Annotated in this window: 100 protein-coding genes, 1 tRNA gene and 2 pseudogenes (1 of these 103 running past the window's edge); 59 read left to right on the top strand and 44 right to left on the bottom strand. The window is 72.3% G+C overall.

The window, feature by feature from the left end; all coding sequences use genetic code 11:
- Positions 1-436, bottom strand: the 5' portion of a protein-coding gene (locus CHR28_RS21840) for a glycosyltransferase family 2 protein (RefSeq protein ID WP_094055370.1). 386 nt of this gene lie to the left of the window's left edge; 436 of the gene's 822 nt are visible here — the first part of the coding sequence; the start codon lies at positions 434-436; its stop codon lies beyond the left edge, outside the window.
- Between the two features lie 473 nt (positions 437-909).
- The gene (locus CHR28_RS21835; protein ID WP_094055369.1) at positions 910-2,115 is read right to left on the bottom strand and encodes a S8 family peptidase; all 1,206 of its coding nucleotides are present in this window, start codon (positions 2,113-2,115) and stop codon (positions 910-912) included.
- A 335-nt stretch (positions 2,116-2,450) separates the two neighbouring features.
- Here CHR28_RS21835 and CHR28_RS21830 point away from each other — a divergent pair, with 335 nt between their 5' ends.
- Positions 2,451-3,257: an SGNH/GDSL hydrolase family protein gene (locus CHR28_RS21830; protein WP_094055368.1), complete on the top strand. Its 807-nt coding sequence runs from the start codon at positions 2,451-2,453 to the stop codon at positions 3,255-3,257.
- 4 nt (positions 3,258-3,261) lie between these two features.
- Here the strand turns inward: CHR28_RS21830 and CHR28_RS21825 are convergent, their stop codons facing one another.
- The 4 genes from CHR28_RS21825 to CHR28_RS21810 all read right to left on the bottom strand — a co-directional run bounded on the left by CHR28_RS21825 (position 3,262) and on the right by CHR28_RS21810 (position 9,905).
- Positions 3,262-4,923 (bottom strand): serine/threonine-protein kinase, encoded by a 1,662-nt coding sequence (locus tag CHR28_RS21825; protein WP_256984327.1) that lies wholly within the window; start codon positions 4,921-4,923, stop codon positions 3,262-3,264.
- Positions 4,924-5,002: 79 nt separating this feature from the next.
- Complete coding sequence (locus CHR28_RS21820; protein WP_094055366.1) at positions 5,003-6,628, bottom strand: HoxN/HupN/NixA family nickel/cobalt transporter; 1,626 nt, start codon at positions 6,626-6,628, stop codon at positions 5,003-5,005.
- Positions 6,625-8,259, bottom strand: coding sequence for a tetratricopeptide repeat protein (locus CHR28_RS21815; protein ID WP_094055365.1), 1,635 nt, complete (start codon positions 8,257-8,259; stop codon positions 6,625-6,627). Before CHR28_RS21815 ends, CHR28_RS21820 begins: the two co-directional genes overlap by 4 nt.
- A gap of 113 nt (positions 8,260-8,372) precedes the next feature.
- Positions 8,373-9,905, bottom strand: a complete 1,533-nt coding sequence (locus tag CHR28_RS21810) for a DUF4331 domain-containing protein (RefSeq protein WP_094055364.1) — start codon at positions 9,903-9,905, stop codon at positions 8,373-8,375.
- 226 nt (positions 9,906-10,131) lie between these two features.
- Between CHR28_RS21810 and CHR28_RS21805 the strand changes: the two genes are divergently transcribed.
- The 3 genes from CHR28_RS21805 (at position 10,132) to CHR28_RS21795 (ending at position 11,879) form a co-directional block, all read left to right on the top strand.
- Positions 10,132-10,674, top strand: coding sequence for a sigma-70 family RNA polymerase sigma factor (locus CHR28_RS21805; RefSeq protein ID WP_179272520.1), 543 nt, complete (start codon positions 10,132-10,134; stop codon positions 10,672-10,674).
- Positions 10,671-11,486 carry an anti-sigma factor gene (locus CHR28_RS21800; RefSeq protein WP_094055362.1) on the top strand — a complete coding sequence of 272 codons (816 nt, stop codon included), beginning with the start codon at positions 10,671-10,673 and terminating at the stop codon, positions 11,484-11,486. Before CHR28_RS21805 ends, CHR28_RS21800 begins: the two co-directional genes overlap by 4 nt.
- 126 nt (positions 11,487-11,612) lie before the next feature.
- Positions 11,613-11,879 (top strand): hypothetical protein, encoded by a 267-nt coding sequence (locus CHR28_RS21795; protein WP_033312817.1) that lies wholly within the window; start codon positions 11,613-11,615, stop codon positions 11,877-11,879.
- A 180-nt stretch (positions 11,880-12,059) separates the two neighbouring features.
- Here CHR28_RS21795 and CHR28_RS21790 read toward each other — a convergent pair whose 3' ends face one another.
- The gene (locus tag CHR28_RS21790) at positions 12,060-12,842 is read right to left on the bottom strand and encodes an ABC transporter permease (RefSeq protein WP_094055361.1); all 783 of its coding nucleotides are present in this window, start codon (positions 12,840-12,842) and stop codon (positions 12,060-12,062) included.
- Positions 12,839-13,840 carry an ATP-binding cassette domain-containing protein gene (locus tag CHR28_RS21785; RefSeq protein ID WP_094055360.1) on the bottom strand — a complete coding sequence of 334 codons (1,002 nt, stop codon included), beginning with the start codon at positions 13,838-13,840 and terminating at the stop codon, positions 12,839-12,841. The genes CHR28_RS21790 and CHR28_RS21785 overlap by 4 nt, the downstream gene beginning before the upstream one ends.
- Positions 13,841-13,903: 63 nt before the next feature.
- Between CHR28_RS21785 and CHR28_RS21780 the strand changes: the two genes are divergently transcribed.
- A complete protein-coding gene (locus tag CHR28_RS21780) occupies positions 13,904-14,620 on the top strand; it encodes a TetR/AcrR family transcriptional regulator (protein ID WP_094055359.1) in 717 nt (238 codons plus the stop codon).
- 79 nt (positions 14,621-14,699) lie between these two features.
- Positions 14,700-14,885, top strand: a complete 186-nt coding sequence (locus tag CHR28_RS37830) for a hypothetical protein (protein WP_094055358.1) — start codon at positions 14,700-14,702, stop codon at positions 14,883-14,885.
- Between the two features lie 17 nt (positions 14,886-14,902).
- On the opposite strand, the gene CHR28_RS21770 is transcribed toward CHR28_RS37830, so the two are convergent.
- From CHR28_RS21770 to hmgA, 3 genes are all read right to left on the bottom strand, one after another.
- Entirely contained in the window at positions 14,903-16,048 is a 1,146-nt protein-coding gene (locus CHR28_RS21770; RefSeq protein ID WP_094055357.1) for a type ISP restriction/modification enzyme, read from the bottom strand.
- A gap of 70 nt (positions 16,049-16,118) precedes the next feature.
- Positions 16,119-16,868, bottom strand: coding sequence for a GntR family transcriptional regulator (locus CHR28_RS21765; protein ID WP_094055356.1), 750 nt, complete (start codon positions 16,866-16,868; stop codon positions 16,119-16,121).
- A gap of 26 nt (positions 16,869-16,894) precedes the next feature.
- Entirely contained in the window at positions 16,895-18,211 is a 1,317-nt protein-coding gene (gene hmgA, locus CHR28_RS21760; protein ID WP_094055355.1) for a homogentisate 1,2-dioxygenase, read from the bottom strand.
- Between the two features lie 153 nt (positions 18,212-18,364).
- Between hmgA and CHR28_RS38450 the strand changes: the two genes are divergently transcribed.
- The 11 genes from CHR28_RS38450 (at position 18,365) to CHR28_RS21705 (ending at position 33,409) form a co-directional block, all read left to right on the top strand.
- A complete protein-coding gene (locus CHR28_RS38450; RefSeq protein WP_256984326.1) occupies positions 18,365-19,138 on the top strand; it encodes a hypothetical protein in 774 nt (257 codons plus the stop codon).
- A 58-nt stretch (positions 19,139-19,196) separates the two neighbouring features.
- Entirely contained in the window at positions 19,197-19,817 is a 621-nt protein-coding gene (locus tag CHR28_RS21750) for a TetR/AcrR family transcriptional regulator (protein ID WP_094055354.1), read from the top strand.
- Positions 19,818-19,929: 112 nt separating this feature from the next.
- Entirely contained in the window at positions 19,930-22,197 is a 2,268-nt protein-coding gene (locus CHR28_RS21745) for a molybdopterin oxidoreductase family protein (RefSeq protein ID WP_094055353.1), read from the top strand.
- Positions 22,198-22,296: 99 nt separating this feature from the next.
- A complete protein-coding gene (locus tag CHR28_RS21740; protein WP_344544712.1) occupies positions 22,297-23,766 on the top strand; it encodes a CitMHS family transporter in 1,470 nt (489 codons plus the stop codon).
- A gap of 32 nt (positions 23,767-23,798) precedes the next feature.
- A complete protein-coding gene (locus tag CHR28_RS21735) occupies positions 23,799-25,148 on the top strand; it encodes an MFS transporter (RefSeq protein WP_094055434.1) in 1,350 nt (449 codons plus the stop codon).
- A gap of 100 nt (positions 25,149-25,248) precedes the next feature.
- Positions 25,249-25,836, top strand: a complete 588-nt coding sequence (locus CHR28_RS21730; protein ID WP_094055351.1) for a hypothetical protein — start codon at positions 25,249-25,251, stop codon at positions 25,834-25,836.
- A gap of 1,210 nt (positions 25,837-27,046) precedes the next feature.
- Entirely contained in the window at positions 27,047-27,583 is a 537-nt protein-coding gene (locus CHR28_RS38815) for a class F sortase (protein WP_306437575.1), read from the top strand.
- 230 nt (positions 27,584-27,813) lie between these two features.
- Positions 27,814-29,154: an ABC transporter ATP-binding protein gene (locus tag CHR28_RS21720; RefSeq protein ID WP_094055349.1), complete on the top strand. Its 1,341-nt coding sequence runs from the start codon at positions 27,814-27,816 to the stop codon at positions 29,152-29,154.
- 203 nt (positions 29,155-29,357) lie between these two features.
- Positions 29,358-30,746 carry an aldehyde dehydrogenase family protein gene (locus CHR28_RS21715; protein ID WP_094055348.1) on the top strand — a complete coding sequence of 463 codons (1,389 nt, stop codon included), beginning with the start codon at positions 29,358-29,360 and terminating at the stop codon, positions 30,744-30,746.
- A gap of 20 nt (positions 30,747-30,766) precedes the next feature.
- Positions 30,767-31,849, top strand: a complete 1,083-nt coding sequence (locus tag CHR28_RS21710; protein ID WP_094055347.1) for a Zn-dependent alcohol dehydrogenase — start codon at positions 30,767-30,769, stop codon at positions 31,847-31,849.
- 192 nt (positions 31,850-32,041) lie between these two features.
- Entirely contained in the window at positions 32,042-33,409 is a 1,368-nt protein-coding gene (locus CHR28_RS21705) for an MFS transporter (RefSeq protein ID WP_094055346.1), read from the top strand.
- A gap of 1 nt (position 33,410) precedes the next feature.
- On the opposite strand, the gene CHR28_RS21700 is transcribed toward CHR28_RS21705, so the two are convergent.
- From CHR28_RS21700 to CHR28_RS21690, 3 genes are all read right to left on the bottom strand, one after another.
- A complete protein-coding gene (locus CHR28_RS21700; RefSeq protein ID WP_373453374.1) occupies positions 33,411-34,379 on the bottom strand; it encodes a DMT family transporter in 969 nt (322 codons plus the stop codon).
- A 78-nt stretch (positions 34,380-34,457) separates the two neighbouring features.
- The gene (locus CHR28_RS21695; RefSeq protein ID WP_094055344.1) at positions 34,458-35,168 is read right to left on the bottom strand and encodes an ArsR/SmtB family transcription factor; all 711 of its coding nucleotides are present in this window, start codon (positions 35,166-35,168) and stop codon (positions 34,458-34,460) included.
- A 58-nt stretch (positions 35,169-35,226) separates the two neighbouring features.
- Positions 35,227-35,877 (bottom strand): TetR/AcrR family transcriptional regulator, encoded by a 651-nt coding sequence (locus tag CHR28_RS21690; protein WP_179272519.1) that lies wholly within the window; start codon positions 35,875-35,877, stop codon positions 35,227-35,229.
- Between the two features lie 75 nt (positions 35,878-35,952).
- Between CHR28_RS21690 and CHR28_RS21685 the strand changes: the two genes are divergently transcribed.
- The 3 genes from CHR28_RS21685 (at position 35,953) to CHR28_RS21675 (ending at position 38,198) form a co-directional block, all read left to right on the top strand.
- Complete coding sequence (locus CHR28_RS21685) at positions 35,953-37,104, top strand: acyl-CoA dehydrogenase family protein (protein ID WP_094055433.1); 1,152 nt, start codon at positions 35,953-35,955, stop codon at positions 37,102-37,104.
- Positions 37,105-37,162: 58 nt separating this feature from the next.
- A complete protein-coding gene (locus tag CHR28_RS21680; protein ID WP_094055342.1) occupies positions 37,163-37,414 on the top strand; it encodes a YiaA/YiaB family inner membrane protein in 252 nt (83 codons plus the stop codon).
- 82 nt (positions 37,415-37,496) lie between these two features.
- Positions 37,497-38,198 (top strand): TetR/AcrR family transcriptional regulator, encoded by a 702-nt coding sequence (locus tag CHR28_RS21675; RefSeq protein WP_256984325.1) that lies wholly within the window; start codon positions 37,497-37,499, stop codon positions 38,196-38,198.
- Here CHR28_RS21675 and CHR28_RS21670 read toward each other — a convergent pair.
- On the bottom strand, positions 38,189-38,650 hold the full coding sequence (locus tag CHR28_RS21670; protein WP_094055341.1) for a MaoC family dehydratase: 462 nt from the start codon (positions 38,648-38,650) through the stop codon (positions 38,189-38,191). The two genes, CHR28_RS21675 and CHR28_RS21670, sit on opposite strands and share 10 nt — an antisense overlap.
- 95 nt (positions 38,651-38,745) lie before the next feature.
- On the opposite strand from CHR28_RS21670, the gene soxR reads away from it, so the two are divergent.
- A complete protein-coding gene (gene soxR, locus CHR28_RS21665; RefSeq protein ID WP_094055340.1) occupies positions 38,746-39,231 on the top strand; it encodes a redox-sensitive transcriptional activator SoxR in 486 nt (161 codons plus the stop codon).
- A 404-nt stretch (positions 39,232-39,635) separates the two neighbouring features.
- On the opposite strand, the gene CHR28_RS21660 is transcribed toward soxR, so the two are convergent.
- Positions 39,636-40,349 (bottom strand): 3-keto-5-aminohexanoate cleavage protein, encoded by a 714-nt coding sequence (locus tag CHR28_RS21660; protein WP_179272518.1) that lies wholly within the window; start codon positions 40,347-40,349, stop codon positions 39,636-39,638.
- 75 nt (positions 40,350-40,424) lie between these two features.
- The gene (locus CHR28_RS21655) at positions 40,425-41,027 is read right to left on the bottom strand and encodes a hypothetical protein (protein WP_094055339.1); all 603 of its coding nucleotides are present in this window, start codon (positions 41,025-41,027) and stop codon (positions 40,425-40,427) included.
- Positions 41,028-41,292: 265 nt separating this feature from the next.
- Here CHR28_RS21655 and CHR28_RS21650 point away from each other — a divergent pair, with 265 nt between their 5' ends.
- Positions 41,293-44,091: a penicillin acylase family protein gene (locus CHR28_RS21650; RefSeq protein ID WP_094055338.1), complete on the top strand. Its 2,799-nt coding sequence runs from the start codon at positions 41,293-41,295 to the stop codon at positions 44,089-44,091.
- A 39-nt stretch (positions 44,092-44,130) separates the two neighbouring features.
- Here CHR28_RS21650 and CHR28_RS21645 read toward each other — a convergent pair whose 3' ends face one another.
- Both CHR28_RS21645 and CHR28_RS21640 read right to left on the bottom strand, forming a co-directional pair.
- Positions 44,131-45,447: a serine-threonine protein kinase gene (locus CHR28_RS21645; RefSeq protein WP_094055337.1), complete on the bottom strand. Its 1,317-nt coding sequence runs from the start codon at positions 45,445-45,447 to the stop codon at positions 44,131-44,133.
- Positions 45,448-45,570: 123 nt separating this feature from the next.
- Positions 45,571-46,806: an exo-beta-N-acetylmuramidase NamZ family protein gene (locus tag CHR28_RS21640; RefSeq protein ID WP_094055336.1), complete on the bottom strand. Its 1,236-nt coding sequence runs from the start codon at positions 46,804-46,806 to the stop codon at positions 45,571-45,573.
- 149 nt (positions 46,807-46,955) lie between these two features.
- On the opposite strand from CHR28_RS21640, the gene CHR28_RS21635 reads away from it, so the two are divergent.
- From CHR28_RS21635 to CHR28_RS21625, 3 genes are read left to right on the top strand one after another with little or no spacing between them, the layout of a single operon-like run.
- The gene (locus CHR28_RS21635; RefSeq protein ID WP_094055335.1) at positions 46,956-47,729 is read left to right on the top strand and encodes an SDR family oxidoreductase; all 774 of its coding nucleotides are present in this window, start codon (positions 46,956-46,958) and stop codon (positions 47,727-47,729) included.
- Positions 47,726-49,390 (top strand): class I adenylate-forming enzyme family protein, encoded by a 1,665-nt coding sequence (locus tag CHR28_RS21630; RefSeq protein ID WP_094055334.1) that lies wholly within the window; start codon positions 47,726-47,728, stop codon positions 49,388-49,390. The genes CHR28_RS21635 and CHR28_RS21630 overlap by 4 nt, the downstream gene beginning before the upstream one ends.
- A gap of 28 nt (positions 49,391-49,418) precedes the next feature.
- Positions 49,419-50,012, top strand: coding sequence for a TetR/AcrR family transcriptional regulator (locus CHR28_RS21625; protein WP_094055333.1), 594 nt, complete (start codon positions 49,419-49,421; stop codon positions 50,010-50,012).
- A 64-nt stretch (positions 50,013-50,076) separates the two neighbouring features.
- Here the strand turns inward: CHR28_RS21625 and CHR28_RS21620 are convergent, their stop codons facing one another.
- Positions 50,077-51,291 carry an acyl-CoA dehydrogenase gene (locus tag CHR28_RS21620; RefSeq protein WP_094055332.1) on the bottom strand — a complete coding sequence of 405 codons (1,215 nt, stop codon included), beginning with the start codon at positions 51,289-51,291 and terminating at the stop codon, positions 50,077-50,079.
- A 5-nt stretch (positions 51,292-51,296) separates the two neighbouring features.
- Positions 51,297-52,331: a phosphotransferase family protein gene (locus CHR28_RS21615; RefSeq protein WP_094055331.1), complete on the bottom strand. Its 1,035-nt coding sequence runs from the start codon at positions 52,329-52,331 to the stop codon at positions 51,297-51,299.
- 199 nt (positions 52,332-52,530) lie between these two features.
- Between CHR28_RS21615 and CHR28_RS21610 the strand changes: the two genes are divergently transcribed.
- On the top strand, positions 52,531-53,475 hold the full coding sequence (locus tag CHR28_RS21610; RefSeq protein ID WP_094055330.1) for an NADP-dependent oxidoreductase: 945 nt from the start codon (positions 52,531-52,533) through the stop codon (positions 53,473-53,475).
- 70 nt (positions 53,476-53,545) lie between these two features.
- Here the strand turns inward: CHR28_RS21610 and CHR28_RS21605 are convergent, their stop codons facing one another.
- Genes CHR28_RS21605 through CHR28_RS21590 form a run of 4 tightly spaced genes read right to left on the bottom strand, consistent with a single transcriptional unit; the run spans position 53,546 to position 55,772 of the window.
- On the bottom strand, positions 53,546-53,887 hold the full coding sequence (locus CHR28_RS21605) for a DUF202 domain-containing protein (protein WP_094055329.1): 342 nt from the start codon (positions 53,885-53,887) through the stop codon (positions 53,546-53,548).
- Positions 53,875-54,267, bottom strand: coding sequence for a YidH family protein (locus tag CHR28_RS21600; RefSeq protein ID WP_094055328.1), 393 nt, complete (start codon positions 54,265-54,267; stop codon positions 53,875-53,877). Before CHR28_RS21600 ends, CHR28_RS21605 begins: the two co-directional genes overlap by 13 nt.
- 25 nt (positions 54,268-54,292) lie before the next feature.
- Entirely contained in the window at positions 54,293-54,820 is a 528-nt protein-coding gene (locus tag CHR28_RS21595) for an NUDIX hydrolase (protein ID WP_094055327.1), read from the bottom strand.
- 46 nt (positions 54,821-54,866) lie between these two features.
- Entirely contained in the window at positions 54,867-55,772 is a 906-nt protein-coding gene (locus CHR28_RS21590; protein WP_094055326.1) for a DMT family transporter, read from the bottom strand.
- Positions 55,773-56,138: 366 nt separating this feature from the next.
- Between CHR28_RS21590 and CHR28_RS21585 the strand changes: the two genes are divergently transcribed.
- The 4 genes from CHR28_RS21585 to CHR28_RS21570 all read left to right on the top strand — a co-directional run bounded on the left by CHR28_RS21585 (position 56,139) and on the right by CHR28_RS21570 (position 60,106).
- On the top strand, positions 56,139-57,089 hold the full coding sequence (locus CHR28_RS21585) for a hypothetical protein (RefSeq protein WP_094055325.1): 951 nt from the start codon (positions 56,139-56,141) through the stop codon (positions 57,087-57,089).
- A gap of 34 nt (positions 57,090-57,123) precedes the next feature.
- Positions 57,124-58,662 carry an APC family permease gene (locus tag CHR28_RS21580; RefSeq protein ID WP_094055324.1) on the top strand — a complete coding sequence of 513 codons (1,539 nt, stop codon included), beginning with the start codon at positions 57,124-57,126 and terminating at the stop codon, positions 58,660-58,662.
- An 87-nt stretch (positions 58,663-58,749) separates the two neighbouring features.
- Entirely contained in the window at positions 58,750-59,499 is a 750-nt protein-coding gene (locus tag CHR28_RS21575) for a molybdopterin-dependent oxidoreductase (protein ID WP_094055323.1), read from the top strand.
- Positions 59,483-60,106: a cytochrome b/b6 domain-containing protein gene (locus tag CHR28_RS21570; RefSeq protein WP_094055322.1), complete on the top strand. Its 624-nt coding sequence runs from the start codon at positions 59,483-59,485 to the stop codon at positions 60,104-60,106. Before CHR28_RS21575 ends, CHR28_RS21570 begins: the two co-directional genes overlap by 17 nt.
- 59 nt (positions 60,107-60,165) lie before the next feature.
- Here CHR28_RS21570 and CHR28_RS21565 read toward each other — a convergent pair whose 3' ends face one another.
- Together CHR28_RS21565 and CHR28_RS21560 are read right to left on the bottom strand one after the other, a co-directional pair.
- Entirely contained in the window at positions 60,166-61,563 is a 1,398-nt protein-coding gene (locus CHR28_RS21565; protein ID WP_094055321.1) for a GntP family permease, read from the bottom strand.
- 53 nt (positions 61,564-61,616) lie between these two features.
- Entirely contained in the window at positions 61,617-62,135 is a 519-nt protein-coding gene (locus CHR28_RS21560; RefSeq protein WP_094055320.1) for a gluconokinase, read from the bottom strand.
- Positions 62,136-62,272: 137 nt separating this feature from the next.
- On the opposite strand from CHR28_RS21560, the gene CHR28_RS21555 reads away from it, so the two are divergent.
- Positions 62,273-62,974, top strand: a complete 702-nt coding sequence (locus CHR28_RS21555; protein WP_094055319.1) for a FadR/GntR family transcriptional regulator — start codon at positions 62,273-62,275, stop codon at positions 62,972-62,974.
- A 21-nt stretch (positions 62,975-62,995) separates the two neighbouring features.
- Here CHR28_RS21555 and CHR28_RS21550 read toward each other — a convergent pair whose 3' ends face one another.
- Complete coding sequence (locus tag CHR28_RS21550; RefSeq protein WP_094055318.1) at positions 62,996-63,370, bottom strand: YchJ family protein; 375 nt, start codon at positions 63,368-63,370, stop codon at positions 62,996-62,998.
- 63 nt (positions 63,371-63,433) lie between these two features.
- Positions 63,434-63,518: transfer RNA gene (locus CHR28_RS21545), tRNA-Leu, on the bottom strand.
- Positions 63,519-63,714: 196 nt separating this feature from the next.
- Between CHR28_RS21545 and CHR28_RS21540 the strand changes: the two genes are divergently transcribed.
- The 3 genes from CHR28_RS21540 (at position 63,715) to CHR28_RS38810 (ending at position 66,629) form a co-directional block, all read left to right on the top strand.
- Positions 63,715-65,040, top strand: coding sequence for a M20/M25/M40 family metallo-hydrolase (locus CHR28_RS21540; RefSeq protein WP_094055317.1), 1,326 nt, complete (start codon positions 63,715-63,717; stop codon positions 65,038-65,040).
- 148 nt (positions 65,041-65,188) lie between these two features.
- Positions 65,189-65,422 (top strand): chaplin ChpH, encoded by a 234-nt coding sequence (gene chpH, locus CHR28_RS21535; protein ID WP_010988036.1) that lies wholly within the window; start codon positions 65,189-65,191, stop codon positions 65,420-65,422.
- A 130-nt stretch (positions 65,423-65,552) separates the two neighbouring features.
- Complete coding sequence (locus CHR28_RS38810; RefSeq protein WP_094055316.1) at positions 65,553-66,629, top strand: chaplin; 1,077 nt, start codon at positions 65,553-65,555, stop codon at positions 66,627-66,629.
- Between the two features lie 92 nt (positions 66,630-66,721).
- Here CHR28_RS38810 and CHR28_RS21525 read toward each other — a convergent pair whose 3' ends face one another.
- Positions 66,722-66,910 (bottom strand): DUF5703 family protein, encoded by a 189-nt coding sequence (locus tag CHR28_RS21525; RefSeq protein WP_094055315.1) that lies wholly within the window; start codon positions 66,908-66,910, stop codon positions 66,722-66,724.
- A 47-nt stretch (positions 66,911-66,957) separates the two neighbouring features.
- On the opposite strand from CHR28_RS21525, the gene CHR28_RS21520 reads away from it, so the two are divergent.
- Positions 66,958-67,707 carry a hypothetical protein gene (locus CHR28_RS21520; protein ID WP_094055314.1) on the top strand — a complete coding sequence of 250 codons (750 nt, stop codon included), beginning with the start codon at positions 66,958-66,960 and terminating at the stop codon, positions 67,705-67,707.
- A gap of 66 nt (positions 67,708-67,773) precedes the next feature.
- Here the strand turns inward: CHR28_RS21520 and CHR28_RS21515 are convergent, their stop codons facing one another.
- The 3 genes and pseudogenes from CHR28_RS21515 to CHR28_RS21505 form a co-directional block, all read right to left on the bottom strand.
- Positions 67,774-70,068 (bottom strand): helix-hairpin-helix domain-containing protein, encoded by a 2,295-nt coding sequence (locus tag CHR28_RS21515; RefSeq protein WP_094055313.1) that lies wholly within the window; start codon positions 70,066-70,068, stop codon positions 67,774-67,776.
- A complete protein-coding gene (locus CHR28_RS21510) occupies positions 70,065-71,051 on the bottom strand; it encodes an aldo/keto reductase (protein ID WP_094055312.1) in 987 nt (328 codons plus the stop codon). The genes CHR28_RS21515 and CHR28_RS21510 overlap by 4 nt, the downstream gene beginning before the upstream one ends.
- A 112-nt stretch (positions 71,052-71,163) precedes the next feature.
- Positions 71,164-72,264, bottom strand: a pseudogene (locus tag CHR28_RS21505) (pectate lyase family protein); the annotation flags it as partial.
- Between the two features lie 209 nt (positions 72,265-72,473).
- Between CHR28_RS21505 and CHR28_RS21500 the strand changes: the two are divergent.
- Positions 72,474-73,529 (top strand): LLM class F420-dependent oxidoreductase, encoded by a 1,056-nt coding sequence (locus CHR28_RS21500; RefSeq protein WP_094055310.1) that lies wholly within the window; start codon positions 72,474-72,476, stop codon positions 73,527-73,529.
- A gap of 307 nt (positions 73,530-73,836) precedes the next feature.
- Positions 73,837-74,625 carry a hypothetical protein gene (locus CHR28_RS21495; protein WP_094055309.1) on the top strand — a complete coding sequence of 263 codons (789 nt, stop codon included), beginning with the start codon at positions 73,837-73,839 and terminating at the stop codon, positions 74,623-74,625.
- A gap of 17 nt (positions 74,626-74,642) precedes the next feature.
- On the opposite strand, the gene corA is transcribed toward CHR28_RS21495, so the two are convergent.
- Positions 74,643-75,638, bottom strand: a complete 996-nt coding sequence (gene corA / locus CHR28_RS21490; protein WP_094055308.1) for a magnesium/cobalt transporter CorA — start codon at positions 75,636-75,638, stop codon at positions 74,643-74,645.
- A 61-nt stretch (positions 75,639-75,699) separates the two neighbouring features.
- On the opposite strand from corA, the gene CHR28_RS21485 reads away from it, so the two are divergent.
- From CHR28_RS21485 to mshC, 4 genes are all read left to right on the top strand, one after another.
- Positions 75,700-76,386, top strand: a complete 687-nt coding sequence (locus tag CHR28_RS21485; protein ID WP_094055307.1) for a histidine phosphatase family protein — start codon at positions 75,700-75,702, stop codon at positions 76,384-76,386.
- Positions 76,387-76,464: 78 nt separating this feature from the next.
- Complete coding sequence (locus CHR28_RS21480) at positions 76,465-77,055, top strand: DUF3090 domain-containing protein (protein WP_094055306.1); 591 nt, start codon at positions 76,465-76,467, stop codon at positions 77,053-77,055.
- Positions 77,019-77,849, top strand: a complete 831-nt coding sequence (locus CHR28_RS21475; protein WP_179272517.1) for an SCO1664 family protein — start codon at positions 77,019-77,021, stop codon at positions 77,847-77,849. The genes CHR28_RS21480 and CHR28_RS21475 overlap by 37 nt, the downstream gene beginning before the upstream one ends.
- 95 nt (positions 77,850-77,944) lie before the next feature.
- Positions 77,945-79,174 (top strand): cysteine--1-D-myo-inosityl 2-amino-2-deoxy-alpha-D-glucopyranoside ligase, encoded by a 1,230-nt coding sequence (gene mshC / locus CHR28_RS21470; protein ID WP_094055304.1) that lies wholly within the window; start codon positions 77,945-77,947, stop codon positions 79,172-79,174.
- Between the two features lie 69 nt (positions 79,175-79,243).
- Here the strand turns inward: mshC and CHR28_RS21465 are convergent, their stop codons facing one another.
- From CHR28_RS21465 to CHR28_RS21440, 6 genes and pseudogenes are all read right to left on the bottom strand, one after another.
- Positions 79,244-80,227, bottom strand: a complete 984-nt coding sequence (locus CHR28_RS21465; RefSeq protein WP_094055303.1) for a PAC2 family protein — start codon at positions 80,225-80,227, stop codon at positions 79,244-79,246.
- Positions 80,228-80,386: 159 nt separating this feature from the next.
- A pseudogene (locus tag CHR28_RS21460) lies at positions 80,387-80,559 on the bottom strand (GntR family transcriptional regulator); the annotation flags it as partial.
- A gap of 138 nt (positions 80,560-80,697) precedes the next feature.
- Positions 80,698-82,314 (bottom strand): glycerol-3-phosphate dehydrogenase/oxidase, encoded by a 1,617-nt coding sequence (locus CHR28_RS21455; protein ID WP_094055302.1) that lies wholly within the window; start codon positions 82,312-82,314, stop codon positions 80,698-80,700.
- A gap of 8 nt (positions 82,315-82,322) precedes the next feature.
- A complete protein-coding gene (gene glpK / locus CHR28_RS21450) occupies positions 82,323-83,861 on the bottom strand; it encodes a glycerol kinase GlpK (protein WP_094055301.1) in 1,539 nt (512 codons plus the stop codon).
- 83 nt (positions 83,862-83,944) lie between these two features.
- Positions 83,945-84,739 carry an MIP/aquaporin family protein gene (locus tag CHR28_RS21445; RefSeq protein WP_094055300.1) on the bottom strand — a complete coding sequence of 265 codons (795 nt, stop codon included), beginning with the start codon at positions 84,737-84,739 and terminating at the stop codon, positions 83,945-83,947.
- Positions 84,740-85,012: 273 nt separating this feature from the next.
- On the bottom strand, positions 85,013-85,786 hold the full coding sequence (locus CHR28_RS21440) for an IclR family transcriptional regulator (protein WP_094055299.1): 774 nt from the start codon (positions 85,784-85,786) through the stop codon (positions 85,013-85,015).
- Positions 85,787-86,102: 316 nt separating this feature from the next.
- Here CHR28_RS21440 and metH point away from each other — a divergent pair, with 316 nt between their 5' ends.
- The 4 genes from metH (at position 86,103) to CHR28_RS21415 (ending at position 94,194) form a co-directional block, all read left to right on the top strand.
- Positions 86,103-89,618, top strand: coding sequence for a methionine synthase (gene metH / locus CHR28_RS21435; RefSeq protein ID WP_094055298.1), 3,516 nt, complete (start codon positions 86,103-86,105; stop codon positions 89,616-89,618).
- A gap of 168 nt (positions 89,619-89,786) precedes the next feature.
- Positions 89,787-90,488 (top strand): HAD family hydrolase, encoded by a 702-nt coding sequence (locus tag CHR28_RS21430; RefSeq protein WP_094055297.1) that lies wholly within the window; start codon positions 89,787-89,789, stop codon positions 90,486-90,488.
- A 409-nt stretch (positions 90,489-90,897) separates the two neighbouring features.
- The gene (locus CHR28_RS21420) at positions 90,898-92,502 is read left to right on the top strand and encodes an ABC transporter substrate-binding protein (protein ID WP_094055296.1); all 1,605 of its coding nucleotides are present in this window, start codon (positions 90,898-90,900) and stop codon (positions 92,500-92,502) included.
- Between the two features lie 108 nt (positions 92,503-92,610).
- Positions 92,611-94,194, top strand: a complete 1,584-nt coding sequence (locus CHR28_RS21415; protein WP_094055295.1) for an ABC transporter substrate-binding protein — start codon at positions 92,611-92,613, stop codon at positions 94,192-94,194.
- Between the two features lie 159 nt (positions 94,195-94,353).
- Here CHR28_RS21415 and CHR28_RS21410 read toward each other — a convergent pair whose 3' ends face one another.
- Both CHR28_RS21410 and CHR28_RS21405 read right to left on the bottom strand, forming a co-directional pair.
- The gene (locus CHR28_RS21410) at positions 94,354-95,025 is read right to left on the bottom strand and encodes a response regulator (RefSeq protein WP_030606450.1); all 672 of its coding nucleotides are present in this window, start codon (positions 95,023-95,025) and stop codon (positions 94,354-94,356) included.
- A 54-nt stretch (positions 95,026-95,079) separates the two neighbouring features.
- Positions 95,080-96,180 carry a RecB family exonuclease gene (locus CHR28_RS21405; protein WP_256984324.1) on the bottom strand — a complete coding sequence of 367 codons (1,101 nt, stop codon included), beginning with the start codon at positions 96,178-96,180 and terminating at the stop codon, positions 95,080-95,082.
- 188 nt (positions 96,181-96,368) lie between these two features.
- Between CHR28_RS21405 and CHR28_RS21400 the strand changes: the two genes are divergently transcribed.
- The 3 genes from CHR28_RS21400 to CHR28_RS21390 all read left to right on the top strand — a co-directional run bounded on the left by CHR28_RS21400 (position 96,369) and on the right by CHR28_RS21390 (position 100,174).
- Entirely contained in the window at positions 96,369-98,240 is a 1,872-nt protein-coding gene (locus CHR28_RS21400; protein ID WP_094055294.1) for a site-2 protease family protein, read from the top strand.
- Between the two features lie 121 nt (positions 98,241-98,361).
- Positions 98,362-99,264: a tRNA (adenine-N1)-methyltransferase gene (locus CHR28_RS21395; RefSeq protein ID WP_031114607.1), complete on the top strand. Its 903-nt coding sequence runs from the start codon at positions 98,362-98,364 to the stop codon at positions 99,262-99,264.
- 331 nt (positions 99,265-99,595) lie between these two features.
- Positions 99,596-100,174, top strand: a complete 579-nt coding sequence (locus tag CHR28_RS21390) for a hypothetical protein (RefSeq protein WP_094055293.1) — start codon at positions 99,596-99,598, stop codon at positions 100,172-100,174.
- A gap of 60 nt (positions 100,175-100,234) precedes the next feature.
- Here the strand turns inward: CHR28_RS21390 and CHR28_RS21385 are convergent, their stop codons facing one another.
- On the bottom strand, positions 100,235-100,540 hold the full coding sequence (locus CHR28_RS21385; RefSeq protein WP_094055292.1) for a ferredoxin: 306 nt from the start codon (positions 100,538-100,540) through the stop codon (positions 100,235-100,237).
- Positions 100,541-100,786: 246 nt separating this feature from the next.
- Between CHR28_RS21385 and arc the strand changes: the two genes are divergently transcribed.
- From arc to prcA, 5 genes are all read left to right on the top strand, one after another.
- A complete protein-coding gene (gene arc, locus CHR28_RS21380; protein ID WP_094055291.1) occupies positions 100,787-102,553 on the top strand; it encodes a proteasome ATPase in 1,767 nt (588 codons plus the stop codon).
- Positions 102,554-102,787: 234 nt separating this feature from the next.
- Complete coding sequence (gene dop / locus CHR28_RS21375; protein ID WP_344544614.1) at positions 102,788-104,299, top strand: depupylase/deamidase Dop; 1,512 nt, start codon at positions 102,788-102,790, stop codon at positions 104,297-104,299.
- A 178-nt stretch (positions 104,300-104,477) separates the two neighbouring features.
- Complete coding sequence (locus CHR28_RS21370) at positions 104,478-104,696, top strand: ubiquitin-like protein Pup (RefSeq protein ID WP_094055289.1); 219 nt, start codon at positions 104,478-104,480, stop codon at positions 104,694-104,696.
- Positions 104,697-105,032: 336 nt separating this feature from the next.
- On the top strand, positions 105,033-105,878 hold the full coding sequence (prcB, locus tag CHR28_RS21365; RefSeq protein WP_094055288.1) for a proteasome subunit beta: 846 nt from the start codon (positions 105,033-105,035) through the stop codon (positions 105,876-105,878).
- 68 nt (positions 105,879-105,946) lie between these two features.
- Entirely contained in the window at positions 105,947-106,693 is a 747-nt protein-coding gene (prcA, locus tag CHR28_RS21360; protein ID WP_094055287.1) for a proteasome subunit alpha, read from the top strand.
- A gap of 157 nt (positions 106,694-106,850) precedes the next feature.
- Here prcA and CHR28_RS21355 read toward each other — a convergent pair whose 3' ends face one another.
- Positions 106,851-107,861 (bottom strand): LacI family DNA-binding transcriptional regulator, encoded by a 1,011-nt coding sequence (locus CHR28_RS21355; RefSeq protein WP_179272516.1) that lies wholly within the window; start codon positions 107,859-107,861, stop codon positions 106,851-106,853.
- Between the two features lie 88 nt (positions 107,862-107,949).
- Between CHR28_RS21355 and CHR28_RS21350 the strand changes: the two genes are divergently transcribed.
- The 6 genes from CHR28_RS21350 to CHR28_RS21325 all read left to right on the top strand — a co-directional run.
- Entirely contained in the window at positions 107,950-109,209 is a 1,260-nt protein-coding gene (locus CHR28_RS21350) for an MFS transporter (protein WP_094055285.1), read from the top strand.
- Between the two features lie 9 nt (positions 109,210-109,218).
- Entirely contained in the window at positions 109,219-110,580 is a 1,362-nt protein-coding gene (gene pafA, locus CHR28_RS21345) for a Pup--protein ligase (protein WP_094055284.1), read from the top strand.
- A 131-nt stretch (positions 110,581-110,711) separates the two neighbouring features.
- Positions 110,712-111,713, top strand: coding sequence for an FKBP-type peptidyl-prolyl cis-trans isomerase (locus tag CHR28_RS21340; RefSeq protein ID WP_094055283.1), 1,002 nt, complete (start codon positions 110,712-110,714; stop codon positions 111,711-111,713).
- Positions 111,714-111,774: 61 nt separating this feature from the next.
- On the top strand, positions 111,775-112,146 hold the full coding sequence (locus tag CHR28_RS21335; protein ID WP_094055282.1) for an FKBP-type peptidyl-prolyl cis-trans isomerase: 372 nt from the start codon (positions 111,775-111,777) through the stop codon (positions 112,144-112,146).
- 128 nt (positions 112,147-112,274) lie between these two features.
- Positions 112,275-113,252, top strand: a complete 978-nt coding sequence (locus CHR28_RS21330) for a helix-turn-helix transcriptional regulator (protein WP_094055281.1) — start codon at positions 112,275-112,277, stop codon at positions 113,250-113,252.
- A gap of 17 nt (positions 113,253-113,269) precedes the next feature.
- The coding region (locus CHR28_RS21325; RefSeq protein ID WP_256984323.1) for a helix-turn-helix transcriptional regulator at positions 113,270-114,359 on the top strand (1,090 nt) is incomplete at its 3' end.

The raw sequence follows: 114,359 nt of genomic DNA, 5'->3' as shown, positions 1-114,359 counted from the left end.
CGCCGCCGTTGGCGAAGCGGGAGCCCTTGGCGAAGTCGGCGCCCGAGACCAGGGCGGAGACGTAGGAGAGGATCTCGCCGCCGTCGGCCGAACCGTCGGCGTCGACCATCACGATGATGTCGCCGGTGCAGGCCTGGAAGCCGGTGATCAGGGCGTCGCCCTTGCCCTTGCCGCGCTGCTCCACCACCTTGACCTCGGGCCACAGTTCGCGGGCCACCTCGACGGTGCCGTCGGTGGAGTTGCCGTCGACCAGGACCACCTCGTGGATCCAGTCGGGCAGGGTCTTGAAGACGTACGGAAGGTTCTCCGCCTCGTTCATGGCCGGGATGACCACGCTCACCGGCGGGGCTATCGCCAGATGCGAGGAGACGGGCCGGTACTTGGCTGCGGTCGGCGGATGCTCTTCCGTCACGGCCGGCTGCAGAACTGAGCTCATGAGTCTGGTCCCTCTCGTCCGGTGGACCGCCCCCCCAGGGCAGTCCGGATCCAGTCCGGTTCGAAAGGGGGGTTCTCACCCGGGGCAGGCCGAGATGGACCTTCGGCACGCCGGGTGAGCTGGCAAAGCTGGACGGCCCCCGGAAAACGGCAGCCGACCGCGCGGCACGGCCCGGAGACCGTTGCGGTCACCGAGCACGGCACCCCCCTACCGCGCCCCGCGCCGGTACGTCGCGGTCCTTGAGCCCTCCCCTAGAGCCGCGTACTGACGGACCGATGCGGGTGAGATGTATGACGGTATTGACGATTGAACCCGTATGGCAAGACCTGGAACGGCCCCTCACGTTTTTGTTGGTTTGTTCGTTGCGGGAGGCGCTTTACGGGACGCAAGTTGAAAGGTTCCCGTCCCATAAACGGCCGTTCCCCGGCAGGCGTGTCATGCCTGCCGGGGAACGGTCGTTCAGGTGTTCGTGCTTACGGGACGAGCTGCAGCAGCCGGTTCGGCGAACCCGAACCCGCGCTCGTGACCTTGCCGGTGACGGCGCCGCCCACCAGGGCCGAGGCGACCTGGGCCGGGGTGGAGGCGGTGTGCCCGGCCAGGTAGACCGCCGCGGCGCCCGCGACGTGCGGGGTCGCCATCGAGGTGCCGGAGATGGTGTTGGTGGCGGTGTCGCTGGTGTGCCAGCCGGCCGTGATCGAGGAGCCGGGCGCGAAGATGTCCAGGGCCGAGCCGTAGTTGGAGTAGCTCGCCTTGGCGTCCGTGCTGGTGGTGGCGCCCACCGTGATCGCCTCGGCCACCCGGGCGGGGGAGGACGAGGAGGCGGTGGTGCTGCTGTTGCCCGCGGCGACGGCGTAGGTGACGCCGCTGGCTATGGAGTTGCGGACGGCCGTGTCGAGGCTGGTGGAGGCGCCGCCGCCGAGCGACATGTTGGCCACCGAGGGACCGGAGTGGTTCCGCGTCACCCAGTCGACGCCCGCGATCACGCCGGCGGTGGTGCCGGAGCCGCTGTTGTTCAGCACGCGCACGCCCACGATCTTCGCCTTCTTGGCGACGCCGTAGGTCGAGCCCGCGATCGTGGTGGCCACATGGGTGCCGTGGCCGTTGCCGTCGGAGGCGTCGGTGTCGCCGTCGACGGCGTCGTAGCCGTGGGCCGCACGGCCGCTGATCTGCTGGTGGGTGATGCGCACACCGGTGTCGATCACATAGACCGTCACACCGCTGCCCGCGCTGTCCGGGTAGGTGTAGGTGCCGGAGAGCGGGAGCGAGGCCTGGTCGATGCGGTCCAGGCCCCAGGGGGCGTTGGTCTGGGTGGCGGCGAGCGTGACGCGCTGGTTCTGCTCGACGGAGGCCACCGCCGGGTCGGCGGCCAGCCGCCGGGCCTCGGTGGCGGAGAGCTCGGCGGAGTAGCCGTTCAGCGCCGCGCCGAACGTCTTCTCGACCGTGCCGCCGTACTCCTTGACGAGGCCCTTGCCCGCGGCCGAGGACGCCTTCAGGCCCGCGCTCTTCTTGAGCGTGACGATGTAGCTGTCCTTGATCGCCGCCGGGGAGTCCGCGGCGAGCACCCGGCCCTCGGCGGGAGCGGCCTGGGCGGGCAGGGCGGTGAGGCCGCCGACGAGGGCGGCGGTCGCCGACAGGGTGACGGCGGCGGTTCCGAGTCTCTTGCTGCGCAGTTGTGCCATTACGAGGGAGTCCTCCTCTAGGCGGCGCGCGCCTGGGTGGGGCGCGCGTCATGTGGGGGATGTGCGCGTGCTCGCGCACACGGCCGGGGAGCGTCGCGTTCCGCTCCCGGCCGGAGTAAAGCGTCGACCATCTACCGGCGTAGAACAAGGGAGTTGAACAGCCATCAACAAATCTGTCATGAGCACGCAACAGGCGAGGTTGAATACCGGACAAGGAGCGTGGTGAACGCGCCACGTGCCGTGAATCGGGCCCCCAGACTTGGCATGAACACTTCCTGTCAACACGCGTAGCTGCTACGACGGTTGTGGCAGAGATCCTGCTAAAGGGAGGTTCCATGAGACGTTCCCGATTTGTCGTCCTCGTGAGCTCGCTCCTCCTCGCCGTCGGTACCGCCCTGACTGGGGCAGCCACGGCGCAGGCGTCCTCACTCGCCGCAACTGGCGGCTACGTGGCCCTCGGTGACTCCTACTCATCCGGAGTCGGAGCGGGCAGCTACATCAGCTCCAGCGGCGACTGCAAGCGCAGCACGAAGGCGTATCCCTACCTCTGGGCCGCCGCGAACTCACCCTCGACCTTCGACTTCACGGCCTGTTCCGGCGCCCGAACGGGTGATGTTCTCTCCGGACAGCTCGGCCCGCTCAGCACCGCCACGACCCTCGTCACCGTCAGCGTCGGCGGCAACGACGCCGGGTTCGCCGACGTCATGACGACCTGTGTGACCCAGTCCGACAGCGCCTGCATCTCCCGCATCGACACCGCCCGCGCGTACGTCGACTCCACGCTGCCCGGCAAGCTCGACAGCGTGTACTCGGCGATCCGCTCCAAGGCCCCGAACGCCCGGGTCGTCGTCCTCGGCTACCCCCGCTTCTACAAGCTCGGCGCCACCTGCCTCGGGCTGTCCGAGGCCAAGCGCAAGGCCATCAACGACGCCTCCGACCACCTGAACACCGCCATCGGCAAGCGCGCCGCCGGCCACGGCTTCGTCTTCGGCGACGTCCGCCCCACCTTCACCGGCCACGAGATCTGCTCCGGCGACTCCTGGCTGCACAGCGTCAACTGGCTCAGCATCGGCGAGTCCTACCACCCGAAGGCCCCCGGCCAGTCGGGCGGCTACCTGCCCGTGCTCACCGCCAACGACTGACCGCTCAACCGGACCCGGACCCGCCGTCCGGGTCCTCCTCCGTGCCCGGCCCGGCGCCCGGCTCCGTGTCCGAAGGAGAAGGGGAGGCCCCGCCCGTCGGGGTCTCCGTCTCACACGTGATCGAGAACGGCACCGACGCGGACGTCGTACGCACCGGCTCCCGCACCTCGACGGCGATCTCGTTCTCGAACGTGCCGGAGCGCGCCTCGGTCGTGACCGTCACGGCGTCCTGCTTCGTCCGGCCGCCGCCCTCGGGGAACGACGCCGTCTTCCAGCCCCCGTCCAGCACCGAGCCGTCCTGCGTCACCCAGCGGTAGCGCACCTCGGCCGGCAGCCGTCCCACCGTGAGCGTCGCCGTGAACCTCGGCGCCCGCGCCTCCTGCGGCGGGCACGGGCCCGTGTAATGCGTGCGCGAGCCCGTCAGCGCGACCCGCACCGACTGCGGCGGCGGACTGCTCCGCTCGCTCTCGCTCTCGCTCGGCGTCGGCGAAGGACTCGACTTCCCGCTCCCCGTGTTCCGCGGCGGATCCTCCGTCCCGGCGGGCGTGCTCGCGCCCGCGCCCCGGTCGCCGTCCCCGTCGCCGCCCCCGTTGTTCAGCAGCGCGTACGTCAGCCCGCCCACCGCGAGCGCCAGCGCGATCACGCCCGCGACCAGCACCCGCCCGGTCCGCCGGTCGCGCTCCTGGCGGGCCACCGGCGCCGTCGCGCCCGAGCCCGAGGCCGAGCCCGAGGCCGCCGGCTGTCCCGGGAAGGCCATCGGCGGCGTCGGGGAGGGCTCCGGGTGGCCCGCCACCGTCGGCGGGAAGGGGACCGCCCGCACGGTGTCCGCCCGGGGTGAGCCGCCCGCGCCGATCACCCGCAGCTCCTGCTCGGCCCGTTCGGCCGGCAGCCGCTGCTCGGGGTCCTTGCGCAACAGCCCCTCGATCACCGGGGCGAGCGGACCGGCCCGGTACGGCGGCGGCAGCTCCTCGTCCACGATCGCGCGCAGCGTGCTCAGCGGGGTGTCGTGGCGGAAGGGGGAGTGGCCCTCCACCGCCGCGTACAGCAGCACACCGAGCGACCACAGATCGGACTCGGGGCCGGGCGTGCGGCCGAGCGCGCGCTCCGGGGCGAGGAACTCGGGCGAGCCGATCACCTCCCCGGTCATGGTCAGTGCCGAACTGCCCTCCACCATGGCGATGCCGAAGTCGGTGAGCACGATCCGGCCGTCGTTGGCGATCAGCACGTTGGCCGGCTTCACGTCCCGGTGCAGCACCCCGGCCTCGTGCGCGGCCCGCAGCGCGGCCAGCACCTCGGCACCGATGTGCGCGGCCCGCTGCGGCGGCAACGGCCCCTCGGCGTCCAGGACCTCGGCCAGGGACAGGCCCCGGACCAGCTCCATGACCACCCAGGGCCGGCCCTCGTCCGTCGCCACGTCGTACACGGTGACCACGTTCCGGTTGGTGATCCGGGCCGCCGCCCACGCCTCCCGCTCCAGCCGGGCGTACATCCGCTGGACGTCGTCGCCCCCGAGCCCGGCCGGGGCGCGCACCTCCTTGACGGCCACCTCGCGGTGCAGCAGTTCGTCGCGGGCGCGCCAGACCGTGCCCATGCCGCCCTCGCCGAGCGGTGCCAGGAGCCGGTAGCGGCCCGCGATCACCCGCTCATGGCCCGGTTCTTCGGACACGGCGCCCCCATTCGCAGCCGGGCGGAATCTCTCTGAGGTCTGTCTTCCCCAGGACGTCGGCCTTCCTCACGAACGTAACTCAGCCCAGTGCGGATGCCGCCCCCTTGAACACGAGTCCGGCCCCGAGAACGACGACGGCGAAGGCCGAGCCGAGGGGGGCGGTCCGGCGCACCAGGGCCGCCAGCGGGCCCGCCGTCCAGCGGGGGCGCCGCTCCAGCAGCCGGGTCATGCCGCTGCCGGCCTTGACGACGGCGTATCCGGCGGCGGTGAGGGTGAGCGCCAGGCCCACGCCGTAGGCCACGACGAGCAGCAGGCCGAACCAGGCCTGCCCGAGCGCCGCGGCGCCGACCAGCACGACCACGGCGGAGGGGCTGGGCACGAGCCCGCCGGCGAAACCCATGAGGATCGTGCCGCGCAGGGTCGGGGCGACGGGGTGGCTGTGGGTGAACCCGCCGTGGGTGTGCTCGACCGCGTGGGGATGGGGGTGTGGGTGCGTGTGGTCGTGCGGGTGGCTGTGGTCGTCGTGGTGGTGGCTGTGGTCGTGATCGTGGCTGTGGTCGTGGCCGTGATGGTGACCGCCGGGCTCCTGCTTGTGCCCGTGCCCGTGCCCGTGCCCGTCCCCGTGTTCGTGACCGTGTTCGTGGCCCGGGGCGTGCGTGTGGGGGTGTGGGCGGTTGCGCAGGGCGCGGCGGACCAGGCTCGCGCCCGCCAGGGTCACCAGGATGCCGCTGGCGACGCCGAGCCAGGCGATCACCGAGGGGGCCGCCGCCGAGCCGGCCGTGACGAGGAGGCCCAGGGCGACCACGCCGAGGGTGTGGGTGACCGTCACCGAGGCGGCCATGGGCAGGACGTCCTTCATCCGGGCCCGGCCGCCCCGGGCCGCCGCCGTCGCGGCCATGATGGTCTTGCCGTGGCCCGGGGCGAGCGCGTGCATCGCACCGAGGACCACGGCGATGCCGAGGGCCAGCGCGGCGAAGCCCGCGGTGAGGTCGTGCCGGGCGACCAGCTCGTCCAGGGCGCGTGTCCAGCGGTCGGCGCCGCGCGGCAGCACCGAGGCGGCGGGGGCGTCCGACTCCTCGCCGGCCAGGGCGGGACCGCCCGGGCGCACCCGCAGCGCGGCGGAGGCCGTGTCGGCCGGGGAGGACAGCAACTCCTCCGGATAGCGGGTCAGTTCGCCGGAGACCGACGCCTTCGGCACGTCCGACGCGGTGAGCGTCATACGGTCGCCGCGGGCCGTGATCTCCCGCCAGCCCGGCCCGGACGAGGCGCCCGCGCCGCGGAAACCGAGCGAGACCGACTCCCGGTCCGGGGGGAGGGGAGCGGTCAGCGCGCACTCCACCCGCAGGGTGTCGAGCCCCGCCTGCCCGGGCCGCACGCGCGCGTGGCCGCGCTCGGCGGTCAGGGCGACCGCGCGGCCGTCCACGGTGACGCGGCTGTCCTCGGCGGCCGTGGCACACCGCTGGCGGGCCCACATCGCCATGCCGAGGCGCTCGATGTCCGGCTTGGCCTGGGTCGCGGGGATCTCGGCGAGGTCCTCGACGTGCCGGATCCGGAGTTCGCCCGGCGCCGCGACCAGGCCGTCGTAGCGGTTGACGGTGAAGTTGCCCAGCGGGTGGGCGCTCGCCGTGGCGGCGGGCAGCAGGGTGAGCGCGCAGGCGGCCGTGAGGACGGCGGCGCCGGACGCGAACAGCCGGCGCACGGTCACCGGTTCCCCTCCAGGTCGTCGAGTGCGGTGCGGGCCTCGCGCGCGCCGAGCGGCGAGAAGCCGGGGTTCAGGTCGAGCGCGGCCTTCAGGTGGGTGCGGGCCGCGCCCTCGTTGCCGGTGGCGCGCTCGATGATCCCGCGGTGGTACAGGAAGGCCGCGTTGCGGTAGCCGGTGGCGGTGGCCCGGCGGGCGTACGGCAGGGCCTCCTCGTCCCGGCCGTTCACGTGCAGGGCCCAGGCGAGGGCGTCGGCGGTGTGCACGCTGTGGCGGCGGTCCCACTCGGCGCGGGCGGCGCGCAGGGCGGCCTCACGGTCGCCGTGGTCGGCGGCGGCCAGGGCCGCGTCGAGGTCGGCGTTGACACCGCCCGCCCGGGCCAGGGACGTCCAGGCGTCCACGAGGGCGTACTGGTCACCGGCCCTGGCCCGGTCGCCGTCGCCGCCGCGGTCCTCGTACAGCTCGCCGAGCGCGACGAGCGGACCGGGTAGCGGGGAGCGTGCGACGACCTGTTCGAGGCCCCGTACGGCGGCTGCCCGGTCGCCCCGCGCGGCCTGGGCGCGGGCGCGGCCCTCCAGCGCGGGGAGGTACTCGTCGTCGGCGGCGAGGGCGCGGGCGTAGTGGCCGAGGGCGGAGTCGTACTCGCCCTGGTTCCAGTCCAGTTGGCCGAGGGCCGTGGCCACGTAGGCGATGTCGGCGGGGGCGCTCGCGGCGTCGAGGGCGCGCCGGAGCACCTCGCGGGCCGTACGGACGTCGCCGCGCAGTTCGTGCACGTACGCGTAGCGCGTGAAGACCGGCACCCCGGGGCGCTTGTCGTCGGCGGCCCGGGCGGCCTCGGCGGCGTCGTCGTAGCGGCCGAGTTCGACGAGCGCGTCGATACGGGTGCACAGGGCGCGTTCGTTGTAGGGGTTCTGCCTCAGGGCGCGGGCGGCCTGGGCCAGGGCGCCGGGGAAGTCGTGCCGGGCGGCGGCGAGGGCGGCCCGGCCGGCGAGGGCCTGGTCGTTGCCGGGCCGCAGGGACAGGGAGCGCCGGAGCGCGCGTTCGGCCTGCGGATAGCGCGAGGGGTCGCCCTTGGTGCGGGCCTGCTCGACGTAGGCGACGCCGAGGGTGGCCCAGCTGCCGAAGTCCCGCGGCTGGGCGCGCAGGTGCCGCTGCAACGACGCGATGCCCGCGTCGAGATCGCCCCGGGCGAGATCGCCGGGCGACAGGGCCCCGGCGGCGGACACGGGAGCGGCCCCGCCGCCCTCGCCCCCGGCGCCTCCGAAAGCCACGGCTCCTCCGGTCAGCGCGACGGCGAGCAGCGCGGCACACCCGGCCAGATGAGCGGCCCGCCAACGCCGCCCCCGCTCGGCGGCCCGCCGCACCACCTCCACGCGCCGGCCGGCGTCGGCCCCGGTGCCGTCGGTGCCGTCGGTGTCTTCGGTTCCGGGCACGTCCTCGGTGCCGCCCCTCTCCGCCTCGGCGCCCGGCGTTGCGTAAGCCAAGTCCGGCGTTCCGGCAGCCCCGCCCGGGGTTCCGTCAGCCGCATCCCCGGGGCGTTCCCTGGACGGCGGTCCGTCGGTCCCGGCTTCGGGATCCGGGGACGGAGGCCCGTCGCCGGGCCTGCCCGGTGTGCTGTCGGTCGTACGCGGAGGCATGACCTCTCCTCGGTCGGATCTGCGGGTGGTGATGCGGGAGCCGGCGGCGCGGCCCGTGCCGTGGGGGGTGGGGGACGGACCGCGCCAGTCGGGAGCGGAAGGGGCCGGTACGGTCAGTACGCCCGGTTCCGCATGCGGCGCCACCACATCAGGGCCGCGCCGATCAGGACGATGCCGCCCGCCCCGGCGCCGGCGGACGCGGCGATCAGGCGCATGTCGTCCGAGCCCTGCGCACCGGCCGGCTGGAGCGCGTCGCCCAGCTGGCTGCGGACGTCGTTGCCGCCGTCCACGCCCTTGGCGAGCGGACCGCGCGAACCCTCCGTCGGCAGCGCGACGTACGGGAAGGACTTCTCGAACGCCTTGTCGTTCTTGTCGACCGCGTCACCCAGGTCGTTCTTCGCGCCCAGCAGCTCACCCTCGACGACCTGGAGCGAGGCGTCGATCACGTCGTCGGTGAGGCGGCGGCCGTTCGGGAAGCCCGCGGTGTCCCCGTCCAGGACGCCCAGCCGCTTGGGCTTGGCGGCAGGCTTGATCGACGTGTTGAGCCGCAGCTGCTCCGACGGCGTCACGTGCGGCGGCTGGTTGAGGTCCTTGACGCCCTTGAGGAAGACGTCGACCAGGTCGTTGCGCGGCTCGTCCGGAGCCGGGATCTTGTAGATCGCCTCGATGAGCTTCGGCAGCTCCGGGTTGGTGACGTTCTTCAGGAACTGGGCGTCGTCCCGGGGCGCGGACGCGTTGAACTTGTCCTTGTCCTTGATCGGGTTGACGACCTCGTTGACCAGCGGGTTGCCCAGGCGCGAGACCTGCGAGAAGTAGCCGCGCGCGTTCTTGCGCTGGGTCGTGGACCAGATGCCGACGACCGGCTGGTCGTGGGACGTGGTGAGGAAGCTGCTCGGGACCTGCAGGGCTATGGAGTTGACGTTGTAGCCCTTGAGCGTGTCGTTGCCGACCTCGGAGAGGTTCCCGCCGTACAGCAGGTCGAAGACGCGCAGGTCCAGGAAGAACGGGTCGTCGGCCTGACCGGCGAACGTCTGCGCGCCCCCGGCGAGCTTGTGCACCGCCTGCTTGCGCAGGGTGTTGTAGTCCGGCATCGACGCCTTGCCGACGTTCGAGGGAGCCACCGGCACGTCGTCGGCGATCTTGGTCTTCGACACCGCCTTCAGGTGGCGCAGCTTGATCAGTTCGACGTCGTACGTCTGCGTGATGTTGAGGTCCGGGTCGTCGAGGCTCTCGACCGGGCCGGTGTTGTAGAGGAACGTCTTGTCGTTCTTCGTGTGCGTCTTGAACGTGTAGCGGAACAGCAGGTCTTCCTGCGCGTCCCCGTCGCTGTCGATGCGCAGGTCGTACTGCGCGTCCTCGGCGAAGGTGAAGAAGTTGGGCCCGCCGGCCGGTTCCTCGAAGGGGATCCAGTTGGCGATGATGGTCGTCGTGTCCGGCTTGTCCGGGCTGACGAACGCGTACACGTCCGTGTTGTCGTACTGCGGGGTCCCCGAGATCAGCGGGGCCTCCCGGTGACTGGAGGCGGAGGCCGCCTCAGGTTCCAGCGCGGTCACGCCGGCGGCCGTGAGCCCGCCGGCGGCCAGCGCACCACAGATCGCGGTCGCGATGCTGCCGCGTCCCGCACCGGTCCTGGAGATAGGTGTCATGCCGTCCGTCCTCCGTGCCAACTTGCCTGACACACACCCTTCGGAGCGGCCGGCGAAGCGGATTGGTCGAATCTCAAACGTTCTTACGGCGCGTCTGAAAAGTTGTTTCATCGTCGGCGACCCGCGTTTTCGGCGCGCTGATCCGTAACCCCATCCGGAGGTGTGTGCGTTGCGAATGCCTCGTATGAGGGGACAGGCCCGGTGCGGCCTCGGAGAGGGGGACCGAGTGGAGGCGGACGAACTGCTGCTGCTCGTGGCGAGCGGGGACCAGAAGGCGTTCGAGGATCTGTACGGACTGGTGTCCGGCCCGGTGTTCGGGCTCGTACGGCGTGTGGTGCGCGACCCCGCCCAGTCGGAAGAGGTGGCTCAGGAGGTGCTGCTCGAACTGTGGCGGTCCGCCGCGAAGTTCGATCCGGGGCGCGGCAGCGCCATGTCCTGGATCCTCACCCTGGCCCACCGCCGGGCCGTCGACCGGGTGCGCAGCGCCCGCGCGGCCGGGGAGCGTGAGCAGCGTGAGGCCCTGCGCTCCGGGCAGCCGGCCTTCGACCACGTCACCGAGGAGGTCGAGGCGGGCCTGGAACGCGAGTGGGTGCGCCGCTGCCTGGACCGGCTCACGGTCCTGCAGCGCCAGTCCGTCACCCTCGCCTACTACGAGGGCTACACCTACCGCGAGGTGGCCGAGCAGCTCTCCCTGCCGCTCGGCACGGTCAAGACCCGGATGCGCGACGGGCTGACCCGGATGCGCGAATGCCTGGGAGGCGTGGCATGAGCCTGTTCCGCCGCGAGGACCTGCACTCGCTCGCCGCGCCCTACGCGCTCGACGCCCTCGAACCGCCCGAGCGGGTCCGCTTCGAGAAGCACCTGAAGGGCTGCGACCGCTGCGCCGCCGAGGTGCGCGCCCTGTCCGAGGACGCCGTCCGGCTCGCCTGGTCCACCGCCGCCCCGGCCCCGGCCGCGCTGCGCGACCGGGTGATGGCCGCCGTCCGGACGACGCCGCAGGACCCCGCGCCGCAGGAGGCGCGCGAGACGGCACGCGCGCGTGCGCCGCAGTTGCCGCCGCACGTGTGGGGCGCCCAGCCGCCGCCCCGGCAGCGGGCGCGGCGCCGCCTCCCGCTGTTCGTGCCCTTCGCCACGGCCACCGCCGCCGCGGCTCTGGTCGTCGCCTCGCTGTTCGCCGTGCAGGCGAACCGGACCCAGGACGAACTGACCGCCGAGCGCGACCGGTCACGTGAGATCGCCCACGTTCTCGCAGCTCCGGACGCCCGGGCGAGCAGCGGACGGGACGCCCGGGGCCGCACGATCGGAGTGATCGCTTCCGCCACGGAGGGGAGTGCGGTGGTCACCCTCGGCGGATACGGCGCCCCGCCGGGCGGCCGCGTGCACCAGTTGTGGCTCATGCGCCCGGGCGCGCAACCACGCTCCCTGGGCGTCTTCCGGAGCGACACGCCGCTGGTCGCGACGGGTCTCGGCACCTCCGCGACGTCACTGGCCGTGACCGTCGAGCCCGCCGGGGGATCGCCGCAGCCCACTACGCAGCCGATCGTCCAACTCGCCCTGAAATCTGTCGGATTCGGAGAGTGATCGGGGATACATCGTCAACCCCCTTACGGGGAAGGTGAATCCTGTGACCGCGATACACGTGTGCCCGGACGGGGAGATAGGGTTAACCTGCCCGGGCCGGGTGGACTCGTACGGGTGGGGAGTGACATGGAACAGATAACAGTGCGCAGCAGGGCGAGGGTCCCTGCGATCACCTGCGGGAGCAGCGCGACCAGTTCGCGCCTCGACCGCCACCTCTCGGTGCTCGGCGGTCCCGCCGTCCCGCAGCGGGAGACGGTCGAGGCGACCTCGCTGATGCGTGAACTGACCGCGCGTCAGCCGCACGACCGCAGCGGCAGGGGCGCGCGCGTGCGTCGCGTCTCGCTGTTCGCGCCGCTGCGCCGGCTGCGCCGTTCGCTCTTCGGCAGCAGGTAGGGGCCCGCGCTCGGGCGGTCACACCGCCCCCCGGCGCACGCTGCGCACTCGTCGTCCGTCATCCCCGCGGCACGCAGCGGCGCCAGGTGTGTTCCCGAGCGCGGTACTCCCCCCGTCGGTGTCCCGACCCACCCGGCAGTGACGGGGGCTCCGCGCGGCCCGGCTCTCAGTGCCGCCCGCTCACCGCTCCCCGTGCGCGTACCGGCGCACGGCCAGCGGCACGAACACCCCGAGCAGCACCGCACACCACAGCAGTGACCCCGCGACGGGGTGGGCCACCGGCCAGGCCGCCCCGTCGGGCACCGGGGCGTTGCCGAAGAGGTCCCGCAGGGCCGTCGCCACCGCGCTGATCGGATTCCACTCGGCGACCGTCCGCAGCCAGCCCGGCAGTCCGCCGGCCGGGATGTACGCGCTGGACAGCAGCGGCAGCAGGAACGTCGCCCCGCCGAGCTGACCGGCCGCCTCCTCGTTCCGGGTGAGCAGGCCGAGATACATCCCCGCCCACGTGCACGCGAACCGGAACAGCAGCAGCAGGCCCAAGGCCCCCGCCGCGCGCAGCGGCCCGCCCTCCACGCGCCAGCCCACCGCCAGCCCCACCAGCAGGAACGGCACCGTGCCGGCGGCCGTCACCACCACGTCGGCGGCGGCCTGCCCCAGCGGTACGGCCGCCCGGCTCATCGGCAGCGTGCGCAAGCGGTTCGCGACGCCCCGGTGCGTGTCCTGCGCCGCCTGGAACATGCCGGTCATGACCCCGCCCGCGGCGGTCGCCACCAGCAGGCCCGGCACCAGGAACGACCGGTAGGCCTCGCCCGGCATCGCCAGCGCGCTGCCGAAGACGTAGCCGAAGAACAGCAGCATGCTGACCGGCATCGTCTGGGTGAGGATCAGCAGGCCCGGGTTGTTCCGCATCCGCAGCAACTGGCGGCCCAGCATCGCGGTCCCGTCGTACGCCAGCATGCTCATGCGGCACGCTCCTTCACTTCGCCGGCGGTCCCGGCCGCGGTGGTCTCGGTCTCGGTGGTCTCGGTTCCGCCGGTCTCGGTGAGGCGCAGGAACACGTCGTCGAGCGTCGGGGGCCGCAGGCTCACGTCGAGCAGGGGCACGCCCGCCGCGTCCAGGGCGCGCACCAGCACGGGCAGGGTGAGCGTCGGGTCCGTGCTGACCGCGCCCACGGCGTTGCGCTCGCGGTCGAACGACGGCTGCGCGCCCGTCAGCCGGTCGAGTACGCCCGCGGCCGCGGCGAGCACGTCCGCGTCCGTCACGACGACCTCGGCGTGCGCCCCGACGAGCGCCTTCAGCTGTGCCGGGGACCCGGTGTGCGCGACCCGGCCGCGGTCCACCAGGGCGATGTCGTCGGCGAGCCGGTCGGCCTCCTCCAGGTACTGCGTGGTGAGCAGCACGGTGGTGCCCTCGTCGGCCAGGCCGCGCACCACGTGCCGGATGGCGGTGCGGCTGGCCGGGTCGAGACCGGTCGTCGGCTCGTCCAGGAACAGCACGTCGGGGCGGCGGATCAGACTCGCGGCCAGGTCCAGGCGGCGGCGCATGCCGCCCGAGTAGGTGGCGGCGGGCCGGTCGGCGGCCTCCGTCAGGCCGAAGCGGTCGAGGAGCTCCTCGGTCCGTCCGGCCGGACCGCGCACCCGGTGCAGCCGGCCGAACAGCCGGAGGTTCTGGCGGCCGGTGAGGTCGACGTCGATCGAGGTCTCCTGACCGGTGACGGCGATCCGGCGGCGGACCGCGGCGGCCTCGCGGACGAGGTCGTGCCCGGCCACCCGGGCGGAACCGGCGTCCGGCCGCAGCAGCGTGGTCAGCAGCCGCACGGCCGTGGTCTTGCCCGCTCCGTTCGGTCCGAGGACCCCGCACACCGTCCCCTCGGCCACCGCCAGGTCCAGCCCGCGCAGGGCGTGGACTTCCCCGAACCGCTTTTCGAGACCCTCACTAAGTACAGCGTACGTAGAAGTCATGGCGTGACCATAGCGCACTACGTACGGTGTACGTAACTAGGATGGTGGCCGAGGTGATGACCGATGGCGGGCCGAGCGGCCGTACCCGAAGTGATCTGGGCGCGCCCCGAGCGCACCGGCCGTGGGCCGAAGCCGGCGTTCACCCGCGCCGACATCGCGGCGGCGGCGGTGCGGATCGCGGACGAGCGGGGGCTGGACGCGGTGTCGATGCGGCACATCGCCGCGGAGCTGGGCTGCGGCACGATGTCGCTGTACAACCACGTCCCCCGCAAGGAGGACCTGTACGAGCTCATGCTCGACGCGGTCGGCGCCGAGCACGAGCTCTTCGAGCCCACGGGCGACTGGCGCGCCGACATGCTCCGCAACGCGGCGGAGACCCGGGCCATCATGCGCCGCCACACCTGGGTGCCGCGGCTGATGGCCGGCGTTCTCGGCTTCAGCCCCAACACCCTGCGCTACCTGGAGCACTGCCTGGCCTGCCTCGAACCGCTCGACGTCCCGGCCGGCACGAAGACCGAGCTGATCGCCCTGCTCAACGGCGTCGTGACGACCTACACCGCGAACGACATCGCGACCGTCGAGCGCACCCGCTCCGTGCCGTGGTCCGTGGAGGAGGAGAACGCCGTCCGCATGGCCTACCTGGGCAGACAGGTGGCCACCGGCGCCTACCCGCGGCTGGCCGCGGCCTTCGCCGAGCAGAGCGGGCCGGTCGATCTGGAGGAGGTCTTCCGCCGGGCGCTCGAACGCGTCCTCGACGCCTTCGACCCGGAACGGCGCTGACCCCGACGGCACCGATGAGTTCTCCGCTCCCGGAGGCGAAGGGGGCGGCGGCAGCGGCTCGACGGACCGTCGGCGCCCGGTGATCGGCAGGGACGTGCCCGGCAGGCCGGAGCCGGCCGCCATGACCATGGAACTGCACCCGGAGGACGGCGACCGCGCACGGATCGTGCTGCACCGGGCCTGTGACACCGCCGAGGAGCGCGACATGGCCGAAGAGGGCAGCGCCATGCTGCTCGACGGCCCCACCGCGTTCGTCGCCCGGTAGCGGGACGCGGTCCGGGACTAGAGCAGCGCGAGCTGCCCCTCGGGGCCTTCCTCCGGGCCGCCCAGGACCGAGGCGGGACGGCGGGCCGCCGCCGGCACGGGGAGCACGCCCGCCGCGCGCAGCTCCGCCGCCGTGACCGGGTCGGGGACCGGCGTCTCCGCCGGCGGGCGCAGCTCGGCCAGCAGCGCCAGGACCGTGATCAGCTCCAGGAGCTCCGACGTCCAGGTCTGCGGCCAGGTCGCCGGGCGGATCGCCGCCAGCGTGCCCGGCTCGGGAGCGGTGACCCGGGCCGCGAACCACTGCTCCAGGACGCGCACACCACCCACCTCGTAGTCCCAGGCCTCCGGCGGCACCGGGGAGATGCGGCCCTCGTCCAGCAGCAGCGCCTCCTCGTCCCGGTCGTAGCGCAGGGCCACGGGCCGGGAGGGCAGCGGGGCGCGGACGTAGGGGCGGCGGCCGCCCGGGAGCTTCGGGCGCTCGCCGTCGCGGCGCATCAGCCACACCAGCCGGTGGCCGTGCTCCAGACCCCGCTGCCACGCGTCGGCGTCCCCGGTGAGCGGGACGGTGAGGTCGGGGCGGACCGTCGCCGTGATCCAGGCCACGACGTCCAGCGGTGCGGGGACGGACCCCAGACGGCTGCCCAGGTGCTCCAGGAGTCCCGGAGCCAGGTTCGGCTCCAGGCCGCCGGGCCGCCGGAACAGCGGGCGGACGCGGCCGGGGCGCAGCAGCGGGAGCAGCGAGGTGACCAGGACGGCCTCCGGCGTCTCCGTCAGGAAGACCTGCCGCTCGTCCACGACCCGCCACAGCTCCGGCCGGGCGGCGTCGATCAGCCGCTGGTCGGGGATCAGCCACTGCTCGTCGAAGGGCGCGTACAGCACCCGCACCGGCTCCGGGCACGGACCCGAGGCGCGGACCAGCTTCTCCGTGCCGCTGTCCGCGCGGCCGGGCAGCTGACCGACCGCGGTGTGCAGCGTGCGCGAGCGGCTCGGCTCGAACAGGGCCTCACGGTCGGGCCCCTCGGCCTTCACCAGGGCGTCCCAGCGGGCCTTCAGGGACGCCGCGTCGGGTCCCGCCGGCCAGCCCCGGCCGAGCCGCGGCGGTGCGACGGACCACGGCATGAGGTCCGCCAGCAGCGGAGCGTCGTCGTGCGTCACGCCCCGCATCGTACGACGTGTCCCGCGCTCCCCAGGGGCGCGGGGAACGGCGCGAGCGGCGCTCGCCGGCCCGCGGCGCTCACGTGGCCTCCAGGGTCACCGTGAAGGAGAACCGGTCACCGCGGTAGTGGATGACGGCCACGTCCAAGGGGCGCCCCTCGGTGTCGTACGTGACGCCCGTGTAGTGCAGGATCGGGCTCAGCAGGGGGACTTGCAGCAGCCGGGCCGTCTCCGGATCGGCCAGCCGCGCCTCCACGGTGTCCGTGATGCGGCTGATGTCCACGCCCACCACGTCCCGCAGCACCTTGGTCATCGGCCAGCGCACCAGATCGTCCAGGTCGATCCGCGCGGCCAGTTCGGGACGCACGTAGTTGCGGGCGTGGTTGGTCGGCTCACCCGTCTTCTCGTCGCTGCGCAGCCGGTGGTACGTCGCGACCTGCGCCACCTCCGGGAAGAACTCGGCGAGTTCGCCCGGCACGGGGGCCATGCCGTGCTCCAGCAGCCGGGTCGTCATGCCGGACTGCTGGGCCACGATCGCGTCCACCGAGCCGAGCAGCCGCACCGGCGCGCCCCGGCGCGCGTCCGGCTCGATGAAGGTGCCCCGGCGCCGGTGGCGCGAGATCAGCCCCTCGTCCTCCAGCTCCTTCAGCGCCTGCCGCATGGTCAGCACGCTCACCCCGTAGTGCCCGGCCAGCTGCTCCTCCGTGGGCAGCCGCAGCGGGTCCTGGGGCGAGCGGCCGAGGATCGAGGCGCGCAGCGACTGCGACACCTGGTACCAGAGCGGCAGCTTGCGGTTCAGGACGATCGAGTCCGGGGCGAAGGAGGTCACGGGCCATCCGTACCGGTAGGAAATGATCAGTGCAAGGGGTTGAAGTGCCGCTCCAGGCCCTGCCAGACGTCGTCGTAGCGCTCCTGGAGGTGTTCCGCGCGGGCCGCGTGCGGGGTGAGGGTCACCGGCCAGCGGGTCTCGAACATGAAGGCCAGGCCGTCGTCGATCTTCTGCGGCCTCAGCTCGGCGGCGCTCGCCCGGTCGAAGGTCTCCCGGTCCGGGCCGTGCGCCGACATCATGTTGTGCAGTGAACCGCCGCCCGGCACGAAGCCCTCGGCCTTGGCGTCGTACGCGCCCTCGATCAGGCCCATGTACTCGCTCATCACGTTCCGGTGGAAGTACGGCGGCCGGAAGGTGTCCTCGCCCACCAGCCAGCGCGGCGCGAACACCACGAAGTCGACTCCGGCCAGGCCGGGGGTGTCCGAGGGGGAGGTGAGCACCGTGAAGATCGACGGGTCCGGGTGGTCGTAGGTGATGGTGCCGATCACATTGAACCGGCGCAGGTCATAGACGTAGGGCACATGGTTGCCGTGCCAGGCCACGACATCGAGCGGGGAGTGGTCGTAGGTGGCGGTCCAGAGGTTGCCGCAGAACTTGTTCACCACCTCCACCGGGCCCTCGACGTCCTCGTAGGCGGCGACCGGGGCGCGGAAGTCCCGTGGGTTGGCGAGGCCGTTGGCGCCGATCGGCCCCAGGTCGGGGAGGCGGAAGGGTGCGCCGTAGTTCTCGCACACATAGCCGCGGGCGGAATCGTCGAGCAGCTCCACACGGAAGCGGACACCACGCGGAATCAGCGCCACATGTCCCGGCTCCACATGGAGCAGACCGAACTCCGTGCGCAGCAGCAGTCCGCCGCGCTCCGGGACGATCAGCAGCTCGCCGTCCGAGTCGCTGAACACCCGCTGCATGGAGGCGTTGGCGGTGTAGAGGTGGATGGCCATGCCCGTGCGCTGGGTGGCGTCGCCGTTGCCGCCGAGCGTCCACAGGCCCGTGAGGAAGTCCGTCTCGGGCCCCGGGTCGGGCAGGGGGTTCCAGCGCAGGCGGTTGGGGTCGGGCACGGTCTGGGTGAAGGGGGCGGTGCGGATCGTGCCGTTGTGGGTCCGGGTGAACGCCGGGTGCGCCGCCGACGGGCGGATCCGGTACAGCCACGAGCGGCGGTTGTGGGCCCGCGGCTCGGTGAAGGCCGTGCCGCTCAGCTGCTCCGCGTACAGCCCGAGCGGGGCCCGCTGGGGCGAGTTGCGGCCCTCGGGCAGTGCGCCCGGGACGGCCTCGGAGCTGTGCTCGTTGCCGAAGCCGGAGAGGTAGGTCAGCCCTTCGGCGGTCTTCCGCGCGTCCGCGCCCATGGTTGCAGCTCCCTTGCGATCCGATTCCTATGGAGCACCGTAGGATTGCGTTTTCCCCGGCGCAAGAGGGACGCGGCCCTCCTCTCGACGGATGACCCGAACCCGACTTGAGGACGATCCGCCGTGCCGGACGTGTGTTCTAGGCTCCCCGGCATGTCGTGGACACGCGGACCCCTCGCCGTGCTCGCGGTCTGTGTCCTCTCCCTGGCCGGATCCGCGGGCTGCGGCTCCGGCGGCGCACCGGAGAGCGGGGCGTCGTCCGCACCCGTGGGCACAGTCCTGGAGGACCGGGACAAGGAGGGGCGGCCCTATCGAGAGGTGGAGCGCGCGGGCGCCCCCCAAGTCGGCGTCGAGGTGCAGCCCGACGCGGGCGGCGGCTGGGACGTGCGCCTGACCCTGCGCAACTTCCGCTTCTCGCCGGCCGGGTCGGCGGCCCGGGCGGTGGCCGGGCGCGGCCTCGCCCACCTCTACGTCGACGGCCGCCTGGTCGCCCGGCTGCGCACCCCCGAGTACCGGCTGCCCGCCCGCCTCGTCCCGCGCGGCACGCACCAGGTGACGGCCCGCCTCTACGCCGACGACGGCACGGTGTGGGCGGTGGACGGCGACCCGGTGGAGACCACGGCCGACGTCACGGCCTCACAACCGGGCCCGGACCCGACACCGGACGCGACCGGCCGGCGGTGGGCACGGACGGGAGTGGTGGGAGCGGCGGATACGGCGGCCGGTGTGGCTGATGTCGCCGGTGCGGCGGGTGTGGCTGGTGCTGCCGGTACCCCCGGTACCCCCGGTGCCCCCAGTGCCCCCAGTGCCACCGGTGCGGCGGGCGCGGCGGGTGTCGCGGTGGTCCCCGGCCGGGCCGACTCGGGCCTGGCCGACTCGGGCCGGGCCGACTCGGGCCGGGGCGTCGTCCCGGGGCGGCCGGCGTGACGGGCGCCGCGCGGTCCGCCCCGGGGCGAGGTTCACCCGGTCGGGCCGGAAGGGCATCATGAAGTCCGTGCCCCACGCGACATCGCTCCGTCGTGCGCCCGTGCAGCGGCGCAGTGCCGAACGCCTGACCAGGATCCTCGACGCCTGCGCCGACCTCCTCGACGAGGTCGGCTACGACGCCCTGAGCACCCGCGCGGTCGCCGAGCGCGCCGGCGTCCCCATCGGATCGGTCTACCGCTTCTTCGGCAACAAGCGCCAGATGGCCGACGCGCTGGCCCAGCGCAACCTGGAGCGGTACTCCGAGCGCGTCACCGAGCGCCTGCGCGAGGCCGGTGACGGCGGCGGCTGGCGCACGGCCATGGACGCCGTGCTCGACGAGTACCTGGAGATGAAGCGCACGGCGCCCGGCTTCTCCCTGGTCGACTTCGGCAACCAGATCCCGGTCGGCGCCCGTCACGCCGAACCGAACCACCGCGTCGCCGAGCGTCTCACCGAGCTCCTCTCCGGCTACCTCGACCGCGAGCCGGACGAGGATCTGCGCCGGGTGTTCCTGATCGCCGTGGAGACCGCCGACACCCTCGTCCACCTGGCCTTCCGGGTCGCGCCCGAGGGGGACCAGAAGATCATCGACGAGGCCCGGGAACTGCTCCGCTCCTATCTGGCCCGCGCGCTCGACTGACGCCCGGGCTGCCGCGGCACATCCGTTCCCCGCAAGGGCTCCCCTCCATGCATACCGGTCGGTATGCTCAGCGCGTCAGCGCGTCACCGCAGCCGCCGCCCCAGGAGGACCCGTGTCCCGCTCCGCCCTGCGCATCTGTCCCCTGTGTGAGGCCACCTGCGGCCTGACCCTCACCATCGAGGGCACGCGCGTCACCCACGCCCGGGGTGACCGCGACGACGTCTTCAGCAAGGGGTTCATCTGCCCCAAGGGCGCCTCCTTCGGCGCCGTCGACTCCGACCCCGACCGGCTGCGCACCCCGCTCGTGCGCCGGGACGGCGAGCTGCGCGAGGCCACCTGGGAGGAGGCCTTCGACGCGGTCGCCGCCGGCATCCGGCCGGTCGTCGAGCGGCACGGCCCGCACGCCGTCGGTGTCGTCCTCGGCAACCCCAACGTGCACACCATGGCCGGCGGCCTCTATCCGCCGCTCCTGCTCGCCGGGCTCGGCACCCGCAGCGTCTTCACCGCCTCCACGGTCGACCAGATGCCCAAGCACGTCTCCAGCGGCCTGCTCTACGGGGACGCCAACGCCATCCCCGTGCCCGACCTGGACCGCACCGACCACCTGCTGCTCATCGGCGCCAACCCGCTGGAGTCCAACGGCAGCCTGTGCACCGCCCCCGACTTCCCCGGCAAGCTCAAGGCCCTGAAGGCCCGGGGCGGCACCCTCGTCGTGATCGACCCGCGGCGCACCCGCACGGCCAGGCTCGCCGACCGGCACATCGCGGTGCGGCCCGGCACCGACGCCCTGCTGCTCGCGGCGATGGCCCGGGTCCTCTTCGACGAGGGCCTGATCGAGCCCACCCCGCACGTCGAGGGCGTCGAGGAACTGTCCGCGGCCCTGCGCGACTTCACCCCGGAGGCCGTCGCCGGTGCCTGTGACGTCGACGCCGGACTCATCCGCACCCTCGCCCGCGACCTCGCCGCCGCCCCCACCGCCGCCGTCTACGGCCGGATCGGCAGCTGCACCGTCCCGCACGGCACCCTCGCCAGCTGGCTCGTGGACGTACTGAACATCCTCACCGGCAACCTCGACCGCCCCGGCGGCGCCCTCTTCCCGCAGGCCGCCACCGACCGGACCCCGCGCCCCGCCGGACCCGGCCGCGGCTTCGCCCTCGGGCGCTGGCACTCCCGGGTGAGCCGGCACCCCGAGGCCAAGGGCGAGCTGCCCCTGTCGGCCCTCGCGGAGGAGATCGACACGGCCACCGAGGAGGGCGAGCCGGTGCGCGCGCTGATCGCCGTCGCCGCCAACCCGGTGCTGTCCGCGCCCGACGGCGACCGGCTCGACAAGGCGCTCGCCTCGCTCGACTTCATGGTCAGCGTCGACCCGTACCTCAACGAGACCTCGCGCCACGCCCACGTGGTCCTGCCCCCGCCCCCGCCCGCCCAGAGCCCGCACCACGACTTCGCCTTCAACACCCTCGCCGTGCGCAACCAGGTCCGCTACACCCGGCCCGCCGTCCCACTGGAGCCGGGCCGCATGGCCGAGACGGAGATCCTGGCCCGGCTGATCCTCGCCGTGACGGGCATGCACGGGGCCGACCCGGGAGCCGTCGACGACATGGTCATCGGCCAGACCCTCGGCAAGGCGGTCACCGAAGCCCACTCGCCCGTGCACGGCCGCGACCCCCGCGAACTGGCCGCCCTGCTCACCGGCGTCGACGGACCCGAACGACGCCTGGACCTGATGCTCCGCCTCGGCCCCTACGGCGACGGCTTCGGCGCGACGCCGGACGGGCTGACCCTGGAGAAGCTCCTCGCGCACCCGCACGGCATCGACCTCGGCCCGCTGCGGCCCCGCCTGCCGCAGCCGCTGAAGACCAGGAGCGGCCGGGTCGAGCTGCTGCCCGGCCCGATCGCCGCCGACCTGCCCCGCCTGCGCGCGGCCCTGGCCGAAAGCCCCGAAGGGCTCGTCCTGGTCGGCCGCCGGCACCTGCGCTCGAACAACAGCTGGATGCACAACGTGCCCGCCCTCACCGGCGGTTCGAACCGCTGCACCCTGCACATCAACCCCGAGGACGCCGAGCGCCTCGGCGTCGAGGACGGTGCGCCGGTGCGGGTGAGGGGAGCCGGGGGAGAGGTCACCGCACCCGCCGAGGTCACGGACGCCATCCGGCGCGGCGTGGTCAGCCTGCCCCACGGCTGGGGCCACGACCGCCCCGGAACCCGTCTGAGCCATGCCTCGGCCGACCCCGGCGTCAACGTCAACCAGCTCCTCGACGGCCGGGCGCTCGACCCGCTGTCGGGCAACGCCGTCCTCAACGGAGTGCCCGTCGACGTCGCTCCGGCGACCGCCCCGGGAGGTCCCGCGCTGACCGAAAAGCACACCGCCCTGACCTGAGCAAAGCTGTGACCAGCAGTTTTGCGCTTATTGCTCGCACGTCAACGTCTTGTTAACGCTGCTTGACCGCACCTAACGTCTCGGACACCGCCGGCCCTGGTGGGATGTTCAAGGGCGAACGTTAGGTATCCACTCATGCTGACCATCCTCGGCTTCGCCATGATCGCGACCTTCCTGGTCCTGATCATGATGAAGAAGATGTCGCCGATCGCGGCGCTCGTGCTGATCCCCGCGCTGTTCTGCGTGTTCGTCGGCAAGGGCGCCCAGCTCGGCGACTACGTCATCGACGGCGTGACCAGCCTCGCCCCCACCGCGGCGATGCTGATGTTCGCGATCGTCTACTTCGGCGTGATGATCGACGTCGGTCTCTTCGACCCGATCGTCCGCGGCATCCTCAAGTTCTGCAAAGCCGACCCGATGCGGATCGTCGTCGGCACGGCCGTGCTCGCCGCGATCGTGTCACTGGACGGCGACGGCTCCACCACCTTCATGATCACCGTCTCGGCGATGTACCCGCTGTACAAGCGCCTGAAGATGAGCCTGGTCGTGATGACCGGTGTCGCCGCCATGGCCAACGGCGTGATGAACACCCTCCCCTGGGGCGGCCCGACGGCCCGTGCCGCGACCGCGCTCAAGCTCGACGCCAGCGACATCTTCGTCCCGATGATCCCGGCGCTCCTGGTCGGCCTGCTCTTCGTCTTCGGCCTCTCCTACGTCCTCGGTGTGCGCGAGCGCCGGAGGCTGGGCGTGCTGACGCTGGACGAGGTGCTGGAGGAGGAGAAGGAGACCGAGACGGTCCTCGTCGGCGCCGGCGGCTCCGGCGACGGCAAGGTCTCCATGCGCAAGGGCGGCACCGCGGGAGCGGGCCCCGGCGCGGACGCCCCCGAGGCCGGCGGCGGCCCGGGCGACTCCGCGCAGGACGACGGCTTCCAGGGCCTCGACCCGGACCGGGACACCCTGCGTCCCAAGCTCTACTGGTTCAACGCGCTGCTCACGGTCGTCCTGCTCACCGCCATGATCATGGAGTGGCTGCCGATCCCGGTGCTGTTCCTGCTCGGCGCCGCGCTCGCCCTCTCCGTCAACTTCCCGCACATCCCCGACCAGAAGGCCCGCATCGCCGCCCACGCCGACAACGTCCTGAACGTCTCCGGCATGGTCTTCGCCGCCGCCGTCTTCACCGGCGTCCTCCAGGGCACCGGCATGGTCGACCACATGGCCAAGTGGATGGTGGACGTCATCCCCGGCAGCATGGGCCCGCACATGGCCCTCGTCACCGGCATCCTGAGCCTGCCGCTGACGTACTTCATGTCGAACGACGGCTTCTACTTCGGAGTCCTGCCCGTCCTCGCCGAGGCCGGTGCCGCGCACGGCGTCTCCCCGCTGGAGATGGCCCGCGCCTCCCTCGTCGGCCAGCCGCTGCACATGTCCAGCCCGCTCGTCCCCGCCGTCTACGTCCTGGTCGGCATGGCCAAGGTCGAGTTCGGCGACCACACCAGGTTCGTCGTGAAGTGGGCCGCCCTCACCTGCCTGGTCATCCTCGCGGCGGGCATGCTCTTCGGCATCATCTGACCGTTCGAACGACTCTCCCCGTGGAGGACATCGTGAGGCCCGGTGGGAACCGCGGCTGGCTGCTCCGCCTCGTCATCGCCTTCTCCTTCACGCAGGGGGCGGTGTCGATGGCCCGGCCCGCCGTCTCCTACCGGGCCCTCGCGCTGGGCGCGGACGAGCGGGCGGTCGGCGTCATCGCCGGCGTGTACGCGCTGCTGCCCCTGTTCGCGGCCGTCCCCCTGGGCCGCCGCACCGACCACGGCCGCTGCGCACCCCTGCTGCCCTTCGGGGTGGTCCTGATAGCCGGCGGCTGCGCCCTCAGCGGCGTGGCCGGATCCCTGTGGACGATGGCGCTGTGGAGCGGGGTGATGGGGCTCGGCCACCTCTGCTTCGTGATCGGCTCGCAGTCCCTCGTCGCCCGGCAGTCCGCACCGCACGAACAGGACCGCAACTTCGGTCACTTCACCATCGGCGCGGCCCTCGGCCAGTTGATCGGACCCATCGCCGCGGGCGCGCTGATCGGCGGCGCGGACATGGCCGGCACCAGCGCGCTGGCCCTGGTCGCGGCGGGCGCGACGGCGGCGGTCTCCTTCACCTCGCTCTGGCGCATCGAGCACCGCGGTACGGCGTCCGCCTCCCGCGCGGGCAAGGGCGACCGTGTGCCCGTGCGGGGCATCCTGCGCACCCGGGGCGTGCCCGCCGGCATCTTCATCAGCCTCGCCGTGCTGTCCGCGACCGACATCCTCACCGCCTACCTCCCGGTCGTCGGCGAGCACCGGGGCATCGCACCGTCGGTCGTCGGCCTCCTGCTCAGCCTGCGCGCGGCGGCCACCATCGCCTGCCGGCTGGTGCTCACGCCCCTGCTGCGGCTGCTCGGCCGCACCCTGCTGCTCACCGTGACCTGTCTGCTGGCGGCCCTGCTGTGCGCGGGCATCGCCCTGCCGGTGCCGGTGTGGGCGCTCGGCCTGCTGCTGGTGCTGCTCGGCTTCTGCCTCGGCGTCGGGCAGCCGCTGTCCATGACGACGGTCGTCCAGGCCTCGCCGGAGGACGCGCGGTCGACGGCCCTCGCGCTGCGGCTGACGGGCAACCGGCTCGGCCAGGTCGCCGCGCCCGCCTCCGCCGGTCTGATCGCCGGGGTCGCGGGGGTGGCGGCGCCGTTCGTGATGCTGGGGGTGCTGCTGCTGGTCTCCGCCGGGGTGGCGCTGCGGTCCCGGGGCAGCGGCCCGCCGGAGCCGGGCCGGGAAGTGGGGACGGCGGGCCGGGAGGCGGCGGAGCCCGGCGGGGAGGCGGCGAAACCCGGCGGGGAGGCGGCGAAACCCGGCGGGGATGTGGCGAAGCCGGGCGGCGAGGGGGCGAAGTCGGGCCGGCGGCGGGTGTCGCTGCGCCGTAAGAGCGATATCTGACGCGTCGTCGGGCGGTGCTGCACCCCTTTCGACGGTGAGGTGACACAGAGTCAGGTGACGAGGAGTTTGTATGAAAATCGTCTGACTTGGAGGCATATTCATGCCCGTCGTACCCCTCGCGCGCCGTGCCGGCACCCGTACCGCCGTCCTCGCCGCCCTCACCCTCGCAGGGACCACCCTGAGCGGTGTGCCCGCCTTCGCCGCTCCTGTCCCGGGGGACAACGGAGACGTCAAGGTCCACGCCGCCACGACCCGGGCCGACGACCAGCGCAACGACCCGAAGGTCTGCGACTTCTACCTCGCCGCGTTCAACTTCGACGCGGGGGAGAAGGTCAACTGGACCATCCAGACCCAGCCCGAGGTCCCGGGCGGCGCCACCCGCACCGGTACGTTCACGGCCGACGCGAGCGGCGCCGGCCGCACCAAGGCCGTGGACCTGCCCAACGGGCAGTACAAGCTCACGTGGCTGACCGACCAGGCCCACGGGGCGGGCAAGTTCAAGGTGTTCAAGGTCGACTGCCCGACCTCCAAGCCGACGACGCCGGTCGGCGGCCCGCCGGCGGGTGGTGGCGGCATCGCCCGCGGCGAGGCGTTCACGCCGGTCGCGGGCGCCGCCGCCGTCGGCCTCGCGGCCGTCGCGGGAACGGTCTGGTTCCGGCTCCGCCGCCGCCCCGATGGCGCCGCGTAGGACACGTTCCGCGGATCGCCCCGCCCACCCAGGGCGGGGCGGGGGCGGGGCGGGCACGGACGACACCGGGACCGTCTCCGACGCCGGGCCGACGAATTGGGCCGACCCGAGCGGCGGCGCGAGGGGCGGGCGTGGGCCCAGGTCTCGCGCGGTTCCGGAGGAGTGGCGTGGGCCGGGGTCTCGCGTGGCTTCGGTGGAGCGGCGGGAGTCGGGGGCTCGCGTGGCTTCGGTGGAGTGGCGTGGGCCGGGGTCTCGCGTGGCTTCGGTGGAGCAGCGTGGGCCGGGGGCTCGCGTGGTTCCGGAGGAGTGGCGTGGGCCGGGGCCTCGTGCGGCTGCGGCCGAGTGGCGTGGGCCCGGAGCGGACAGGGTCGGCGATTCGCCGGGCCGGCGGGTGTCCGGGGCCGGACGGGCCGACGGCTCGGCGCCTCGGCGTGGCGGCGGGCCAGGGGGATTCCCGGAGGGCGATGCGCGGTGGGGTGCCGCCTACCGGGGGCTCGGGGGCTCTGTGGGTCGTTCCAGGGGCTTCGGCTCCTCCGGGGCTCACCGTGCGACCGGTTCTGGATCCGAGCCGGTGGTTCGGCTGGGCGGCGCGGGCCCGCACGGCGGGGCGGGGCGGCGTGGCGGTGGGGCCGGCGGCGGTGGAGCGGGGGCGGCCCGCGTGCGCAGGCCCTGGCGCCGGAGGCGGGCCTACCGGCTGGCGCGGACGATCGTGCTGGCCGTCTCCCTGCTGGTGGGGTGCCTCTGCTGGGACCGGGGTGAGAAGCCCAGTGACACCGTCACCGCCCTTCCCCACGGGTCGGCAGGAGTCGCGGCGACAGTGCCGGGCGCCACGGACCCCGCCACCGTGACCGGCACAGGCACAGGCACAGGCACAGGCACAGGCACGGGCACAGGCACCGGCACACGCATCGGCGACCCCACCCCTCCCGCCGAACCCGCCCCCCGCACCGCCACTCCGGCCACCCCCGCCCGGACCACCCCCGGCCACCGCCCCGCATCCACCCGCCCGGCCCCGCCCCGGAAGCCCGGCGCCCACACACCCCCGCCGGCGAAACCGGCGTCCCCCCGGTCCGGACCCGCCGCCCCGGCCTCCCGTGCGCCCGGCCCCGTCGCCCGAGGGCCCGGAGCCCCACCCGCCACCGGCGGAGCCCCGGCACGCGCCAAGCCGGACGCGAGGCCGGTCGCCAAGCCGGTCACCCCCAAGGCGCCCGTGCGTCCGGTCGCCGAGCGACCGCCGGCCCGCCACCCTGCCCGGCCCGCCCGCCCCGCCCGTCCGGCCCTGCGCCCCCTGCCTCCCTCCCGCGCCACCCGCCTCCTGATCCCCTACCTCCGCCTCGACGCCCCCGTCATGCAGCTGGGACTCGACCGCGAGCACCGTCTCACCGCACCCCCGGAGGACGATCCCAAGCTGGTCGGCTGGTACCAGCAGGGCGCCTCGCCCGGGGAGCAGGGCACCGCCGTGGCCGTCGGGCACCTGGACACCGACCGCGGGCCCGCCGTCTTCGCCGGGCTGACCGAGCTGAAGCGCGGCCGGATCGTCAAGGCCCGCCGGGCCGACGGCCGGACCGCCGTCTACACCGTGGACCGGATCAAGTCGTACGAGAAGGCCGACTTCCCGAGCCAGGAGGTCTACGGAGCCCGCGGCCGTCCCGAGCTGCGCCTGATCACCTGCGGCGGCACGTACGACCGCAGGAAGGGCTACTCCGGGAACGTCGTGGTCTTCGCCCATCTCACCGGCATCCGTTGACCACACCGGCAATCCGCTGACGACCGAGGGCCCGGGCCGGGACCCGGACCGGGGCGCCGAATCCGGGATTCCGCCTTCTCGCCAGTCGGAATGCCGCACTCGATCCCGTTCCGGCTCTTCCCCCGCCCGGGCACATTCCGTTAACTTCCGTGACCCACAGCCCCGTACGGCCCGTACGGGGCTTCCGACCGCGGAGCACCAGCGCCCTGAAGACCCCTCGGGGGCACCTCATGACACGCGCCATCTCCCTGCACGACGTGAGCAAGGCCTACACGCGAGGCGCCCGCGTGGTGGACCGGCTGTCGCTGGACATCGCGCCCGGCGAGTTCCTCGTCCTGCTCGGCCCGTCCGGCTGCGGCAAGTCGACCGTGCTCAGGATGATCGCCGGACTGGAGGAGATCGACGAGGGCGAACTGCTGCTCGACGGCGAGTACGCCAACGACCTGTCACCGTCCGGCCGGGACATGGCGATGGTCTTCCAGAACTTCGCGCTGTACCCGAACATGACCAGCCGCAACAACATCGGTTTCCCGCTGCGCATCGAGTCCCCCGGCGCGGACCCCTCCCTGCGGGTGGACGCCACCGCCCGCATGCTGGGCATCGAGGATCTCCTCGACCGCCTGCCCGGCCAGCTCTCCGGCGGCGAACGCCAGCGGGTCGCCATGGGCCGGGCCATCGCCCGCCACCCCTCCGCCTTCCTCATGGACGAGCCGCTGTCCAACCTGGACGCCAAGCTCCGCACCCATCTGCGCGCCGAGATCTCCCAGCTGACCAAGGAGCTGGGCGTCACCACGATCTACGTCACCCACGACCAGGCCGAGGCCATGTCGCTCGGCGACCGGGTCGCGGTGCTGCGTGGCGGTGTGCTCCAGCAGGTCGACAGCCCGCGGGCCGTCTACGCACTGCCCGGCAACGTCTTCGTCGCCGCCTTCATCGGCACCCCGCGCATCAACCTGCTGCGCGGCCTGGTGCGTGCCCCGCTCGACGGGGCGATGACCATCAGCCTGGGCAAGCAGTTCCTGCGCCTGCCCGAGCCGCTGTCCCTGGACCACCAGCTGCTGCGGGTGCAGCAGGGCCGCGAGGTCATCGTGGGCCTGCGGTCGGAGGCCGTCCGCATCGCCAAGCACAGCTCGGCCCGCCCCGGTGAGGTGCCGCTCACCGGTCTGGTCGAGCACGTGGAGTTCCAGGGGCACGAGATCCTCGTGCACTTCGACACCGGGTCCAGTCCCGCCGTCGTCCCCGAGCTGGAGGCCCCGCGCCCGCGTCCCGGCCGTCCCGCCCGGCGCCGCCGCCGTGAGGGCTCGGTCCTCACCCGCCTGCGGGAGCGCACGGCGGCCGGCCGGGCCGGGCCCGTGGTGGCCCTGGAGCACCCCGGGGACGCCGAGCCGCGCCCCGCGCCCGCCGAACCCCGGCTGCCCGGCGACCTCATCGTCCGCACCACCCCGGACCTGGCCCTCCGCCACGGCATGCAGGTGCCGCTCCTGGTCGACCTCGCCCACCTGTTCGTCTTCGACCAGCACGGCGACCGCATCTGCCCGAGCCCGGCCCACCTGCCCGACCTGGAGGAGTGAGCGGCCCGGTCCGAACGAGGGAGGGGCCCGGCCGGGAAGCCTGCGCGGCGCGGAGTGAGCAGCCGCACACCCGGCGCGGGCCCCGGCCGTGCTGTGATGACCGGGACCGGGTGCGCCCGGCATCCCGGGACGTCTGGCGCCGGAAAACTATCGCCGCTAGTTTATGTGCCGGACGACGACGCCCCCGCCCCGGAGGAAGCGCGATGAAGGCACACGACGGCATGTACATCGGGGGCGCCTGGCGCCCCGCCGCCGGCCAGGACGTGATCGAGGTCGTGAACCCGGCCGACGAGCAGGTCGTCGGCACGGTCCCGGCCGGTACCGCCGAGGACGTCGACGCCGCCGTACGGGCCGCCCGGGAGGCGCTGCCCGGCTGGGCCGCGACCCCGCCCGCCGAGCGGGCCGCCCGCCTCTCGGCCCTCCGGGACGTCCTGGCGGCCCGGGCCGACGAGATCGCCGAGACGGTGACGGCCGAGCTCGGCTCGCCCCTGAAGTTCTCACAGGCCGTCCACGCGGCCGTGCCGATCGCGGTCGCGGGTTCCTACGCCGAGCTGGCGGCGACGCACCCCTTCGAGGAGAGGATCGGCAACTCGGTCGTGCACCAGGAGCCGATCGGTGTCGTGGCCGCGATCACGCCGTGGAACTACCCCCTGCACCAGATCGTCGCCAAGGTCGCCCCGGCCCTCGCCGCGGGCTGCACGGTCGTGGTGAAGCCCGCCGAGGACACCCCGCTGGTGGCCCGGCTGTTCGCCGAGGCCGTGCACGAGGCCGGAGTGCCGGCGGGCGTCTTCAACCTGGTGACGGGCCTCGGCCCGGTCGCCGGGCAGGCCCTCGCCGAGCACCCCGGCGTCGACCTGGTCTCCTTCACCGGCTCCACCGCCGTCGGCCGCCGGATCGCCGCGATCGCGGCCGGACAGATCAAGAAGGTCGCGCTCGAACTCGGCGGCAAGTCCGCCAACGTGATCCTCCCGAGCGCCGACCTGGCCAAGGCCGTCAACGTCGGCGTCGCCAACGTCATGTCCAACTCCGGTCAGACGTGCAGCGCCTGGACCCGGATGCTCGTCCACCGCGACCGCTACGACGAGGCGGTGGACCTCGCCGCCACGGCCGCCGCCAAGTACGGCGAGCGCATCGGCCCGGTCGTCAACGCCCGGCAGCGGGACCGGGTGCGCGGCTACATCGAGAAGGGCGTCGCCGAGGGCGCCCGCCTGGTCGCCGGCGGCCCCGAGGCCCCGCGCGAGACGGGCTACTTCGTCAGCCCGACCGTCTTCGCCGACGTCACCGAGGACATGACCATCGCGCAGGAGGAGATCTTCGGCCCGGTCCTGTCGATCCTCCGCTACGAGGACGAGGAGGACGCCCTGCGGATCGCCAACGGCACGGTCTACGGCCTGGCCGGTGCGGTCTGGGCCGGCGACGAGGCCGAGGCCGTGGCCTTCGCCCGCCGGATGGAGACCGGCCAGGTCGACATCAACGGCGGCCGCTTCAACCCGCTCGCGCCCTTCGGCGGCTACAAGCAGTCCGGCGTCGGCCGCGAACTGGGCGTGCACGGCCTGGCCGAGTACCTCCAGACCAAGTCCCTCCAGTTCTAGTCAGGGGAGTCCCTTCCGTCATGGCTGTCCGCGCCGCCGTCCTGCCCGCCGTCGGCTCCCCGCTGGAGATCACCGGCATCGAGCTGCCCGACCCCGGACCCGGACAGGTCCACGTCCGGCTCGCCGCCGCCGGGGTCTGCCACTCCGACCTGTCCCTGTCCAACGGCACCATGCGCCTGCCCGTCCCGGCCGTCCTCGGCCACGAGGGCGCCGGCACGGTCGTCGCCGTCGGCGAGGGCGTCACCCATGTCGCACCCGGTGACGGAGTCGTCCTCAACTGGGCCCCGTCCTGCGGCGCCTGCCACGCCTGCTCGCTCGGGGAGGTGTGGCTGTGCGCCGACGCCCTGAGCGGCGCCGCCGCCGTCCACGCCCGCACCACCGAGGGCACCGACCTCCACCCCGGCCTGAACGTCGCCGCGTTCGCCGAGGAGACGGTCGTCCCCGCCTCCTGCGTGCTGCCCGCACCGGACGGCGTCCCGCTCACCGACGCCGCCCTGCTGGGCTGCGCGGTCCTCACCGGCTACGGCGCCGTCCACCACTCGGCCCGCGTCCGGCAGGGCGAGACGGTCGCCGTCTTCGGCGTCGGGGGAGTGGGCCTCGCGGCGATCCAGGCCGCCCGGATCGCCGGCGCCTCGAAGATCATCGCGGTGGACGTCTCCCCGGCCAAGGAGGAACTGGCCCGCACGGCCGGCGCCACCGACTACCTCGTCGCCTCCGACACCACCGCCCGCGAGATCCGCGGCCTCACCGGCAGGCAGGGCGTCGACGTGGCCGTCGAGTGCGCCGGGCGGGCCGTCACCATCCGCACGGCCTGGGACTCCACCCGGCGCGGCGGCCGCACCACGGTCGTCGGCATCGGCGGCAAGGACCAGCAGGTCACCTTCAACGCCCTGGAGATCTTCCACTGGGGCCGCACCCTGACCGGCTGCGTCTACGGCAACTCCGACCCCGCCCGGGACCTCCCGGTCCTGGCCGGGCACGTCCGGGCGGGCCGCCTCGACCTGAGCGCCCTGGTGACGGAACGCATCTCGCTCGACGGCATCCCGGCGGCCTTCGAGAACATGCTGGCGGGCAAGGGCGGCCGGGCCCTGGTCGTCTTCTAGCCCGTCCCGCCCCGCGCCCCGGCCTCCCCGCGAGGCCGGGGCCTCAGCCGTGCCCGCGCCCCACTGAGTGCCACGTACAGGCAAAAAGTCCTGGTGCACGACCCGTTGACGTCCATACCGTCCGGTCAGTACGTTCCCCGGAACCCGAGCCACCCCCCGTTCCGTCCCCGCACCCCCCGGAGCGCGCACCGCATGGACACGGCACCTTCCGCTCAGCCCGCCCCCACCCCGCCCGCCGCCGGCAACCGCCGCCGGGTCGCCACCGCGGCGGCACTCGCCTCGGCCGTCGAGTGGTACGACTACTTCGTCTTCGGCATCGCCGCCGCCCTGGTCCTGGGCGACCTGTACTTCCCCGCGGGCAGTCCCACCGCGGGCGTCCTCGCCTCGTTCGCCACCTTCGCGGTCGGCTTCCTGGCCCGCCCCCTCGGCGGCATCGTCGCCGGACACCTCGGCGACAGGCGCGGCCGCAAGCCGATGCTGGTCCTCGCCCTCACGCTCATGGGCGTGGCCACCACCGGCATCGGCCTGCTCCCCACGTACGACACCATCGGCGTCGCCGCGCCGATCCTGCTCGTGCTGTTCCGCGTCGCCCAGGGCGTCGCCGTCGGCGCCCAGTGGGGCGGCGCGATGCTCCTGGCCACCGAGTACGCCCCGGAGGGCAAGCGCGGCGTCTACGGCAGCGTCGTCCAGCTCGGCGTCCCCATCGGCGTGGTCACCGCCAACACCGTCTTCCTGCTGGCCGGTGCCCTCACCACCGACTCGGCGTTCACGGCCTGGGGCTGGCGCGTGCCGTTCCTGGTCGGCCTGCTGGTGCTCGGCCTCGCCTGGTACATCCACACCCGCGTCGAGGAGACCCCGGCGTTCCGTGAGGCCGAGCGGGCGCTCGCGGAGAAGGAGAAGTCCGAGCAGAGCTCCCCGCTGCGCACCATCCTGCGCGGCCACCTCGGCACGGTGCTCCTGGCCGGCGGCTCCTTCGCCGTGAACACCGCGACCTTCTACATCATCATCACGGGCGTCCTCGACTACACGACCCGCGAACTGGGCATGGAGAAGGGCCCGGTCCTCATGGTCTCGCTGTGCGTCAGCCTGATCCAGCTCGTGCTGATCCCGGCCGCCGCGGCGCTCTCCGACCGCATCGGCCGCCTCCGCATCTACGCCCTGGGCGCGGCCGGCATCGCCCTGTGGGCCGTACCGCTGTTCCTGCTGATCGACACCGGCTCGCTGCTGTGGCTCGCCGTCGGCACGTTCGTCGCCAGCTGCTTCCTGAGCATCATGTACGGCCCCCAGGCGGCGCTGTTCGCCGAGCTGTTCACGCCCGAGATGCGCTACACCGGCGCCTCCCTCGGCTACCAGATCGCCGCCGTCGCGGGCGGCGGGCTCGCCCCCTTCGTGATGGTGCTGCTGCTGGAGGCGACCGGCACCTCCATGGCCGTCTCCGGCTACATCATCGGGCTGTCGGTGATCGCCCTGCTCTCGATCCGGGTCCTCGCACGCCGGGCCCGCGCGGCGGAGCCGGAGGCCGCGCCCGAGGTCCGCGCCCAGGCCGAGTCGGCGAGCTGAGTCAGCGAGCCGAGTCCGGCGCCTGCTCGGGCCGCTGTTCCGGAACCGCTCCCGGAACAGCGGCCCGGGCCGCCGCCCGCGAGCGCGACCGGGACACCGCCACGCCCGCCAGGCACAGCGCGCCGCCGGCCAGCGTGAGCGGCCCCGGCACCTCGCCGAGGAACAGCCAGGACATCAGGACGACCAGCGCGGGCGCCGCGTAGGTCGTCGCGCCCATCCGGCTCGCGGTCGTCCGGGACAGCGCGTACGCCCACGTGGTGAACGCGAGGGCGGTCGGGAAGACGCCGAGGTAGACCATGTTGAGCGTGGCGGAGGCCGGCGCCTTCGCGGCCTCCTGGACCAGCAGCCCCGCGAACGGCAGGCACACCACCGCGCCGACCAGGCAGCCGAACGTCGTCACCTGCAGCGGACTCGCCGAGCCCAGCGCCGGCTTCTGCGCCACGACGCCACCGGCGTACGCGACCGCCGCCAGCAGGCACAGCACCACCCCGAGCACCGAGGAACCGCCCTCGCCGGACATCGACAGACCAACGGTCACCGCACCGGCGAACGACACCGCCATGCCCGCCAGCAGCCGCGGCGGCATGGGGTCGCCGAGCAGCCGGGAGCCGAGCAGCGCGATCAGGATGGGCCCGGTGTTCACCACCAGGGCGGCCGTGCCCGCGTCCACCTGCTGCTCGCCCCAGTTCAGGGCGACCATGTAGAAGCCGAACCACAGCACGCCCGATATCGCGATCCCGTGCCAGGCCGAGCGCGGCGGCCACGTCTCCCGCCGCACCAGGCAGATCACCCCCAGCGTCAGCGCGCCCGCCAGCAGCCGCCCGAGCGCCAGCGCGCCCGGCGAGTAGGCGTCCCCCGCGCTGCGGATCGAGACGAAGGCGGAGGCCCACAGCACGACGGTGACCGCGGCCGCGGCGGCGGCCAGCATCTCGGCACGACGGGGGGAGGCGGTGGGCGGGGTGCTCATCATGCTCCTGAGGCTAGGGGGAGGCGGGTCGGGAAGCTCGCGGATTTCGGACGGGGCGGCCGGTGCCACGGGGCCCTTGGGTCAGCGCAGGGCTGCGGGCGCGACGCCCAGCAGGTCGGACATGGCCCGTTCACCGGCCGCCGTCACCTTCACCGCCCGCTCCGAGCCGATGCGCACGCACCACCCCGCCTCCAGGGCGTGCCGGCACAGGGCCGCGCCCGCCACGCCCGCGAGATGGGGCCGGCGTTCGGTCCAGTCCAGACAGGCCCGGGCCAGCGGCCGCCGTCCCCGCCGGTCGAGGCCGATCCCGGCCGCCTCGAACCAGGCGAGCCCCGCGTCGGTGAGCGCGAAGCCGGTCTCCTGCACGAGCAGGCCCCGGTCCGTCAGCGCGTCGGTCACCGCGATGCCGAGCCGTCCGGCGAGATGGTCGTAGCAGGTACGGCCCCGGGCCAGCGCCGAACCGGCGCTCGACTCGCGCAGGTTGCGCGGCCGTGCCGCCCGGTCCGGTGCGACCTGCGCGGCCAGGTCCTCGACCAGCTGCGCGACCCGCGCGTCGGCCAGCCGGACGTACCGGTGCCGGCCCTGCCGCTCCTCGGTGAGCAGTCCGCCCGCGACGAGCCTGCCCAGGTGCTCGCTCAGTGTGGACGCGGCGACACCCGCGTGCCGTGCCAGCTCGCCCGCCGTCCAGGCCCGTCTGTCGAGCAGCGCGAGCAGGCACGTGGCGCGGGTCTCGTCGGCGACCAGCGCGGCGAGCCGGGCCAGCGCCGTGGCCCGCGGGTCCCTCGTCGTCATGCCCCCAGCATGGGACACGGACCCTTCGGCCGTCGCCGAAGTGTCCGGTGGAGGCGGCCTACGCGCTCCGGCGCACCTGCTCGTACTGGCGCGCCAGCCCGTCCAGCAGGGCCGTCAGACCGGTCTCGAAGGCCCGCTCGTCGATCTTCTCCTGCTGCTCGGCGAGCAGGTGCGCCTGTTGCAGGTGCGGATAGTCGGCGGGGTCGTAGGCGCTCGCGTCGTCCACGAAGCCGCCCGCGAAGGAGCCGAGCGCGGAGCCCATCACGAAGTAGCGCATCAGCGCGCCGATCGAGGTCGCGTGCGCCGGTGGCCAGCCCGCCGCCACCATCGCGCCGTAGACGGCGTCCGCCAGGCGCAGCCCCGCCGGGCGCCGGCCGGGCCCGGAGGCCAGCACCGGGACGATGTTCGGATGGTCGCGCAGCGCCGCCCGGTAGGAGACCGCCCAGTCGTGCAGCGCGGTCCGCCAGTCCCGGCCGTCGTCGAACATCGACAGGTCGACCTGGCCGCTCACCGAGTCGGCGACCGCCTCCAGGATCTCGTCCTTGGTGCGGAAGTGGTTGTAGAGCGAGGGCCCGCTGACCCCCAGTTCGGCGGCGAGCCGGCGGGTGGAGACGGCCGCGAGGCCCTCCGCGTCCACGAGCGCGCGGGCCGTCTCGACGATGCGGTCGGTGCTGAGCAAGGGCTTGCGCGGTCGGGCCATGGCGCACATAGTAGGGCTGCCGACAGAAACTAGCAGTGCTAATTTAAATGCGGAGTTCGCGCCGTTTTCGAGGGGTGGCTTGTGGTGAACCTGGAGCTCAGCGAGGAGCAGACCGCCGTACGGCAGCTCGCCCGGGACTTCGTGGCGCGCGAGATCGCCCCGCACGCCGTCGCCTGGGACCGCGCCGAGGAGGTCGACCGGTCGATCGTGAAGAAGCTCGGCGAGGTCGGCTTCCTGGGCCTGACGATCGACGAGGAGTACGGCGGCTGCGGCGGTGACCACCTCGCGTACTGCCTGGTGACGGAGGAACTGGGCCGGGGCGACTCCTCCGTGCGCGGGATCGTCTCCGTCTCGCTCGGCCTGGTCGCCAAGACGATCGCCGCCTGGGGGAGCGAGGAGCAGAAGCGGCGCTGGCTGCCGGGGCTGACCTCGGGCGCGATGGTGGGCTGCTTCGGGCTGACCGAGCCGGGTACGGGCTCGGACGCGGGCAGCCTCACGACGCGGGCCGTACGGGACGGCGACGAGTACGTCATCGACGGCACCAAGATGTTCATCACCAACGGCACCTGGGCCGACGTCGTCCTGCTCTTCGCGCGCTCCACGGACGCCCCCGGCCACAAGGGCGTCTCCGCCTTCCTCGTCCCCACCGGCACCCCCGGTCTGACCCGCCGCACCCTGCACGGCAAGCTCGGGCTGCGCGGCCAGGCCACCGCCGAACTCGTCCTGGAGGGCGTGCGCGTCCCGGCCTCCGCCCTGCTCGGGCCGGAGGGCAAGGGTTTCTCGGTGGCCATGTCGGCCCTGGCCAAGGGGCGGATGTCCGTGGCGGCGGGCTGCGTCGGCATAGCCCAGGCCGCCCTGGACGCGGCCGTGCGGTACGCGGGCGAGCGCGAGCAGTTCGGGCGGCCCATCGCCCACCACCAGCTCGTCCAGGAACTGATCAGCGACATCGCCGTGGACGTCGACGCGGCCCGGCTGCTGACCTGGCGGGTCGCGGATCTGATCGACCGGGGGCAGCCGTTCGCCGTCGAGTCGTCCAAGGCCAAGCTGTTCGCCTCGGAGGCCGCCGTCCGCGCCGCCAACAACGCGCTGCAGGTCTTCGGCGGCTACGGCTACATCGACGAGTACCCGGCGGGCAAGCTGCTGCGGGACGCCCGCGTGATGACCCTCTACGAGGGCACGAGCCAGATCCAGAAGCTGGTCATCGGACGGGATCTGACAGGGGTCTCGGCGTTCTGAGTAGCGTCTGAGTACGCCGACGGATGTGGCGCGGGCCACGAGGGCCGAAGCTGTCGCCATGAGTGAGACACCCGGCAAGCAGCAGAACACGGCCGCCTTCTACGGCCAGGCCGTCGCCTCCTTCGCCGTCGCCATGGCGGCCACCGCGATCGGCATCTACCGGCTGAACGCCGACGCCTGGGTGCGGGGCTTCCTCGCCATCGCCGTCCTCTACCTCGTCACCTCCTCCTTCACCCTCGCCAAGGTGATCCGGGACCGGCAGGACGGGCCCGCGCAGGCGTCGCCGTACCCGCCTTTCGAGAAACGCTGACGCTCCGCCCCGGCGGCTGCGCTAAGCGCCCGCTCACCTTCGGCGGTATGGTGGTGCCCCTGTCAGTGGAGAGGGGCGAGTGATGAGTACGGCGGAGGAGACGGCCGGCGGCGAGGCGCAGGCGTGGGGCGAGGTCACGCCCGACGCGGCGCGGCGGTTGCTGATCGCCGCGGTGGAGGCCTTCGCCGAGCGCGGCTACCACGCCACGACGACCCGTGACATCGCGGGCCGGGCCGGTATGAGCCCGGCCGCGCTCTACATCCACTACAAGACCAAGGAGGAGCTGCTCCACCGCATCAGCCGGATCGGGCACGAGAAGGCCCTGGAGATCCTGCGGACGGCGTCCCGCCGCGAGGGCAGCCCGACCGAGCGGCTCGCCGACGCGGTCAGCTCTTTCGTGCGCTGGCACGCGGGCGGGCGCACGACCGCGCGGGTGGTGCAGTACGAACTCGACTCGCTCGGCCCGGACGCCCGCGCCGAGATCCTCGGCCTGCGGCGGCAGGTCGACGCGGAGGTGCGCGGGATCATCGAGGAGGGCGTGCGCTCGGGCGAGTTCGAGGTCATCGACGTGCACGGGACGACGCTGGCGGTGCTGTCGCTGTGCATCGACGTCGCGCGGTGGTTCAGCCTGGACGGGCCGCGCACGCCGGAGGAGGTCGGCGCGCTGTACGCCGACCTCGTGCTGCGGATGGTGGGGGCGGCGGATGCCGGCGCCGCCGCGTCGGCCGCGACGGCGGATCGGGTTCCGGCTGCTCCCGCTGCTCCGGAGGACCCTCAGACGTAGTAGCGCGAGACGGACTCGGCGACGCAGACCGGCTTGTCGCCGCCCTCGCGTTCCACGGTGAAGGCGATCGTCACCTGGACGCCGCCCTGGACCTCGTCGACGCCGGTGATCGTCGCGGTGGCGCGCAGCCGGGAGTTCACGGGGACGGGGGCGGGGAAACGGACCTTGTTCGTACCGTAGTTGACGCCCATCTTCACGCCCTCGACGGAGATCAGCTGGGGGCCGAAGAGGGGGAGCAGCGACAGGGTCAGATAGCCGTGCGCGATGGTCGTGCCGAAGGGGCCCGTGGCGGCCTTCTCCGGGTCGACGTGGATCCACTGGTGGTCGCCGGTGGCCTCCGCGAAGAGGTCGATCCGCTTCTGGTCGATGTCGAGCCAGTCGGTGTACCCCAGCTGCTCGCCGACCGCCGACTTCAGGTCGTCGACGGACGTGAAGATCCTCGGCTGTGCCATGTCTTCCAGACCTCTCGTGCGGGAGCTTCTCTAAGCGACTGCTTAGCATGGTCGCCGGCGGGGGTTGTGTCAACGGACTGGGTAGGGTTCGAGGGGTGCCTCAGATTCCAGAGAAGATCCACGAGCTCACGGTCGGGCAGCTGTCGGCGCGCAGTGGGGCGGCGGTGTCCGCCCTGCACTTCTACGAGTCCAAGGGCCTGATCAGCAGCCGGCGTACGGCGGGCAATCAGCGTCGGTACTCCCGGGACACGCTGCGGCGGGTCGCGTTCATCAGGGCCGCGCAGCGGGTCGGGATCCCGCTGGCGACGATCCGCGAGGCGCTGGCGGAGCTGCCGGAGGAGCGGACGCCGACCCGGGAGGACTGGGCGCATCTGTCGGAGGCGTGGCGCTCGGAGCTGGACGAACGCATCAAGCAGCTGAACCGACTGCGGGACCACCTCACCGACTGCATCGGCTGCGGCTGCCTCTCCCTCGACACATGCGTCCTGTCCAACCCGGGCGACGTCTTCGGCGAACGCCGCGCCGGCTCCCGCCTGATGGTGGAACGCAATGGTGGTGGTGGGGGTGCGGGGGGCGCGTAGGCGGCGGGTGGCGGCCGGCCGGTGGGCGGTTTCGCCCATGCCGGGTGTGGGTCGGGGCCGCGCCGGGGGGTGTCCGTCCTCGGAACGGCGCGATGGGGTTGCGAACCGACTGACTGTGCGTTGACGCGCCAACCGCTGCGGGCGGACACCCCCCGACACGTCCCCTTCCGTGTGCCGGCGGGTGCGGGCGCGTTCCCGCTGAGCTGCGGGCGGCCCCCCGACACGTCCCCTTGCGCCGTCCGGCGGCTGCCGGTCCGCTCCCGCTGCGGGCATGCGTGCCGCTGGGGCGATGGGGGTCCCCCCTGCTCGAGTGAAGTCGAGAGCTTGGGGGAGGGTGGGCGCGGCGGTGCCCCGTTTCGCCGGGTTGCGCAGCGCCTCGGCCCCGGCAGCGACGCCCCGGGCCGTCAATGGCCGTACTCCGCCAACCCCGCCGCCACCAACTCCGCGTTGGAGCGTGCCCGTCGGCCGTCCGGCAGGGTCAGGACGTCCTCCAGCCCCACCCGCGTGGCCAGCCCCAGTTGGCCCGCCAGCCGCAGTACCGGCCACGCACCGCCGTCCTCCCCGTGCAGCAGCACGGGCCGGCCGTGCGCGGACCCCAGGTCGGACAGCAACTCCCGCGCGGACGCCACCGCCGTGGCAGGGTCCGTGTCCGTCACCTCGGCCAAGACCCGCAGCACCCTCGGCCCGAGCCGTGAGGACGCGAACCGCCGTGCCCCGTCCGTGCCGGACCAGATGCCCGCCTCCACGCCCACCCCGAGATCGAGCAGCGTGGCGGCGATCTCCTCCGCCCCGGGCTCGTGCCAGTTGACCGAGGCGTGGTCGGGCAGGACCGTCCAGCCCCGGATCCGGTCGAGCCGCGCGGCGGGGTCCGGTTCGGCCCACGCCCCGGTGGTCACGCCCACCGGCACCGGCACGCGCGAGCGCATCACCGTCAACGTCTCCGCCAGCACCCGCGGCGACAACGTGTCCCGCCCGCACGGCGTCTTGGGATGGACATGGACGTCCGTGGCCCCGGCCGCTACGGCGGCCGCGGCGGAGGCGGCCATCGCCTCCGGCGTCAGCGGCACCGCCGTACCGTCAGCGGCCGTCCGCGGACCGTTCAGACACACCTGCACCATGTCGACGATGGTGCCAGTCCCCACCGACAGTGGGGGTGCGGCATCCCCGGCGCACCCCCCGCGCACCCGCATCCGTCAAGCCGACACCAGCAACCTCGCCCGCCTGGCGTCCGCCAGGGCCTCGGGCGTGAGCACGGGACGCGGCACCAGGATTCCGCAGTCCGTGCAGACCGGACCCGCCGAGGGCTCGTGATCCAGGTCGTACCTCCAGGCGAGTCGTTCCCCGTCGCACACGGGGCAGTTCGAACCGGGCTCGCGCTCCAGCGCGGCGATCAGCCGGCGCAGTACCTCGGCCAGCGGTTCACGGGGATGGACCGCCGGATCGTCGCACCACGCCACGCCGAAACCGCCCCAGGTCAGCCGGTGCCAGTCGTCCACGCTGCCCGGGCGGCGCAGCCCGTCGTGCTTCTCCTTCTTGCGGCGCTCGGCGAACTCGACCTCGTAGGCCAGCCAGACCGCGCGCGCCTCCTCCAGCTCCTCCAGTGCGGCCACGAGCCGCACCGGGTCGGGGGAGCGGTCCTCGGGACCGAATCCTGCCCGGGAGCACAGATGGTCCCAGGTCGCCCTGTGTCCGTAAGGCGCGAACCTCTCAAGGCACTTGCGCAGCGAATAACGCCGCAAGGCCAGATCGCACCGCGGATCGCGGACCTGTCTCGCCAGACTCCGGAAACCGGCCATCGTCCTGCACCTCCGTCACACCTGCACCTGTACATCCGGTCACTTCGGCGTCGTCGTACGGACGTCGCCGAATAGACGTATCGACAAGCGATTCGGCTCCATCCGATTTCAAATGCCCTCCATAAGCCGTCCGACGAGGCTCGCTTGTCGACTGCCGTGGTCCCTGTGCCTGTTGTACTGACTTCCGAAAGTGACGCTTGTTCACCTTCAAAGGCGGGGATACCGGCGGTAATATCCCGCCCACCCCACGTCGGGAGGAGCCCCCATGCCACGGCGTCACCCACGCACCGTTCTCGACAGACTGAGAACTCCCCGCGGAATCCACGGGTTCCTGAAGACCGCATCGGTATGCGCCCTGATCGCGGGTCTTTTGTCGCCGATCGCCCCCGCGGCCGCCGCGGGAACGGCGAATCCGCAGGCAGCGGCCGCCGTGAACGACCACTGCGGGAACCGGTGTTCGGACATCCTCCCGCCCGGCCAGAACGGCAACGCCACCCTGGCCCAGATCCTCCTCAACCAGGCCTTCGGCACCCAGCCCGAACACGCCGAGGACCAGCTCGGGCCCTACAGCAACCTCGCCAAGGGCTACCCGGGCCTCACCAACGACAAGATCAACACCTTCTTCAACGACGCGTCCTTCGGCGTCCCGGCGGACCAGGTCGCCTCCACCGTCAAGCCCGCCGGGCGCGGAGACGTGACGATCGTCCGGGACAAGAAGACCGGGGTGCCGCACATCACCGGCACCACGCGGTACGGCACCGAGTTCGGCGCCGGATACGCGGCGGCCCAGGACCGTCTGTGGCTCATGGACGTCTTCCGGCACGTCGGGCGGGGACAGCTGACCTCCTTCGCGGGCGGCGCGCCCTCCAACCAGGGGCTGGAGCAGCAGTTCTGGCGGCACGCCCCGTACACCGAGGCCGATCTGCAGGCGCAGATCGACAACGCCGTGGCCACGAACGGCGAACGTGGCCGACAGGCCCTCGCCGACGCCAAGGCCTACCTCGACGGCATCAACGCCTACATCGACGCCTCCGACAGCGGCCGCTACTTCCCCGGTGAATACGTGCTCACCGGGCACAAGGACTCAATCACCAACGCCGGGAAGATAGAGCACTTCGAGATCACCGACCTGGTGGCGCTCGCCTCGGTCATCGGCGCCCTGTTCGGCTCCGGCGGGGGCGGCGAGGTCAACAACGCGATCTCCCTCCTGGCCGCCCAGGAGAAGTACGGCGTCGCCGAGGGCACCCGGGTCTGGGAGTCCTTCCGGATGCGCGACGACCCGGAGGCCGTCCTCACCCAGCAGACCGGCAGCTTCCCCTACGCCACCCGGCCCGACGCCCCGCAGGGCACCGCCCTGCCCGACGCCGGCTCGGTGCGCGCGGAGCCGCTCGTGTACGACCGCACCGGCAGCGCCACGACGCCCACCGCCACCGGCGCGTCCGGCGCGGCGGCGAGGACGGCCCTGTCCTCCGCCCGGCGCGGCATGTCCAACGCCCTCGTGGTGAGCGGGAAGCACACCGCCAGTGGGCACCCCGTCGCCGTGTTCGGCCCCCAGACCGGCTACTTCGCACCGCAGTTGCTGCTGCTCCAGGAGATCCAGGGCCCCGGCATCAGCGCCCGCGGCGCCTCCTTCGCCGGCCTGAGCTTCTACGTCGAACTCGGCCGCGGCCAGGACTACGCGTGGAGCGCCACGACCTCGGGCCAGGACATCATCGACACGTACGCCGTCGAACTGTGCCAGGACGACCACCACTACCTCTACCGCGGCACCTGCACCCCGATGGAGAAGGTCGAGCAGAAGAACGCCTGGAAGCCCACGGTCGCCGACGGCACCGCGGCCGGTTCCTACACGATGCGCGTGTGGCGCACGAAGTACGGGCCGGTGGAGTACCGCGCCACGGTCGGCGGCAAGAAGGTCGCCTACACCACCCTGCGCTCGTCCTTCCTGCACGAGGCCGACTCCATCATCGGCTTCCAGATGCTGAACGACCCGGACCACGTCAAGGGCCCGGAGGACTTCCAGGAGGCGGTGCGGCACATCAACTACACCTTCAACTGGTTCTACGCCGACTCCGAGCACACCGCGTACTACAACAGCGGCGACAACCCGGTCCGCGCCGGCGGCGTGGACGCCGAGTTCCCGGTGTGGGCGCGGCCCGCGTACGAGTGGCGCGGCTGGGACCCGGCGGCCAACACCGCCGACTACACCCCGCCCTCCGCGCATCCGCACTCCGTGGACCAGGACTACTACGTCTCCTGGAACAACAAGCAGGCCAAGGGCTACACCACCGCGCCCTGGGGCAACGGCTCCGTGCACCGGGGCAACCTCCTGGACGACCGGGTGCGCGAGCTGGTCCGGCAGGGCGGGGTGACCCGGGCCTCGCTGGTGAAGGCCATGGCGGACGCCGGGCTCGCCGACCTGCGCGCCGAGGACGTCCTTCCGAGGCTGCTGAAGGTCGTCACCGGTGCGCCGGTCACCGACCCCGCCGCGGCGGCCGCCGTGAGCAAGCTGCAGGCCTGGGTGGCCGCCGGGGGCAAGCGCACCGAGACCTCCGCCGGCTCACGCAGGTACGCCGACGCCGACGCGATCCGCATTCTGGACGCCTGGTGGCCGCTGCTGGTCAGGGCCGAGTTCGAACCGGGCCTCGGCAGTGAGCTGTACCGGGCCATGACCGCCAACCTGCCCGTGGACGAGTCACCGTCGGCCGCGCACGGCCCGACCGGCGCGCACGCCGGGAGTTCGTTCCAGTACGGCTGGTGGAGCTACGTCGACAAGGACCTCCGGGCCGTCCTCGGCGAACCGGTGAAGGGCCCGCTGGCCCGCGCGTACTGCGGCGACGGCAGTCTCGGGGCCTGCCGCGACACCCTCGTGCGCACACTGAAGGAGGCGGCCGGGACGACCATGGCCCAGGTCTACCCGGGCGACGACGTGTGCGCGGCGGGCGACCAGTGGTGCGCCGACTCGATCAACCACCGCACCCTCGGCGGCATCAAGCACGGCCCGATCAGCTGGCAGAACCGGCCGACCTACCAGCAGGTCGTGGAGTTCACCTCGCACCGGTGAGCACACCGGGCACGGGGTGACGTACGGTCCGGCGGCGGGTCAGCGGACGCGGCCCGCCGCCAGGACCAGCCGGGCCAGCTCCTCGTGCAGGATGTCGCTGTGCGCGCCGGCCGGCGGGCCGCCCCGCCGGACCACCGCCGACGCGTCGACGTTCACGCATCCCGAGGCGGGCAGTCCCGCCCGCAGGGCCTCGGCGAGGGTGTACGCGCGCGTGCCCGGCACGGCCGCGATCCCGCCGTACCCCATCGCGCCCCACTTGGCGCCCAGGGCCCGCCGGACGGCCGAGCCGGCGACCGACCGGCTGTCGCCGGCCATACGGGAGGCCAGCGGGTACATCGTGCCCAGGGCCGTGTCGTGCCGCGAGTGGCAGCACACCAGGGGCCCGTCGACGCGGTTCTGCTGCCCCTGGAGCACCCCTCCGGCCCGGGGGTCGTGCGGCAGCCGGGCCGCGAACGCGTAGTGCGAGAAGGCCCCTTGGAGCAGCGTCACCGACTTCACCGTGCGCACGCCCTCGGGCAGTCCGCGCAGCGCGAACGACACCAGCCGCGCGCCGAAGCTGTGGCCCACGAGGTGCACGCGCACCCCCGGCGCCGTCTCGGCGAGCTGCCCGACGACCCGGCCCAGGCCGCGCTCACCGACCGTGCCCGCGCGCCGCTTCATCGCGTAGTACGTGGCCTGCCGCAGGAGTTCGTGGGCGCCGTCCCAGGGGTTCGGGATCCGCAGGTCCCGCCGCTGTCCACCGGACCCGGGATCCGCCAGCGCCCGGGCGAACTCCGCACAGGCCGCGGCCGAGGAACCGGCGAACATCTCCGGCTCGCTCTGCGGCACCCCTTCCGCCACGGTGTCGGCGGCGAACAGCTCCTGCGGCCCGGGCGCCACCACCTCCACCAGCAGCCGCACCAGCCGCCCGAACTCCTCCAGTTCGGCCTCCTCGGGCGGCTGCTGCTCCAGCAGCCGGGCGATCTGCTCGACCAGGATCGCCCGGCCCGGGAAGGTCTCCAGCAGCGCGTGCCGGGTGTCCTTGTCCAGGACCGGACGCTGGGGCGCCCCGGCCGCGACGGCCCGCGGGAAGTCCGGGATCGGCTCGTCGGAGAACCGCATCGCCGGCCACAGCACCCCGGCGTACCCGATCCGGGCCGCCGGGGCCAGCCGGGGGACGGGCGCGAGGAAGCGGTCGTAGAGGCGCGTCGCGCCCGAGCGGTCGTTGTTCCAGCCGTGCGCGAAGACGATCAGGTCGCGCACCTTCCGCTCGCGCACCCCGGCGAGCAGCCGGTCGCGCGCACGGCCCTGCGGGTCCCCGTCCGCGTCGAACGTCAGCTCCCAGTAGGGAGTCACACTCGTCGCCGGATCCGCCATGACAGGCCCCCTCGTCCCCCGGGTGACGCCGCGATGTGGGCGCATCGTCCTGCCAACGGGCGGGATTGGCCAGACGTCACGGGCCCATCCGTCGCGGGCCCGTCGCGGCGACGGGCCGCGCGCTCAGTGGTAGCGGAGGTACGTCCGCCGGGTCCTGCGGAACGCGGCGAGCTCCTCCTGCCACCCGGCGACCACCTCGTCGGTGTCCGCGCCCGCGTCGATCATCGTGCGCACGCGCGCGCTGCCGGTGAGTTTGTCGATCCAGTGGTCCGGGCGCCAGGCGAAGCCGCTCCAGACCCGCTTGGCGGTGACCAGCAGCCCGATCCCGGTGCGCACCGGGTCGAAGGCCGCCCGGTCGTGCACATGCAGCTGCACCCCGCCAACGGTCTTCCCCTGGAACTTGGAGAACGTGGGCGCGAAGTACGCCTCCCTGAAGTGGACGCCGGGCAGGCCGAGTTCCTCGGCCGCGGCGGCCCAGCGCCGGTCGATCCCCTCCGCGCCGAGCAGCTCGAACGGCCGGGTGGTGCCGCGCCCCTCCGACAGGTTGGTGCCCTCGAACAGGCACGTCCCGGAGTAGACCAGGGCCGTCTCCGGCGTCGGCATGTTGGGGCTCGGCGGCACCCAGGGCAGCCCGGAGGCGTCGTAGAAGTCCGAGCGCCGCCAGCCCGACATCGTCACGGTCTCCAGCGGCACGGGCTCGGTCAGGAACTCCCCGTTGAACAGCAGCGCCAGCTCCGCGACGGTCATGCCGTGGGCCTGGGAAACGGGCTGCCGTCCGACGAACGTCGCGAACTCCCTGTGCAGGACGGGCCCGAGGGCCGCCCGGCCGGTCACCGGGTTGGGCCGGTCCAGGACCACGAACCGCTTGCCCGCGAGCTGCGCCGCCTCCATGCAGTCGTACAGGGTCCAGATGTACGTGTAGAAGCGCGCGCCGACGTCCTGGATGTCGAAGACGACCGTGTCGACGCCGGAGGCGGTGAAGATGTCCGCGAGCGGGCGGCCGCTCTTGAGGTAGGTGTCGTACACGGGCAGTCCGGTGGCCGGGTCGTCGTGGCGGCCCTCGGAGCCGCCGGCCTGGGCGGTGCCGCGGAAGCCGTGCTCGGGGCCGAAGACCGCGGTGAGGTCGACGCGGTCGTCCGCGTGCATCACGTCGACGATGTGGCGGGCATCGCGGGTGATGCCCGTGGGGTTGGTGACGACACCGACCTTCCGGCCCTGGAGCAGGGCGTAGCCGTCACGGGCGAGTCGTTCGAAGCCGGTGCGCAGCCGGTGGCGGGGCGGTGCCGCGGCGGCGGCGGGCGCGGTCGAGACGGCGGCCGTAGTGGCTGCCGTGAGGACGGCTCGTCTGGAAGGGCGCATGCAGGGGCCTCCGTGATCCGTTTTCTTCCGGTTCGTCGTGGCTGGTCGCGCAGTTCCTCGCGCCCGTAGGGTGCTGCGCGACCCCCTTCCTTGAAACATACCGACCGGTTAGTCTGGGCCTGTTGCTGAGCCGCGTCTTAAGGAGACCGATGGTGGGAGCCTTTCAGGGGTCGGGCGTCGTTGTCACGGGAGCCGGGGGCGGGATCGGAGCCGCGCTCGCCCGGCGGTTCGCCGCCGAAGGGGCCCGGGTCGTCGTCAACGACCTGGACGCCGAGCGCGCCAAGCGCGTCGCGGAGGAGATCGGCGGCATCGCCGTCGCCGGCGACGCCTCGGCGATCGTGGCCGACGCCCGGGACGCGCTCGACGGGACCGTGGACGTCTACTGCGCCAACGCCGGTGTCGCCTTCGGGGGCGGCGGCGCGGACGATCCGCTGGACGAGACGGCCTGGGCCGCCTCCTGGGACGTGAACGTCATGGCGCACGTCCGGGCCGCCCACGCCCTGCTGCCCCACTGGCTGGAGCGCGGCAGCGGACGGTTCGTCTCCACCGTCTCCGCCGCCGGACTGCTCACCATGATCGGGGCCGCGCCCTACGCCGTCACCAAGCACGGCGCCCTCGCCTTCGCCGAGTGGCTGTCGCTGACCTACCGGCACCGGGGCGTGAAGGTGCACGCCATCTGCCCGCAGGGCGTGCGCACCGACATGCTGGCCGCGACCGGCAGCGCCGGCGACCTGGTGCTGCAGCCGACCGCGATCGAGCCGGAGGACGTCGCGGACGCCCTGTTCCAGGGGATCGAGGAGGACCGCTTCCTGATCCTGCCGCACCCCGAGGTCGCCGCCTACTATCAGGCCCGGGCCGGTGAGCCCGACCGGTGGCTGTCCGGCATGAACCGCATCCAGCAGCAGTGGGAGGCCAACCGGTGACCGGGTCCCGCTACGCCGCCAAGCCCTGGCTCGCCCTGCTCAGCGACGCGCAGAAGGGCCCGGTCGACCCCGACGGCTCCCTGGTGCACGCCCTGCGCCGGGTGGCGGCCGAGACGCCGGACGCCGGCTTCCTGGCCTACTTCGACGGCCGGCTCACCTACCGGGACGTCGACGAGCTCAGCGACTCCGTCGCCGGGCACCTGGCCGCACGCGGGCTGGAACGCGGCGACCGGGTCGCGGTGCTGCTGCAGAACTCCCCGCACTTCGTGTTCGCCGTGCTCGGCGCCTGGAAGGCCGGCGCGGTCGTCGTACCCGTCAACCCGATGTACAAGTCGGGCGAGGTGGCCCACGTCCTGCGGGACGGCGAGGTGGCCGCGCTGATCTGCTCGGACCGGGCCTGGGAGTCGTACCTGCGCGAGACGGCGGCCGACTCGCCGGTGCGGATCGTGCTCACCGCCTGCGAGCTGGACTTCCAGACCCGGGGCGACGCGCGCGTGCTGACCTTCGAGCGGCTGCCGCAGGCCCCGGACGCCGACGACCTGGTGGCAGTGGCGCGGGCCGGGCACCCGGCGCCGGAGGACCGCGACCCCGACCCGGCCGGCATCGCGCTGATCAGCTACACCTCGGGCACCAGCGGCACGCCCAAGGGCGCCACCAACACGCACCGCAACATCATGTACAACGCCGAGCGGCAGCGGACGGGCCTCGGCCTGCCCGAGCGGCCGGTCTACTTCGCGCTGGCGCCGCTGTTCCACATCACCGGCATGGTCTGCCAGTTCGGCGCCTGCCTGAACAGCGGGGGCACGCTCGTGCTGGCCTACCGCTTCGAGGCCGGTGCCGTGCTCGACGCCTTCGCCGAGCACCGGCCGCACTACACCGTCGGCCCGTCCACGGCCTTCATGGCCCTGGCCGCGCACCCCGACGTCACCCGGGACCACTTCTCCTCCTTCCGGGTGATCTCCTCCGGCGGCGCCCCGCTGCCCCCGGCCCTGGTGGAGAAGTTCCGGGCGGGCTTCGGCCCGTACATCCGCAACGGCTACGGACTGACCGAGTGCACCGCGCCCTGCGCCTCCGTGCCGCCCGGTCTGGAGGCGCCCGTCGACCCGGCCTCCGGCACCCTCGCGGTGGGCCTGCCCGGCCCCGACACGGTCGTCCGGATCGTCGACGAGACCGGCGAGGAGGTGCCCTTCGGCGAGCAGGGCGAGATCGTCGTGAGCGGTCCGCAGGTCGTGCCCGGCTACTGGCGCCGTCCCGACGCCACCGCCGAGACCTTCCCCGGGGCCGAACTGCGCACCGGCGACATCGGCTTCATGGACGAGCAGGGCTGGCTGTACGTCGTCGACCGCAAGAAGGACATGATCAACGCGTCCGGCTTCAAGGTGTGGCCGCGCGAGGTGGAGGACGTGCTCTACACGCACCCGGCGGTGCGGGAAGCCGCCGTGGTGGGCGTGCCCGACGGGTACCGAGGGGAGACCGTCAAGGCGTACATCAGCCTGCGCCCGGGCGCCGAGACGGACCCGGATGCGCTCGCCGCCCACTGCAAGGAGAGACTGGCCGCCTACAAGTACCCGCGCCAGGTGGAGATCCTGCCGGACTTGCCGAAGACGGCCAGTGGGAAGATCCTCCGTCGGGAGCTCCGTTCCCGGACGCAAGACAACTGACAGCAGTACGGAAAGGCAGGTGGCGGCAGTGCCCAGGACCACGGACCCGGACGGCGCTCCCGTCCCTCAGCGGCTCCTGGCCGCCGCCACCCGGCTCTTCGCGGAGCAGGGCTACGACCGCACCTCGGTGCAGGAGATCGTCGAGGCGGCCGGTGTCACCAAAGGGGCGCTGTACCACTACTTCGGCTCGAAGGACGACCTGCTGCACGAGGTGTACGCGCGCGTGCTGCGCATCCAGCAGGAGCGTCTCGACGCGGTGGCGGGCGCGGACGAGCCGGTCGAGAAGCGGCTGCGGGCCGCGGCGGCGGACGTCGTGGTGACGACGATCGACAACCTCGACGACGCGATGATCTTCTGGCGGTCGATGCACCACCTGAGCCCGGAGAAGAACAAGCAGGTGCGCGCGGAGCGCCGCCGCTATCACGAACGCTTCCGCGCGCTGATCGAGGAGGGCCAGCAGACGGGCGTCTTCTCCAAGGCGACCCCGGCGGACCTGGTCGTGGACTACCACTTCGGCTCCGTCCACCACCTGTCGACCTGGTACCGCCCGGACGGCCCGCTCAGCCCCCAGGAGGTCGCCGACCACCTGGCCGACCTGCTGGTCAGAGCCCTGCGCCCGTAACCGCCCGTCCGCGGCCGGTTGGAGGTTCAGGGGGCAGCCCGGGGGCGCCCCCTGAACCCGCCCCTCACACGTACCGCTTCAGCTCCCGCCGGGCCAGCGAGCGCTGGTGCACCTCGTCCGGCCCGTCCGCGATCATCAGCGTCCGCGCCCCCGCGTACAGCTCCGCCAGCGGGAAGTCCTGGCTCACGCCGCCCGCCCCGTGCAGCTGGATCGCCCGGTCGAGGATCTCCACCACCGCCCGGGGCGTCGCGATCTTGATCGCCTGGATCTCGGTGTGCGCCCCGCGATTGCCCACCGTGTCCATCAGCCACGCCGTCTTCAGCACCAGCAGCCGCAGCTGCTCCACCGTCACCCGCGCGTCGGCGATCCAGTTGTGCACCACGCCCTGCTGCGCCAGCGCCTTCCCGAAGGCGTTCCGGGACACCGCCCGCCGGCACATCAGCTCGATCGCCCGCTCGGCCATGCCGATCAGCCGCATGCAGTGGTGGATCCGCCCGGGCCCGAGCCGCGCCTGCGCGATCGCGAAGCCGCCGCCCTCCTCGCCGATCAGGTTCGACACCGGCACGCGCGCGTGGTCGAAGATCACCTCGGCGTGCCCGCCGTGGTAGTGGTCCTCGTACCCGAACACCTGCATGGCCCGCGTGATGGTGACGCCCGGGGTGTCACGCGGCACCAGCACCATGGACTGCTGGCGCCGGATGTCCTCCCCGTCCGGGTCGGTCTTGCCCATCACGATGAAGATCTTGCAGTCGGGGTGCATGGCCCCGGAGATGTACCACTTGCGGCCGGTGATGACGTACTCGTCGCCGTCCCGCTCGATGTGGGTCGTGATGTTCGTGGCGTCGGAGGAGGCCACGTCCGGCTCGGTCATCGCGAACGCCGAGCGGATCTCACCGGCCAGCAGCGGCTCCAGCCACTGCTTGCGCTGCTGCTCGTCGCCGAACTGGGTGAGCACCTCCATGTTCCCGGTGTCGGGCGCCGCGCAGTTGGTCACCGTCGGCGCCAGCTGCGGCGAGCGGCCCATGATCTCCGCGAGCGGGGCGTACTGCAGGTTCGTCAGCCCGGCGCCGTACTCGGAGTCCGGCAGGAAGAGGTTCCACAGGCCCTGCCTGCGCGCCTCGGCCTTCAGCTCCTCCACCACGGGCACGTTCTCCCACGGGGAGGCGAGCCGCTCGCGCTGCTCGTGCGCGACGGCCTCGGCCGGGTACACGTGCTCGTCCATGAAGGCGAGGAGTTTGGCGCGCAGCTCTTCGGTGCGCGCGTCGAAAGCGAAGTCCATACGGATCAGCCCTCCTGGAGGCCTTCGTTGAGCGTGGTCAGTCCGTGCCGGACGAAGACGGGCACGAGGTCGCCGATGCGGTCGAAGCCGCGCCCGACCGTCTGGCCGAGCGTGTAGCGGTAGTGGATGCCCTCCAGGATCACGGCGAGCTTGAACCAGGCGAAGGCCGTGTACCAGGAGACCGCGGAGACGTCGCGCCCCGAGCGCGCGGCGTACCGCTCGATGAGTTCGGACGGCGCCGGGTGGCCGGGCGCCTCGGCGGTGGTGGAGACGGGCGACTCGGGCATCCCGAGCGGCATGCTGTACATCACCAGCAGACCGAGGTCGGTGAGCGGGTCGCCCAGGGTCGACATCTCCCAGTCGAGGATCGCCCGGATCGAGTCGTCCTCGCCGATCAGCACGTTGTCGAGCCGGTAGTCGCCGTGCACCACGGCCGGGGCGGGGGAGCGGGGCAGGTCCCGTCCGAGCGCGGCGTGCAGCTCGTCGATGCCGTCCAGGTCGCGGTTGCGGGAGGCGTCCAGCTGCTTGCCCCAGCGCCGCAGCTGCCGGTCCAGGAAGCCCTCGGGCCGCCCGAAGTCGGCGAGACCCACCTCGGCCGGGTCGACCGCGTGCAGCTCCACCAGTGTGTCGACCAGGTTCAGCACCGCGCCCCGGGTCCGCTCCGGCCCGAGCGGGAGGAGCTGGTCGGCCGTGCGGTAGGGCGTGCCCTCGACGAACTCCATGACGTAGAACGGCGCTCCGAGCACCTCCTCGTCCTCGCACAGCAGCACCGGCCGCGGCACCGGCACGGCGGTCGGGTGCAGCGCGCTGATCACCCGGTGCTCGCGCTTCATGTCGTGTGCGGTGGCCAGGACGTGGCCGAGCGGCGGGCGCCGGACGACCCAGCGGGCGGTACCGTCGGACACCGCGTAGGTGAGGTTCGACCGTCCGCCCTCGATCAGCCGGCCGGACAGCGGCCCGTCGACCAGGCCGGGACGCTCCCGGTCGAGCAGGCCGCGCAGCCGGTCGAGATCGAGTCCGGGCGGGTGGTCGGGGCTCATGCGTCGCTCCTACGGGCAGGTGAACAGTTCCCGACTCATGATGCCGACCGGTCGGTATGTCGTCCAGACCCGGGCCGAAACGTGATCGGAGCCACGATAGGCCGACGGTGGACCCCGACGGGGCTCCGGGCGCTTTTCAGCCGCTTCGTTCAGGCCATCCGGCTTGCGCGCCGCCCGCCGGGCCTTGAGGGTCGGACCCATGAAGGCGATCAGCTACTCACGGTACGGCGGACCCGAGGTGCTGGCGTTCGGGGAGGTGCGCGACCCGGTGGTCGGCCCGGACGCGGTGCTGGTGAAGGTGCGGGCGGCGGCCGTGAACCCCGTCGACTGGAAGGCGCGCGAGGGCTACCTGGCCGGGATCCTCGCCCCCGTCTTCCCCGTGGTGCCCGGCTGGGACGTCGCGGGCGTCGTCGTGCGGCCCGGGGTGGCCGTCTCGGAGTTCGACGTCGGCGACGAGGTCATCGGCTACGTCCGGGAGGACTTCCTCTCCCGCGGCACCTTCGCCGAGTACGTGGCCGCGCCGCTGCGCACCCTAGCGCCCAAGCCGCGCAACCTCACCTGGGAGGAGGCGGCCGGACTGCCCCTGGTCGGGCTCACCGCCTACCAGGTGCTGCGCAAGGTGCTGGAGGTGAAGCGGGGCGAGACCGTCCTGGTGCACGCCGCGGCCGGCGGCGTCGGCTCGGTCGCCGTGCAGCTCGCTCTCCACCTCGGGGCGCGGGTGATCGGGACGGCGAGCGAGCCGAACCACGACTTCGTGCGGAGCCTGGGCGGGGAGCCGGTGACGTACGGCGAGGGTCTGGGGGAGCGGGTGCGGGGGCTGGCGCCCGAGGGTGTGGACGCGGTCTTCGACACGGTCGGCGGCGACGCGCTGAAGGTCTCCGCGAACCTGCTGGCCCCCGAGGGCCGGCTGGTGTCCATCGCCGACAACGAGGTGGTGACCTACGGCGGCCGCTACTACTTCGTCCGCCCCGACGCCGAGGATCTGCGCCGGCTGTCCGAACTGGCGGAGCAGGGCGTGGTGAGCGTGCACGTCGACGAGACGTTCCCGCTGGAGCGGGCGGCGGACGCGCACCGGCTGAACCAGGAGGGCCGCACCCGCGGCAAGATCGTCGTCACGGTGGACTGGGAGAGCGAGGGCGAGTAGGAGAGCGCGGCGTCCTGGAGGACGAGGGGCCGCCCTGGAGGATGAGGGCCGTCCTGGAGGCGGGGCCGTCCTAGAGGACGAGGGCCGCTCCGCAGACCGCCATCGCCACCGTGCACAGCACCGCGGCCGCGGCGTGCCGGGGCGCGAACGCCACGGGACCGGGCGTCGCCGCGAGCGCGCGGATCCGGCGGTGGGCGAGGCCGAGGACTCCCAGCCAGAGCACGCAGCACAGCGCGCACGCCACGATCCCGGCCGCCGACACCCCGCCGTGCAGCGTGGTCTTCACGGCGAGCACGGCGACGACCGTGCCGGACAGCGTCGTGCGCCGCCACGCGAGCCGGGTCCGCTCCGGCTGCAGCCCGGGATCGCGGTCGGGATCCCGCCGGACCGCCGGCGGGCTCACCCTTCCCATCCCACGAGCACGACGACGACCATGGCGACGGCCACGACCGCCACGACGAGGCTCAGCAGCGCGGGGAACCGCGACACCGGCAGGTCCTCGCCCCGGCGCATGGCCCGCTCGCAGCGCACCCAGTGGTTGACCGCCCGCAGCGAGCACAGCACGCCCGCGGCGAGCAGCGCGAGCGCCAGCCCGACCCGCCAGCCCCAGCGCAGGTCCGGCAGGAACTGGTCCACGGCGAAGCCGCCGCCGATCAGCGCGAGCGCGGTGCGCAGCCAGGCGAGGAAGGTGCGTTCGTTCGCCAGCGAGAACCGGTAGTCGGGCGTCTCGCCGTCCCGCCGCACCTCGGCGGGCGCGAACCACAACCGGACGTTCCGTACGAACTCGATCACGTGCGCGACCCTACCCGGGGCGCCCTCACCCGCCGTGCCGGCCCGTCGCCCGGAACGCCCTGAGCCGTTCGTACGCCGCGAGCCCGTCCGGCACCCACTCCCAGTCGGCAAGGCGCCGCTCCACCTCGTCCTCGGGCAGGAAGGCGTGCCAGGCGACCTCCTCGGCCTGCGGCCGTACGGGCAGCTCGCAACGAACCTCGTACACCGCCGACCACCAGCTGCGGCCGGGGCCGTCGTCGTAGCGGAACTTGAAGAGGAAGCGCGGGTCCGGCAGGCCGGTGACGCCGAGCTCCTCCTCGGCCTCGCGCAGGGCGGCCGTGTCGTAGGACTCGCCCGCGCCGACGACTCCGCCGACGAACATGTCGTGCAGGGAGGGGAAGACCAGCTTGGTCGGGGTCCGCCGGTGCACGAAGATCCGGCCCTCGGCGTCCCTGGCCTGGACGAACACGCAGCGGTGGCGCAGGCCCCGGGCGTAGGCCTCGCCGCGGGCGGACTGCCCGACGACCCGGTCGTGCTCGTCGACGATGTCGAGGATCTCGTCAGCAGCGCTCATACCCTCATCCAAGCAGGGGCCGGACGGGGAACCGGGGCGGGGCCGCTCAGGGCGAGGCCGGGCTCACAGCCGGTGTGGGGACGGCGCGCTGCGCCGCCGACCCCGTCGGCATCGCCGGGTGCAGCCCCAGCAGCACGATGCCCGCGACCACGGCCGCGAGACCACCGGCCTCCCAGGTCAGCGCCACCGCGTCGGTGCGCAGCCGGTCGCCCAGGAACCCGACGCCGCAGATGATCCCGGCGAGCGGCTGGGCCGCGGTCAGCGCGGGCAGCGACTTGCGCAGGGACGCCGTCTCGAAGGCGCTCTGCACGAGCACCAGCCCGGTCACGCCGAGCGCCAGGACCGCGTAGGGCTGCCAGCCGGTCAGCAGTTCGGCCAGGCCGCCCTCGGCGGCCTTCTGCCCGCTCACCCGGGTCAGCGCGTCCTGCACCCCGTACAGCAGCCCGGCGGCCAGGGCCAGCAGCACCGGACCCGAGCCCAGCCTTGAGCGCCGGCCGCGTGCGGTGAGGAGCAGGGCGAGCCCGATCATCACGCCGATGATCAGCCACTGCCGTACCGGATCGGCGGTCGCGGTGCCGCCCTCGGGCTGCCCCGCCACGATGAACGCCGTCACGCCGCCCGCGAGCAGCAGCAGACCGGCCCAGCCCTGGCGGCCCAGCGGCTGCCCGGACTGCTTGCGGGAGAGCGCGAGCGCGAAGAGCAGGTTCGTGGCCAGCAGCGGCTCCACCAGCGACAGCTCGCCCTGCCCGAGGGCGGCGGCGCCCAGACCCATGCCGACCACCATCAGTGCGATGCCGCCGAGCCAGCGGGGCACGTTGACCAGGTCGAGCAGCAGGCGGAAGGAGAGGAAGTCGCTGAGCGGGGCCCGCTGGGCCGCGTTCTGCTGCAGGACGAAACCGAAGCCCAGACAGCAGGCGGCGCCGAGAGCGAGCGCCAGGACAAGAACCGACACGCGGTGTACCTCGATCGTCAGGTCGGGTCACGATGGCGTAGGGGCCGACTGTACCGGCCGGCTCAGCCCGGCGCGCCCGTACGTCCTGCCCATCGTGGGGGCCGCTGCCCGCCCGCGCTATGACGTACGTCACAAAGGGCGAAACGGATAAATCGTCCGCCGGTCACCTCGTCACCAGCGGACTCTTTGATCACAAGGACCCCATGAGCCACGTGAGTTGACGCGTGTAACGCGACGGCGGGTCTTGACGGCAAGCGTTGGCGCGGGGTTGGCTGTGGGTGATCAGTTCATGGCGGTGCGCACACCCCGCGCACCGGTGACCACCGTGAGCCGAAACACAAGAAGAGCGCGTGAGGAAGTCCCGCGGTGTCCCCACCCCCGCCTCCCCTCGGCCGTGGCCGCAGACGTGCGGCGCAGGCCTTCGACGAGGCCCTCGACGACGCCGATCTGGTGACCGCGCGCGCCGCCCTGGCACAGGGCCGCTGGCAGAACGCCCGTTCCCTGCTGGTCCACACCGGAGACGACTGGGACCGCCGCGGCCACCGCGTCACGGTCCTGGCCGCCGAGTCCCACACGGCCGCGTGGGCCCGGGAGTGGCTGCTCGCCGAACCGGAGTCCGCCGACGCCTCGGTGCTGCTCGCCGTGGCCCAGGTCCGGCGCGCCGTGCACGGCAAGGGCAAACCCGCCCGCGCCCGTGAGGCCTGCCAGGAGGCCGCCGGCCGCCACCCCGCCGATCCCACGCCCTGGCTCGGGCTGCTCATGCTGGAGTGCGCGGTCGGCACCGACCAGGACGCCGTGCGGACCTTCGAGCAGGTCCGCGCCCGGTACGCCGACCACCACCACGCCCACCACCTGATGGTCGCCCGCCTCGCCGGCCGCCGCACGGAGGCCGGCCCCGACCCCCTGCACGAGGTCTACGACTTCGCCGGCTGGGCCTCCGAGCAGGCTCCCGCCGACTCCCCGCTCGCGATCCTGCCGGTCATCGCCCACGCCGAGCGCTACCGCGCGCTGGCCGCCGCCGGGCACGCGTCCCCCGACCCGGCCGCCTCCGGCCACTGGACCGGCCGCCGCGCCCGGCAGGTGATGAAGGCCGCCTTCGACTGGTGGCTGGAGTGGGAGCTGGAGGGCCATCCGCGGCGGCTGGTCGACCTGAACTTCCTGGCCCACGCCAAGTTCTGCGAGGGGCGGGGCGCCGAGGCCGCCGCCCTGTTCCACCGGATCGGCCCCCACGCCACCCCGGCGCCCTGGTCGTACCCGGACCGCGACCCGCACACCGCCTTCGCCGCCGCCCGCGCCGGCGCGCTCGGCACGGCTTGACCCCCCGTATCCCACCAGTGAGGACGCCCGCCCGATGACCACGGACAGTTCGAGCACGAGCACCTCCGCCCCCGGCGGCGGCATCAGTACGTTCAAGGGGCAGGAGCGGGCTCTGCGCGCCGACCGGCTCGGCACCGGCGGCCTGCTGCTCTCCGTGCTCGCCGCGACCGCCCCGCTCATGGTGGTCGCGGGTGTCATGCCCACGACATTCGCGGTGATGGGCATCGTCGGCCAGCCCCTGCTCTTCGTGGTCCTCGGCGTCGTCCTGATCCTGTTCAGCATCGGCTACGCCGAGATGAGCCGCCACGTCCACAACGCGGGCGCCTTCTACGCCTACATCTCCCGCGGCCTCGGCGGCACCGCCGGAGCGGGCGCCGCCCTGGTCGCCCTCGTCGCCTACAACGCGCTGCAGATCGGCATCTACGGCATCCTCGGTTTCGAGGTCTCCGGGCTCCTCGCCACCTACGCCGAGATCGAGATCGCCTGGTGGATACCGGCCCTCGTGGCCGCGCTCGCCGTCGGACTGCTGGGCTGGCTGAAGATCGACGTCAACGCCCGGGTGCTGGGTGTCCTGCTGGCCGTCGAGGTGCTCCTCGTGGTGATCTTCGACGTCGCGGCCCTGGCCGACCCCGGTCCGCAGGGCCTGTCGCTGCACGCCTTCGACCCCGACACCCTCACCGGCGCGGGCGTCGGCACCGCGCTGTGCTTCTGCATCGCCGCGTTCCTCGGCTTCGAGCAGGCCCCGGTCTACGCCGAGGAGACCAGCCGCCCGCACGTGCTGGTGCCGCGCGTGATGTTCCTCGCCGTCGGCGGGGTCGCCGTCTTCTTCGCGCTGAGCAGCTGGGCCCTGACCGTCGCCACCGGCCCCGCGGAGATCGTCGGCTCGGCGCGGAAGCAGAGCGCCGGGCTGCTGTTCTTCCTCACCGAGTCCCGCCTGGGTGCCACCTTCACGGACGTCCTGCACGTCCTGTTCGTCACCGGCATGTTCGCCGCGCTGCTCAGCTTCCACAACGTCGTCGCCCGGTACGCCTTCGCCATGGGCCGCGAGGGTCTGCTGCCCGCCGCCTTCGGCCGCACCAGCGGCAGCAGCGGCGCCCCCGGCACCGGTTCGCTGCTGCAGACCGTCGTGGCCGTGGTGGTCGTGATCGCCTTCGCGATCGCCGACGACAAGCCGGTCGGCGACCCGACCGCGCCCGTCCTGCACCTGTTCACCTGGCTCGGCAACGTCGGCGCCCTCGGCGTGATCGTCCTGATGGCCGCGGCGTCCCTGTCGGTCGTCGTCTTCTTCGTCCGCCGCGGCGCGGCCGGTGCCCAGGCCTGGCGGCTGGTCACCTCCGCGCTGGCCGGGATCGCGCTGCTGGTCATCGCCGGCTACACCGTCAAGGACTTCGACGTCCTGGTCGGCGCCGGCCCCGGCTCGGCGCTCAGCTGGGTGCTGCCCGGCGTCATCGGCCTCGCCCTCGTCGCCGGACTGCTCCTCGGCGCGGTGCTGCGCGCCCGCGCTCCCGAGAAGCACGCCCGGATCGGACTCGGCAACGAGGCCTTCCAGCTGGACAAGGCGGCGTCGTCCTGACCCCGCCCGCACGGGAAGTGGTTACGGAACTCTGACGAGCACCCGCGATCCCTGTCCTGGAGGGGCCGCGGGTGTTCGAATGAGTACGTGAACCCGGACGTACACGAGGGCGGGGACGCGGACCACCCCGAGGAGCGGGGCACCCCGGTCGGCCGCCGCGTCTTCCTCGGCACCCTCGCCCTGGGCGCTCTCGGAGTGGTCGCCGCGCCCCCGCTGCAACGCGGCCTTGAGGGCTTCCTCGGGGGCGCCGCCGACAAGGACCCCACCGGCCTGACGGGCCTGCTCCCGAACGGCGGCGGCTTCCGCTACTACTCGGTCGCCTCGTCGGTCCCGCGCAGGAACGCCGACACCTACCGCCTCAAGGTCGACGGCCTGGTCGACCACCCCGCCACCTACACCCTGGCCGACCTCAGGGCCCTGCCGCAGACCCGCATGGTCCGCGACGTCCAGTGCGTCACCGGCTGGCGCGTCCCGGACACCCCCTTCGAGGGCGTACGCCTGTCCCGCCTCCTGGACGCGGCCGGCGTCCGCCCCACGGCCCGGGCCATCCGCTTCACCTGCTTCGACGGCACGTACAGCGAGAGCCTCACCCTCGCCCAGGCCCGCCGCGCCGACGTCCTGGTCGCCCTGCGCATGCAGGACAAGGACCTGGGCCACTCCCACGGCGGGCCCGTCCGCCTCTACGTGGCGCCCATGTACTTCTACAAGTCCGCCAAGTGGCTCTCCGGCATCACCGTCACCGACGAGGTCCGGCCGGGCTACTGGGAGGAGCGCGGCTACGACGTCGACGCCTGGGTGGGCCGCTCGAACGGACGCGACGATGAGCCTACGAGCTGACCCGCGCCCGGCAGCGGCCGAGGTGCGCCGCTTCAGCCCGGCACAGCGCTGGATCCACCGCACCACGGCGGCCCTGATGGGCGTCTGCGTGGCGACGGCGGCCTGCCTCTACGTCCCGCAGCTCGCCGAACTCGTCGGCCGCCGGGCCCTCGTCGTCACGCTGCACGTCTGGGCCGGACTCGCCCTGCCCGTCCCCGCGCTGGCCGGCCTGGCCTCCCGCGCCTTCCGTGCCGACCTGGGCCGCCTCAACCGCTTCGGGCCGCACGACCGCACCTGGCTGCGCGCGGCCCTGCACCGCGACAAACGCCACGCGTCCCGGCCGGCGGGCAAGTTCAACGCCGGCCAGAAGATCTACACGGCCTGGGTCGCCGGTGCCGGCCTCGTCATGCTCGGCACCGGCCTGATGATGTGGCTCACCCACCTCACCCCCCTGTTCTGGCGCACCAGCGCGACCTTCGTCCACGACTGGCTGGCCCTCACCCTCGGCATCGTCCTGGCCGGCCACATCGGCATGGCCCTGGCGGACCCGGAGGCCCGAAGGGGCATGCGCACCGGCAGGGTGAGCACGGAGTGGGCGAACAGGGAACACCCCTTGTGGCGCCCGTAGGCCACGCCCTTCAGGGGCGCGGGGAACCGCGCGGGTGAGCCGTCATCGCCGCCGCGCCCCTAGATCACCAGGGACAACAGCAGCACCAGACCGCCGGCGACCACCGAGATGATCGTCTCCATGACCGACCAGGTCTTGATGTTCTGGCCGACGCTCAGCCCGAAGTACTCCTTCACCATCCAGAACCCGGCGTCGTTGACGTGGCTGAAGAACAGCGAGCCGGCGCCGATGGCCAGGACGAGGAGTGCGGCGTGCGTGGTGGACATGTCCGCCGCGAGCGGGGCGACCAGACCGGCGGCCGAGACCGTGGCCACCGTCGCCGAACCCGTCGCGAGCCGGATCACCACGGCGATCAGCCAGGCCAGCAGCAGCGCGGGGATGGCCCAGTCCTCGGAGATGTCCAGGACCATCTGTCCCACGCCCGTGTCGATGAGCGTCTGCTTGAAGCCGCCGCCCGCGCCGACGATGAGCAGGATGCCCGCGATCGGCATGAGGCTCTTCTCGACGAGCGGCGAGATCCGCTCCTTGGAGAACCCGGCGGGCCGCAGCAGCGTGAAGATGCCGACCAGCACCGAGGCGAGCAGGGCGATCATCGGGGCGCCGATGACGTCGAAGACCCGCTGCACGGCGTTCTCGGGGTCGTCCACGACGATGTCGACCAGTGCCTTGGCGAGCATGAGGATCACCGGCAGCAGCACGGTGAACAGCGTGGCGCCGAAGCCGGGACGCTTCTCGAGCTCCTCGGAGGCGCGCTGCGGGATCATCTTCTCGGGGGCCGGGACGTCGACCCAGCGGGCCGCGTACCTGGAGAACACCGGCCCGGCGATGATCACCGTGGGGATGGCGACGAGGACGCCGAGCGCCAGCGTCACGCCGAGGTCGGCCCCGACGGCGTCGATGGCGACCAGCGGTCCGGGGTGCGGCGGCACCAGCCCGTGCATCACGGACAGGCCCGCGAGCGCCGGGATGCCGATGCGCATCAGCGAGTAGTTGCCGCGCTTGGCGACCATCAGCACCACCGGGATCAGCAGCACGATGCCGACCTCGAAGAACAGCGGCAGTCCGATGACGGAGGCGATGAGCACCATCGCCCACGGCATCGAGCGCCCGCCGGCCTTGGCCAGGATGGTGTCGACGATCTGGTCGGCCCCGCCGGAGTCGGCGAGCATCTTGCCGAGGATCGCGCCGAGGGCGATCAGCACACCGACACCGGCGACCGTGGTGCCGAGGCCGGTGCTGAAGCTGGTGAGGACCTTGTCCAGGGGCGCCCCGGCGATCGCGCCGAGCGCCAGCGACCCGATGGTCAGCGCCAGGAAGGCGTGCAGCTTGAACTTGGTGATGAGCAGGACGATGACGGCGATGCCCGCCAGGACGGCGATGCCCAGCTGAGCGTGGCCGGCCGAGGTGATCGGCTCGGGTGCGTCCGCTGCCAGCATCTCGACGCTGAGTCTGGTCACGGGGTGTTTCCCTTGTGTTGGGGAGTCGGGGAGGGGGGGAGAGCCGGAAAGGGCTAGCGGATCGGCTCGGGGAGCGAGGCGAGGGCGTGCTCCGCCCGCTCGGTGATCTCCGCCGGGCTGCCCGCGACGTCCACGGCGACCCCGGCCTCGTCCGCCTGGAGCGGCTGGAGCGTGGCGAACTGGGAGTCGAGCAGCGCCGTGGGCATGAAGTGCCCCTGCCGGTGCGACATCCGGTCCTCGATCAGCGCGCGGTCGCCCGTGAGGTGCACGAAGACCACGCCGGGCGCGGCGGACCGCAGCCGGTCGCGGTACGCCCGCTTCAGCGCCGAGCAGCTGACCACCCCGCCGAGCCCGGCCCGCCCCTGTGCCCAGTCGCCGATGGCGTCCAGCCAGGGTCCGCGGTCCTCGTCGGTGAGCGGCGTGCCGGCCGTCATCTTGGTGATGTTGGCGGGCGGGTGGAAGTCGTCGCCCTCGGCGTACGGAACGCCGAGCCGGGCGGCGAGCAGGGGACCGATGGTGGTCTTGCCGGTGCCCGCGACGCCCATGACCACGACGACATGGGGGGTGTTCATCGCTGCCTCACTGTCTGCTGTCTTCGTCGACACGTGATGTCGACGCCACTGAAACCTATTAGGTACGACTAATTCAAGAGTCCGTGACAAATAAGTCTGACTTTTTGTCTCCGTGATCTACCCCGTACGCTGAGTGCATGAGCACACCGGGCCGGGGGCTGCACGGCCACGTACTGGACACCCTCGGCCCCGAGATCACCGCGGGGGAGTACCCGCCGGGCAGCGTCCTGCGCACGGACGAGCTCGCCCAGCGCTTCGACGTGTCACGCTCCGTGATGCGCGAGGCGGTCCGGGTCCTGGAGTCCATGCACCTGGTCGAGTCCCGCCGCCGCGTCGGCGTCACGGTCCGCCCCAAGTCCGAGTGGAACGTCTACGACCCGCAGGTCATCCGCTGGCGGCTGGCCGGCGCCGACCGCCCGCAGCAGCTGCGCTCCCTGACGGTGCTGCGCTCGGCGATCGAACCGGTCGCGGCCGGCCTCGCCGCCCGGCACGCCACGTCCGAGCAGTGCGCCGAGCTCACCGAGTGCGCCCTCGGCATGGTCGCCCATTCACGCGGCCACAAACTGGAGGGCTACCTCTTCCACGACGTCGCCTTCCACCGCGTCATCCTCTCGGCCTCGGGCAACGAGATGTTCGCCCGCCTCGGCGACGTCGTCGCCGAGGTCCTCACCGGCCGGACCCAGCACGACGTGATGTTCGAGGACCCCGACCCGGCCGCCGTCACGCTGCACGTCCGGGTCGCCGAGGCGGTCCGCGCGGGCGACGCGGCCCGGGCGGAGGAACTGACCCGCGAGATCACGGTCGGCGCCCTCCAGGAACTGGACATCCTGGCGCCGTAGCGAGGCCGCGACGAGCCGGCCTCAGGACAGGAAGTCCCCGTCGACGTACACCCACGCCCCGTCGACCCGCTCGAACCGGCTCCGCTCGTGCAGCGACCCGCCCCGGTACGACGCACGGAACTCCACGGTCCCGGTCGAGTGGAAGGCGGACCCGTCCCGGGTGTCCAGGATCTCCAGCCCGGTCCATCGCGTGCCCGGGTCCGGCTCCAGCGTCCCGGGGCGCGTCCGCGGATGCCAGGTCCGCAGCAGATAGGCGGCGTCGCCCTTGACGAAGGCGCAGTAGCGCGACCGCATCAGCCGCTCGGCGGTCGGCGCGGCGGCGGCCCCGGAGTGGAAGCGCCCGCAGCACGCCTCGTAGGTCTCGGGGAGCCCGCAGGGGCAGGAACGCCTGGTCATGGTCACCTCTTCGCGGAAACGCCTGAGGGCCGCGACCTCGCGGTCACGGCCCTCAGCCTCATGTGTCCGAGGGGGGACTTGAACCCCCACGCCCGATAAAGGGCACTAGCACCTCAAGCTAGCGCGTCTGCCATTCCGCCACCCGGACAAGGTGTCTGTCGCGTGGGTTCTCCCCGCGGCGACGACGTAAACATTACCAGGCTTTCCGGGGTGACCGATCACCCCCCGTCCCCGCCCCGGCCCGGCGTGAACGACGTGTGACGGGCCGGGAGCGCTCTTGGGGAGCGGGCCGGACAGAGGGAGGATGAGGGGGACCCACCAGCAGTGACACCGGGAGGAAGCACGTGAGCGAGACGGACACGGCCAGGAGCGTCACCGGCGAGGACGAGGTCGTGGACCTCTGCCGCGAGCTGATCCAGATCGACACCAGCAACTACGGCGACCACTCGGGACCGGGCGAGCGGAAGGCCGCCGAGTACGTGGCCGAGAAGCTCGCCGAGGTCGGGCTCGAGCCGCGGATCTTCGAATCCCACCCGGGCCGCGCCTCCACGGTGGCCCGCATCGAGGGCGAGGACCCCTCCCGCCCCGCGCTCCTCATCCACGGCCACACCGACGTGGTGCCGGCCAACGCCGACGACTGGACCCACCACCCCTTCTCCGGCGAGATCGCCGACGGCTGCGTCTGGGGCCGCGGGGCGGTCGACATGAAGGACATGGACGCCATGACCCTGGCGGTCGTGCGCGACCGGCTGCGCAGCGGGCGCAAGCCCCCGCGCGACATCGTCCTCGCGTTCCTGGCGGACGAGGAGGCGGGCGGCACCTACGGGGCCCGGTATCTCGTCGACCACCACCGGGACCTCTTCGACGGCGTCAACGAGGCGATCAGCGAGGTCGGCGGCTTCTCCTTCACGGTGAGCGAGGAGCGGCGGCTCTACCTGATCCAGACGGCCGAGAAGGGCATGCACTGGATGAAGCTCACCGTGGCCGGCACCGCGGGGCACGGATCGATGATCCACCGGGACAACGCGATCACCGAACTGTCGGAGGCCGTCGCGCGGCTGGGACGCCACAAGTTCCCGGTGCGGGTCACCAAGACCACCCGGGCCTTCCTCGACGAACTCGGCGACGCGCTCGGCACCGAGCTGGACCCGGAGGACATGGAGTCGACTTTCGCCAGGCTCGGCGGCATCGCCAAGCTCATCGGCGCGACCCTCAGCAACACGGCCAACCCCACGCAGCTCGGCGCCGGTTACAAGGTCAACGTCATCCCGGGCGAGGCGACCGCCCACGTCGACGGCCGGTTCCTGCCCGGGTTCGAGGACGAGTTCCTCGCCGACCTCGACCGCATCCTGGGCCCGAAGGTGCGGCGCGAGGACGTGCACGCCGACAAGGCCGTCGAGACCACCTTCGACGGGGCGCTCGTGGAGGCCATGCAGTCCTCGCTGCTCGCCGAGGACCCGACCGCCAAGGCGATCCCCTACATGCTCTCCGGCGGGACGGACGCCAAGTCCTTCGACGACCTGGGCATCCGGGGCTTCGGCTTCGCGCCGCTGAAGCTGCCGCCGGAGCTGGACTTCGCCGGCATGTTCCACGGCGTGGACGAGCGGGTTCCGGTGGACGGCCTGAAGTTCGGGGTGCGGGTGCTCGACCGGTTCATCGACGCGTCCTGAAAGCAGCTCCCCGACCCCTTTATTCGGGCGGGCGTGCGAGATCGACTGGGAAGAGTGAATGCGACCATAAGCTCGTAGCCTCATTACTCCAGCCTCGTTACAGGTAATGCGATCGCAAGATGGGTCGCTTTGCCAACTAGGAGGAATAATGATCAAGAAGGTCGTCGCTGCTGCGGCTGCCACCGGTGGGCTGGTTCTCGCGGGCGCGGGCCTGGCCGTCGCCGACTCCGGTGCCCAGGGTGCCGCGGTGCACTCCCCGGGTGTGGTGTCCGGCAACGTCATCCAGGTCCCCGTTCACGTCCCGGTGAACGTCTGCGGCAACACGGTCTCCGTGATCGGGCTGCTGAACCCCGCCTTCGGCAACACCTGCATCAACAAGTGATGCTTCCCCCTCTGTGAGGGGAGTTCAAAGCCATCGGTCCCGGAGCGCGAGCCATGCGCTCCGGGACCGAACGCTTCTTCAGGGGAATTCGAGAAGAATTCGATAAAGGGTCGAAGGCAGGTATTCAGCAATGCGACAGGTCACCCGCAAGGGTCTGATGACCGTGGCGGCCGCGACCGGTGTGATCGCCGCCGCGGGCGGCTCCGCGCACGCCGCCTCGGGTGCGCAGGGCTCCGCGTCGGGCTCGCCCGGCGTGCTGTCCGGGAACACGGTGCAGGCGCCGGTGCACGCGCCGGTCAACGCCTGCGGCAACACGGTCAACGTCGTCGGTGTGCTCAACCCGTCGGCGGGCAACGCGTGCGCGAACCAGGGTGGTGGATCGTCGTCGGGGGGATACGGCGATCACGGTGACCGCGGCGGCTCGCACGCGAGCGGGCACACGAGTGACTCGCCCGGGGTGCTCTCCGGCAACACGGTGCAGGCGCCGGTGTACGCGCCGGTCAACGTCTGCGGCAACACCGTCGACGTCGTCGGCATCGGCAACCCCAGCACGGGCAACGGCTGCGCGAACGAGGGCGGTGGATCGTCGTCGGGGGGCCACGGCGACCACGCTGACCAGGGCGGCTCGCACGCGGGCGGGCACGCCACCGACTCACCCGGCGTCGGTTCGGGCAACCACGTCCAGGCGCCGGTGTACGCGCCGGTGAACGTCTGCGGCAACACCGTCGACGTCGTCGGTATCGGCAACCCCAGCACGGGCAACGGCTGCGCGAACGACGGCCATGGCGACCCCCACGGCAACCCGCCCGGCGGCGGCCACGAGACCCCGGGACAGCCGGGCGACCCGGGCCACCCCGGAAACCCGGGCAACCCCGGCGGTCCCGGTGACCCGGGCAACCCCGGACACCCTGGTGATCCGGGCACCCCGGGCAACCCCGGCACGCCGGGCACCCCTGGCAACCCCGGAAACCCGGGCGAGCCCGGTCAGCCCGGTACCCCGGGGACGCCGCCCGGGGCCGGTGTCGAGACGCCCGGCGGCTCCTCGGACGGCAACGAGCCGGGCGGCCAGTTCGTCACCGGGCCCCGCGGTGACGCCCAGCTCGCCGCCACCGGCAGTGAGCTGCCGCTCGGGTTCGCCCTCCCGGCCGGTGCCGGCGCCCTGCTGGCGGGCGCGATCCTCTACCGCAAGGCACGCGCCTCCGCCTGAGGCACCCGGCCGGACGACCCCCGCCCACGGAGCGGGCCCCGCCGATGGCGGGGCCCGCTCCGTCATGTGCCTTCTCCCGGCACCGTCTCAGCTCACCACGTGGCCCGCACCTGGCGGATGATGCGCCGGCGCAACCGCACTCTGCGGCTGCCGTCGCGCAGCAGGCTCAGACGGTGCAACTCCCAGTGTCCGTACTCCGCATGGTCCGTCAGCAGACGTGCCGTCTCCTTGCGGGAGACCCCGCGCGGTACGTACACGTCGACAAATTCGTATTCCGGCATCGCATCTATTGTGCGGGCTGGGGCCTCGTACGGATAGCGTCTGCTCTATGTCTGATGCTGCGCAGCCCACCGCTGCCGAGGTACGCGCCGCCGCCGAGGCGGTCAAGACCGCGCTCGACCGCCACCTGGCCGCGGTCGAACGCAGGTCGGGGGAGGACGACCCGGCCGTCTACGAGGCGTTCAACCAGCTGGCCGCGGCCGCAGAGGTGTACGACGAACTGCTCTACGACCGCTACGACGAGGTCACACCCTTCGAGATCCCCGGTGCGGAGGACGCGCTGCCCCCGTACACCGGCCCCGAGGAACCGAACGCGCTGAGCGTACTGATCCGCCGTGACTACGCCGTCGCCGAACCGCAGCGGCTGCTGGCGCAGGCCCAGCGGATCGAGGCGGCAGACGGCGACGAGGGCTCCCCGGCCTCCGGGACGGTCCACGGCGCGCTGGGCCTGCTGTTCGGCGAGTTCGAGCCCGACGAGATCGCCTCCCGTCACAAGGAGTTCGGGCTGGAGGAGGGCGACTCCACGCTCTGGGTGACGGCGGCGGACGAACCGGCCGAACCGGGGGAGTGGCTGGAGGCGCCGTTCGAGCAGGTCGACGCGCAGCAGGTGGTGTGCCGCTTCGACGTCAGCGCCGTCTTCGACGACGAGGTCGACGCCCTCGACGAAGACGAAGAGGACGAGGACGCGGAAGACCTGGAGGACCTCGACACCGATCTGGACGAGGACGACGAGGACGACGAGGACGACGAGGACGACGAGGACGAGGACCTGGAGCCGCTGGACGCGGATCGCCGCTGAGAGCGCGTCACGGCCACCCGACGGCGGTGGTCACGGGCCCGGGCCCGTGACCACCGCCGTCGCGCGTCAGCCGGCGATCTGCGGGGCGAGCAGCACGGGAAGCCGGGTCGTCCGCGGCTTCGCCGGAACCTCGGCCACCGCCCTGGGCAGCGCCTGCTCCACGCCGTGCACCACCGACAGATGCCGGTCGGCCCGCCCGAACGCCGTGTACACCCACGGCCGGCTCAGCGCCTGCGCCGCGTCGCCGGGCAGCACGACGACCACCGCGGGCCAGCGGCTGCCCACGGCCTGGTGCGCGGTCATCGCCCACCCGTGCCGCACGGACTGCTCCACCCGCTCCTTCGGCACGACGACGGACCCGCCCGCGCACGACAGGTGCAGCCCCTCGGCGTCGGCCTTCACCACCCGGCCCGGCACCGCCCTCCCCGGCGTAGGGGAGTAGACGATCCGGTCGCCGGGGTCGAAGCCGCCGAAACGGCCGGGGCCCGGGTTGAGCCGCTCCTTCAGGGCCGCGTTGAGCGCGCGCGTGCCGACCGCACCGCCGTGCCCCGGCGTGATCACCTGGGTCTCCTCGGCCGGGACGCCGATGGCCCGCGGCACCGAGTCCACGACCAGCTGCACCGTGCGGTGCACGGCCTCGCCCGCGTCCCGCACGGGCACGATCACGACCTCCTTGCCGGGCGCCTCGACCTGGTTCAGCTCGCCGACGCCGATGCCGGAGACCAGCTCGCCGAGCGGCCCCGGGTCCGGCAGCCGTGAGGCGACCTGCGGGCAGATCCGCGCCGCCAGGAGATCCGCGAACACCCGCCCCGGCCCCACGGACCACAGCACGGCCGGGTCGCCGGCCAGCACCAGCCGCGCCCCGTCCGGCAGCGACTCCGTCAGCAGGGCCGCCGTCTCGACGTCCAGCTGCGGCGCGTCGAGCACGACGAGCAGATCCAGGTCCAGCGCCCCGTCCGTGTCCCGCCCGGGCCCTTCGGGACCGGAGAGCAGCCCGGGGACGGTGGCCACGGGCACGTCGGCGCCGCCCTCCTGCCCGGTCCGCCGCAGCAGGGCGGCGAAGCGGTCGCGGCCGACGGGGCCGTGGGTGGCGGCCCAGGCGCGCAGCCCGAGTGCGCGCGCGGCGTGCAGCAGCGCCGCCGGCTCGGCCAGGGACGCCTCCCCGCCGGTGTGCAGGACCAGGCCGTGGCCGGCGGCCGCGCGGATCAGCTCAGCCGTGGAGCCCGCGGCCGCGGCGGCGAGCCGCTCCCACTCCTCGGCCGGACCGTCCTGCTTGGGCACGGAGTTGACCAGCCGGGCCAGGCCGTCGGCCAGGCTCTCCTCCGCCAGCGCGTACCGCTCCAGACCGACCAGGACACGGACCGGGCGCTCCCGCTCCTCCTCCGGGTCGTCCGGTTCCACGGCGGGGGCCGGAGCGCCGGTCTCCTCCAGGGCGTCCTGGAAGACCAGCGCCTCGCCCTCCGCGATGCTGTCCTGCACGGCGCTCTCCGGCTCCGGCACGCCCCGCTGGGCCAGGGCGGCGAGGAGCGCCGGCATCTCCAGCGCGGTGTGGCCCGCCAGCGCCGCCTGCTCCAGGAGCCAGACCGTGACGGCCCGGCCGCGCCGCGCGTCGTCCGGGGCGCACTCGGCGCCCAGCAGCGCCCGCGCGAATCCGTCGGCCTGCTCCGGCCGCACACCCGCGACCCGCAGCAACTGCCAGGGGTCGGCGCGCAGCAGCTCGTCCGCGCCCTCGCCGAGCACCGCGGCCGCCTGGGGCGCGAGTGTCTCCGGGGCGCCGCCCTCGCCGAGCACCCGCCGTACGCCCTGCACCGCCTCGGGCGCGGGGGCCGCCGGCGCGGCGACGGTCTCGGCCGCCACCGGCTGCGGCCGGCGCACCGGCTCGGGGGCGGGGCGGCGGGGGGCGGGCGCGGGCTCCTCGAACACCGTGGCCGCCGGCTTCTCGCCGCTCTCCACGGCACGGACGGCCGCGAGCAGATCGGCGGCCCTGCCGCTCAGCTTGGCGCCGGCCTCGATGGGCGCCTTCTTCTCGGCCTTGCGCTGCTCGATGCGCTCCCGCTCGGCCCGCTGGGCCAGCAACTCGGCCTCGGCCTCGGAGAGCCGGCCGGCCGCGCCCTCCGCGGCCCCCGACCCCTCGGCGACCCGAGCGCCCGGGCCCTCCTCCGCAGCCGATTTCCCGGCGGACGGACCCGCCGGGCCCTCTTCCGCAGCCGATTCCCCGGCGGACGGACCCGCAGTGCCCTCCTGGGCCGCCGAGTCCCCGGCGTCCTCCGCCGAGTCCCCGGTCCCCTCCGCCGGGGTGCTCTCCGCGGCGCCCGGGGTCCCCGGCTCGGCGTCCTCCGTGGTCTCGGGCTCCGTGCTCACAGCGTGCTCCAGTCGTGATCGGGATAGTGGTGCACGGGCGCCGACACATCGTCGAGCGCCCGGCAGATCTCGTCAGGAAGACTAAGGGTCTCCACTGACAACGCCGCGGTGAGCTGCTGCGCGTTGCGCGCGCCGACGATGGGGGCGGTCACCCCGGGCCGGTCGCGGATCCACGCCAGGGCCACCTGGAGCGGCGTCACGGCGAGCCCGTCGGCCGCGGTCGCCACGGCGTCGACGATCCGGCTCGCGGTGTCGTCGAGGTACGGCGCCACGAAGGGCGCGAGGTGGTCCGAGGCGCCGCGGGAGTCCGGCGGTGTGCTGTCGCCCCGGTACTTGCCCGTCAGCACCCCGCGTCCGAGCGGCGAGGACGGGAGCAGTCCTATGCCGAGGTCGAGCGCGGCCGGCAGCACCTCGCGTTCGACGCCGCGCTGCAGGAGCGAGTACTCCAGCTGCGTGGCCGCAAGGCGGGTCCGGGTGCCCGGGGCCGCGAGCTGCCAGGTGGCGGCCTTGGCCAGTTGCCAGCCGCAGAAGTTGGAGACGGCGGCGTAGCGGGCACGGCCGCTGGCGACCGCGAGGTCGAGGGCCTGGAGGGTCTCCTCCAGCGGGGTGTGCGGGTCGTAGGCGTGCACGTGCCAGACGTCGACGTAGTCGGTGCCGAGCCGCGCGAGCGAGGCGTCCAGGGCGGCGAGCAGATGGCCGCGGGAGCCGTCGACCCGGCGGTCGGGGTCGGGCACACCGCCGGCCTTGGTGGAGATGACGAGGTCCCGCCGGGGCACGAGGCCGTCCAGCAGCCGGCCGAGCAGGTACTCGGCCTCTCCGTCGCCGTACACGTCCGCCGTGTCGACGAGACTCCCGCCCGCTTCCCAGAACGTCTTCATGAGGTCCGCCGCGTCGTGCTCGTCGGTGTCCCGCCCCCAGGTCAGGGTGCCGAGCCCGATCCGTGACACACGCAGGCCGGTGCGGCCGAGATGCCTCTGCTCCATGAACGCCGAGATTACTGGCCAGAACCTGTCGTGTGGGTGGCTGTGGACGACCGATTTCCGGGGACGGCCCGGTGAGTTGTGCCCGGCCGCCACAGCCCGATGCCCGAGGTCAGCAGCTGCCGTCCGACACCTGCAGCCCCTTGTTCGCGCCCGCCGTCCGGTTCACGACGGCCGGGACGCAGCCGGCCGCGTCGAGGCGGTGGGAGTAGGGGATGGAGACCGTGGTGTTCGAGACCGGGTCGGGCCCGGCCGGATGGTTCTCACTGCCCGGCTGGGACCACGTCACGTTGTCGAAGACGTTGCCGCCGACCTGCCAGTACCCGGCCTCGTCGGTGTAGAAGGTGCCGAGGACGTCCTTGGAGTCCTCGAAGTAGTTGTTGTCCACCCTGGCGCGGGCGCCGGCCCGGGAGTTGATGCCGGACTCGTTCAGGCGCACGTAGTGGTTGTTGTACATGTGCGCGATGCCGCCGCGCAGCAGCGGGGCGCGGGAGTCGATGTTCTCGTAGCGGTTGTGGTGGTAGGTGATGAACCCGTTCGACCGGTCGCTCTCGCTGCTGCCGACCAGGCCGCCGCGGCCGGAGTTGCGCAGGACGCTGTAGGACAGGGTCACGTACTGCGTGTTGTTCTTCATGTCGAACAGGCCGTCGTAGCCCTCCGATTCGCCGCCCGAGGCCTCCAGGGTGGTGTGGTCGACCCAGACGTTGCGGACGTTGCTCTCCATGCCTATGGCGTCGCCGCCGTTGGACGTGGGGGAGCCGGACTTCCTGACGTTCCGCACGGTCACGTTCTGGATGATGATGTTCTTCGCTTCGCGGATGTGGATGCCCACCTGGTCGAAGACCGCGCCGCTGCCGACCCCGACGATGGTCACGTTGCTGATCCTCTTCAGCTCGATCACGCCGTCGGCGGTGTCGCAGCTGCTGCCGGAGACCTTCTTGGTGCCGGCGTGGGTGATGGTCCCCGTCACCTCGATGACGAGGGGCGTGCTGCTGCTCGCCCGGCCGCACAGGGCGGCGTGGATCGCGGTCCCGGTCGTCGCCCGGACCGTCTGCCCGCCGGCGCCGCCGGTGGTCCCGCCGTTCTGTGAGGCGTAGCCGGTGGCCGGGCCCGTCGCGGCCGAGGCCGCGGGCACCGAGACCAGCGTTCCGGTCGCGGCGGCCAGGGTCAGGGTGGCCAGGGCCGCGCCGAGTCGCGCCGATGTCGCTCGCTTCATCCGTACTCTCCGTTCCGTGTGCGGAGTGCGGGTGGGGTTAGAAAGCGCTTTCTCGTGACGCTAAGGACTTGCTGTGCACGCGTCAATGGTCGTGTACATGATTCTTGTTCACGGACCTGAAAGGTCACGGCCGTATCGCTGTCCCGTGCGGCGGCCCCGCGTTAAGGTCTGCGCACAAGGCACGTTACTGATCAGTAAGGGGATGCGGCATGCAGCTCGGTATCAACCTCGGCTACTGGGGTGCCGGAATGGACGCGGACAACCTGGCCGTCGCCCAGGAGGCCGACCGGCTCGGTTACGCCGTCTGCTGGGCCGCCGAGGCCTACGGCTCCGACGCGGCCACCGTCCTGACCTGGGTCGCCGCCCAGACCGAGCGCATCGACGTCGGCTCGGCCATCTTCCAGATCCCGGCCCGCCAGCCGGCGATGACGGCCATGACCGCCGCCACCCTCGACTCCCTCTCCGGCGGCCGCTTCCGCCTCGGTCTCGGCGTCTCCGGCCCGCAGGTCTCCGAGGGCTGGTACGGCGTCAGGTTCGACAAGCCGCTGGCCCGCACCCGCGAGTACGTCGAGATCATCCGCAAGGCCATGACCCGCGAGCGCCTGTCGTACGAGGGCCGGCACTGGACGCTGCCCCTGCCCGGCGGCCCGGGCAAGCCCATCAAGCTGACCGTGCACCCGCAGCGCGAGCACATCCCGCTGTACATCGCCGCCATCGGCCCGAAGAACCTCGAACAGACCGGCGAGATCGCCGACGGCGCCCTGCTGATCTTCCCCTCCGCCGACCACCTGGAGGACACGGCGATCAAGCACCTGCGCGCGGGCCGCGAGAAGGCCGGCAAGACCCTCGACGGATTCGACGTCTGCCCGACGCTGCCGCTCGCCCTGGGCGACGACAAGGACGTCACGACGCTGGCCGACACCTTCCGCCCCTACACCGCCCTCTACGTCGGCGGCATGGGCAGCCGCAAGCAGAACTTCTACAACCAGCTCGCCCAGCGCATGGGGTACGAGAAGGAAGCCGCCGAGATCCAGGACAAGTACCTCTCCGGCGACAAGCAGGGCGCCGCGGCCGCCGTCCCGCACGACCTGATCGACAAGACGACCCTGCTCGGCTCCGTGGACCGCATCGCCGAGCGGATGAAGGCCTACGCCGAGGCCGGTGTCACCACCCTCACGCTCGCCCCGGCGGGCTTCACGCTCGACGAGCGGCTGGCCTCCCTGCGGGCCGGCACCGAGGCCCTGGAGCGTGCCGGCCTCGCCTGAGGCCCTTGGCCTCCGCGTGCCGGCCTCGCCCGAGGCCCGAGTTTCCGCGGCCGTGGTGGGGGCTCGGGGGTCTTCCCCGCCACGGCCGTCACGCGGAACAACGCGCCGGACCGCCGCCGGTTACGCCCGCCGCCGGTCCCGCCCGCCGCCGTGCCGGGCGGGCCGGGACGTCTCACCCCAGGTCCCCCATTCGGCGGAGATGTCCGGCACACCTGTTGCAGCGCCCCGCACCCCGCACTTGACTCGTTCTTCGCGGAAACCTGCGGATCCTGCAGCACGCGCACGCGCGCGGGAAGAGGTGCCCACGATGCTTTCGGCCAAGAGTCTGTTCCAGGAGATCCTCGACGACGACGCGTCCTTCGCCCTGTTCTGTTCCATCGCCGCCAGCGGCGAGTCCCAGGGCGGCTGGGAGAACGCCCGCATCGCCGCCCTCGTCCCCGACAGCGAGCGCGCGCTCGCGCCCAAGATCTCCCGGCACGGCGCCGACGAGGACAAGCACGGCCGGATCTTCAACGCCCTGCTGAAGAAGCGCGGCCTCGACCCCGTCCCGGTGCCGCCGGAGACCGACTACACGATGCTCCTGGAGAAGAACGGCATCGGCCTCGCCCACGAGCAGCTCAAGCGCGACGAGCGGCTCAGCGTCCGGGACATCGTCACCTACCTCTCCCACAGCAGGGTCACCGAGCAGCGCGCCTCCGAGCAGATGGACCTGCTGCGCAGGCACTTCGCCGACCACCCCGACATCGGCCGCGCGGTCAGGCAGATCTCCAACGACGAGGACAACCACCTCGCCTACTGCCACGAGGAGCTGCTGCGCTTCGCCCGGGCGGGCCACGGCCGGCTCATCCAGCGGACCCTGCGCGAGTGCGCGCACGCCGAGATCCGGATCTACCGGGACGTCAGCCTCGCCGTCATGGCGCACATGGGCCGCATCCTCGGCTGGTCCCGGGCCAAGTCGGCGCTGCTGCAGGCCGGCATCCACGCGGTGTACGCCTACGAACGGCTCGGCGGCTGGCGCCGGATGGTGTCGCTGAGCCCGCCGGAGCGCCGCAACGCCCTCGGCGGTCCGGCCTCACCGGAACCCGAGTTCGCCTGAACCGGCCCGCCGGCTCCCTACAGCCAGCCCCGGCGCTTAAACAGCCGGAACACCATGATCTCCAGGACGGCCATCAGGGCGATCAGCGCCGGATAGGACCAGACCCAGCTTAGCTCGGGCATGTGCTCGAAGTTCATGCCGTAGATCCCCGCGACCATCGTGGGGATCGCGGCCATAGCCGCCCAGGCCGAGATCTTCCGCATGTCGTCGTTCTGCCGGACGCTCATCTGCGCCAGATGCGCCGAGAGGATGTCGGACACCAGCCGGTCGAGGTTCTCCACGGACTCGTTCACGCGCGTGAGGTGGTCGCTGACGTCCCGGAAGAACGGCCGGGCCCGGTCGTCCACGAACGGCACCGCCACGCCGTAGGGTGCCGTGCCGGCCAGGCGGCTCATCGGCAGCGACAGCGGCCCGGTGGCCCGGCGGAACTCCAGGACCTGCCGCTTGAAGTCGTAGATCCGGGACGCGGTGTTGCGTGAGCCGCCGCCGTCGGGGGAGAAGACCTCCGCCTCCAGGCCCTCCAGGTCCGCCTGCAGTTCCAGCGCCACGTCCAGGTAGTGGTCGACAGCGGCGTCGGCGACCGCGTACAGCACCGCCGTCGGGCCGGTGCCCAGCAGCTCCGGCTCGTGCTCCAGCCGGTGCCGTACGGCCTTCAGCGGGGCGCCCTCACCGTGCCGGACGGTCACCACGAAGCTGTCGCCCAAGAAGATCATGATTTCGCCCGTGGACACCTTGTCGCTCTGCGGCTCGTACACCACCGGCTTGAGGACCACGAACAGCGAGTCGTCGTAGATCTCCAGCTTGGGGCGCTGGTGGGCTTTGAGGGCGTCCTCCACGGCCAGCGGATGCAGACCGAATTCCTGGGTGACGTGCTCGAACTCGCGCTCCGTCGGCTCGTGCAGCCCGATCCACACGAACCCGCCCGCCGCACGCGCCTCCCCCAGGGCGTCGGAGAAGTCCTCCGGCCCCTCCGTCCGGTGTCCGTCGCGGTAGATGGCACAGTCGACGATCACGAAGCGAGTCTCCCGTCACTCGAACGACACCGCACGCGCGCGTGCGCCTACGCTGGTGCGCATGCCCACGCTGATCCTGGTCAGGCACGGACGCTCCACCGCCAACACCGAGGGACTGCTCGCCGGCTGGACGCCCGGCGTCGCCCTCGACGAGCGCGGCGCCGCACAGGCCGCCGCGCTCCCCGGGCGGCTCGCCGAACTGCCCCTCGCCGAAGTCGTCACCAGTCCCCTCCAACGCTGCCAGGAGACGATCCGGCCGCTGCTGCAGGCCCGCCCGGAGCTCAGTCCCCACACCGACGAGCGCATCGGCGAGTGCCACTACGGCGACTGGTCCGGACGCAAGCTCGCCGAGCTCAAGGACGAGCCCCTGATGGAGGTCGTGCAGGCGCACCCGTCCGCGGCGGCGTTCCCCGGCGGCGAGTCCATGCGGGCCATGCAGACGCGCGCCGCCGAGGCGGTGCGCGAGTGGAACGCGCGCGTGGAGCGCGACCACGGCGCCGACGCCGTCTACCTGATGTGCTCGCACGGCGACATCATCAAGTCCCTCGTCGCGGACGCGCTGGGACTTCACCTGGACCTCTTCCAGCGGATCTCCGTGGAACCGTGTTCCGTCACCGCGATCCGCTACACACGACTGCGCCCGTTCCTCGTCCGCCTCGGCGACACCGGCGACTTCACCTCCCTGGTGCCGCGCGAGGAACCGCCGGGCGAGGAGGCCCCCGTCGGGGGTGGTGCGGGCGCACCGTGATCGTCGGCCGCAGTAGGGTGAAGCGGTCGCAGCAGTGCCGTGCCCCCACGGTTCCCACGATTCCAATGGAGACAGGACGTGTCCCGTCAGGTGTTCCTCTACGACCATCCGGAGCGTTTCGTGGCCGGTACGGTCGGACTGCCCGGGCGCCGTTCGTTCTTCCTCCAGGCCTCCGCCGGCTCCCGGGTGACCAGCGTGGCCCTGGAGAAGACCCAGGTCGCGGCGCTCGCCGAACGCATGGACGAACTGCTCGACGAGGTCGTACGCCGTAGCGGCGGCAGCGCCTCCGTCCCCGCCGTCGCCCCCTCGGAGATCACCGACACCGCCCCGCTGGACACCCCCATCGAGGAGGAGTTCCGGGTCGGCACCATGGCACTCGCCTGGGACGGCGAGGAGCAGCTCATGATCGTCGAGGCGCAGGCGCTCGTCGAACTCGACGCCGAGTCCGAGGAGGACCTCGCCGAGGCCGAGGAACGACTGCTCCAGGACGAGGAGAACGGCCCCCCGATGCTGCGGGTCCGGCTCACCGGCGCGCAGGCCAGGGCCTTCGCCAAGCGCGCCCTCGACGTCGTCAACGCCGGGCGGCCGCCGTGCCCGCTGTGCAGCCTCCCGCTCGACCCGGAAGGACACGTATGTCCGCGCCAGAACGGATACCGCCGCGGAGCGTGACACCTCCCCCGGACGCGGCCGAGCTGCTCGCCCGCGGCGAACTCACCGTGCGCGGCCGCATCCGTGAGGCGTCCAACGCGGCCCTGTACTGCACCGTCGCGTACGACGGCCGGGAGGCGGCCTGCGTCTACAAGCCGGTCGCCGGGGAGCGCCCCCTGTGGGACTTCCCCGACGGCACGCTCGCCCAGCGCGAGGTCGCGGCCTGGGAGGTCTCCGAGGCGACCGGATGGGGCCTGGTGCCGCCCACCGTGCTGCGCGAGGGCCCCTACGGCGAGGGCATGTGCCAGCTGTGGATCGAGGCGACGCCCGACGCCGAGCTGCTCGCGCTCGTCGACGGCGAGGAACCCGAGCCGGGCTGGAAGGCGATCGGCTTCGCGGAGGTCGGCGAGGGACGCACCGCGCTGCTCGTGCACGCCGACGACGAGCGGCTGCGGCGCCTCGCGGTGCTGGACGCCGTGCTCAACAACGCCGACCGCAAGGGCGGGCACCTGCTGCCCACCGGCGACGGCCGGCTGTACGGCATCGACCACGGGGTCACCTTCAACGCCGAGAACAAGCTGCGCACCCTGCTGTGGGGCTGGGCGGGCGAGCCCCTGACCCAGGAGGCCGTCGACGTCCTCGAAGGGCTGCGGAAGGACCTCGCGGAGGGCGGGACGCTCGCCGCCCGGCTCGCACCGCTGATCACCGGCGCCGAACTCGACGCCACCCGCGCCCGCGTGGCCGCCCTGCTCGCCTCGCGGACCCACCCCGAGCCGAGCGGGGAATGGCCCGCCATTCCCTGGCCACCCGTGTAGCAGCACACCGGGCCGCCTCGCCGCAAGAGCGCCTTCTCGGCCGTCCGGCCCGCTCCCATTCGTATATGGAACTTCAGTCCGGTTAGGCTCAAGGCATGCATGCCTGGCCCGCTTCCGAGGTCCCCGCCCTGCCTGGTCAGGGCCGCGACCTGAGGATCCACGACACCGCGACCGGCGGCCTCGTCACCCTCGACCCCGGTCCCGTCGCCCGAATCTACGTCTGTGGCATCACGCCGTACGACGCCACCCACATGGGACACGCGGCGACCTACAACGCGTTCGACCTCGTGCAGCGCGTGTGGCTCGACACCAAGCGGCAGGTTCACTACGTCCAGAACGTCACCGACGTCGACGATCCGCTCCTGGAGCGGGCGCAGCGCGACGGCGTCGACTGGGTCGCGCTCGCCGAGCAGGAGACGGCCCTCTTCCGTGAGGACATGACGGCTCTGCGGATGCTGCCGCCGCGGCAGTACATAGGCGCCGTCGAGGCCATACCCGGGATCGTCCCGCTGGTCGAGCGGCTCCGGGACCTGGGCGCGGCCTACGAGCTCGACGGGGACGTGTACTTCTCCGTCGAGTCCGACCCGCACTTCGGCCAGGTCTCGCGCCTGGACGCCGCGGCGATGCGGCTGCTGTCCGCCGAGCGCGGCGGCGACCCGGACCGGCCGGGCAAGAAGAACCCGCTCGACCCGATGCTGTGGATGGCCGCCCGCGAGGGAGAGCCCAGCTGGGACGGCGGATCGCTGGGCCGCGGACGGCCCGGCTGGCACATCGAGTGCGTGGCCATCGCCCTGGACCACCTCGGCATGGGCTTCGACATCCAGGGCGGCGGCTCCGACCTCGCCTTCCCGCACCACGAGATGGGCGCCTCGCACGCCCAGGTCCTCACCGGCGAGTTCCCCATGGCGAAGGCGTACGTGCACGCCGGCATGGTCGCCCTGGACGGCGAGAAGATGTCCAAGTCCAAGGGCAACCTGGTCTTCGTCTCCGCGCTCCGGCGCGAGGGCGTCGACCCGGCGGCCATCCGGCTCGCGCTGCTCGCCCACCACTACCGGGCCGACTGGGAGTGGACCGACCAGGTCCTCCAGGACGCCGTGGCACGGCTCGGCCGCTGGCGGGCCGCGGTGTCCCGGCCGGACGGCCCGCCCGCCGAGGCGCTCGTGGAGGAGATGCGCGAGGCCCTGGCCGACGACCTGGACGCCCCGGCCGCGCTCGCCGCGGTCGACCGCTGGGTCGCCCGGCAGGAGCAGGACGGCGGCTCGGACATCGGCGCGCCCGGTGTGGTCTCCCGCGCGGTGGACGCGCTGCTGGGCGTGGCGCTGTAGCCGCATCCGCGTGGCCCTGACGTGAAAGGGGCGTCTCCCGACCGGGAGACGCCCCTTTCACGCTGATGCTCAGTCCTCCGACGAATCCTCGTCGTCGGGGCCCGGCTTGGGCGGTTTCGGCGGCCGCGTGCGGCCACTGGGGTTGTCCCGCAGGTACGACGTGGCGTCGCTGCCGTCCGCCGTCGCGTGCCCGCCGGCCCCGGGCGGTCCGCCGCCGTCCCGGCGCCGCAGGTAGCGCTCGAACTCGCGGGCGATCGCCTCGCCCGACGCCTCCGGCAGCTCCGCGGTGTCCCGGGCCTCCTCCAGCGACTGGACGTACTCGGCGACCTCGCTGTCCTCCGCGGCCAGCTGGTCCACGCCGACCTGCCAGGCGCGCGCGTCCTCGGGCAGCTCGCCCAGCGGGATGCGCACGTCGATCAGGTCCTCCAGCCGGTTCAGCAGGGCCAGCGTGGCCTTCGGGTTGGGCGGCTGCGACACGTAGTGCGGCACCGCCGCCCACAGCGACACCGCCGGCACGCCCGCGTGCGTGCACGCCTCCTGGAGGACGCCGACGATGCCCGTGGGGCCCTCGTACTTGGTCTCCTCCAGGTCCATGCGCCGGGCCAGGTCCGGGTCGGACGTCGTCCCGCTGATCGGAACCGGACGCGTGTGCGGGGTGTCGCCGAGCAGAGCGCCCAGGACGACCACCAGTTCCACGCCGAGTTCGTGTGCGAAGCCGAGCAGCTCGTTGCAGAACGAACGCCACCGCATGGACGGCTCGATCCCCCGGACCAGCACCAGGTCGCGCGGCTTGTCACCGCCGACCCGGACCACCGACAACCTTGTCGTCGGCCATGTGATCTTGCGGACGCCCGCTTCCATGAAGACCGTGGGGCGGTTGACCTGGAAGTCGTAGTAGTCCTCGGCGTCCAGCGCCGCGAAGACCTCGCCCTTCCACTCCCTGTCCAGATGCGCGACCGCGGTGGAGGCGGCGTCGCCGGCATCGTTCCAGCCCTCGAACGCGGCCACCATGACCGGGTCGATCAGCTCGGGAACCCCCTCGAGCTCGATCACCCAGTGCCTCCTTCCGACGTGCCCTCGCTTGACCCCCCAACTTTACGGCGTGCCAAGGGGGCGTCCGCAGCCCCCTCGCAGGGGGAGTGCCCCCATCACTGCCCCGTGATCCACCCCGGAACACACCCGGATCCCTCCGAGCGCTCCGTGAGGCCCTGGTCACAGCGTGGAGCGCAGCCACTGCTCCACGCTCGCGATGTGCACGGCGCCCACGAGCGTGCCGCCTCGGCGTCCCGGTCGCCCAGGTCGGCCAGGATCGCCCGGTGCTCGCGCAGCGTGCGCCCCACGGCGTCCTCCAGGGTCAGGCCGCGCCACCGTGTCGTCGCGGTGGAAGTCCATGACGAGGCCGATCGCCTCCAGCAGCAGGTGCGGGTCGAGGCTGGTGACGTCGGAGACCCGGGAACGCGGAAGGGGCGGCTCCGTCGGCGTGGAACCGCCCCTCGCGACCCCCGGTCCTGCCCGGGTGGTGCCTACTTCTTGTCGAGCAGGTCCTGCACCTTGGCGCGGACCTCGCCCGTGGCCAGGCCGCGGATGGTCAGCGTGGTCCGGCGGCGCAGCACGTCGTCCTGCGTCTCGGCCCACTCGTGGTCCCGCGCCCAGACGACCTGGGCCCAGATCTCCGGGGCGTCGGGGTGGACGCGCTCGGCGAGCTCCGGGCTCTCGTTGGCCAGCCGGGCGATGTCGAAGGCCAGCGAGCCGTAGTGCGTGGCCAGGTGCCGGGCCGTGTCGGCCGCCATGCGCGGGCCGGGCGCCGGGCGGTCGGTCAGCAGCCGGTGGGCGACCGCGCGCGGGTTGGCGATACCGGGCAGCGGCAGCTTCTTCGGCAGCGAGCTGATCGGCTCGAAGTCGTCGCCGAGCGGGTGGCCCGGAAGCGTCTCCAGCTTCTTCATGATCGTCCGGCCGATGTGGCGGAAGGTGGTCCACTTGCCGCCCGCGACGGACAGCATGCCGCCCCGGCCCTCGGTGACGACCGTCTCACGCTTGGCCTTGGCGGTGTCGCCGGGGCCGCCCGGCAGCACGCGCAGGCCGGCGAAGGAGTACGTGATCAGGTCACGGCTGAGCTGCTGGTCGCGGACCGAGAAGGCGGCCTCGTCCAGGATCTGGGTTATGTCCTGCTCGGTGACCGAGACGTCCGCCGGGTCGCCCTCGAACACCTCGTCGGTGGTGCCGAGCAGCAGCATGTCCTCCCAGGGGAGGGCGAAGGTGATGCGGTACTTGTCGATCGGGGTGGCGAGCGCGGCCTTCCAGGGGGAGGTGCGCTTGAGGACCAGGTGCGCGCCCTTCGACAGGCGGATGGAGGGCGCCGCGTCCGGGTTCTCCATCCGGCGCAGGTGGTCGACCCACGGACCGGTCGCGTTCAGCACCAGCCGGGCGTTGACGCCGAACTCGTCGCCGGACAGCCGGTCCTTCAGCTCGGCGCCCGTGACCCGGCCCTGGGTGAAGCGCAGGCCGGTGACCTCGGCGTGGTTGAGCACGACCGCGCCGGCCTCGACGGCCGCGCGGACCGTCATCAGCGCCATGCGGGCGTCGTTCATCTGGTCGTCGCCGTAGACGGCCACGGCCTTGAGGTTCTCGGTGCGCAGCTCGGGCACGTCCTGCGCGGCCTTGGCCGGCGAGAGCAGGTGCCCGACGCCGTCGCCGAAGGCGGAGAGCGCGGAGTAGGCGAAGACGCCCGCGCCCAGCTTCGCCGCGCCGTGCGGCCCGCCCTTGTACACCGGGAGGTAGAACGTGAGCGGGTTCGCCAGGTGGGGAGCCACCTGGCGGGAGACCGCACGGCGCTCGAAGTGGTTCTCCGCCACCAGCTTCACCGCGCCGGTCTGCAGGTAGCGCAGACCGCCGTGGAGCAGCTTGGAGGAGGCGGAGGACGTGGCGCCGGCGAAGTCGCCGGCGTCCACCAGAGCCACCCTGAGGCCGGACTGCGCGGCATGCCAGGCGGTGGAGATGCCCAGGATGCCACCGCCGATCACGAGAAGGTCGTACGACGCCTTGGCGAGCTGCTCCCTGGTCTCGGCCCGGCTCGGGTTGGAGCCGGAGGCCGGGTGCGTCCCCAGGGCAGGCACGGACTGCAGGGTGGACTGAGTGGTCATGCTGTTTCTTACTCCTCGTCCTCGAGCCAGCCCATGGTCCGCTCGACGGCCTTGAGCCAGTTCTTGTACTCACGGGCGCGGGTCTCCGCGTCCATGCGGGGGGTCCACTCGGCGGCCCGGCGCCAGTTGGCGCGCAGGTCGTCGGTGCTGTTCCAGAAGCCGACGGCGAGGCCGGCGGCGTAGGCGGCGCCGAGGCAGGTGGTCTCGGCGACCATCGGGCGCACCACGGGGGCGTCCACGAAGTCGGCGAGGGTCTGCATCAGCAGGTTGTTGGAGGTCATGCCGCCGTCGACCTTGAGGGCGGCCAGCTCGACGCCGGAGTCCTTGGTCATGGCGTCGGCGATCTCCCGCGTCTGCCAGGCGGTGGCCTCCAGGACGGCGCGCGCGAGGTGCGCCTTGGTGACGTACCGGGTCAGGCCGGCGATCACACCGCGGGCGTCGGAGCGCCAGTACGGGGCGAACAGGCCGGAGAAGGCCGGCACGAAGTAGGCGCCGCCGTTGTCCTCGACCGACAGGGCGAGGGTCTCGATCTCGGCGGCGGTGGAGATCAGGCCCATCTGGTCGCGCATCCACTGCACCAGCGAACCCGTGACGGCGATCGAGCCCTCCAGGGCGTAGACCGTGTCCTGGTCGCCGATCTTGTAGCCGACGGTGGTGAGCAGGCCGCTGTAGGAGTTGATGATCTTGTCGCCGGTGTTCATCACCATGAAGGTGCCGGTGCCGTAGGTCGACTTGGTCTCGCCCTCGGCGAAACAGGTCTGGCCGAACAGGGCGGCCTGCTGGTCGCCGAGCGCGGAGGCCACCGGGATGCCGCCGAGCAGCTCGCCGAGCTTGCCGCCGGTGATCTCGCCGTAGACCTCGGCGGAGGAGCGGATCTCGGGCAGGATCTGCTTCGGGACGCCGATCGACTCGCAGATCTTGTCGTCCCACTGCATGGTGTGCAGGTTCATCAGCATCGTGCGCGAGGCGTTGGTGACGTCCGTGACGTGCTTGCCGCCGTCGACACCACCGGTCAGGTTCCAGATGACCCAAGTGTCCATCGTGCCGAAGAGGATGTCGCCCGCCTCGGCGCGCTCCTTGAGCCCGTCGACGTTGTCGAGCAGCCAGCGGGCCTTCGGACCGGCGAAGTAGGAGGCCAGGGGGAGGCCGGTCTCGCGGCGGAAGCGGTCCTGGCCGACGTTGCGGCCGAGCTCGCGGCAGAGGGCGTCGGTGCGGGTGTCCTGCCAGACGATGGCGTTGTGGACGGGCTCACCGGTGTTCTTGTCCCACAGCACGGTCGTCTCGCGCTGGTTGGTGATGCCGATGGCCTTGATGTCGTCGCGGGTGATGCCGGCCTTCTCGATGGCCCCGGCGACGACCTCCTGGACGTTCGTCCAGATCTCGGTGGCGTTGTGCTCGACCCAGCCCGGCTTCGGGAAGATCTGCTCGTGCTCCTTCTGGTCGACGGAGACGATCCGGCCGTCCCGGTCGAAGACGATGCAGCGCGACGAGGTGGTGCCCTGGTCGATGGCGGCGATGAAGGGGCCGGCGGTGTGCGCGTCGGTCACTGTGTGCTCCTGGTAATTCCGGTTTTAAGGGGCTTTACGTACGGCGCTTGCTGGAAGTTTCGCGCGGACGCGAAGTCGTACTCCTAGGCGAATGCGACGTTGTAGATGCCTGCCGCGATGGCGCCGCCGATCAGCGGACCCACCACGGGAACCCAGGCGTAGCCCCAGTCGGAGCCGCCCTTGTTGGGCAGCGGCAGCAGGGCGTGCACGATACGCGGACCGAGGTCACGGGCCGGGTTGATCGCGTACCCCGTCGGGCCGCCGAGGGAGAGGCCGATGGAGACCACCACGAGCGCGGTGATCAGGGCCCCCAGGGTGCCCAGGCCGTTGCCCGCGTCGTTCAGGCCCTGGGTGAGCACGGCCAGCACCAGCACGATCGTGCCGATGACCTCCGTGGCGACGTTCTGCCAGGCGACCCGGACCTCGGGGCCGGTGGAGAAGACGCCCAGCACGGGGCCGGCGCCCTGCTCCTGGGCCTCGACGGCCTTGGCCGCCGTGTCCTGCGCACCCGGACCGCCGACGATCTCGCGGTCGGTGAGGTGGGCGTGGAACTGACCGTAGTAGGCGATCCAGACCAGGGCCGCGCCGATCATGGCGCCGAGGACCTGTCCGGCCCAGTAGACCGGAACGTTGTTCCAGTCGCCGTCCTTGATCGCCAGGGCGAGCGTGACGGCCGGGTTCAGATGGGCGCCGGAGAGCGGCGCCGTGGTGTAGACCGCCGTGAGCACCGCGAAGCCCCACCCGAAGGTGATGGCGAGCCAGCCGGCGTTACGGGCCTTGGAAGCCTTCAGCGTGACGGCGGCGCAGACGCCACCGCCGAGGAGGATGAGTATGGCGGTACCGATGGTCTCGCCGATGAAGATGTCGGAGCTGGACACCCGCGACTCCTTTGTCCTACGTCCAGGGAAGTTCGATACCGGCCTGGCGTTGTCACACTCTAGCGCGTATTGCCGGTAGCTGTTCGACAATGTCGACCGATGGACGGGAGTCTTGCTTCGGCGTTACGAGCACGTCAAGAGCTGTGTCGTCGAAAACACGATCGTTACTGATCGCCGTGCGTCCGTGGATCTTCGTGCAGGTCGGAACGGGGATGCGCCCGGGCATGCCGAAGTCCGGGACGCCGTCCGGCGTCCCGGTTGTGTGGTGAGGCGTCAGAACCGCCCGGCGCCCAGGTCGCGAGAGACCGCGCGGGCGCAGTCCCGGACGGCCGCGATGAGCTCGGGGCGCAGCACGGCCTCCTCGCCGGGGCGGCACAGCCGCTCCACGGCGCCGGTGATGCCGACCGCGCCGACCGGCATCCGCCGCCGGTCGTGGATGGGGGCGGCGAGCGAGGCGACGCCCTCCCAGGTCTCCTCCACGTCCGCCGCGTAACCCCGCGCGCGCGTGACGTCGAGGATGTGCTCGAACTCCTCCGGCTCGCACACCGTGCGGTCCGTGAACGCCTTGCGGTCGGCCTCCAGGGCCTCGCTGTGCGCCACCGGGTCGTAGGCGGACAGCACCTTGCCCAGGGCCGTGGAGTGCAGCGGCTGCATGGCCCCGATCTCCAGGACCTGCCGGCTGTCGTCGGGCCGGAACACGTGGTGCACGATCAGCACGCCCTGCTGGTGCAGCACGCCCAGGTAGACGCTCTCGCCGCTGGAGCGGGCCAGGTCGTCGGTCCACACCAGGGCGCGCGCCCGCAGCTCGTGCACGTCCAGGTAGGTCGTGCCCAGGCGCAGCAGCTCCGCGCCCAGCTGATAGCGCCCGGAGGCGTCGTCCTGCTCGACGAAGCCCTCCTGCTGGAGGGTGCGCAGTATGCCGTGGGCCGTGCCCTTGGCCAGGCCCAGCGACGAGGCGATGTCCGACAGGCCGAGCCGCCGCTCGCCGCCCGCCAGCAGCCGCAGCATCGCGGCCGCTCGCTCGAGCGACTGGATGTTCCGTGCCATCGCCGTACTGCCTCCGTCCCCTTCGACCGCCGACAAGCGGGGCCGACAGCCCTCGTTCGGCAATGTCGAACACTACCGGTCGTTGCCGACCTCTCGCTAATGGCGGGTCACCATTTGTTGTGTCGCCCCCGGCCGGACCGTCACCCGTGCGCCGCCCGGGAGGCCCCGACTACGCCGGCGCGTCCGCCCCGTGGACGCGCTGCCCATCCAAGCCGACTCCCGGTTACGCTGGCGCCGTGCGCCGTCCCCGGATGCCCTGCCGGATGTCCGGGAAGCCGCATAGCCGACAGCCGTCGCATCCGAGGGAGCCCTTTTCATGGCCTCGTTGCCGCCGACCCCTTCCGCAGACAGCCGGACCCGCGTGTCCGCGCTCCGAGAGGCACTGGCCACCCGTGTGGTGGTGGCCGACGGTGCCATGGGCACCATGCTCCAGGCACAGGACCCCACGCTGGAGGACTTCGAGAATCTCGAGGGCTGCAACGAGATCCTCAACCTGACCCGCCCGGACATCGTCCGCTCCGTCCACGACGCCTACTTCGCCGTCGGCGTCGACTGCGTCGAGACCAACACCTTCGGCGCCAACCACTCGGCCATGGCCGAGTACGAGATCTCCGAGCGGATCCACGAACTGTCCGAGGCCGGCGCCCGCATCGCCCGCGAGGCGGCCGACGAGTACGCCGCCCGCGACGGACGGCCCCGCTGGGTCCTGGGCTCCATCGGCCCCGGCACCAAGCTGCCCACGCTCGGCCACATCACCTACGGCACGATCCGCGACGGCTACCAGGCCAACGCCGAGGGCCTGCTCGCCGGCGGCGCCGACGCGCTCATCGTGGAGACCACGCAGGACCTCCTGCAGACCAAGGCGTCCGTCCTGGGCGCCCGCCGGGCCATGGAGGCCACCGGCGTCGAGGTCCCCCTGCTGTGTTCCATGGCGTTCGAGACCACCGGCACCATGCTGCTCGGCTCCGAGATCGGCGCGGCGCTGACCGCGCTGGAGCCCCTCGGCATCGACATGATCGGCCTGAACTGCTCCACCGGCCCCGCCGAGATGAGCGAGCACCTGCGCTACCTGACGCGCCACTCGCGCATCCCGCTGCTGTGCATGCCCAACGCCGGCCTGCCGATCCTCACCAAGGACGGCGCGCACTTCCCGCTCGACCCCGAGGGCCTGGCCGACGCCCAGCAGAACTTCGTCCGGGACTACGGCCTGTCCCTGGTCGGCGGCTGCTGCGGCACCACCCCCGAGCACCTGCGGCAGCTGGTCGAGCGGGTCCGGGACGTCACCCCGACCGAGCGCGCCCCCCAGCCCGAGCCGGGCGCCGCCTCCCTGTACCAGTCGGTGCCGTTCCGGCAGGACACCTCCTACCTGGCCATCGGCGAGCGCACCAACGCCAACGGCTCGAAGAAGTTCCGCGAGGCCATGCTGGACGGCCGCTGGGACGACTGCGTGGAGATGGCGCGCGAGCAGATCCGCGAGGGCGCGCACATGCTCGACCTGTGCGTGGACTACGTCGGCCGCGACGGCGTCGCCGACATGGAGGAACTGGCCGGCCGCTTCGCCACCGCCTCCACCCTGCCGATCGTGCTGGACTCCACCGAGGTCGAGGTGATCCGGGCCGGCCTGGAGAAGCTCGGCGGCCGCGCGGTGATCAACTCGGTGAACTACGAGGACGGCGACGGCCCCGAGTCCCGCTTCGCCAAGGTCACCCAGCTCGCCAAGGAGCACGGCGCCGCCCTCATCGCGCTCACCATCGACGAGGAGGGCCAGGCCCGCACCGCCGAGAAGAAGGTCGAGATCGCCGAGCGGCTCATCGACGACCTCACCGGCAACTGGGGCATCCACGAGGAGGACATCCTCGTCGACTGCCTCACCTTCACCATCTGCACCGGCCAGGAGGAGTCCCGCAAGGACGGCATCGCCACCATCGAGGGCATCCGCGAACTGAAGCGGCGCCACCCGAAGGTGCAGACGACCCTGGGCCTGTCCAACATCTCCTTCGGCCTCAACCCGGCCGCCCGCATCCTGCTGAACTCCGTATTCCTCGACGAGTGCGTCAAGGCGGGCCTGGACTCGGCGATCGTGCACGCCTCGAAGATCCTGCCGATCGCCCGCTTCAGCGAGGAGGAGGTCCAGACGGCTCTGGACCTCATCTACGACCGCCGTGCCGAGGGCTACGACCCGCTGCAGAAGCTCATGCAGCTCTTCGAGGGCGCCACGGCCAAGTCCCTCAAGGCCGGCAAGGCCGAGGAGCTGGCCGCCCTGCCGCTGGACGAGCGCCTGCAGCGCCGCATCATCGACGGCGAGCGCAACGGCCTCGAAGCCGACCTCGACGAGGCGCTCCGGGAGCGGCCCGCGCTCGACATCGTCAACCAGACCCTGCTGGAGGGCATGAAGGTCGTCGGCGAGCTGTTCGGCTCCGGCCAGATGCAGCTGCCGTTCGTCCTGCAGTCCGCCGAGGTGATGAAGGCCGCCGTCGCCCACCTCGAACCGCACATGGAGAAGACCGACGAGGCCGGCAAGGGCACCATCGTCCTCGCCACCGTGCGCGGCGACGTGCACGACATCGGCAAGAACCTCGTCGACATCATCCTGACCAACAACGGCTACAACGTCGTCAACCTCGGCATCAAGCAGCCGGTCTCCGCGATCCTCGACGCCGCCGAGGAGCACCGGGCCGACGTCATCGGCATGTCCGGTCTCCTGGTCAAGTCCACCGTGATCATGAAGGAGAACCTGGAGGAGCTGAACCAGCGCGACCTGGCGGCGAAGTACCCGGTCATCCTCGGCGGCGCCGCCCTCACCCGCGCCTACGTCGAGCAGGACCTGCACGAGCTCTACGAGGGCGAGGTGCGCTACGCCCGCGACGCCTTCGAGGGCCTGCGCCTGATGGACGCCCTCATCGGCGTCAAGCGGGGCGTGCCCGGCGCGAAGCTGCCCGAGCTGAAGCAGCGCCGGGTCCGGGCCGCCGCCCCGGCCGCCGTGGAGGAGCGCCCCGAGGAGGGGCACGTCCGCTCCGACGTGGCCACCGACAACCCCGTGCCCACCCCGCCCTTCCGCGGCACCCGCGTCATCAAGGGCATCCAGCTCAAGGAGTACGCGAGCTGGCTCGACGAGGGCGCCCTGTTCAAGGGGCAGTGGGGCCTGAAGCAGGCCCGCACGGGCGAGGGCCCGTCCTACGAGGCACTCGTCGAGAGCGAGGGCCGCCCCCGGCTGCGCGGCCTGCTCGACCGGCTCCAGACGGAGAACCTGCTGGAGGCGGCCGTGGTCTACGGCTACTTCCCCTGCGTCTCCAAGGACGACGACCTGATCATCCTGGACGACCAGGGCAACGAGCGCACCCGCTTCACCTTCCCGCGCCAGCGCCGGGGCCGGCGCCTGTGCCTGGCCGACTTCTTCCGCCCGGAGGAGTCCGGCGAGACCGACGTCGTCGGCCTCCAGGTCGTCACCGTCGGCTCACGCATCGGCGAGGAGACCGCACGCCTGTTCGAGGCCAACGCCTACCGTGACTACCTCGAACTGCACGGCCTGTCCGTGCAGCTCGCCGAGGCCCTCGCCGAGTACTGGCACGCCCGCGTCCGCTCCGAACTCGGCTTCGCCGGCGAGGACCCGGACGAGATGCAGGGCATGTTCGAGCTCAAGTACCGGGGCGCCCGCTTCTCCCTCGGCTACGGCGCCTGCCCGAACCTGGAGGACCGCGCCAAGATCGCGGACCTGCTCCAGCCGGAGCGCATCGGCGTCCACCTGTCCGAGGAGTTCCAGCTGCACCCGGAGCAGTCCACGGACGCCATCGTGATCCACCACCCCGAGGCGAAGTACTTCAACGCCCGCTGACCCGGCCCGCCGGGCACACGCCGCCACCCCCGGCGTACGCACCGTGTGCCCGGCGGCACAGCGGCCAAACGAGGCACTTACGCCGGACACGACGTAGACTGGTCGGTCCACTGCAGGCCGGTTCCCCTCGTGGGAGCCGGCCTGATCGTCCCTCAAGGAGGTAGGTGGATGACCAGTACGGTCCCCGCGCTCGGTACCCGGACGGCCGAAGGGTCGGCCCTCCAGGCCGTGCTCCTCGACATGGACGGCACCCTGGTGGACACGGAGGGCTTCTGGTGGGACGTCGAGGTCGAGGTCTTCGCCTCGCTCGGCCACACCCTCGACGAGTCCTGGCGCCATGTCGTGGTCGGCGGTCCCATGACCCGCAGCGCGGGCTTCCTGATCGAGGCCACCGGAGCCGACATCGGCCTCGACGAACTCACGGTCCTGCTCAACGACGGCTTCGAGGAGCGCATCGGACGCGCCCTGCCGCTGATGCCGGGCGCCGGCCGGCTGCTCGCCGAGCTGTACGAGTACGAGATCCCCACGGCCCTCGTCTCCGCCTCGCACCGGCGCATCATCGACCGCGTGCTCGCCTCGCTCGGCGCGCACCACTTCCACCTGTCGGTCGCCGGCGACGAGGTGCCGCGCACCAAGCCCCACCCCGACCCCTACCTGGCGGCCGCCGCCGGGCTCGGAGCGGACCCGGCCCGCTGTGCCGTCATCGAGGACACCGCCACCGGCGTCGCCGCGGCGGAGGCCGCCGGCTGCCGGGTCGTGGCCGTGCCCTCCGTCGCCCCCATCCAGCCGGCCCTCAGGCGCACGGTGGTCAGCTCGCTCGAAGAGGTCGACCTGACATTTCTGCACGGTCTGATGACGGAAATGCGCTAGCCGTTCACCCAGCGTGCAGCGGGGATAGGGCGGTAATTCCGCAGGTGAATTCGAACCCCTGCGGATGACCGAATTCCCGTACCCTCGAACCTGTTTACGCGTGTGACGTTCCCCACGCGATCCGGGGTCGACAGCGGGTCCGGTGTGTGCTGTGCACCCCCTCCGGGGGGCCGTCGGCGTGCCCTTGTGTCCCGATTCATGGAACGCTGTACCAAAGCTTCCGCTGTCGGGTTTTCGGTGTGTCCACGCCCGGTTCCGCAGCGTGATGGGTGCTCAACTCCAGTGGCTGCGAAGGTTCCTGCCGGGCCGGACTAATCTCGTCGCGAGAACCTCGCCCCACCCCCGTGATCCGCTGCGCCACCCCTGCATGCCGGGTACACGGAGTCGACAGCTCTGGAGAAACTCGAGCATGAACCGCAAGACTTTGGTGCTGCCGGCCGTCGTCGGCCTGCTCGCGCCGGTGCTCGCCGCCTGCGGCGGTTCCGGCAGTGGGAGCGGCGACAGCGACGCGATCGTCGTCGGCACCACGGACCGGTTCACCGCCTCGAAGGACGCGCCCGCGCCCCTCGACCCGGCGTACGCCTACGACGTCGGCACCTGGAACGTCCTGCGCCAGACCGTGCAGACGCTGATGATCCAGCCGCGCGGTGAGGGCGAGCCGGTCCCCGAGGCCGCCGAGCGCTGCGGCTTCACCGACACCGGCAACGAGCGCTACGCCTGCACCCTGCGCGACGGCCTGAAGTTCGCCAACGGCGACCCCGTCACCGCGGCCGACGTGAAGTACTCCATCGACCGCGCCCTCTCCCTCAAGGCCGACAGCGGTGTCTTCGCCCTGCTGTCCACGGTCGACACCGTCGAGACGCAGGGCGACCGCGAGGTCATCTTCCACCTGAAGACGGCCGACGCCACCTTCCCCTACAAGCTGTCGACCCCGGTCGCGGGCATCGTCGACCCGGACGACTACCCGAAGAACAAGCTGCGCGACGGTTTCGACCTCGAAGGCTCGGGTCCGTACACCCTCAAGGCCGTCGTCGAGAACGACGAGATGGTCCGGGCCGAGTTCACCAGGAACCCCGAGTACAAGGGGACCCTCAAGGTGAACAACGACAAGGTCGAGATGGTCTCCTTCAAGGACGCCGACGCCATGGGCGAGGCGCTGGAGAAGGGCGACATCGACCTGATGACCCGCGCCATGTCCCCGGACCAGATCCGCAAGCTCTCGGGCGACGCGGACACCGAGGTCGACCTCGTCGAGATGCCCGGCCTGGAGATCCGCTACCTGGGCTTCGACACCGACGCCCCGAGCGTGAAGTCCAAGGCCGTGCGCCAGGCGATGGCCCAGGTCGTCAACCGCAGCGCCCTGGTCGCCAAGGTCTACGGCTCCCAGGCCGAGCCGCTGTACTCGCTGGTCCCGGCCAGCGTCACGGGCCACTCCAACTCGTTCTTCAACAAGTACGGCGACCCGAGCGTCACCAAGGCGCGCTCGCTGCTCAACCAGGCGAACGTCACCACCCCGGTGAAGCTCACGCTGCACTACACGACCGACCACTACGGCCCCGGCACCAAGAAGGAGTTCGAGGTCCTGCGCGACCAGCTGAACTCCAGCGGGCTGTTCGAGGTCGGCATCAAGGGCACCCCGTGGGACACGTTCCGCCCGGCCGAGAAGAAGGGCGAGTACGACGTCTACGGCATGGGCTGGTTCCCGGACTTCCCGGACGCCGACAACTTCCTCGCGCCGTTCCTCGACAAGGACAACACCCTCGGCTCGCCCTACGCCAACGGCCGCATCCGCAACACCCTGATCCCCGAGTCCCGCCGTGAGGCGGACCGGCTGTCCGCCTCCACCAGCCTGACGGACATTCAGGACATCGTCGCCAGTGACGTGCCGGTGCTGCCGCTGTGGCAGGGCAAGCAGTACGTCGCCGCGCGCGACGACATCACCGGTACTGCCTACGCCCTCAACTCCTCCTCGACGCTCCAGCTGTGGGAGCTCGGGCGCGGTGTGAGCGGCTGACGCACCCGATGGAACCCCGGGGCCGGTGACCGCGGCCCCCGGGGAACCGTGCCCCGGAGCCGGGGACAGGCTCCGGGCGTTCTCGAGAACCGACGACAAGGCACACACGTGAACATGCGCAACCAGTGGCCGGTCCTGCCCATCGTGGCCGGGCTCGCCTCCGGACTGCTGACCGGCTGTGGCACGGAGACCGGAAACTCCGCGGGGGACGGCTCCAACGTGGTGGTGGGGATGTCCGACGACGTCCTGGCCACCGACCCGGCATCCGGCTACGACCCGGGCTCCTGGCTGTTGTTCAACAACGTCTTCCAGTCGCTGCTCAGCTTCCCCAAGGGCGCCACCGAACCCCAGCCCGAGGCCGCGGAGAGCTGCGCGTTCAGCGACGCACAGACCACGGTCTACAAGTGCACCCTGAAGGACGGGCTGAAGTTCAGCAACGGTGACGAACTCACCTCGAAGGACGTCAAGTTCACCTTCGACCGCATGCTGAAGATCAACGACCCCGACGGGCCCGCGATCATGTTCCCCACGCTGGAGAAGGTCGAGACGCCCGACGAGAAGACGGTCGTCTTCCGGCTCAACACGGCCGACGCCACCTTCCCCAGCAAGATCGCCTCCGGCGCCGGGTCCATCGTCGACCACCGCGCGTACGACGCGGACGGGCTGCGCAAGGACGGCCAGGCCGTCGGCTCCGGCCCCTACAAGCTCGACTCGATCGACGAGAACCAGGCCGTCTTCTCCGTCAACGAGAACTACAAGGGCACCGCCGAGGTGAAGAACACCGGCGTGACGCTCAAGTTCTTCGACGGCGACCAGACCGCCCTGAAGCAGGCCATCCAGAACGAGGAAGTCGACATCGCCTACCGCGGTCTGACCGCGGGCGACATCGCCGACATGGAGAAGGCCGACGACGGCACCGGCGCCGAGGTCGTCGAGGGCAGCAGCGCCGAGGTCCAGCACCTGGTGTTCAACATGGACCACCCGGTCGCCGGCAAGCTCGGCGTCCGCAAGGCCATCGCCCACCTGCTCGACCGCGAGGCCCTGATCCGGGACGTCTACCAGGGCACCGCGACCCCGCTGTACTCGATCATCCCGGCCGGCATCGCCGGCCACAACACCGCCTTCTTCGACACCTACGGCGCCCGGCCCTCCAAGGCCAAGGCCGCCGACGCGCTGCGCGAGGACGGCATCACCGGCAAGGTGAAGCTGACCCTCTGGTCGACCCCGTCCCGCTACGGCCCCGCCACCGACCAGGAGCTGAACGCCATCGCCGGCCAGCTCAACGCCAGCGGTCTGTTCGACGCCGACGTGAAGTCCGTGGCCTTCGGCCAGTACGAGAAGGACATCGCGGCCGGCAAGTACGGCGTCTACGTGAAGGGCTGGGTCCCCGACTACCCGGACGCCGACAACTTCACGGCCCCCTTCTTCGGCAAGGGCAACGTGCTGAACAACAACTACGAGAACGGCACCATCACCGGCTCGCTCATCCCGCGCACCGCCTCGCTGACCAACCGGGCCGCCACGGACAAGGAGTTCGGCGAGCTGCAGGACATCGTCGCCGAGGAACTCCCCGTCCTGCCGGTGTGGCAGGCCAAGCAGTACGCGGTCGTCCGCGACGGCGTCTACGGCCTGGAGTACTGCCTCGACGCGTCGACCGTGTTCCGCTTCTGGGAGCTGAGCAAGGACGTCTGACGCACGGATGTGACGTGAAGAAGGGCGCCCCCTGCTCGGCGGGGGGCGCCCTTCTCTTCGTGCGCGGTGTGCGGTTTGCGTGTGCGTGGGTGCGTGGGTGCGTGGGTGCGTGGGTGCGTGGGTGCGTGGGTGCGCGGGTGGGCGCGTGTGCCGTGAGGTCTACTGCGCTCCCGGGCGCACCAGACCGCTCTCGTAGGCGTACACCGCCGCCTGCACGCGGTCGCGCAGCCCCAGCTTGGTGAGCACGTGCCCGACGTGCGTCTTGACGGTGGTCTCGCTGACGAACAGGTCCGCGGCGATCTCCGCGTTGGACAGCCCGCGCGCCACCAGCTTCAGCACCTCGACCTCACGGTCGGTGAGGGTGTGCAGCGTGTCCGGCACCGGCTCGTCGCCCGACGGCAGATGCGTGGCGTACTTGTCGAGCAGACGGCGCGTGATGCTCGGCGCGAGCATCGCCTCACCCGCGGCCACGACCCGGATCGCCTGGACCAGCTCGTTGGCCGGTGCGTCCTTCAGCAGGAAGCCGCTGGCCCCCGCGCGCAGGGCCTCCACCACGTACTCGTCCAGGTCGAAGGTGGTCAGCACCAGGACCTTCGCCGGGCCGTCGCGCCCGGGGCCGGTGATCTGCCGGGTCGCCTCCACACCGTCCATCCGCGGCATGCGGATGTCCATCAGGACCACGTCGGGCTGCAGGGCCCGCACCTGGTCGAGCGCCTGGAGGCCGTCTCCGGCCTCGCCGACGACCGCGAGGTCCTGCTCGGCCTCCAGGATCATCCGGAAGCCCGTACGGAGCAGTGGCTGGTCGTCGACCAGTAGGACGCGGATGGCCACGTAAGTCTCCTTCGCTAGTCCGGCCCCATTCTGCCCTGCGCGGGCCCGCCGGACTCAGGCGCCCTCACCGGCGGTGACCGCGTCCGCCCGGGGGACGAGCCCCGGGCCGCCGCCGGCGTCCGCCTCCCGCACCGGCAGCGGATACGGCGGGGGAGTGCCGCCGAACTCCGGGCAGTGCGCCTGGTGGTCGCACCAGCCGCACAGCTTCGTCGGCCGCGGCCGCCAGTCGCCCGTCTCCGTCGCCAGCCGGATCGCCTCCCACAGCGCCAGCAGCTTGCGCTCGACCCGCTCCAGATCCGCGAGGACCGGGTCGTACGTGAGCACCTCACCGCTGCCGAGGTAGACCAGCTGCAGCCGGCGCGGCACCACGTTCTTCAGCCGCCAGACGACCAGGGCGTAGAACTTCATCTGGAACAGGGCGCCCTCGGAGTACTCGGGCCGGGGCGCCTTGCCCGTCTTGTAGTCGACGATCCGCACCTCGCCCGTGGGCGCCACGTCGACCCGGTCGATGATGCCGCGCAGCCGCAGCCCCGAGTCCAGCTCCGCCTCGACGAACAGCTCCCGCTCGGCCGGCTCCAGCCGGCTGGGGTCCTCCAGCGTGAACCAGCGCTCGACGAGCCGCTCCGCCTCGCCCAGCCAGCGCGCCAGCCGCTCGCCCTCGGGGTCGTCGGCGAACAGCTCCCCGACCTCCGGCCGCGTCTCACGCAACCGGTCCCACTGGCCGGGGATCAGCGACTTCGCCCGGGGCGGCGTACGCTCCGCCGCCGGGGCGTCGAAGAGGCGCTCCAGGACCGCGTGCACCAGCGTGCCCCGGGTCGCCGCCTCGCTGGGCTTCTCCGGGAGGCGGTCGATGACCCGGAAGCGGTACAGCAGCGGGCACTGCATGAAGTCGCTCGCCCGCGAGGGGGACAGCGAGGCGGGCGGTATGGCGCGGGGCCCCGTCACGAGGTCGCTGACGGCGGCCGTCTCCGCCGCCGCCTCCGCCACGGCCTGCGCGGCGGTGCCCTCCGCCACGGCCCGCGCGGCGGTGTCCTCCGCCACGGCCTGCGCGGCCGTGTCCCCCGGCGCGGCCCCGGACCCCGCCGGGGCCGGCGGCTCCACCGCCGGGGCAGGGCTGCTCTCGGGCCGCGCCGTGCCCTCGCTGCTCGTCTCCATGCCACAGACCTTACGGCCCGCCACCGACAGTGACCCGAGCGCGTGGCGTGGGGGAAGCCGGGAGGGACCGTCGACGTACGGGAAACACAGGGGTGCCGGGGCGGAACGCACCTCGGCGGACGCATACCATCGACTCGAGACCCTCCCGTCCGGCAGGCGCGGGAGACGCTTCGAACGAGGGGACACCGGTGGAGGAGAGCGGCGGGCGCGGGCAGCCGCGGTCCGGCAACGACGAGTCGGCCGAGCACCACGCCGGACCCCCGGCCTCCCCCGACGAACGCCCCGTCGAGCGACGGGGCTTCACCCCCGAGCACCCGGACGACACCCCGCCCCCGCACACTCCGGCCCCCGGGGACGCGGACGCGAACGCCGAGACCTCGACGACCGACGCCACCGTGCCCGAGCACAAGGCCGCCGAGACCCCGCAGGGCGACGCCCCGCCGCCCGGCCCTGCCCCGGAGGGTTCCTCCAAGGACGACGCCGCCGCGTCCGGGCCTGTCCCGACGGGCACCTCCAAGGGCGACGACGCAGTGTCCGGGCCTGGCCCGGAGGGCCCCACCGAGGGCGACGACGCAGAGGTGGGGCCCGCCCCGGCGGCGGACGCTCCGGCCCCGCGCGACGGCAGCCGTTCCTCCCAGCCCGGAGGCCACTCCGACGGCGACGCGCACTCCGACCGTGCCTACGCCGGCGACCCCGCCCACGGTTCACCGGCCGACGGGCCCGCGACGGCCCCCCGTCCCTCCGGCCCCGCAGCCGGCCGGCCAGGGCCGGACCCCCGCCACGCGGCACCCGACGTCTCGGACCACCGCCTCCGTAACCCCCCTGCCGCGCCCACCGACACCCCCACCCCCGGCCCCCGCCCCCTCGCGCACTCCGCCGACGGCAAGGGCCCAGCCCCCCAGCGGCCGGAGCCCCGGGGCGGGCTGCTCATGGGGCGGCCCTTCGGGGTGCCCGTGTACGTCGCGCCCAGCTGGTTCCTCGTCGCCGCCCTGATCACCTGGGTGTTCGGCGGCCAGCTGGAGCGTGTGCTGCCCGAGCTCGGCGCCACCCGCTACCTGGTCTCGCTCTTCTTCGCCGTGGCCTTCTACGCCTCCGTGCTGGTCCACGAACTGGCCCACACCGTCGCCGCCCTCCGCTTCAAGCTCCCGGTCCGCCGCATCCAGCTCCAGTTCTTCGGCGGCGTCTCCGAGATCGAGAAGGAGGCCGAGACCCCCGGCCGGGAATTCGTGCTGGCCTTCGTCGGCCCGCTGCTCTCCCTCGCCCTGGCCGGCGTCTTCTACGCCGGTCTGCAGGCCGTGGAGCCGGGCACTGTCCCGGGCGTGCTGCTGGCCGGCCTGATGATCTCCAACCTCATCGTGGCCGCGTTCAACCTGCTGCCCGGCCTGCCCCTGGACGGCGGCCGCATGCTGCGCGCGGTCGTCTGGAAGCTCACCGGCAAGCCGATGACCGGCACCATCGCCGCCGCCTGGGTCGGCCGGGCCCTCGCCGTCTCCGTCCTCATCGGCCTGCCGCTGCTCACCCAGTCCGGCGCGCTCGGCTCCGACGCCGTGGACAACGTCGGCATGGACACCGTCCTGGACGCCCTGCTCGCCGCCATCCTCGCCGCGATCATCTGGACCGGCGCCGGCAACAGCCTGCGCATGGCACGCCTGCGCGAGCACCTCCCCGAACTGCGCGCGCGCACGCTCACCCGCCGCGCGGTCCCCGTCGAGAGCGACACCCCGCTCTCGGAGGCGCTGCGCCGCGCCAACGCCGCCGGAGCCCGCGCCCTGGTCGTCGTCGACGCCGACGGCCAGCCCCTCTCCCTGGTCCGCGAGGCCGCCATCGTCGGCGTACCGGAGCACCGCCGCCCCTGGGTCGCCGTCAGCGGCCTCGCCCAGGAGCTCACCGACGGCATGCGCGTCTCGGCGGAACTGTCCGGCGAGGAACTCCTCGACGCCCTGCGCGCGACCCCCGCGACCGAGTACCTGGTGGTGGAGGAGACCGGTGAGATCTACGGCGTGCTGTCGGCGGCCGACGTGGAGCGCGCCTTCGTCAAGGCGATGGCCAGGCCGTCCTGACCCGCTCCCGACATCGGTCCCGCCGGCCGCCCCGGTGATCGTCCCGCCGGCCGTCCCGGTGGTCGTCCCGCCGGCCGTCCCGGTGGTCGGAGACCCTCCCGGAGGCCGGTAGGCTGGTCACATGTCCGAACCGACCGGTGCCGCCCGCAGGCGCGGGCCCTTCAAGGTCGGGGACCAGGTTCAGCTGACCGACCCCAAGGGCCGCCACTACACGTTCACGCTCGAGGCCGGGAAGAACTTCCACACCCACAAGGGTTCCTTCCCGCACGACGAGCTGATCGGCGCTCCCGAGGGCAGCGTTGTCCGCACCACGGGGAACGTCGCCTACCTCGCGCTGCGCCCCCTGCTCCCCGACTACGTCCTGTCCATGCCCCGCGGCGCCGCCGTGGTATACCCCAAGGACGCGGGGCAGATCCTCGCCTTCGCCGACATCTTCCCCGGCGCGCGCGTCGTGGAGGCCGGCGTCGGCTCGGGCTCGCTCAGCAGCTTCCTGCTGCGCGCCATCGGCGACCAGGGCATGCTGCACAGCTACGAGCGCCGCGCCGACTTCGCCGAGATCGCCCAGGCGAACGTCGAGCGCTACTTCGGCGGCCCGCATCCGGCCTGGCAGCTCACCGTCGGCGACCTCCAGGACAACCTGTCCGACACCGACGTCGACCGCGTCATCCTCGACATGCTCGCCCCCTGGGAGTGCCTGGAGGCCGTCTCCAAGGCGCTCGTGCCCGGCGGCATCCTCTGCTGCTACGTCGCGACCACCACCCAGCTCGCGCGGACCGTCGAGTCCATCCGGGAGATCGGCTGCTTCAACGAGCCGACCTCCTGGGAGACGATGATCCGCAACTGGCACATCGAGGGCCTGGCCGTCCGGCCGGACCACCGCATGATCGGCCACACCGGCTTCCTGCTCACCGCCCGCCGCCTGGCCGACGGCGTCGAGCCGCCCATGCGCCGCCGCCGCCCGGCCAAGGGCGCCTACGGCGAGGACTACGCGGGCCCCAACGCCGACGGCGGCACCGCCCGCTGAGACGACCCGTCACCCCGCACAACGCACAGGCGCCGTGGCGCAGTTCCCGAACTCCAACCGGAACTGCGCCACGGCGCCTCTGCGTTGCCGCCCGGGGTGAACCCGCGCCCGACACCGTTGACCTGCCACGGACCTGCCACGCGGCACCCGGCCGCCACCAGCCGCGCCGGCAGCGGCCCCCGCGGGCACCGGCCCGCTGACACGACGGCAGGAACCGCAACCCTTCTGACTTCCCCGGCGCGGACGGCGCACACCCCGCCGTTCCCTCGCGGTGTGACGTGTGGCACCATCTTGGCCACCCCACCGGCACAGCCCTCAGGAGACACTCCTAGTGCAGCCTTCCGCCGTCCCGGAGCTCGCCCACACCCACACCCGCCCCATCCACTGGCTCGCCACCGCCACGGCGCTCGCCGGCGTGGTGGCCCTCTCCTCGGTCCTGCAGCCCGGCGCGGCGACGGCCGCCCAGCCGGGCGCCCCCGAGACCAGAAGCGCGCCCGCGCCCCTGGCCGCGCCCGACCCGGCCGCGATGGAGTTCCCCCTCGAATGCGGCCCGGTGAAGGCCGTGGTGCAGAAGAAGGCGTCCGGCGACCTCGACGGCGACGGCAACCCCGAGACGGTGGCCGTGGTGCACTGCGACTCCCCGATGGGCACCCCGCCGGACGGTGTGTACGTCCTCACCCGGGGCGGCGCCGACGGCAAGCCGCGCGTGGTGGCGACTCTGCTCGACCCCAAGGACGGCACCACCGTCGGTGACTTCGCCGTGCGCGCGGGCGCCGTGACGGCCACGCTCCTCGGCTACTCGTCCCCGGACGTGCCGCGTTGCTGTCCCGACGAGAAGAGCGACGTGAAATGGCGTTGGCAGGACGGCACGTTCGTCCGCTCCACACCGGCCGGCGCCCGCAGCGTGTGAAGCCCGTGTGGCACCGGTGTGTGAGATATCAGACAGTAGTCACGGAACGTGGAGAACTGGTCACTCCGCGTCCGGGCCGTAGACCTCGGCCCTGTCCGAAACGCGACGTACGTGGATGCACTCGCCCGGACACTCCTTCGCCGAGTCGATCACATCCGTGAGGAGCGGCAGCGGAACGGGCGTTGTCGCCCCCTTGTCCTGGAGCAACTCGTCGTCGGCGCTCTTCACATAGGCCAGACCGTCGATGTCCAGCTCGAACACCTCGGGCGCGTACTGGGCGCAGATGCCGTCGCCGGTACACAGGTCCTGGTCGATCCAGACCTCCAGCGCCTCGCCCTCGACCCCGGCCTCCTGCTGCACGCTCATGTCTCCTGCCGTTTCATGCGTCGAGCCGTACCGGGAATCCGGCCAGCTCTGACGGGTGTTGAACGCTTCGACCGTACCTGAGGCTGGGTTCCAATCATGTTCGCTGGGTATTCCCCTGGCGTGAGGGAGAGCGCAAGGGTGAAGATCGGACACACCCCGACCGTCTTTGTGATCTAGGGGTTTCAATCGACACCCGCCCAGGTAGGGTCTGGAAGCGTCCAGCTCCCCTTGGAGGAGGTGAGGACCGTGGCAGCCCACGACGACGACATGAACCGCGGCATCCGCCCGGGACGCGGGTCCGACGACCCGGCCGGGCAGATCGCCTACCTTGAGCAGGAGATCGCCGTCCTGCGACGCAAGCTCGCCGACTCTCCGCGACACACGAGGATTCTCGAAGAGCGGATCGTCGAGCTGCAGACCAATCTGGCCGGCGTGTCCGCGCAGAACGAGCGACTCGCGAACACGCTCCGTGAGGCCCGGGACCAGATCGTGGCCCTCAAGGAAGAGGTCGACCGGCTCGCGCAGCCGCCGGCCGGCTTCGGCGTCTTCCTGACGGCCAACGAGGACGGCACCGCCGACATCTTCACCGGCGGCCGCAAGCTCAGGGTGAACGTCAGCCCCAGCGTCGAGCTCGAGGAGCTCCGGCGCGGCCAGGAAGTCATGCTCAACGAAGCGCTCAACGTGGTCGAGGCCATGGAGTTCGAGCGCGTCGGCGACATCGTGACCCTCAAGGAGATCCTCGAGGACGGCGAGCGGGCCCTGGTGCTCGGGCACACCGACGAGGAGCGGGTGGTGCGGCTCGCCGAGCCGCTGCTGGACGTCACCATCCGCCCCGGCGACGCCCTGCTCCTGGAGCCCCGCTCCGGATACGTCTACGAGGTCGTCCCCAAGAGCGAGGTCGAAGAGCTCGTCCTCGAAGAGGTCCCCGACATCGGCTACGAGCAGATCGGCGGTCTCGGCGGCCAGATCGAGGCCATCCGGGACGCCGTCGAGCTCCCCTACCTCTACCCGGACCTGTTCAAGGAGCACGAACTGCGGCCCCCCAAGGGTGTGCTGCTGTACGGACCCCCTGGATGCGGTAAGACACTGATCGCCAAGGCCGTGGCCAACTCGCTGGCCAAGAAGGTCGCCGAGGTGACCGGCCAGGCCGCCGGCAAGAGCTTCTTCCTGAACATCAAGGGCCCCGAGCTGCTCAACAAGTACGTCGGTGAGACGGAGCGGCAGATCCGCCTCGTCTTCCAGCGGGCCCGTGAGAAGGCCAGCGAGGGCACGCCCGTCATCGTCTTCTTCGACGAGATGGAGTCCCTCTTCCGCACCCGTGGCTCCGGTGTCAGCTCGGACGTGGAGAACACCATCGTCCCGCAGCTGCTCGCCGAGATCGACGGCGTGGAGGGCCTGCAGAACGTGGTCGTGATCGGCGCCTCCAACCGCGAGGACATGATCGACCCGGCCATCCTGCGTCCCGGCCGGCTGGACGTGAAGATCAAGATCGAGCGTCCGGACGCCGAGGCGGCCAAGGACATCTTCGGCAAGTACCTCACCGAGCGCCTCCCGCTGCACTCCGACGACCTCGGCGAGCACGGCGGCGACAAGGGTGCCACGGTCCAGAACATGATCCAGACGGCCGTCGAGCACATGTACGCCGAATCCGAGGAGAACCGCTTCCTGGAGGTCACCTACGCCAATGGTGACAAGGAAGTCCTGTACTTCAAGGACTTCAATTCCGGCGCCATGATCGAGAACATCGTGGGCCGGGCCAAGAAGATGGCGATCAAGGACTTCCTCGAGAAGAACCAGAAGGGCCTCCGCGTCTCCCACCTCCTCCAGGCCTGCGTGGACGAGTTCAAGGAGAACGAGGACCTGCCGAACACCACCAACCCCGACGACTGGGCCCGGATCTCCGGAAAGAAGGGCGAGCGGATCGTGTACATCCGTACGCTCATCACCGGAAAGCAGGGCGCGGACACCGGGCGCTCCATCGACACGGTGGCGAACACCGGTCAGTACCTGTAAAAGGCAGGGCGGCTGCGGGTGCCCTCGGCGGGTACCCGCAGCCGACTGTTTTTCAGGCCACGGCTGGAGCAACGCAATGACGCAAATGATCTCCCCACCAGCGCAAAGGCGTTCTAGGCTCTTGCGTACCGCCGAGTCGCGCAGTGCGGGGACGGGCACCGCACACGCAACCGAGCGCCAGCGGTATCTGAGTGGCGCCCACGACCGAGGGTGCCGCCGGGCAAGGAGGGCCGCATGACCGTACGGCGAGTAATGGGCATCGAGACGGAGTACGGAATCTCCGTCCCCGGCCACCCCAACGCCAATGCCATGCTCACCTCGTCCCAGATCGTGAACGCCTACGCGGCGGCGATGCACCGGGCCCGCCGGGCCCGCTGGGACTTCGAGGAGGAGAACCCGCTGCGGGACGCGCGAGGCTTCGACCTCGCCCGCGAGGCCGCCGACTCCAGCCAGCTCACGGACGAGGACATCGGCCTGGCCAACGTGATCCTCACCAATGGCGCACGGCTCTACGTCGACCACGCGCACCCCGAGTACAGCGCTCCCGAGGTGACCAACCCCCGGGACGCCGTCCTCTGGGACAAGGCCGGCGAGCGGATCATGGCCGAGGCGGCGGAGCGGGCCGCGCAGCTCCCCGGCGCCCAGCCGATCCACCTGTACAAGAACAACACCGACAACAAGGGCGCGTCCTACGGCACGCACGAGAACTACCTGATGAAGCGGGAGACCCCCTTCTCGGACATCGTGCGCCATCTGACGCCGTTCTTCGTCTCGCGTCAGGTCTTCGCCGGCGCGGGCCGCGTCGGCATCGGTCAGGACGGGCACGAGCACGGCTTCCAGCTCAGCCAGCGGGCGGACTACTTCGAGGTCGAGGTGGGCCTGGAGACGACGCTCAAGCGCCCGATCATCAACACCCGCGACGAGCCGCACGCGGACGCCGAGAAGTACCGGCGCCTGCACGTGATCATCGGCGACGCGAACCTGTCGGAGATCTCGACCTACCTCAAGCTGGGCACGACCTCGCTGGTGCTGTCGATGATCGAGGACGGCTTCATTGCCGTGGACCTGGCCGTCGACCAGCCCGTGCGCACCCTCCACCAGGTCTCGCACGACCCGTCCCTGAAGCGCCTGGTCACGCTGCGCAGCGGCCGCACGCTCACGGCGGTCCAGCTGCAGATGGAGTACTACGAGCTCGCACGCAAGTACGTGGAGGAGCGGTTCGGGGCGGACGCCGACGAGCAGACCAAGGACGTCCTGTCCCGCTGGGAGGACACCCTCACCCGTCTGGAGCACGACCCGATGAGCCTGGCCGGCGAGCTGGACTGGGTGGCCAAGCGGGAGCTCATGGAGGGCTACCGCCGCCGGGACAACCTCGACTGGGACGCGGCCCGGCTGCACCTGGTGGACCTCCAGTACGCGGACGTGCGGCCCGACAAGGGCCTGTACAACCGTCTGGTGGCCCGGGGGCGCATGAAGCGGCTGCTGACCGAGGAGGACGTGGAGCGGGCCCGTACGGCGCCGCCCGAGGACACCCGGGCGTACTTCCGCGGGCGCTGCCTGGAGCAGTACGCGGACGACGTCGCGGCCGCCTCCTGGGACTCGGTGATCTTCGATCTGCCGGGCCGGGACTCGCTGCAGCGGGTCCCAACCCTGGAACCGCTTCGCGGAACGCGTAATCACGTCAAGGAGCTCCTGGACCGCTGCCGCACCGCGGAGGACCTGGTCAGGGTGCTTTCGGGAGGATGAACGCGATCAGCGGGTACTCGGGTGGGGCCCGCCGGACAGGGTGGAAAATCCCTGGTCCGGGAATCATCGAGGTGGTCCCCGTACGTTGGAGCAACTGCGGGACCATTGTCAGACCCGGCGAGTAGGGTCTGATCTTGACCGAGCAACTGTGTCGGGCGAACCGAGCGGGGTGAGGGATATGGCGACCAAGGACACCGGCGGCGGACAGCAGAAGGCCACCCGGTCCACCGAGGAGGTCGAGGAGCAGGCGGCGGAGTCGCAGGCTTCGGAGGACCTCAAGGAGCGTCAGGAGAAGCTGAGCGACGACGTGGACTCGGTCCTGGACGAGATCGACGACGTCCTTGAGGAGAACGCCGAGGACTTCGTGCGGTCCTTCGTGCAAAAGGGTGGCCAGTAAGGCGCCTGTGCCTGCATTCCGAAGGTGAATGGGGTGCGCGGGTGACGGACGGGCGAAGCGCGGAGCGCTGCGCGCGGGACAGGGTGTGACGTGCCGTCCTCGTGTGCGGCGCTCCGGGCGTCGAGGGCGTCCGGAGCCCGGTGGCCCGCCGGCGGTGCGCGGCGGGCAAGTGCGGCACCGTCCCGGCGCAGTTGGGGTCGCCGGGCATGTGGATCACCGCCGCAGGACGGGTAGGGTCCGTGGCATACCGTGCCCCCGGCCGCAACCGGACCGGGGTTGTTCCAAGGATCGGCCCGACGTCACAGGGCGGGCTGTCGTTTACGTGGAAGGAATCGCGTGGAAGCCAACACTCGTAGCACCGGGCGTCTACCAGCTGCCTTCCTGACGCCAGGCTCCTCCTCCTTCATGGACTTCCTGTCCGAGCACCAGCCGGAGATGCTGCCGGGCAACCGGCAACTGCCGCCCACCCAGGGCGTGATCGAGGCACCGCACGGGACGACGATCGTCGCCGTGACGTTCCCCGGCGGGGTGGTCCTCGCCGGCGACCGGCGGGCCACGATGGGCAACGTCATCGCCCAGCGGGACATCGAGAAGGTCTTCCCCGCCGACGAGTACTCGGCGGTGGGCATCGCCGGCACCGCGGGTCTGGCCGTGGAGATGGTGAAGCTCTTCCAGCTGGAGCTGGAGCACTTCGAGAAGGTCGAGGGCGCGCAGCTGTCCCTGGAGGGCAAGGCGAACCGGCTCTCCACGATGATCCGCTCGAACCTGGGCATGGCCATGCAGGGCCTGGCCGTCGTCCCGCTGTTCGCCGGGTACGACGTGGACCGGGACAAGGGCCGGATCTTCTCGTACGACGTGACGGGCGGGCGTTCCGAGGAGCAGGGGTACGCGGCCACCGGTTCCGGCTCGATCTTCGCGCGCGGCGCGATGAAGAAGCTCTACCGGGACGACCTGAGCGAGGCCGAGGCCGCCACGCTCGTGGTCCAGGCGCTCTACGACGCGGCAGACGACGACTCGGCGACCGGTGGTCCCGACGTCGCCCGCCGGATCTATCCCATCGTCACCGTGATCACCGAGGACGGCTTCCGCCGGCTCTCCGAGGACGAGGCGTCGCAGATCGCGCGCTCGATCCTGGAGCGGCGGCTGGAGCAGCCGGACGGTCCGCGGGCCGCGCTGCTGTGAGCGGCGCGCTGTCGTGACGAGGTGGTCCAGTGAACCGACGGAATCCTGAAGAGAGGGACGGATAACCGGTGTCGACGCCGTTCTATGTCTCACCCCAGCAGGCCATGGCCGACCGGGCGGAGTACGCCCGCAAGGGCATCGCCCGCGGTCGCAGCCTGGTCGTGCTGCAGTACGCCGACGGCATCGTGTTCGTCGGTGAGAACCCGTCCCGTGCGCTGCACAAGTTCAGCGAGATCTACGACCGGATCGGCTTCGCGGCCGCCGGCAAGTACAACGAGTACGAGAACCTGCGGATCGGCGGCGTGCGCTACGCCGACCTGCGCGGTTACACCTACGACCGGGACGACGTGACGGCCCGGGGCCTGGCGAACGTGTACGCGCAGACGCTGGGCACGATCTTCTCCAGCGCGGCCGAGAAGCCGTACGAGGTGGAGCTGGTGGTCGCCGAGGTCGGGGAGACGCCCGACGGCGACCAGATCTACCGGCTGCCGCACGACGGGTCCATCGTGGACGAGCACGGCTCGGTCGCGGTGGGCGGCAACGCGGAGCAGATCAGCAGCTACCTCGACCAGCGCCACCGGGACGGCATGACGCTGGCGGAGGCGCTGAAGCTGGCCGTGCAGTCGCTGTCGCGCGACACCAACGGCAGCGAGCGGGAGATCCCCGCGGAGCGGCTGGAGGTGGCGGTGCTGGACCGGACGCGGCCGCAGAAGCGGAAGTTCAAGCGGATCAGCGGGCGCCAGCTGGCCCGGTTGCTGGAGGAGGCGGCCGGGGCAGGAGGCGGCTCCGAGACGGCGCCGAAGGACACCGAGTAGTCGGACAGCCGGATCCGAGGGTTTTACTCGGACCCGAGAGTTTCGCACGGCATCGACGCCCCGGTCGCACTCGCGCCCGGGGCGCGGTCGTGCGGGGGAGGCACCTCGTCGCGCCGGGTGGCGCGCCGCCCCGCCTCAGCCGCGACGCCGGGTACGGCTAACGCGGCGGGGCCGTGGAGCCCCGTTCCACCAGGCGTACCGGAATGTCCCCGCCCTCGGGCTCCCGGCCCTCCAGGACCGCCAGCAGGGCCCGCATGCCCCGTTCCCCGAACAGCTCCGCGTCCAGGCGTACCGTCGTCAGCTCCGGGTCGATCGCCGTGGCCAGGGCCAGATCGTCCAGTCCGGTGACCGACAGGTCGTCCGGGATGCGCAGGCCCAGCTGGCGGGCCGCCTTGTAGACGCCCGCGGCCAGCAGGTCGTCGTCGCACACCACGGCCGTGGGGCGAGGCCCCGGAGCCGACAGGGCGGCCTGAGCCGCCGGCACCGCGCCCTCGATGGAGATCGGGGAGCGGGCCGTGGACACCGACGTGCCCGGCACGCCGGCCAGGCGCGAGGCCAGTTCCCGGGACCGCACCTCGAACGTCCAGGAGGGCACGTCCGCCGCGAGGTGGAGGAAGCGGCGGTGGCCCAGGGACAGCAGGTGCTCCGCGACCTGGCGGACACCGTCGGCGATGTCCAGGTTGACCGTCGCCGCGCCGAGGCTGCCCGCCGGGTCGCTGTCCAGCATGACCAGCGGGAGCGCCTCACCGCGGATCGCGGTCAGGGCGTCCGCCGCCATGGACGAGGCGATGACGCCGTCCAGGGCCGCCTGCGCGGAGGCGAACGGGTCGCGGGCGGGCCCGATGCCCTCGGGGGAGGGGTACAGGACCACGCCGAAGCCGTGCTCGGCGGCGACCCGGGACGCGCCCGTGTAGACGCCCGCGAAGAACTCCGTGGTGAGGGCCGGGACGACCAGGAGGACCGTGCGGGTGCGGCCCAGCCGCAGGTTGCGGGCGGCCAGGTTCGGGCGGTAGCCCAGGTCGCGGGCGGCCTCGCGGACGCGTTCGGCCGTCGCCGCCGAGACCCGGCCGCGCCACTTGTCGCCGAGGACCAGGGAGACGGCCGCCTGCGAGACGCCGGCGGCCTGGGCGACGTCCCGGCTCGTGGGTCGGGTGCTGCCTCGTGCCACCGTCGGGCCGCTCCTTCGTCTGGACTCGTGAACAGCGGACATGGTACGTATGGAAGCGCACGTTATACGTAAAACCTAGGGCGGGGACATGGCCACGGGATACCTGGAGATCCTTCGGGCGCGACACGCCGCCCGACTGCTCGTCGGCACGCTGGTCGGCCGGCTGCCCAACGCCACGGCCGCCATCGCGATCGTGCTCTTCGTGCGCGCGGAGGGCGGCACGTACAGCCTGGCCGGTGCCCTGGCGGCGGTGTACGGCGTCGCCAACGCCGTCGGGCAGCCCGTGCTGGGCCGGCTGGTGGACCTGCGCGGGCAGCCGCGGGTGCAGCTGCCCGCCGCCGTGCTGTCGGCGCTCGCGATGGCCGCCTTCGCCTTCTCCGGCCTTTCGTCGCTGCCCCTCGCCTACGCCGCCGTCGCGGCCGCCGGGCTCTGCACGCCGCCCCTGGAGGGCGGGCTGCGGGCGCTGTGGCCGTCGGTGCTGCGGCGCGAGGACCAGGTGCACACGGCCTACGCCATGGACGCCGTGGCCCAGGAGGTGATGTTCACCGTCGGGCCGCTGCTGGTGACCCTGTGCGTGTCCCTGTGGTCGGCGCAGGCCGCGCTGCTCGTGCTGAACGTCGTCGGGGTGCTGGGCGCGCTGTCCGTGGTCGTGTCGCCGCCCTCACGGGCCTGGCGGTCGGCGCCGCGCGAGGCCCACTGGCTCGGCGCGCTGCGCTCGCCGGGGCTGCTGGCCCTGCTCGCCGCGTTCCTGTTCATCGGCATGGCCCTGGGGTCCATCACGGTCGCCTCCGTGCCCTACGCGGACGCGCACGGCGGCGACGCCGTCTACGGCTGGCTGATGGCGGCCCTGGGCTTCGGGGCGCTGGTGGGCGGTGCCGTCTACGGGGCCCGGCAGTGGGCCGGGGAACCCGCGCGGCGACTGCGGGTGCTGGTGGCGCTTCTGGTGGTGTGTTACCTGCCGCTGATGCTGATGCCGGACGCGGTGCCCATGGTGGCGCTGACCGCGCTCGCCGGAGTCTTCCTCGCGCCCGCCATCGCCTGCGCGTTCGTCCTGGTCGACCGGCACGCCCCGCGCGGCACGGTCACCGAGGCGTTCTCCTGGCTGGTGACCACGTTCACCGTGGGCCACTCGGTCGGAACGGGCGTCGCGGGGCCCGTCGTGGAGACGGGCGGGGCGCAGTGGGGCTTCGCCGTGCCGGCCGTCGCGGGTGGCGTGTCCCTGCTGGTTTTGGCCGCCACAGGACGGGTAGTCGCAGCTCCCGGCCAGGGAGCGGTTGTTGCGGCCGGTTCGGAAAATGATCCAAACCGTGCCGTCGAACCCCGTTTCAGTTCAGGGGATCGGGCGTAATGTTCCCTCATGGACCGCCGCATTTTCGGGCTGGAGAACGAGTACGGCGTCACGTGCACGTTCAGGGGACAGCGCCGCCTGTCTCCTGACGAGGTGGCGCGGTACCTCTTCCGCCGTGTCGTGTCATGGGGCCGCAGCAGCAATGTCTTTCTGCGAAACGGCGCCCGCCTCTATCTCGACGTGGGATCGCATCCGGAATACGCCACACCCGAATGTGACAACGTGATCGAACTGGTCACCCACGACAAAGCCGGCGAGCGCATTCTCGAAGGACTCCTGGTGGACGCCGAACGACGCCTGCACGAGGAGGGAATCGCGGGCGACGTCTACCTCTTCAAGAACAACACCGACTCGGCGGGCAACTCCTACGGGTGCCACGAGAACTATCTCGTGGCGCGGCACGGGGAGTTCTCGCGTCTCGCGGACATTCTGATCCCGTTCCTGGTCACACGGCAGCTGCTGTGCGGCGCGGGCAAGGTGCTGCAGACGCCGCGCGGGGCCGTGTACTGCGTCAGCCAGCGGGCCGAGCACATCTGGGAGGGCGTCTCCTCGGCGACGACCCGCTCCCGGCCGATCATCAACACCCGCGACGAACCGCACGCGGACGCCGAGCGCTACCGCCGCCTGCATGTCATCGTGGGCGACTCCAACATGTCCGAGACGACCATGCTGCTCAAGGTCGGCGCCACCGACCTGGTGCTGCGCATGATCGAGGCGGGCACGGTGATGCGGGACCTGACCCTGGAGAACCCCATCCGGGCCATCCGGGAGGTCAGCCACGACATCACCGGCCGCCGCAAGGTGCGCCTGGCCAGCGGACGCGAGGCCTCCGCCCTGGAGGTGCAGCGCGAGTACTACGAGAAGGCCCTGGACTTCTGCGAGCGCCGCGGCATCCGCACCGGCACCGTGGAGCGGGTCCTGGAGCTGTGGGGCCGCACGCTCGACGCGATCGAGTCCGAGGACCTCGACCGCATCGGCACCGAGATCGACTGGGTCATGAAGTACAAGCTCATCGAGCGGTACCGGGCCAAGAACAACATGACCATGTCGCACCCCCGGGTCGCGCAGATAGACCTCGCCTACCACGACATCCACCGTCGTCGTGGTCTGTACTACCTGCTGGAGAAGAAGGGGCAGGCGGCCCGCGTCTGCAACGACTTGAAGATCTTCGAGGGCAAGTCCGTGCCGCCGCAGACCACTCGGGCCCGGCTGCGCGGCGACTTCATCCGGCGCGCCCAGGAGCAGCGCCGCGACTTCACGGTCGACTGGGTGCACCTCAAGCTCAACGACCAGGCCCAGCGCACCGTGTTGTGCAAGGACCCGTTCCGGTCGGTGGACGACCGGGTGGAGAAGCTGATCGCCGGAATGTGAGCCGACGCACCGGCGCGGAAAATCGCCGGAACGCCACACGGGCGCCGTACGTTACCAGTGCGGCGCCCTGCTCACGCCGTAGAGTTGCGCGCACTCCATCCAAGAGATCAACCGATTACGAGGCCCCCACAGTGCGCCGACGCTCACTTCTTCTCACCGTGCCCGCAGGTCTGGCCACGCTCGCCGCGTGCGGCGACGACAAGTCCGACTCGAGCAAGGCCAGCGACAGCCCGTCGCCCTCGGCGTCCGGCCCGTCCGCCGCTCCGTCGCCGAAGATCGTCGACGGCCCGCTGCCCCAGGTCACGGCCGGCACCGAGTTCGACGAGAAGCCCACGGTCGCGAAGGGCAGCGGCGAGCCGTCCAAGGATCTCGCGGTGAAGACCCTGATCGCGGGCAGCGGCAAGACCGTCGCGGAGAACGACTTCGTCGTGGCGAACTACCTGGGCCAGGTCTGGAACACCGGCAAGGTCTTCGACAACTCCTACGACCGCAAGGCCCGCCTCGCCATCCAGCTCACCCAGGGCCAGATCATCGACGGCTGGCGGTACGCGCTGGCCGGCAGGAAGGCCGGCAGCCGCGTCGAGATGGCCGTCCCGCCCACCTGGGGCTACGGCACGCAGGGCAACGCCCAGGCGGGTATCAAGGGCACCGACACGCTGGTCTTCGTCGTCGACATCCAGGACGCGTTCAACGCCACCAGCTCCGCCAAGGGCAAGGAGGTCCCGCAGGACAATGCGGACCTGCCCAAGGTCGGCACCAACACCGACGGCAAGGCCCCCTCCATCGAGGTGCCCAAGACGGCCGCCCCGAAGAAGCTCGTCGCGGAGTACGTCCTGGAGGGCGACGGCGAGGAGGTCGCCGCCGAGAACAGCGTCCTCGTGCAGTACAAGGGCGTGCTGTGGGACGGCGGCAAGGAGTTCGACTCCTCGTACGCCAACAAGCAGCTGGTGTCGTTCTCGCTGCAGCAGGTCGTCAAGGGCTGGGCGCAGGGCCTGACGGGCAAGAAGGTCGGCAGCCGCGTCCTGATCGTCATTCCGCCGGAGCTGGGCTACGGCGACAACCCGCCGCAGGGCAGCGGCATCAAGAAGGACTCCGTGCTGGTCTTCTCGGTGGACATCCTCGCGAAGCTGTGACGCGTGCGGGATGTAAGACTGTGCGTGTTCGCCTTTCCGCAGACAAGCAGGAGCAACAGACGTGAGCATCGACAAGCCCGAGATCGACTTCCCGGGCGGCGAGCCCCCGGCGGACCTCGAGATCAAGGACATCTGGGAGGGCGACGGCCCGGTCGCCGAGGCCGGCCAGACCGTCACCGTGCACTACGTCGGTGTCGCCTTCAGCACGGGTGAGGAGTTCGACGCCAGCTGGAACCGCGGCACCCCGTTCCGCTTCCCGCTGGGCGGCGGCCGGGTCATCAAGGGCTGGGACCAGGGCGTGCAGGGCATGAAGGTCGGCGGCCGCCGCCAGCTGACCATCCCCGCCCACCTCGCCTACGGCAACCAGAGCCCGACCCCGGCGATCAAGCCCGGCGAGACGCTGATCTTCGTCGTCGACCTGCTCGGGGTCTGACCAAGGTCCGACAGACTCGGTCACGTGGGGCCCATGCCTGCTCGGGCATGGGCCCTCCGCTTTTGCCGTACCACCCTGTGGCGGTACGGTCATCGCTCGTAAGCACCATAGGGAGGCGAAGCGCGTCGATGGCCATTGCCAAGGCCGAGCGGCTGATGAACCTGGCACTGTGTCTGCTCGGGACCCGCCGGCCGCTCAGCAAGCGCGAGCTGCGCGACTCCATCGAGGCCTACGTCGAGGCCTTCGGTCCGGGCAACGGCCCGAGCGGCAACGACGACTCCTTCAACCGCATGTTCGAGCGGGACAAGGACGACCTGCGGGAACTGGGCCTGGTCATCGAGACCGTCGAGAGCCTCGACGGCGAGATCGGCTACATGGCCCGCCGCGACAGCAACCGCCTGCCGCCCATCACCCTGGACGCCGAGGAGGCCGCCGCGCTGGGCCTGGCCGCCAAGGTGTGGCAGCAGGCCCGGCTCGCCGGCGCGGCCAGCGGCGCGCTGCAGAAGCTGCGCGCGGCGGGGCTGCCCGAGGACGTCGACCCGTACGGCTCGCACGGCGCGCTGGAGCCGCGGATCCCCGTGCACGAGGCCGCGTTCGAGCCGCTGATGCTGGCCTGCCGGGACCGCAGGCCGGTCGTCTTCGACTACCGCAAGGCGACGGCCGCCCACCCCGAGCAGCGGCACGTGGAGCCGTGGGCGCTGGAGTGCTGGCGGGGCCACTGGTATCTGGCGGGCTGGGACCGCGACCGGGGCGCCGAGCGGGTCTTCCGGCTGTCCCGGATCACCGGCAAGGTCCGCTCCCGCGGCGGCCGCTACACCGCTCCCGTGCCGGACGTCGTCACGGTCCGGGAGACCGTCGCGGGCTGGGCCGGGGAGATCGCCGACCGCTCGGCCCGGATCCGGCTGCGCTCGGACGCCGGGTACCCCCTTCGGGCGAAGGCCACCTCCGTCCGGGAACTCGGCGACGGCTGGGACGAGTTGGAGATTCCGTACGGCCACGGCCTGGACGCCTGGCTGGTGGAGTTCGGGCCGGACGTGGTCGTCCTGGAGCCCGCCGAGCTGCGGGCCGACGTGGTGGACCGGCTGCGTGCCGTGGCCAAGGGCTGAGGGGGAGCGGAGCGACAGTGGCAGGCAAACCGGTCAGGGCCGTGAACGCCATCGACCAGACCCGGCGGATGCTCTCCCTGGTGACGTATCTCAGGGAGCGCCCCGGGGCCCGGGTCGAGGACGTGGCGCGCGCCTTCGGCATCACCGAGGACGAGCTGGTCTCCGACCTCGACGTGCTGCCCATGTGCGGTACGAGCTTCCGCGGGGGCGACCTCCTCGACATCGACACCGACGGCGAGCGCATCTGGTGGCACAACCCGGCCGCGCTCGCGGCGGAGGCCGCCGAGCCGCTCCGGCTCGCCGCCGACGAGGCCACCGCGCTGCTCGTCGCCGCCCGGGCCGTGTCCACCCTGCCGGGGCTGCGCGAGAGCGACCGGCAGGCGCTGCTGCGGGCCACGGCCAAGGTGGAGACGGCCGCCGGTGAGGCCGCGGGCGCCAGCTCGCGGCTGTCGGTGACCTTCGAGTCCGAGGGCGGCGTCTTCGCGGACGTCGACCGGGCGATCGCCGAACGCCGCCGGCTGTGGATCCGCTACTACTCGCCCGCCCGCGACGAGGTCACCGAGCGGGAGATCGACCCCATCCGCCTGGTCAGCGTCGGGCACACCTACGTCGAGGCCTGGTGCCGCCGCTCCGAGGCGCGCCGGACCTTCCGCCTGGACCGCGTCGCCGAGATCAAGATCCTGGACGAGCCGTCGGCGCCGCCCGAGATCGAGCTGCGCGACCTGTCCGAGGCGCTGGTGCAGCCCGCGGCCGAGGATCCGGAGGTCGTGATCGAGGTCGGGCCCGGCGGCCGCTGGGTCGCGGAGTACTACCCGCACGACAGTGCGGATGAGCTGCCGGACGGCGGGCTGCGTATCTCTCTGCGGACGCCCGACCCGGCGTCGCTGCGCCGCCTGGCGCTGCGGCTCGGCCGGGACGGCCGGATCGTCTCCCCGCCGGAGCTGGCCGACAGCGCCCGGCTGGCGGCCCGCGAGGCACTGGCGGCGTACGACGGCATCGAGGCGGCCGGCGCGGCGGACCCGGCAGCGGCGGCCGACCCGGCCCCGGCGGTCGGCACGGCCGGTGCGGCCGGTGCCGTGGGGGCCGTCGACGTCCCCGAGCCGGCCG

Origin of the sequence: Streptomyces sp. XY006, assembly GCF_002237655.1 — a bacterium.
GTDB lineage: Bacteria > Actinomycetota > Actinomycetes > Streptomycetales > Streptomycetaceae > Streptomyces > Streptomyces levis.
This window is presented reverse-complemented; position numbering and strand designations above follow the sequence as displayed.

Excerpts from the sequence above, each read along its gene's own strand:
- CHR28_RS21835 (WP_094055369.1), bottom strand. The coding sequence starts at position 2,115 with ATGGCACAACTGCGCAGCAAGAGACTCGGAACCGCCGCCGTCACCCTG.
- CHR28_RS21830 (WP_094055368.1), top strand. The coding sequence starts at position 2,451 with ATGAGACGTTCCCGATTTGTCGTCCTCGTGAGCTCGCTCCTCCTCGCC.
- CHR28_RS21815 (WP_094055365.1), bottom strand. The coding sequence starts at position 8,259 with ATGCCTCCGCGTACGACCGACAGCACACCGGGCAGGCCCGGCGACGGG.
- CHR28_RS21810 (WP_094055364.1), bottom strand. The coding sequence starts at position 9,905 with ATGACACCTATCTCCAGGACCGGTGCGGGACGCGGCAGCATCGCGACC.
- CHR28_RS21800 (WP_094055362.1), top strand. The coding sequence starts at position 10,671 with ATGAGCCTGTTCCGCCGCGAGGACCTGCACTCGCTCGCCGCGCCCTAC.
- CHR28_RS21795 (WP_033312817.1), top strand. The coding sequence starts at position 11,613 with ATGGAACAGATAACAGTGCGCAGCAGGGCGAGGGTCCCTGCGATCACC.
- CHR28_RS21790 (WP_094055361.1), bottom strand. The coding sequence starts at position 12,842 with ATGAGCATGCTGGCGTACGACGGGACCGCGATGCTGGGCCGCCAGTTG.
- CHR28_RS21785 (WP_094055360.1), bottom strand. The coding sequence starts at position 13,840 with ATGACTTCTACGTACGCTGTACTTAGTGAGGGTCTCGAAAAGCGGTTC.
- CHR28_RS21780 (WP_094055359.1), top strand. The coding sequence starts at position 13,904 with ATGGCGGGCCGAGCGGCCGTACCCGAAGTGATCTGGGCGCGCCCCGAG.
- CHR28_RS21770 (WP_094055357.1), bottom strand. The coding sequence starts at position 16,048 with ATGCGGGGCGTGACGCACGACGACGCTCCGCTGCTGGCGGACCTCATG.
- hmgA (WP_094055355.1), bottom strand. The coding sequence starts at position 18,211 with ATGGGCGCGGACGCGCGGAAGACCGCCGAAGGGCTGACCTACCTCTCC.
- CHR28_RS38450 (WP_256984326.1), top strand. The coding sequence starts at position 18,365 with ATGTCGTGGACACGCGGACCCCTCGCCGTGCTCGCGGTCTGTGTCCTC.
- CHR28_RS21750 (WP_094055354.1), top strand. The coding sequence starts at position 19,197 with ATGAAGTCCGTGCCCCACGCGACATCGCTCCGTCGTGCGCCCGTGCAG.
- CHR28_RS21730 (WP_094055351.1), top strand. The coding sequence starts at position 25,249 with ATGCCCGTCGTACCCCTCGCGCGCCGTGCCGGCACCCGTACCGCCGTC.
- CHR28_RS21720 (WP_094055349.1), top strand. The coding sequence starts at position 27,814 with ATGACACGCGCCATCTCCCTGCACGACGTGAGCAAGGCCTACACGCGA.
- CHR28_RS21715 (WP_094055348.1), top strand. The coding sequence starts at position 29,358 with ATGAAGGCACACGACGGCATGTACATCGGGGGCGCCTGGCGCCCCGCC.
- CHR28_RS21710 (WP_094055347.1), top strand. The coding sequence starts at position 30,767 with ATGGCTGTCCGCGCCGCCGTCCTGCCCGCCGTCGGCTCCCCGCTGGAG.
- CHR28_RS21705 (WP_094055346.1), top strand. The coding sequence starts at position 32,042 with ATGGACACGGCACCTTCCGCTCAGCCCGCCCCCACCCCGCCCGCCGCC.
- CHR28_RS21700 (WP_373453374.1), bottom strand. The coding sequence starts at position 34,379 with ATGATGAGCACCCCGCCCACCGCCTCCCCCCGTCGTGCCGAGATGCTG.
- CHR28_RS21695 (WP_094055344.1), bottom strand. The coding sequence starts at position 35,168 with ATGACGACGAGGGACCCGCGGGCCACGGCGCTGGCCCGGCTCGCCGCG.
- CHR28_RS21690 (WP_179272519.1), bottom strand. The coding sequence starts at position 35,877 with ATGTGCGCCATGGCCCGACCGCGCAAGCCCTTGCTCAGCACCGACCGC.
- CHR28_RS21680 (WP_094055342.1), top strand. The coding sequence starts at position 37,163 with ATGAGTGAGACACCCGGCAAGCAGCAGAACACGGCCGCCTTCTACGGC.
- CHR28_RS21675 (WP_256984325.1), top strand. The coding sequence starts at position 37,497 with ATGAGTACGGCGGAGGAGACGGCCGGCGGCGAGGCGCAGGCGTGGGGC.
- CHR28_RS21670 (WP_094055341.1), bottom strand. The coding sequence starts at position 38,650 with ATGGCACAGCCGAGGATCTTCACGTCCGTCGACGACCTGAAGTCGGCG.
- CHR28_RS21660 (WP_179272518.1), bottom strand. The coding sequence starts at position 40,349 with ATGGTGCAGGTGTGTCTGAACGGTCCGCGGACGGCCGCTGACGGTACG.
- CHR28_RS21655 (WP_094055339.1), bottom strand. The coding sequence starts at position 41,027 with ATGGCCGGTTTCCGGAGTCTGGCGAGACAGGTCCGCGATCCGCGGTGC.
- CHR28_RS21650 (WP_094055338.1), top strand. The coding sequence starts at position 41,293 with ATGCCACGGCGTCACCCACGCACCGTTCTCGACAGACTGAGAACTCCC.
- CHR28_RS21645 (WP_094055337.1), bottom strand. The coding sequence starts at position 45,447 with ATGGCGGATCCGGCGACGAGTGTGACTCCCTACTGGGAGCTGACGTTC.
- CHR28_RS21640 (WP_094055336.1), bottom strand. The coding sequence starts at position 46,806 with ATGCGCCCTTCCAGACGAGCCGTCCTCACGGCAGCCACTACGGCCGCC.
- CHR28_RS21635 (WP_094055335.1), top strand. The coding sequence starts at position 46,956 with ATGGTGGGAGCCTTTCAGGGGTCGGGCGTCGTTGTCACGGGAGCCGGG.
- CHR28_RS21620 (WP_094055332.1), bottom strand. The coding sequence starts at position 51,291 with ATGGACTTCGCTTTCGACGCGCGCACCGAAGAGCTGCGCGCCAAACTC.
- CHR28_RS21615 (WP_094055331.1), bottom strand. The coding sequence starts at position 52,331 with ATGAGCCCCGACCACCCGCCCGGACTCGATCTCGACCGGCTGCGCGGC.
- CHR28_RS21610 (WP_094055330.1), top strand. The coding sequence starts at position 52,531 with ATGAAGGCGATCAGCTACTCACGGTACGGCGGACCCGAGGTGCTGGCG.
- CHR28_RS21605 (WP_094055329.1), bottom strand. The coding sequence starts at position 53,887 with ATGGGAAGGGTGAGCCCGCCGGCGGTCCGGCGGGATCCCGACCGCGAT.
- CHR28_RS21595 (WP_094055327.1), bottom strand. The coding sequence starts at position 54,820 with ATGAGCGCTGCTGACGAGATCCTCGACATCGTCGACGAGCACGACCGG.
- CHR28_RS21580 (WP_094055324.1), top strand. The coding sequence starts at position 57,124 with ATGACCACGGACAGTTCGAGCACGAGCACCTCCGCCCCCGGCGGCGGC.
- CHR28_RS21570 (WP_094055322.1), top strand. The coding sequence starts at position 59,483 with ATGAGCCTACGAGCTGACCCGCGCCCGGCAGCGGCCGAGGTGCGCCGC.
- CHR28_RS21560 (WP_094055320.1), bottom strand. The coding sequence starts at position 62,135 with ATGAACACCCCCCATGTCGTCGTGGTCATGGGCGTCGCGGGCACCGGC.
- CHR28_RS21555 (WP_094055319.1), top strand. The coding sequence starts at position 62,273 with ATGAGCACACCGGGCCGGGGGCTGCACGGCCACGTACTGGACACCCTC.
- CHR28_RS21550 (WP_094055318.1), bottom strand. The coding sequence starts at position 63,370 with ATGACCAGGCGTTCCTGCCCCTGCGGGCTCCCCGAGACCTACGAGGCG.
- chpH (WP_010988036.1), top strand. The coding sequence starts at position 65,189 with ATGATCAAGAAGGTCGTCGCTGCTGCGGCTGCCACCGGTGGGCTGGTT.
- CHR28_RS38810 (WP_094055316.1), top strand. The coding sequence starts at position 65,553 with ATGCGACAGGTCACCCGCAAGGGTCTGATGACCGTGGCGGCCGCGACC.
- CHR28_RS21525 (WP_094055315.1), bottom strand. The coding sequence starts at position 66,910 with ATGCCGGAATACGAATTTGTCGACGTGTACGTACCGCGCGGGGTCTCC.
- CHR28_RS21520 (WP_094055314.1), top strand. The coding sequence starts at position 66,958 with ATGTCTGATGCTGCGCAGCCCACCGCTGCCGAGGTACGCGCCGCCGCC.
- CHR28_RS21510 (WP_094055312.1), bottom strand. The coding sequence starts at position 71,051 with ATGGAGCAGAGGCATCTCGGCCGCACCGGCCTGCGTGTGTCACGGATC.
- CHR28_RS21500 (WP_094055310.1), top strand. The coding sequence starts at position 72,474 with ATGCAGCTCGGTATCAACCTCGGCTACTGGGGTGCCGGAATGGACGCG.
- CHR28_RS21495 (WP_094055309.1), top strand. The coding sequence starts at position 73,837 with ATGCTTTCGGCCAAGAGTCTGTTCCAGGAGATCCTCGACGACGACGCG.
- CHR28_RS21485 (WP_094055307.1), top strand. The coding sequence starts at position 75,700 with ATGCCCACGCTGATCCTGGTCAGGCACGGACGCTCCACCGCCAACACC.
- CHR28_RS21475 (WP_179272517.1), top strand. The coding sequence starts at position 77,019 with ATGTCCGCGCCAGAACGGATACCGCCGCGGAGCGTGACACCTCCCCCG.
- mshC (WP_094055304.1), top strand. The coding sequence starts at position 77,945 with ATGCATGCCTGGCCCGCTTCCGAGGTCCCCGCCCTGCCTGGTCAGGGC.
- CHR28_RS21455 (WP_094055302.1), bottom strand. The coding sequence starts at position 82,314 with ATGACCACTCAGTCCACCCTGCAGTCCGTGCCTGCCCTGGGGACGCAC.
- CHR28_RS21440 (WP_094055299.1), bottom strand. The coding sequence starts at position 85,786 with ATGGCACGGAACATCCAGTCGCTCGAGCGAGCGGCCGCGATGCTGCGG.
- metH (WP_094055298.1), top strand. The coding sequence starts at position 86,103 with ATGGCCTCGTTGCCGCCGACCCCTTCCGCAGACAGCCGGACCCGCGTG.
- CHR28_RS21430 (WP_094055297.1), top strand. The coding sequence starts at position 89,787 with ATGACCAGTACGGTCCCCGCGCTCGGTACCCGGACGGCCGAAGGGTCG.
- CHR28_RS21420 (WP_094055296.1), top strand. The coding sequence starts at position 90,898 with ATGAACCGCAAGACTTTGGTGCTGCCGGCCGTCGTCGGCCTGCTCGCG.
- CHR28_RS21405 (WP_256984324.1), bottom strand. The coding sequence starts at position 96,180 with ATGGAGACGAGCAGCGAGGGCACGGCGCGGCCCGAGAGCAGCCCTGCC.
- CHR28_RS21395 (WP_031114607.1), top strand. The coding sequence starts at position 98,362 with ATGTCCGAACCGACCGGTGCCGCCCGCAGGCGCGGGCCCTTCAAGGTC.
- CHR28_RS21385 (WP_094055292.1), bottom strand. The coding sequence starts at position 100,540 with ATGAGCGTGCAGCAGGAGGCCGGGGTCGAGGGCGAGGCGCTGGAGGTC.
- dop (WP_344544614.1), top strand. The coding sequence starts at position 102,788 with ATGACCGTACGGCGAGTAATGGGCATCGAGACGGAGTACGGAATCTCC.
- CHR28_RS21370 (WP_094055289.1), top strand. The coding sequence starts at position 104,478 with ATGGCGACCAAGGACACCGGCGGCGGACAGCAGAAGGCCACCCGGTCC.
- CHR28_RS21350 (WP_094055285.1), top strand. The coding sequence starts at position 107,950 with ATGGCCACGGGATACCTGGAGATCCTTCGGGCGCGACACGCCGCCCGA.
- pafA (WP_094055284.1), top strand. The coding sequence starts at position 109,219 with ATGGACCGCCGCATTTTCGGGCTGGAGAACGAGTACGGCGTCACGTGC.
- CHR28_RS21330 (WP_094055281.1), top strand. The coding sequence starts at position 112,275 with ATGGCCATTGCCAAGGCCGAGCGGCTGATGAACCTGGCACTGTGTCTG.